This is a genomic window from Mycobacterium sp. TY814, assembly GCF_030755175.1.
Taxonomy (GTDB): Bacteria; Actinomycetota; Actinomycetes; order Mycobacteriales; family Mycobacteriaceae; genus Mycobacterium.
Genome location: NZ_JAUFRY010000004.1, coordinates 57,672 through 171,856, shown reverse-complemented (window position 1 = coordinate 171,856; position 114,185 = coordinate 57,672). Strand labels below are relative to the sequence as shown.

Genomic DNA, 114,185 nt, shown 5'->3' with positions numbered 1-114,185 from the left:
CGCGCCGCCCCGATCGGCCGGCCTGCTGCCAGAACGACGCGACCGTTCCGGGAAACCCGGCCAGCACCACCGCGTCCAGGCCCGCGATATCGACGCCGAGCTCGAGGGCGTTGGTGGTGGCCACACCCCGCAGCTGACCCTCGGCCAGCGCGTTCTCCAGTGCTTTGCGGTCCTCGGCAAGATATCCGGCGCGATAGGAGGCGACAGTCGGAACCAGTTGCGGCGCCAGCTCACCCAGTCGTGCCTGGGCACCCAGCGCCGTCAGCTCGGCGGCGCGGCGGGACCGCACGAAGGTCAAGGTCTGCGCGCCCTCGACAATCAGGTCGGCCATCACCCGGGATGCCTCGGCCCCCGCCGACCGTCGCACCGGGGCGCCGTTCTCGCCCACCAGGTCGGTCAACAGGGCCGGCTCCCACAAAGCGACGGTGCGCGCCCCTTGCGGCGAGCCGTCCTCGGTGACCTCCGTCACCGGCTGGCCGATCAGCTCGGTCGCCGTCAGTCCGGGGGAATCTGTCGTCGCGCTGGCGAATATCACGGTCGGGTACGACGAATAGCGCGCGCACAGCCGCAACAGGCGACGCAGCACCATCGCCACGTTGGAACCGAAAACCCCTCGGTAATAATGACATTCGTCGACAACCAGGAAGCGCAGTCCGCGCAGCAGCACGGCCCACCGGGCATGGTTGCGCAGGATCGACAGGTGGATCATGTCGGGATTGGAGAAGATCCACCGGGAGCGCTCACGGGCGAACCGCCGCACCTCGGTGGGGCTGTCTCCGTCGTAGGCCGTGGGCGCCACGTCGCCGAGCTCGGCGGCGGTGACCAGCGCCTGCGCCGCGCGCAGCTGGTCATGCCCCAGTGCCTTGGTGGGCGAGAGATAGAGCACCCGGGCCCGCGGATCGGCGGCCAGCGCGTTGAGCACCGGCAGCTGGTAGGCCAGCGACTTCCCCGAAGCGGTACCGGTGCTCACCACCACATGACGCCCGTCGTGCGCAAGGTCGGCGGCCTGCAACTGATGCGACCACGGCACCGTAATTCCCCGGCCGGTGAACGCCCGCACGACCTCGGGCCGGGCCCACGCCGGCCAACCCTGCGGCCGGCCGGGCCGGGGCGGCAGCTCGGCGGTGTGCCGCAGCGGATGCTCGTCGGGTGCGGTCCCGGCGAGCGCGGCGGCAAGCAGTTCACTGCCGAAACTCGCCATCAGATACCTTTCTCGGCCCCGTCGCGGCCGGGCGCGGCCCCCGGTGATGACGCTGACGTAAATTGACGCGCCATTCGGCGGTATGTCTGGGCCTAGAGACTGTCGCCGACGCGTTGAACATGGTTGACTGATTGCGGTCGCAGCTTCTGTGTTCGTGTAAAACTTTCGCAGGATCGACGTTGCGGTCGCGGTTCCTGCGAGGTTATCTGTCGGGTGAAGTTCCGGCGACTCTGCGAGGTATGGCGGTCGCGGCTGGCCCGGGGCATCGAAAGGCGGCGCCCCGCACCCAGAAAGAAAAGGAAAGATCGAGAGATGCCACAGGGAACTGTGAAGTGGTTCAACGCGGAGAAGGGCTTTGGTTTCATTGCCCCCGAAGATGGATCCGCGGATGTTTTTGTCCACTACACGGAGATCCAGGGGACGGGCTTCCGCACCCTCGAAGAAAACCAGAAGGTCGAGTTCGAGATCGGCCACAGCCCTAAGGGCCCCCAGGCCACCGGAGTCCGCTCGCTCTGATTCGAGCAGATTCCCAGACGGAACCCCCGGCGCAGTCCGGGGGTTTTCGTTTCTGGGACAGCGGAACCGGCCCGCCGCGCCGATACGGAGGAGCCGCGTGCCCACTCGCTCGCCTACTGTCTGTGGCGTGAGCCAGCTTTCCTTCTTCGCCGCGGAATCGGTCCCGCCCGCGGTCGAAGACTTGTGCGGGTTGCTGGCCGCACCCGGTCAGATAGTGACGGTAGGCGCCGGTGCCAGGCTGTCGGTGGTCGTCGACGAGCCCTGGCGTGCCGAGGCGCTGGCCGAGATGATCCGGGAGGCGGGTCTGGCCCCCGAGATCACCCGGACCGACGAGGACCACCCGTTGGTGCGGACGTCCGCGGACCCGTCGCTGCGCGGCATCGCGACCGAGTGGACCCGAGGGGCGGTGAAGACGGTTCCGCCGCGCTGGCTGCCCGGGCCGCGGGAGCTGCGGGCCTGGACGTTGGCGGCAGGCAGCCCAGAGGCTGACCGTTACCTGCTCGGGCTGGATCCGCACGCGCCGGACACCCATTCACCGCTGGCGTCGGCTCTGATGAGGGTCGGCATCGCACCCACTTTGATCGGTACCCGCGGTGCCCGCCCGGCACTGCGGATCAGCGGTCGCCGCAGACTATCGCGCCTGGTAGAGAACGTGGGAGAGGCCCCGCAGGGCCCGGATGCGGCAGCGCAGTGGCCACGCGTCTGACCGCTGTGTGCCACCCATGCCGGGGTGGGCCGGTTTGCGCGGGCCCGCCCAATGGTGCGAAATTGTCAGTTGCCCGCGGGGCAACGGCGTGGCGGCGTACCAAAGGTGGACCGGAAATCCGGAATATCGGGGAGCCGCCCTGTCATTGTTTCTGCGAGACGGTTCCGCCCAGGGACCGACACAGGAGATGGAGCGTAGGCGCAGTTGGTTGACCGGGCCCCCAAGAGGGCTAGCAGCAGCGGCCGAAACGGCAGCACCCGGCGACTCGTGATCGTGGAGTCGCCCACCAAGGCGCGCAAGCTGGCTGGATATCTGGGTTCCAATTACATCGTCGAGTCGTCCCGCGGTCACATCCGCGACCTGCCCCGGGCCGCCGCCGACGTGCCCGCGAAGTTCAAGTCCGAGCCGTGGGCGCGGCTGGGCGTGAACGTCGATGCCGACTTCGAGCCGCTCTACATCATCAGTCCGGAGAAGAAGAGCACCGTCACCGAGCTCAAAGGCCTGCTCAAGGACGTCGACGAGCTCTATCTGGCAACGGACGGTGACCGCGAAGGCGAGGCGATCGCCTGGCACCTGATGGAGACGCTCAAGCCGCGTGTCCCGGTCAAGCGGATGGTGTTCCACGAGATCACCGAACCGGCCATCCTGGAGGCGGCCGAAAACCCCCGCGACCTGGACATCGATCTGGTCGACGCGCAGGAAACCCGCCGCATCCTGGACCGGCTGTACGGGTACGAGGTCAGCCCCGTGCTGTGGAAGAAGGTCGCGCCCAAACTGTCGGCGGGCCGGGTCCAGTCGGTTGCCACCCGGATCATCGTGCAGCGCGAACGCGACCGGATGGCGTTCCGCAGCGCGTCCTACTGGGACATCCTGGCCAGGCTGGACGCGAGCGTGTCCGACCCGCAGGCCCAGCCGCCCACGTTCGCCGCACGTCTGACCAACGTCGACGGCCTGCGGGTCGCCACCGGCCGTGACTTCGACTCACTGGGCACCTTGCGCAAGGCCGACGAAGTGGTGGTGCTCGACGAGGCCGGTGCGACCGCGCTGGCCACCAGCCTGCAGGGCGCGCAGCTCAGCGTCGCTTCGGCCGACGAGAAGCCCTACACCCGTCGTCCGTACCCGCCTTTCATGACGTCGACGCTGCAGCAGGAGGCCGGCCGCAAGCTCCGGTTCTCCTCGGAGCGCACCATGAGCATCGCGCAGCGCCTGTACGAGAACGGCTACATCACCTATATGCGTACCGACTCGACGACCCTGTCGCAGTCGGCCATCACCGCCGCGCGCAACCAGGCGCGGCAGCTTTACGGCGAGGAGTACGTCTCGCCGTCGCCGCGGCAATACACCCGCAAGGTGAAGAACGCCCAGGAGGCGCACGAGGCCATCCGGCCCGCCGGAGAGACCTTCGCCACCCCGGACGCGGTGCGCCGCGAGCTCGACGGCGACGAATTCCGGCTCTACGAGCTGATCTGGCAACGCACGGTGGCGTCGCAGATGGCCGATGCGCGGGGCACCACGCTGAGCCTGCGCATCGAAGGCCGCGCCGGTGAGCAGCAGGTGGTGTTCTCGGCGTCCGGGCGCACGCTGACCTTCCCGGGCTTCCTCAAGGCCTACGTGGAAACCGTCGACGAACTGGCCGGCGGCGAGGCCGACGACGCCGAGCGCCGGCTGCCCAACCTGTCGCCGGGGCAGCGCCTGGCCGCCATCGAGCTGACGCCGGACGGCCACTCCACCAACCCGCCCGCGCGCTACACCGAGGCTTCGCTGGTCAAGGCGCTCGAGGAGCTGGGTATCGGCCGGCCGTCCACCTACTCGTCCATTATCAAGACCATCCAGGACCGCGGGTACGTGTACAAGAAGGGCAGCGCCCTGGTGCCGTCCTGGATCGCCTTCGCGGTGATCGGATTGCTGGAACAGCATTTCGGCCGCCTCGTCGACTACGACTTCACCGCGGCGATGGAGGACGAACTCGACGCGATCGCTTCCGGCAACGAGCGACGCACCAACTGGCTCAACAACTTCTACTTCGGCGGCGACCACGGGGTGCCCGACTCGGTGGCCCGCTCCGGTGGCCTGAAGAAGCTGGTGGGCGTCAATCTCGAAGGCATCGACGCGCGAGAAGTGAACTCCATCAAGGTGTTCGACGATGCCGAAGGCCGGCCTGTCTACGTCCGTGTCGGCAAGAACGGGCCGTATCTGGAGCGCACGGTGACCGGTGACGACGGTGAACCGACTCCGCAGCGGGCCAACCTGAACGACTCGCTGACCCCCGACGAGCTGACTCTCGAAGTGGCAGAAGAGCTTTTCGCCACTCCGCAGGAGGGACGCGTGCTCGGCGTCGACCCGCAGACGGGCCACGAGATCGTGGCCAAGGACGGCCGGTACGGGCCGTACGTGACCGAGGTCCTGCCGAAGCCCGAGGGTGACGACGGCGGCGCCGCCGCCGGCGCCAAGAAGGGCAAGAAGCCCACCGGACCGAAGCCGCGCACCGGTTCGCTGTTGCGCACCATGGACCTGCAGACGGTGACGCTCGAGGACGCGCTGAAGCTGCTGTCGCTGCCCCGGGTCGTCGGCGTGGACCCTGCCTCCGGTGAGGAGATCACCGCCCAGAACGGGCGTTATGGCCCATATCTCAAGCGCGGCACCGATTCTCGTTCGCTGGCGACCGAGGACCAGATGTTCACCATCACCCTCGACGAAGCGCTCAAGATCTACTCCGAGCCCAAACGTTCGGGGCGGCAAGCTGCTTCGGCGCCTCCGCTGCGTGAGCTGGGCAACGACCCTGCTTCGGGCAAGCCGATGGTGATCAAGGACGGCCGCTTCGGGCCGTACGTCACCGACGGAGAGACCAACGCGAGCCTGCGCAAGGGCGACGACGTCTTGTCGATCACCGATGAGCGCGCCGCCGAACTGCTGGCCGACCGCCGCGCCCGCGGGCCGGTCAAGCGGACCGCGAAGAAGACCGCCCGCAAAGCACCGGCCAAGAAGGCGCCGGCCAAGAAGGCCGTCAAGCGCAGCTAGCGGCCCGCGTCGCTGGAGACTTCCTCCGATTCACAGGCGCCCTCCGGCTCGGCCAGATTCAGCGGGCGTGCCAGCTGCGTGGGCGCGGCGCGGCCACGCAGAAAGACCACCTCACCCACGTCCCAGCACAGGGCCTCGGCGTCCAGGGCGCCGCTGACCGCGATCGCCGAGGCCAGCACATGCCCTTCCTCCAGCTTGGCCAGCTCGGTGAGCCGGGCGGCTTCGTTGACCGGGTCGCCGATGACGGTGTACTCGAAACGCGCCTGCGCCCCGATATGCCCCGCGATGGCGCGGCCCGCCGAGACGCCGATACCGAACTCGGCGGATCCCAGCACGGGAATGAGCTCGTCGTGCAGCTCGCGGGCGGCGGCCAGTGCGGCGCCGGCGCCGTCCGGATGCTCGATCGGCGCGCCGAAGATCGCCAGCGCAGCGTCGCCCTGGAACTTGTTGACGAACCCGCCGTGCCGGCCGACGGTGTCGACCACGACGCGGAAGAACTCGTTGAGCAGGTGGACCACCTCGACGGGCGGTCGCGACGCCGCCAGCTGAGTGGACCCCACCAGGTCCACGAACAACACCGCGACGTCGCGCTCCTGCCCGCCCAGCTCGGTGCCCCGCTCGAGGGCCCGCCGGGCCACGTCCTCGCCCACGTAACGGCCGAACAGGTCGCGCAGCCGCTGCCGTTCGGACAGGTCGCGCACCATGTCGTTGAAGCCGGACTGCAGCAGTCCCAGCTCGCTGGCGTCGTAGATCTGCATGTGCGCGTTGTAGTTGCCTCGCTGCACCTCCGACAGCGCCCAGCGGAGCTGACGCAGCGGGTCGGCGATCGACATCGACACCAGCAGTGTGCTGGCCGCTCCGATGCCCAGGGCCGCCAGCGCCAGCAGCAGGATGGGGTTGAACAGCTTCTCCGGCGAGGCGTGCAGCAGCGCGATCTTGTCCGAAACCACTGCCAGCACGATCGCCAGCAGTGGGACGGCCGTCGACAGCACCCAGGTCAGCATCAATCGCAGGATGACGCCGGGTGCCCGCACGCTCTCGGGTACGCCACTGCGCAGCGCGGCCACGGCGACGGGGCGCAGCACCCGTTCGGATTGCAGGTAGCCGATGATCGCGGTGGCGGTGGCGCCCAGCGCGGTGGCGACCACCACGACCGGCGCGGCCTGGCGTGCCACCGACCAGCTGGCCATGATGAACACCACGCTCCCGACCGCCCAGGACGCCGCGCTGGTCAACGTGCGGTAGAACGGCATCCGTAATGCCCGGGTGCGGGCCAGTTCGGTGGTCGACGGGTCGGCTTCGACCAGCAGGTTGTCGCGGCGTTGCCAGCGGAAAACCGGCACCAGCAATTTGAGGTTCCAGGCGAACCCCGCGAAGAACAGAAAAATCACCGAGCTGATGAAGATCGCGACGTTCAGCGTCGGCAGGTCGCCCAGCTCGATCCGGTCGTGCGGCGGCAGACCGTAACGCAGGAAGCCCAGAACGAACAAGCCCCCGATGATGTCGGCCTGCAACATGCTCAGCGAGAAAACCGGCCATGGAGTGCGCACCACCCACTTGGCGAATGCACTGATCCGCCGCGGGAGTGTTGTTGCCATGGTCACGCACCCACCGTATCGGTCAGCGGGGACTCGCCGGAAACTAAAAGTGTCCCCGGCAGGTCGTGCGACGTGGGCAAAAGTTGCCGAAAGATCACGGATTTATCGCAAAACGGATGCTGATCGGTCTCCGTCGGGGGTCCTCACTACTGTTGCCGATGATGACCGGGGTGTTTACACGGCTGGTAGGCCAGCAGGCGGTGGAAGCGGAACTGCTCGCCGCCGCCCGGTCCGCACGCGGTGCCGCCGAGGGTGATCAGAGTCACGCAGGCGCCGGCCTGGGAACTATGACACATGCATGGCTGATAACCGGTCCGCCGGGTTCCGGCCGTTCGGTGGCCGCTCTGTGCTTCGCGGCGGCGCTGCAATGCACGTCAGAAGGCGAGCCGGGGTGCGGGACGTGCCGCGCCTGTTCGACGACGATGGCGGGCACCCACGCCGACGTCAGGCGGGTCATCCCCGAAGGCCTGTCGATCGGTGTGGACGAGATGCGGGGCATCGTGCAGGTCGCGTCCCGGCGCCCCACCACCGGTCGCCACCAGATCGTGGTGATCGAGGACGCCGACCGGTTGACCGAAGGCGCCGCCAACGCCCTGCTGAAGGTCGTCGAGGAGCCGCCTCCGTCGACGGTTTTCCTGCTGTGCGCCCCGTCGGTGGATCCCGAGGACATCGCCGTCACCCTGCGCTCCCGGTGCCGGCACGTGGCGCTGGTGACACCGCCCACCGAGGCCATCGCGCAGGTGCTGATCGACGGCGACGGACTGGACGCCGGCACCGCCGGCTGGGCGGCGTCCGTCAGCGGCGGGCACGTCGGCCGGGCGCGCCGGCTGGCCACTGACCCGGAGGCCAGGCAGCGACGCGAGCAGGCACTGGAGCTGGTTCGTGACGCCGCGCGGCCGGCGCGCGCGTACACCGCGGCCGAGGAACTGGTCGCCGCGGCCGAAGCCGAGGCGGTGGCGCTCACTGCCGGGCGGGCCGAGGCCGAGACGGAAGAACTGCGCACCGCGCTGGGAGCGGGCGGCACCGGCAAAGGTGCGGCCGGGGCGATGCGCGGCGCCGCAGGAGCGATCAAGGATCTGGAGCGACGGCAGAAATCCCGGCAGACCAGGGCCTCGCGTGACGCACTGGACCGGGCGTTGATCGACCTGGCCACCTACTTCCGGGATGCGCTGGTGGTCTCCGCGAACGCCGGCCAGGTTCGGGCGAACCATCCTGACATGGCCGAGCGGGTGGCGTCGCTGGCCGGGCACGCCACCCCCGAGCGGCTGCTGCGCTGCATCGAAGCCGTGCTGGAATGCCGTGAAGCCTTGGCGATCAACGTCAAGCCCAAGTTCGCCGTCGACGCCATGGTCGCAACCATCGGCCAGCAACTGCGTTAGACTCGTGCCGCCCGCGAGGGTACGGCCGCCTTAGCTCAGTCGGTAGAGCGATTCACTCGTAATGAATAGGTCAGGAGTTCGATTCTCCTAGGCGGCTCCACTGCTCGACCTCCCACGCCGATCAAATGCCGGTGGCGCCGGCGACTCCCGTCCATAATCAGGAGTCGTTCCAGGTTGGGGGAGGAAACCGCATGTCGCAGCTGTTCGTGGCGCCAGACTTGCTGACGCTGGCGACCGCGGACGTCGCAGGCATCGGTTCCGGCCTCGAGGCGGCGCGGCTGGCCGCGGCTGCGCCGACTACAGCTCTCGCGTCGGCGGCCGCCGACGAGATATCGGTGGCGGTCGCCGCCCTCTTCTCCGGATTCGGCCAGCAGTACCAGGCACTGGGCGCGCAGACGGGGGCGCTGCTACAGCAGTTCGGGCAGTCGATCCAAGCGGCGGCCCAGACGTACGCGGCCGCCGAGGCGACGAACTCGTCACTGCTGGTCGGCTCCGCCATCGACCGCGTCACCGGGTTCATCGCTCGCCAATTCGCGATCTACGACTTCAGTGACCCGCGCGGCTGGGCCGCTTTCCTGCTGGACTACACGTGGGGGGCGCCGGGCACCGCACTGGGCTATGCCGTACAGATCGTCAACGATTCGACCCCGAATTCCAACTACGATGCAGCGCTGAGCGCGGTAGCGGGCTCGCACGTCTACCGGGGCGGCATCGGGCTCCCCGGCTATGCCACCACGTTCGGCAACGTCACTAGTCATCTCGGCTACAGCCCGAAGGCCGTGGATCTCATGCTCAACCATGAAGCACTGCACGTCTGGCAGAACCGGTTGTTCGGGCCGCTGTTCTCGGCCAGCTATTCCGCCTGGACTACGGGCGGAACGATCGCCGGTTACGGCTACTGGTTGTTGCACCCCGAGGAAGACTTGTCCCGCGTGATCACGACGCTGGCTTATTACGACAACCCCTGGGAGACATGGGCTTACCGCAACGACCATGCCTGGCCGCCGCCAGGGGCGATCCCCGCGCTGCTCTGGCCCTCCTAGGCGAATTCGGGTCGGCGCTTGTTCAGGAACGCGTCGATGCCCTCCCGGCCGTCGGGGCCACCGGCGCATGCCGCGATCATGCGGCCTTCGATCTCCATCTGTTCCTCCAAGCCGTTGCTGAAGCTCATGAGCAGCAGCTTCTTCACCGACGAACTGGAAAGTTTTGCCGCAGAGCTCATTTGGGTGACGAGAGCTTCGGCCCGGTCGGTCAGCGCGTCGTCGGGCACGGCCTCGGTGACCAGGTGCCACTGTGCCGCCTCCGTGGCCGACAGCCGTCGGTTGGTCAGCATCAGCTCCTGGGTGCGCCGCACTCCCACCAGCCGCGGCAGGTAGTACGACGAACTGCCGTCGGGGCTCAGTCCCGCCCTGGTGTAGGCCATCGTGAAGGACGCGGATTCGGCGGCCAGCACCAGATCTCCCATCAGGGCAAGGCTGAATCCGGCCCCGGCCGCGGCGCCGTTCACGGCGACGACCAGCACGGCGTCCATGCGGGCGAAGGTCGAGATCGCCCGGTGCAGGTCGTCGGCGATGCCCTTGACGAATCGGCCCGCACCCAGGGGCGAGCGCGCCATCGCCTGCAGGTCACCTCCGGCGCAGAAGAACCGGCCGTTGCCGGTGAGCAGGACGACCTTCGTCTCGGCGACATCGCAGCGGCTTGCCGCATCCATCAGCTCGCGGGCCATCACATCGTCGATGCTGTTCGCCGCGTCGGGCCGATTGAGCGCAATGCGTGTGACGGGCCCGTCCTGGGCGAAGTTGAGGGTCTCGTAGCTGGTCATCCTGGGATGCTAGCCAGGGCGGCTCAGCCGTCGGGCCCCGGTAAGCCGGCCGCGCCGAAGATCAGGCCCTTCGCGCCACCGGGCCCGCCGGTGCCGCCGACGGCGACGCCGAAGGGCGGACTGGGCACTCCGCCGGCCCCGCCGCTGCCGCCGGTGCCGAGATACTTCGCCGATCCGCCGGCCCCGCCGTCACCGCCGTCGCCCCCCGACCCGCCGACTCCGCCGACCCCGCCGGCTCCACCACCGCCGGCATTCCCGCCCGTGCCGATCCATCCGGCGTCACCACCCCGGCCGCCGGCGCCACCGTCGCCGCCGACGCCGGCCGCGACACCTGCGGCCTCACCGCCCTGGCCGCCGGACCCGCCCACGCCGCCGTTGCCGTACAGCAGGCCTGCGGCGCCCCCGGCTCCACCGGCGCCGCCATTGCCCCCTACGCCGCTGCCACCCGCCAATCCACCCAAGCCCCCGGCACCGCCGTTGCCGCCACCGCCGAACAGGAAACCACCTTGGCCGCCGGCGCCCCCGCCGCCGCCGGTGCCGCTGAGTGCGCCGACTCCGCCCGCACCACCGATGCCCCCGAAGCCGATCACCCGGGCGGCCCCGCCGGCGCCGCCGAAGCCGCCGCCCAGTCCGCCGGATCCGCCGCCACCGCCGTTGCCCAGCAGCCATCCGCCGGCGCCGCCGGCGCCGCCACCGGCTCCGCTGCCGCCGGTTCCGCCCCGACCGCCGTTGCCGATCAAACCCGCCTCGCCGCCGGCGCCGCCGGCCTGAGCGGCCCCGCCGGCCGCGCCGTTTCCGCCGTTGCCGAGCAGCAGGCCGCCGGCCCCGCCAGCGCCTCCCGGCGTCGTGGCATCGGCCCCGTTTCCGATCAACGGCCGGCCCAGCAGCGCCTGGGTGGGCGCATTGATGAGGTCCAGCACCGGCTGCAGCGGACCGGCGTTGGTGGCTTCCGCCGCGGCGTATACCCCGGCGCCCGAGGTCAGCAACTGCACGAAGCGGTCGTGAAAAGCCTCGGATTGGGCGCTCAGCGCCTGATACTGCCGCGCGTAGCCGGAGAACAGCGCCGCTACCGCCGCCGACACCTCGTCGGCTCCGGCGGCCAGCACGGCCGAGGTGGGCGGCGCCGCGCACGCGTTGGCGGCGCACAGCGCCGACCTGATACCCGCCAGATCCGTTGCCGCGGAGGTTATCAGCTCCGGAACCGCAACAAGGTTCGACAACGCTGCCCTCCCACTCGGACTGGTCGACAAGAAGGGTATCGGGATCGCCCGTCAGAACGTTTCATTTCGGCGGCTCAGAGCGGCGCCAGAAACCCCACCGGTCCCGAGGCCAGGCACAGCGACAGCGCGGCCGTCGTAGCCCGTACCGTGATCGCGCTCCCGGCGCCCGGCAACCGCGCGTACACACGATTGAGTCCCGGGTGCACCGGCACCTTGACCTCGGGCCCCTCCGACAGCGCCAGCATCATCGAGCCGTCGGTGTTGCCCAGATAGTTCAGCTCGACTGTCCAGTCGGCCGGCAACAACGGCCCGTCCAGAACCATGCGGGCCGGCTGATCGGGCTGGGCGAAGTAGCCGCAGTTTGCAACGGGACCGGGTGTGATGGTCCGCACCCAGGTCACCCGGGCGCCGGCCAGTTTGCCCTTGCTGTCCAGCATCCGCAATTGCGTTGTCGCCGAGGCAAATTCGGGTCGATCGCGGACCAGGGCGAACATGTGGCTGGCCAGATTCTCCGGCCACGCCACCCGTTGCAGCACCAACGGATCGACCTCCTGGTCCAGCAGTGGCACCGCGGAATCGGTGGCCGCCAGGCCGGCTTGAGCGTTCTTCAGGTACGGCTCGGCCGGATTGTCGCGCCAGGACGTGAGAAACGTCAGCGTCGAATGCAGGCTGCTGGCCAGAAACAACAGCGCCGCAACGCTTGTCAGTGCGGTACGCGTCCGCGAGGTGTCCAGCCACCTCGACGACTCCCGGTTCGGCGCAGTGAAGGCGACGGCGGCCAGCAGCGCGAGCACGACGACCAGATCGGGAAAATAGCGCAGCGTCTGCGCCAGTTCCAACGCGGTGAACCGCGACGACCGCATCAGATAAATCGGCACCTGGCAAGCGACCGCGTACCCGGCCGCGGTGAGCCAGACCAACCCGATGCGCCGTTTGCGGATCAGCGAAACAGCGAGCAGCCCAACCAGAATGAACCAACCCAGCAGCATCACCGACGTCGGTGGAGTGGCCCAGGGGGAGGCCGGGGCCCAGCGCGCCCAGTCCCACGGCCCGCCCGCCAGTCCCGGCACGATGCCGTGGGTGACCGACCGGCGTAACAGGGCCCCGGTCATCGCCAGATCCGAACTCCAGCGTCGCTGGTTCACCACCGCCAGGTACAGCGCCACCCAGCCCGCGGTCAGCGCCAGCGACGCCACCCACAACCGCAGACCGCCGCGCCACGTCGTTCGCAGGGCGGCCCGGTCCCCGGACACGTGGCACAGCAGCGCCACCACCGCGAACGCGACGAACGGGATCACCGCCGCCTTCTCGAAGAACAGCAGGCCGCCGAAGTAGACCAGCACACCCGTGACCGCGTAGCGCGCGTTGCCGGTACGGACCAGCAGCACGGCGTCGCCGCAGACCCAGGCCAGTGCCGTCAGCATGGGCAGCGAGTTGAGCGCCGCCGACCACCAGGCGAAGCCGGTGATCCCCAGTGGCGTGAACAGTGCGAACGTCAGCGGGATCAGCAGCACCGGACGCCAGCCCAGGACCACGTACAGGGCGCGTAGCAGCGACAGCGACGCGATTAACTGCAGCACCACCAGGCTGACCGCCGGCCACGTCCAGACCAGCGGGGCCAGCCGGGTGATCGCCCCGGCCACCAGGAACGCGCCCGGCATGACGTGTCCGTCGTGGTCGTCGAACAGGTACGACGGCGAGAGCAGGCCCTGGGTGCCGGCCCGGCCGATGAGAATCAGATCGTCCCAATAGAAGTAGCCACCGAACGCCAACACGGCACGAACGCCCAGCTGCGCGACGATCAGCGCGGCTGCCACCGCGGCGACTCTGTATGGTGGGCCGGTGCGAGCACTGGTCACCGGGGCAGCCGGTTTCATCGGGTCGACGCTAGTCGACCGTCTCCTGGCCGACGGGCACACGGTGGTCGGCCTGGACAACTTCGCCACCGGCCGGGCGACCAACCTGGAGCACCTCGCCGACAACCCGGAACACGTCTTCGTCGAGGCCGACATCGTCACGTCGGACCTGGACGCCATCCTCGGTGAGCACAAGCCGGAGGTGGTCTTTCACCTGGCCGCGCAGATCGACGTCCGGCACTCGGTGGCCAACCCGCAGTTCGACGCCTCGGTCAACGTGATCGGCACCATCCGGCTTGCCGAAGCGGCCCAGCGTGCCAGAGTGCGCAAGGTGGTGCACACCTCGTCGGGCGGGTCCATCTACGGCGTGCCGCCGCAGTACCCGACGCCCGAAACGGTGCCGACCGACCCGTTCTCGCCCTATGCCGCCGGGAAGGTGTCCGGGGAGATCTACCTGAACACCTTCCGGCATCTGTACGGCCTGGACTGCTCGCACATCGCGCCCGCCAACGTCTACGGGCCGCGCCAGGACCCGCACGGCGAGGCCGGCGTGGTGGCGATCTTCGCCCAGGCCCTGCTGGAAGGCAGGCCCACCAAAGTCTTCGGTGCCGGCTCCAACACCCGCGACTACGTGTTCGTCGACGACGTCGTCGACGCCTTCGTGAAGGCGGCCGGGGATGCCGGGGGCGGGCAGCGTTTCAACGTCGGAACCGGCATCGAGACCTCGGACCGTCAGCTGCATACCGCGGTCGCGGCTGCGGTCGGCGGCCCCGACGACCCGGAGTTCCATCCGCCGCGGCTGGGCGACCTGAAGCGGTCATGCCTCGACATTGCCAGGGCCGCAGAGGTTTTGGGCTGGCGGCCACAGGTGGGGTTGGACGAGGGTGTGCGGCGCACCGTGGAGTACTTCCGCCAGCACAAGCACGCCTAGACTTCGGGCGTCTGCGCTCCCTCGAGCGCGATCGCGCGAGCCAGCCGGGCGTAGCGCAACTCCAGGTCCTTGAAGCGCATGTAGGTGCTGAGCGTGGTGAAGCTGAACGCCATGATCAGCCCGTAGAGCATGAGGTCGGTGCCGCGCCGCACGCCGAACCAGTGCGCCACCAGCGTGGTGTCGTCCGGTCGCAGTACCGCATAGACCCCCAGCAGCACGAACAGGACGTAGCCCACTTTCACCCAGGCGCGGGCCCGCGCACTGCGCCGCGACCGCAGCAGGAACACCAGCAGCGCGATGATCGAGCCGATCAGCAGCACCTGGATCCAGTTCATTCTCCGGTCCTTTTCATCTCCGCATCCTCCCTCGCAGAAAACCGTCGAAGATGATGTTGACGCCGTTGAGCAACGGCTGCCCCTTGGACTTGGAGTACTCGGTGTAGAGCACCTCGACCGGCACTTCGGCCACCCGCCAATGGTTTTCGGCGATCATCATGACGATCTCGGTGGCGTGGCTCATGCCGCTCATGGTGATGTTCATGCCGTCGGCGACGGTCTTGTTGAACACCCGCAGGCCGTTGTTGGTGTCGGTCAGGCCGAGCCGGCGCCCGCGGCGGCTCAGCCGCGCGGCGGTCTGCAGCACCATGCGCTTGAGGAACGGGGGCCGGTTGGTGACCTGCTGGCCGAACCGGGTGCCGATCACAATGTCGACGTCGCCCTGCTTCAGCCGGTCGATCATCGTGGTCACGTCCTTGACGCGGTGCTGTCCGTCGGCGTCGAAGGTGGCGAAGACCTGGGCGCCGGGCTGGTTTCGGGCGTATTCCACGCCCGTCTGGATCGCCGCACCCTGGCCCAGGTTGATGGGATGACGCACCAGGAACGCGCCAGCCTGCCGGGCGATCTCGCCGGTGCCGTCCGCGCTGCCGTCGTCCACGCAGACGACGTGGTCGAAGACCGTTCGCAACTCGGCGACGACCTCGCCGATGACGGCGGCTTCGTTGAAGGCGGGGACGATGATCCAGGCGTCGGAGTAATCCATTTTCAGGGCCATTTCAAGGCCAAAATTACACGCGTCCGCCGCGTCCGAGCGCGACCAGATGGACGGCGATTCCCACCATGGGACCGCACAGCAGGCCGATGACGGTGCGGGTCTCCAGTGCCATTGGCAGCGCCAGCAGCAGCCCGGAGGCGACGGTGGCGCTGACCCAGCCCAGCGAGTACGCCCGGTGCAGCGCGGCCGCCACCGACGCGGCACCGGTCAGGGTCAGCAGGGCGATGGCGACGGCGGCGGCCGTCAGCCAGGCCAGCAGCGCGCTACTGGCCTGGTACTGGGAACCGAACGCGAACCGCAGCAACCACGGCCCCACCAGCCCGGCCAGCAGTACCCCGACCCCGCCGATCCCGGCGATGAGCAGGGCGGGCGAGATCAGGGCCCGCAACCGGTGGCTGCGCTCATCGACGAAATGCGCGATCAGGTTGCCCTGCATGGCGGTCAGCGGGACCAGCAGCGGCGCCCGGGTCAGCGTCACCGCCAGAATCACGACGCCGCCCTGGGCGCCCAGCTCGGTAGACGTCAGCTTCAGCAGGACCGGAAACCCCATCACCAGGATGGCGCTGGCGCCCGCCGCGGTGATCGAGTGGGCCGCGCCGCGCAGAAACGTCGCGGTGCTGCCGGGCGTCAGCACACGTGCCGCTGTACGGGCTGTCGGCGAGGTGGCCAGGATGATCAGCCAGGCCACCGCCCCCGCGACCGTCGCCCACAGAAACCCGACCAGCCCCCAGCTGAGCACAAAGGTCGCCGTCGCGACCGCCACCCGGATGACGGCGTCGGTCACCATCAGCGCGCCGTACTGGCCCCACCGGTTGACGCCGGCGAGCGTGCCCAGCAGCGTCGCGTGCAGGCAGAAACCCGCCAGTCCGACGCTGAGCAGGAGGACCGACAGCCAGCGGTCCTCGACGAAGACTCGTCCGCTCCACAGCACCGAGCTGCCCGCGATCAGGACGGCAGAGGCCAGTCCGACCATGCCGGCGACGCGCAGCGGATGCGTTCGTTCGCCGTCCGGGAGCACGTCCAGGTACTGCATCGCGCGGACCTCGCGGGTCGTTTCCTGAAGCAGGCCGTTGGCGGCGCCGGTGACCAGGCCGAACGCTCCCCAGAAGACGCCGAAGACAGAGAAGCCGCCGGGTGCCAGGTTGCGCGCCGCCAGATAGATCACCGCATAGCCGCACAGCGCGGTCACCGCCGTTGCGGTGCCGACCCGGGCGACGCTGCCGCGTGCGACCGGGCCCACCGACGCGCCGGTGGCTCCGGTGGTACCCGCGCCGTCCGTCACCGTCGCGACACTATCGGACGCGGACTTCAGTGCCCTTCGGCCTGGAACCGCTCCACCGACCGCTGCACCTCAGCCTCGGCCTCGTCCCGGCCCACCCAGTCGGCCGCCTTGACGAACTTGCCCGGCTCGTTGTCCTTGTAGTGCTCGAAGAAGTGCTTGATGTCGTCCAGCTCGTATTGGGGGACGTCGCCGATGTCCTGGACGTGATCCCACCGGTGGTCACCGGCCGGCACGCACAGCACCTTGTCGTCGCCGCCCTTCTCGTCGACCATCCGGAACATCGCCACCGGCCGCACCTCGATCAACACGCCGGGGAACACCGGCTGGGGCAGCAGCACCAACGCGTCCAGCGGGTCACCGTCCTCACCGAGGGTGTCCTCGATGAAGCCGTAATCGGCCGGGTAGGCCATCGGGGTGTGGAGGTAGCGGTCCAAGCGCACGCGGCCGGTCACGTGATCGATCTCGTACTTGTTGCGCTGGCCCTTTGGGATTTCGATGGTCACGTCGAATTGCACGGGTACACAGTAGTCGAGCAGGTGCCGCGGCAGTGCTCTACGGCCGATTCGGCAGAATGGGTCTCGAAAAGCAGAGCTACGACGCGATCGCTGAGGAATTGATGGGGCCCAAACGCTGGCGCAAGTCCACCCACGTGCTGGTCGGGCTCGTGGTGCTGGCGTTCGTCGCGGCCGTGGTGGCCGCCGCGGTGCTCTTCACCACCGGTGGTCACGGACCCAACGGAGCGCGCTCACCCGTGCCGCCGCCCCGGCCGCCGACGGTCAAGGCGGGGGTGAGCCCGGTGGCCGACAATGCCGCCGCACCGAGTTCGGAAGGCGTGACGGCGGCGCTGGCGCCCGCGGTGGCCGATCCGAATCTCGGCAAGCTGGGCGGGCGGATCACCGACGCCATGACCGGCAAGGAACTCTGGCGGCAGCTCGACGACCTGCCGATGGTGCCGGCCTCGACGAACAAGGTGCTGACCGCGGCAGCGGCCCTGCTCACCCTGGACCGGCAGGCCCGCATCAGCACCAGGGTGGTGGCGGCGGGTCAGGCCGCGCAGGGGCCCGTCGTGCTGGTGGGCGCCGGCGACCCGACGCTGTCGGCGGCACCGCCGGGTGTGGAGACCTGGTACCGGGGTGCCGCCCGGATCAGCGACCTGGTCGAACAGGTGCACCGCAGCGGCATGACTCCGACGGCCGTGCAGGTCGACACCTCGGCGTTCAGCGGTCCCGGGCTGGCACCCGGCTGGGACCCGGCCGACATCGACAACGGCGACGTGGCTCCGATCGAGTCCGCGATGATCGACGCCGGACGCATCCAGCCGACCACCGTCAACTCGAGACGGTCCAAGACCCCGGCACTGGATGCCGGACGCCAGCTGGCCATTGCCCTGGGCCTCGACCCTGCGCAGGTGACAATCGGGTCGGCGCCGGCCGGCGCGCGCCAGCTCGCGGTGGTGCAGTCGGCGCCGCTGATCCAGCGGCTGTCGCAGATGATGAACGCCTCGGACAACGTGATGGCCGAGTGCATCGGCCGTGAGGTGGCCGCGGCCATCAATCGGCCGCAGAGCTTCACCGGTGCGGTCGACGCCGTCACCAGCCGGCTCAACACGGCCCACGTCGACACCGGCGGCGCCGCACTGGTCGACTCCAGCGGGTTGTCGGTGAACGACCGTCTGACGGCCCGGACCCTGGACGGCGTGATGCAGGCCGCGGCCGGACCGGATCAGGCGTCGCTGCGGGCGCTGCTGGACCTGTTGCCGATCGCCGGCGGCAGCGGCACGCTGGGCGAACGTTTCCTGGACCGGTCCACCAACCAGGGCCCGGCCGGCTGGCTGCGCGCCAAGACCGGGTCGCTGACGGCGGTGAACTCGCTGGTCGGGGTGCTCACCGACGCCAGCGGACGGGTCCTCACCTTCGCCTTCATCTCCAACGACGCCGGCCCCAACGGCCGCAACGCGATGGACGCGCTGGCCACCAAGCTGTGGTTCTGCGGGTGCGCGACATGAGTCCGTCATCGTCCGGCCTGTCGATGGGCAATGCCGTCGACTGGCGGTTCGCCGCCACGGTGGGGGAGAAGCTGGCCCGCGGGGGGCCGGTCACCTCTGATTACACCCGCCGGCAGGTGATGGAGGAGCTGACCCGGGCGGCCGAGCAGGCCGAGCCGCCGGTCCGCGAAGTTACCGGTCTGATCACCGATGACACGGTGCCTCCGGCCCGCATCGTGGACCGGCCGGAATGGATCCGGGCGGCCGCCGAGTCGATGCGCGCCATGACCAACGGCGCCGAAAAGCCGCACAGCTTCCTCACCGGCCGGCTCACCGGAGCCCAGACGGGTGCCGTGCTGGCCTTCGTGTCCTCCGGCATCCTCGGCCAGTACGACCCGTTCACCAGCCCGGACGCCGGCACGCTGCTGCTGGTGTATCCCAATGTCATCGCCGTGGAGCGGCAGCTGAAGGTCGACCCGTCGGATTTCCGGTTGTGGGTGTGTCTGCACGAGGTGACCCACCGGGTGCAGTTCACGGCGAACCCCTGGATCGCCGGCCATATGTCGAGCTCGCTGGGCCTGCTGACCCAGGAGCCCGCCGAGGACATCCGCGAGGTGGCCGGCCGGCTCGCCGACTTCGTCCGCAACCGGGGACGCGACGAATCCCACCCCGAAGGAATCCTGGGACTGGTGCGCGCCGTGCAGTCCGAGCCGCAGCGTCAGGCCCTCGACCAACTGCTGGTGCTCGGGACGCTGCTGGAAGGCCACGCCGAGCACGTGATGGACGCCGTCGGGCCGGTGGTGGTGCCCTCGGTCGCCGCCATCCGCAGCAAGTTCGACGAACGTCGACAGCGCAAGCAGCCGCCGTTGCAGCGGTTGTTGCGTGCGCTGTTGGGCTTCGAGGCCAAACTCAGCCAGTACACCCGCGGCAAGGCGTTCGTGGACCACGTGGTGGACCGGGTCGGGATGCAGCGGTTCAACGCGGTCTGGACGGGCCCCGAGACGTTGCCCCTGCCCGCCGAGATCGATCACCCACAGCGATGGATCGACAGGGTGCTGTAGCCCAACTGCGCAGGGCAGTAAGCGAATTCGCGCAGACCCAGCTGGGTGGAACCGATCGTTGGAGCGTGGGGCTGTCCGGCGGGCCGGATTCGCTGGCGCTGACCGCGGTTGCGGCGGGCCTGCTGCCCACCACCGCCCTGATCGTCGACCACGGCCTGCAGCAAGATTCCGCATCCGTTGCCGAAACCGCACGGCAACAAGCTCTTTCGCTCGGCTGTGCCGCGGCGAAGGTGCTGCGTGTCGAGGTGACGTCGGATGGCGGCCCGGAGGCCGCCGCACGCACAGCCCGCTACGGCGCGCTGGAAGCCCAGCGGGACGGGCCGGTGCTGTTGGCGCACACGCTCGACGATCAGGCCGAGACGGTGTTATTGGGGCTGGGCCGCGGCTCCGGGGCCCGGTCCATCGCGGGCATGCGTCCGTACGATCCGCCCTGGTGCCGGCCGCTATTGCGGATACGGCGGGTGAGCACCCACGCCGCCTGCGCCGAACTGGGCCTGACACCCTGGCAGGACCCGCACAACGTGGACCGGCGGTTCACCCGTGCCCGGCTGCGGAGCGAGGTTCTGCCGCTGCTGGAGGACGTGCTGGGCGGCGGTGTCGCCGAGGCGCTGGCTCGCACCGCGACCGCCTTGCGTGAGGACACCGACCTGATCGACGCGCTCGCCGCCGAGGCGCTCACCGACGTCTCGACCGGAGCTGGGCTGGACGCGGCTGGCTTGGCCGCATTGCCTGCCCCCGTGCGCCGCCGCGTGATCCGCAGCTGGCTGCTGGCCGGCGGGGCGGTCGGACTGACCGACAAGCAGATCCGGGCAGTGGACGCGCTGATCACGGCGTGGCGGGGCCAGGGCGGGGTGGCGGTCGGGTCCAGGCTGCGGGGTCAGCGCCTCTTCGCGGGTCGCAGCGACGGCGTACTTATGTTGCGCCAGCAGGCAATTTGACGCCTGCGTTGGTTCTTCTCAGGTAGGCGTGGCACGCTGTGCTCGTGACGGCGGAGCTGTACCCGGGGGACATCAAGTCGGTACTGCTCACCCAGGAGCAGATCCAGGGCCGCATCGCTGAGCTCGGCCGACAGATCGGCGAGGACTACCAGGATCTGGCGGCCATCACCGGCCAGGACCTGTTGTTGATCACCGTGCTCAAGGGCGCTGTGCTTTTCGTGACGGATCTGGCGCGCGCCATTCCGCTGCCGACCCAGTTCGAGTTCATGGCGGTGAGCTCCTACGGGTCCTCGACGTCCTCGTCGGGAGTGGTGCGCATCCTCAAGGACCTCGACCGCGACATCCACGACCGCGACGTGCTGATCGTGGAAGACGTGGTGGACTCCGGCCTGACCCTGTCCTGGCTGTTGCGCAACCTGACCAGCCGCCACCCCCGCTCCTTGCGGGTGTGCACGCTGCTGCGCAAGCCGGAAGCCGTGGGTGCCAACGTCGACATCACGTACGTGGGTTTCGACATCCCCAACGACTTCGTGGTCGGTTACGGCCTGGACTACGACGAGCGCTACCGGGACCTGTCCTACATCGGCACCCTGGACCCTCGCGTCTACCAGTAACTAGTCCAGCTCCCACACCGCGGTCACCGAAAAACTTACTGTTTGCTGGCCGGGTTCCAGCGGCGCCATCGCGGCGCGCGGCGCGGGCTGCGGGCCGGGCGGGGGCGTCGCGCCGGAGGCTTCCGAAATGGACAGCACCTTGCCCAGGCTGAGGCCCGAGAGCTGGGCATACTGCCGGGCACGGTTCTTGGCGTCCTCGAAGGCGCGTGCCCGAGCGTCCTTGAGCAGCTGCGAATCGTCCGCGATCGAGTAACTCACCGAGCCGATCCGGGTGGCGTCGCCGCCCGTGCTGACGATCAGGGACAGCAGCTTGGACGCGGCATCTGTGGGATGAATCTTGATGTCGATCCCGTTGGTGGCCCGGTAGCCGGCGATCGTGGCGGATCCGGCGGATTCAGGCGTGGTGTATTGCGGTTGCAGGCTGACCTGCGTGGTGCGGATATCTTTGCGGTCCACGCCGGCCCCCTGCAGGGCATTGATCACCGCTTGCTGGCGGTCGTTGGTCTGATTCATGGCGGTGGTGACGTCGGGTGCGGTGAATTCGATGGCCACGGCGGCGGTAAGGGTGTCCGGGACGCCCTGCACCTGCCCGGATCCGACCACAGTCACCTGCCGCGGTGTGGTCGCTGGTGACGGCGCCGCAGTGTGCGAGTCGCAGGCCGACAACGTGACCAGGGCGAGGCCCGCGGCGGCAATCGACCTGCGGGCGCGGATTGCGATCGGCATGCCTGGCACCTTAGCCGCCCGGCGCCGACGGCAGGGCCAGCAAAGGACCTAACCGGCTCGCTGGCGCATGCCCATTTCAGGTTTCACCCAACGCGACTTCAACAATTCGGCAAAGCGGTAGGCCGGTCGCTCCGCATTTCCGCCGGGTACGGAGGAGTCGTCGTAGTCATTCGCCTATCGAGATCATTGCCCGACGCGCGCGCGGTCAGATTTACCTGGCGATTCTGTGACAGGGCGGCGTTGCGCAGGGGCAGGGTGCCGTATCTCTGCGGACCGTCATTGCGCATGCGGCCGTACGCGCTTAAGTGCTGGCGCACAGTGTTTTTGATCACAGTGGCAATGGGGGAGGTGTGCAGGCCCGGGGGCGCGACCGGCTGCGCCCATACCGCATTAAATAGATTATGGAGTCAGAATCCAATGGATTCATATGATTCTCAAATCATATTTGAAACAAATATGATTCATAACAATCTCGATTGTCTCCTGCGTTTATCGGGAGGCAAATGAATAATTGCTAACTCGGCAATGAACAGGCTGTAGGAAGCCTGTTGTTGTTTCCGCCCGCTTGCTTAACGTGAGTTCAGATCCGCTAACGCGTCCGATGACGACGAAGTCATTGGGCGCGCAACGCTGTGAGTGCACATTGCAATCAGGGAGGAACCTTCATGTCGCTCGTCTACGCAGAGCCCGACACATTGGCTGGTGCCGCGGGGGAGTTGCAGTCCATCAACGCGGCCATGCGCGCCGGCAATTCGGCTGCCGCCGGCCCGACCACGGTGATCGCTCCGGCCGCGTCCGACCTGGTGTCACTGCTGACCGCCACCCAGTTCGCCAATCACGCGAACCTCTATCAGGAGATCGGCGCGCACGCGGTGGCGGTGCAAGAGCAGCTCGCGGCCACCCTGGGGCTGTCTGCCGCCTCGTATGGGATTACCGAAGGCGCCAACGCCGCCACGATCGGTTAGGGCGACCTCATGATTGACTTCGCAGCTCTTCCGCCCGAGATCAACTCGGCGCTGATGTATGCCGGTGCGGGTTCGGGGCCGATGCTGTCCGCCGCCGCCGCGTGGGACGCGCTGGCCGGTGAATTGCAGTCCGTTGCGGCCTCATATGGAGCGGTAGTCGTCAGCCTCACCGACGGGCCCTGGCAGGGGCCGTCGGCGGCTGCCATGGCGGCCGCCGCAACGCCGCAGATCGCGTGGCTCAACAGCGCCGCCGAAAAGGCCGCGCTAAGCGGTTCGCAGGCTGCTGCCGCGGCGAGTGCCTACGAGGCCGCCTTCCTGGCCACAGTCCCGCCGCCGGTGGTCGAGGCCAACCGGACGCTGCTGGCGACGCTTCTGGCGACAAACTTCCTCGGCCAAAACACCGCTGCCATCGCGGCGACCGAGGCGCAATACCTGGAGATGTGGGCGCAGGATGCCGCTGCAATGTACGGCTACTCCGGCGCGTCGGCGGCGGCAACCGCCCTGCCGCCCCTGACTCCTCAGTACATAGCCACCAGCCTGGCCGGCCTGGGTGCCCAGGTCAACGCGCAGTTCAACGCCCTCAACTCGGCCGCCGCGGCAGCGGGATTGCACGAGATTCCCAAGGCCTTGAGCCAGATGGCCGGTCTGACCAACACCCCGCCCTGGCTCGCCAACCCGCAGGCGGCCCTGGGTCTGACCGGACATACCTGGAACGCCACCGGTGACGGGATTGTCATCAACGGGATGCTCGGTGACGTCGTTGAGGGTCTCACCGGATCGGCGACGGTCGACGCCAGCACCGCGTTCGACACCTACATCAGGATGGTTTCTCCCTTCCGTCTCAGCACGACCGCGATGAAGGACCTTGACGGTCTCTTCCACAGCGCGTTTCCCGCTGCTTCCAAAGCTGCCGAGGGTGCCGCGAAGGCGGCCGAGGGAGCGGCGGCGGCCGTTGCCCCCACCTTCGGCAGCGGTCTGGGCAATGCCTTGGGCGGAATCGCCGGCGCGGCCGGCAACGCGGCCAAGGTCGGCGCGATGTCGGTTCCCGCCAGCTGGATCAGCACGCCGGCTGCGAACCCGATCACGGTGGCACTGAACGGAATGAGTGGTGCGGCCGCAGCCGAACCCGCCACCGCTGCGTTCGGTGGGTTGCCGATGGTGCCGGGCGCCGGCACTGGCCGGAGCGTGGCGAACTTCGCAGCGCCGCGCTACGGCTTCAAGCCGACGGTGGTCGTACAGCCTCCGTCCGGGGGATGACGAAAAGACCGGCGCAGTAGCATCTTCGAACCGAACGGCGGCAGCACAAGCTGCCGCCGTTCGGCATTTGCAGCACCGCGGCCAAGGTGGTGAAGAACTCGCCTCATTGGCGGGCCCGACCTGACGCCGCTGGTGCAGCTCCGCCCCAGAAGGGGCGAAAAGGCCTGCGCCGTAACAGCTTCAACTGCAATGGCGTCGGCGTAGGCTACGTCCGTTCAGCATTCGTTGTGCCGCAGGCGAAGTCGTGAGATGTTCGCTCGCCGGGTGTTCACCTGCGCAATTCTCTTCGCGCACTGGACTATTTGGTTTCTTCTCTGTGCACCGCAGAATTCCTGGGATGCCAACCTGGTGCGTGCCAACAGCAAATCTATTGGCGGACAACAACTATGGCAAGAAGGGCAGTATAGTCCGCAACCGCGACCTTCTCAGATCCTCATGCATAGTCCATAGAATGCGGCATTTTAACACTGAGATGCGTTGCCGTGGATGAATAGTTGTCAACTCGACGATGAACAGGCCGCGAGAAGCCTTGTGTTGCCAGCGGGGGGCTCCCATAGCCTGGCCAGTGGCCGCTTCGCAGACGTTCGGGCGTAGGAGTGCGGCGTCGCCGTCAGTGAGCTGACAACGGGGGAAATTGCTTCCACAACATGCATTTACGGGAGGAAACATGTCACAAGTGATCGCACGGCCAGAGATCGTGGCCGGAGTCGCTGGTGAGTTGCAATCGATCAACGCCGTGGCGCGCAGTGGGGACGAGTTCGCGGCAGCACCGACCACCGGGGTAGTACCTGCTGCGGCGGACATGGTTTCGGTACTGACCGCTACCCAGTTCGCCGCGCACGCAAAGCTCTATCAGGTCATCAGCGCTCAGGCTGCCGCCGTTCAGGACGAGCTGGCCACCACCTTGGCCGTCTCCGCCGGCTCGTATGCCGATACCGAGGCCGCCAACGCGGCGACGATCGCCTAGCGGGGGATGGTTATGAGTTTCGCGCTGATGCCGCCGGAGGTCAACTCAACCTTGATGTACTCGGGTCCGGGTTCGGGACCGATGCTGACGGCGGCCGCTGCCTGGGAAAGCCTTGCCGCGCAGTTACACAGCACTGCGGCGTCGTATCGGTCGTTGGTGTCCGGCGTTACCGCAGGTCCCTGGTTGGGGCCCGCATCGGCGGCCATGGCCGCTGCGGTCTCGCCACACTTGACATGGTTGAGCACCACCGCCGCGCAGGTCGAGCAGGCCGGTGTCCAGGCGGCCGCGGCAGCCAGCGCCTACGAGGCCGCATTCGCCGGCACGGTGCCGCCAGTGGAGGTAGCGGCGAACCGCGCATTACTGGCAACTCTGGTGGCCACCAACATCTTCGGCCAGAACACTCCGGCGATCGCCGTGGTAGAGGCTGACTATGCCGAGATGTGGGCGCAGGACGCCAGCACCATGTACAGCTACGCCGGCGCGTCGGCTGCGGCGGCGGCGCTCCCCGAGTTGGTCCCACCGCAAACCGCCACCACACCGTCGGGCTTGGCGGCTCAGGCGGCGGCAGTGGGCCAAGCCGTTGGCGGCGCCGCGGCAGGCGACACCCTGGCGCTGCAGCAATTGATGAACACCCTGCCCAGCAGTCTGCTAACCATGGCCGGTTTCACCAATGCGCCGCCCTGGCTCAGCAATCCCGCTGCGGCACTGGGCCTGACGGGGCACACCTGGAACTCCAACGGTGACGGGATTGTGGTGGCCGGCCTCCTCGGCGACGTGGTGGAGGGTCTGACGGGGTCGGCGACCATCGACGGCAGCACGGGTGTCGACGCCTTCATCAGGCTGGTTTCTCCGGTCAGGCTCTTCGCAACCGTCTTCAGGGACATCCACGGACTCGGCACGTCCCTGCTGCCGCACGCCGCATCCGAGGGCGCCAAGGCATTGCAGGCGCTGCCTGCTGCCATCCCGGCGCCCTCGGTCCTCCCGGGACTGGGCGGGATCGGAACCGCCGCACAGATTGGAGGCCTATCGGTGCCCAATGCGTGGGCGGCCGGCACCCCCGGTCTCGGCCGGGTATCGGCATTGCCGTTCAGCGGCGCGGGCGCCAACGCGGCCGCGGCTCCATTGCCCAGCCAACACCTGCTCGGCGGCATGCCGCTAACCGGTGGTCTGGGCCGCGGCGCAGCTGCCGCGAACGCTCCGCGTTACGGGTTCCACCCGACGGTGATGACCCGGCCACCGTTTGCGGGATGAACTCTACGGCGTCACCAGGATCTTGCAGTGCCGCTCCGGATCTGCTAGATCGTCGAATGCCGTTCCGACGTCCTGTAATCCGACCTCGCCGGTGATCATGGGTGCGACGTCGATCAGGCCCTCGGCGATCGCACGCAACGAGTCGGCAAACTCCTCGGGTGTGTAGGCGTTGACGAACTGCAGGCTGATCTCCTTCGCGATGCCGAAGAACGGATGCACGGTGTCGGGCTGCATGCACACGCCGGCGATGACGAGCCGGGTGCCGTTGCGGGCGCGCCACATGATGTCGTCGATGATGCCGGGTACCCCGACGGCCTCGAAGACCACCCGTGCTTTGACGCTGTCGAACGGCGACCCCTGTGCCGGATCGACCGTCTGGTGGGCGCCCATGGTGGCCGCCAGCTCGCGCCGCTTGGGCGAGAAGTCCGATGCCGCAATATGTTCCACCCCGCGCACTCGCAGCGCCGCGATGATGGCGATGCCGATCGGTCCGCAGCCGATCACCAGTGCGGTTTCAGCCGCCTCGATCTTGGACCTGTTCACCGCGTGCAATCCCACCGCCATCGGTTCGGCCAGCGCGGCATGCCTGGCGTCCAAGCCGTTCGGGACGGGCAGCAGCAGCGGGGCCGAGAGCAACATCCGCTCGGCGTATCCGCCGAGCGTGGTGTTGCTGAAGACGATCGGTTCAACGCCTTTGTCGGACAGCACTACCGGCACTGACGTCACTAGGGTGCCGGGCGGATGGGTTTCGGTATCGGGTCCGGCCTCGAGGATTTCGGCGCTGAACTCATGCCCCATGAAGACGTCCCGGCCAAGGTCGAGGTCCATGCCGCCCCGGCCCCGGGCCAGCTGATTGCTCAGCGCCACCACGTCGGCACCGTGTGCCGCGAAATGCAGGTCCGAACCGCAGATTCCGCAACACCGGACCCCGACCAGCACCTGTCCCGGTCCCGGCACCGGGTCCGGGACGTCGTCCCGGTACACCATGCGCCCGTCGCGCAACACCGACGCGCGCATCAGTTGGCGGCGCCGTCGTGCTCGGCCACATGCTGGGTAATCGCCTGCAAGACAGCCTGACCGGCACGGCCGATGAGTTCCTCGCGTTTGTCCCTGGCCCATTCGTGGGAGGCCCGCGGCGCTTCGAGCTGGCCCTTGAAGTGAGGAATCACCTTGCGGGCGAACAGATCATAGGAGTGGTAGGTCGCCTGGGGCGACGCCCAGTCATGGCCTAGCAACAGCAGGGTGCCGAAACCGCCCGAGCGTTCCAGTAGATCCTCGATGTAAGCGATGGCATCCTCGGGCGTGCCGATACAGCAATTGCCCTTAGCCGCATAGTCTTCGACGAACTCGCGCGGTGATTGCGCCCCTTCGACCGTGTTGGACAGCGGGACGAAGCCGGCGGCACCGAAGTACTTGGCGAAATCCAACAGCCCGTACGTGCAATCCTCGATCGCCTGGTCACGGGTGTCGGCGATGTGCATGATGCTCAGCACCCGCCAATCGGTGCGGTCGGGCTCGGCGCGTCCTGCCTTCGCGGCCTGTTCGCACACGACGTCCCAGGTGTTCTCCAGCGCGGCGAATCCACCGGGCACCGACATCGACAGCGACAGCAGTGAGGTGCCCAGCGCGCCGGCCAGTCGCGGTCCGGACGGCGAGATCATTGCGGCCGTGGAGATCTCGGGATACGGCCAGGTGTAGGGACGAATGTGCAACTGCGCATCGCGAAGTGTGAACCAATCGGTATGGCGGTCGATCCGTTCGTCCGGCGCGGCGCGGAACAACGCCAGGATCGCCTCCAGCGATTCCTGCATCATCCGGCGCTGGTCGACCGGATCGATGCCCATCATGTAGGCGTCGGAAGGCAGCGCGCCCGGCCCGGTGCCGAACATGACGCGTCCCCGGGTCAGGTGATCCAGCAGTACCCAGCGGTCGGCCACCATGAGCGGATGGTGATACGGCAGCGAAACGACGCCGGTGCCCAGCCGGATGTGCTTGGTGCGTTCGGCGGCGGCCGCGATGAAGACCTCGGGGCACGCGATCAACTCGTAACCCCCCGAATGGTGTTCGCCGAACCAAGCCTCGTCGTAACCCAGGCGGTCCAGTGCGACCACCCGTTCCATGTCGTACTCCAGCGCCACCGTCGGCGATTGGCCGGTCGGGTGAAACGGGGTGATGAAGACTCCGAAACGCATTGGTGCACTCACCATTCCACTCCTTTGAGGAATTCCAGCAGGGCGGAATTGACTTCGGCGGGCCGCTCCTGCTGCAGCCAGTGCCCCGCCCCCTCGATCATCAGCTCGCGGTAGGGGCCACTCACCACTTCGGCGGCGCGGTCGCTGCGGGTGAACGCCAGCACCGGGTCGGCTGTGCCGCCGATGAAAAGGCAGGGCACCGTGATCTTCGCGCTGTCGAGTTGCGGCGTCGTCTCCCAGTTGCGGTCCATATTGCGGTACCAGTTCAGTCCGCCGGTGAAACCGGTGCGGGTGAATTCGCTTACATAGTGGTCGATTTCGTCCTGACTGATCCAGTCGGGCAACCCTTCGGGCTCCGGGAGCCGGTCGATGAAACCCTCAGGTCCCGGCGCCACCATCCGCAATGCCGCGCCCTGGTCGCCGGTGAGCTGCAGGCTTCCCATCATCCGGCGCATCACCCGCGCGGGGTCGCCGTTGAGTTCGGCGTCAGCCACACCGGGTTCCTGGAAATACAGGATGTAGAAGAAGTTTTCGCCGAACGTGCGCCGGAGCGCGACGGTGACCGGACGCTTTGCGCGCGGCACCGGCGGAACGCTCAGTGCGGCGACGGCGGCGACGCGGTCCGGGTGCAGCAGGCCCGCGTTCCACACCACCATGGCGCCCCAGTCGTGGCCGATCCAGGCGGCGCGCTGGGCGCCGACGTCGTCGAGCAAGCCGGCGATGTCGGCCGTCAGTTGGTGGATGTCGTAGGCCTCGATCGCGGCCGGACACGACGAGCCGCCATAGCCGCGCTGGTCGGGTGCGAGCACGTGGTAGCCGGCGTCGGCGAGCACCGGGATCTGATGTCGCCAGGAGTAAGCGAGTTCCGGGAAGCCGTGACACAGCACCACGACGGGCGCACCGCGCTCCCCGGCCTCGACCACGCGCAACCGCACACCGTTGGTGTCAACTAACCGTTCGGTTGATAGGGCCATCGTCTCACCAAATCACACCGCCACCGGCCTGAGAAGGGGCCGCCGGTGGTTATCGGCGGGACCCCCGCGCATCATGGCCTCATGCAGCTGGACCATGTGGTGCTCTGGACCAACAACCCCGCGGAGGCCATGGATTTCTACACCACGGTGGTAGGCCTGGCGCCCGTCCGGTTCGAGGAGTTTCGGTCCGGCGAGGCGCCGTTCCCGAGTGTGCGCGTCTGCGACGACTCGATCATCGACCTGCTGCCGGCCGGCGGCGCCGGCGACACCGAGGCGATGACGAAGGTTGCCGGCAGTGCGGGCCATCCGGTCAACCACGTCTGCCTGGCCATGACGAAGGACGAGTACGACGCGCTGGACCGCCGGCTGCAGACCCGGGGCGTGGACACCAGCGCGCGACTGAACAACAGCTTCGGTGCCCGGGGTTGGGCGCCGCAGGGTTGTTACTTCGCCGACCCCGACGGAAATGTGATCGAGGCCCGCTACTACGGGTAGCCCCTCCGCCGAGCGTGCAGCTGGCCGCACGCTCGGCGCCGAATGTGAAGCTGGCCGCACGCTCGGCGACGGGCCGGGAACTCCCGATCGTTGACCAAGAGACAAAGGCGATCCGCTCTGCCGGAGCTTGTGATCGCCGGGGAACAACCGTGGCGACCCGCTGCGCTCCGGCTCTGCCGGAGCTTGCGATCGCCGGGGAACAACCGTGGCGACCCGCTGCGCTCCGGCTCTGCCGGAGCTTGCGATCGCCATGGGCGGTAACCTGGACATTTCCAGCTGCGTTTATCGGAAGGACCTGGCCCCCACGGCCGATGATTGATGAACCGTAGAAACGTGATCCGCACCGTTACGGCAGTTGCTGTGCTGGTGCTGCTCGGCTGGTCGTTCTTTTACTTCAGCGATGACACCCGCGGTTACAAACCCGTCGATACCTCGGTGGCGATGACCCAGATCAACACCGACAACGTCAAGAGCGCACAGATCGACGACCGCGAACAACAGCTGCGGTTGACCCTGAAAAAGGGCAACAACGACACCGAGAACTCCGACAAGGTCATCACCAAGTACCCCACGGGCTACGGTGTCGACCTCTTCAACGCGCTGACCGCCAAGAACGCCAAGGTCAGCACCGTGGTCAACGAAGGCAGCCTGATCGGCGAGCTGCTGGTCTACGTGTTGCCGCTGCTGCTGCTGGTCGGGCTGTTCGTGATGTTCTCCCGCATGCAGGGCGGCGCCCGGATGGGCTTCGGCTTCGGCAAATCGCGAGCCAAACAGCTGTCAAAGGACATGCCCAAGACCACCTTCGCCGACGTCGCCGGCGTCGACGAGGCCGTCGAGGAACTTTACGAAATCAAGGACTTCCTGCAGAACCCCAGCAGGTACCAGGCCCTCGGCGCCAAGATCCCCAAGGGCGTGCTGCTCTACGGCCCGCCCGGCACCGGCAAGACGCTGCTGGCGCGCGCGGTGGCGGGGGAGGCGGGCGTTCCGTTCTTCACCATCTCCGGCTCCGACTTCGTCGAGATGTTCGTCGGCGTCGGCGCATCGCGCGTCCGGGACCTTTTCGAGCAGGCAAAACAAAACAGCCCGTGCATCATCTTCGTCGACGAGATCGACGCCGTCGGCCGCCAGCGCGGCGCCGGCCTAGGTGGCGGTCACGACGAGCGCGAGCAGACCCTGAACCAGCTGCTGGTCGAGATGGACGGGTTCGGCGACCGCGCCGGCGTCATCCTGATCGCGGCCACCAACCGGCCCGACATCCTGGACCCCGCCTTGTTGCGGCCGGGACGGTTCGACCGCCAGATCCCGGTGACCAACCCGGACCTGGCCGGCCGCCGCGCCGTCCTGCGGGTGCACTCCAAAGGCAAGCCGATCGGCCCGGACGCCGACCTGGACGGCCTGGCCAAGCGCACCGTCGGCATGACCGGCGCCGACCTGGCCAACGTCATCAACGAGGCAGCGCTGCTGACCGCCCGGGAAAACGGCACCGTCATCACCGGCCCGGCGCTGGAAGAGGCGGTCGACCGGGTCATCGGCGGCCCCCGCCGCAAGGGCCGCATCATCAGCGAGCAGGAGAAGAAGATCACCGCCTACCACGAGGGCGGGCACACGCTGGCGGCCTGGGCGATGCCGGACATCGACCCGGTTTACAAGGTGACGATCCTGGCCCGCGGCCGCACCGGCGGACATGCCGTCGCGGTGCCGGAAGAGGACAAGGGCCTGCGGACCCGCTCGGAGATGATCGCCCAACTCGTCTTCGCGATGGGCGGGCGCGCAGCCGAGGAACTGGTGTTCCGCGAGCCGACCACCGGCGCGGTATCCGACATCGAGCAGGCCACGAAGGTCGCCCGGGCGATGGTCACCGAATACGGGATGAGCGCGCGCCTGGGCGCGGTGAAGTACGGCACCGAACACGGCGATCCGTTCCTGGGGCGCACCATGGGGACCCAGCCGGACTATTCGCACGAGGTCGCCCGCGAAATCGACGAAGAGGTCCGCAAGCTCATCGAGGCCGCGCACACCGAAGCCTGGGAGATCCTCACCGAATACCGCGACGTGCTGGACACGCTGGCCGGCGAGTTGCTGGAAAAGGAGACGCTGCACCGGCCCGAGCTGGAAGCGATCTTCGGTGACGTCGAGAAGCGCCCGCGGCTGACCATGTTCGACGACTTCGGTGGCCGGATCCCCTCGGACAAGCCGCCGATCAAGACGCCCGGCGAACTGGCCATCGAGCGGGGCGAGCCGTGGCCGCAACCGGTGCCCGAGCCGGCTTTCAAATTGGCGATCGCGCGCGCCAATAAGGCAGCCGAAGAGGCGGAAAAGGGCAACGGGGACGGTGCGAATTCGCGCGGAGGCAACGGCTCGCACGCCACCACCCAGCCCGACTACGGGGCCCCGGCAGGGTGGCACGCGCCCGGCTGGCCGCCGCCGTCTTCCAGCCGGCCGCAACCGGCTCCCGGTTACCCCGGCCCGGATGAGTCCGACGCCGAGGACGATTCCGGTCAGCTGGACAAGGATGTGACTCGGTCCAACCCACCGGCCCACGGCTGAACGACGGAGCATTTGATGACGCAGCTGGAATCCACAGAGACCGGCACCAGGCCGTTCGACCAGGAGCGTGCCGAGGCGGCGGTTCGTGAGTTGCTGATCGCCGTCGGTGAGGATCCCGATCGGCACGGTCTGCGCGACACGCCGGCTCGGGTCGCGCGCGCCTACCGGGAGATCTTCGCCGGGCTCTATACGGAGCCAACCTCGGTGCTCAACGCCATGTTCGACGAGAACCACGATGAATTGGTGCTCGTCAAAGAGATACCGATGTACTCCACCTGTGAGCACCATCTGGTGGCCTTCCACGGGGTGGCTCACGTCGGATACATCCCGGGTGTGGACGGCAGGGTGACCGGCCTGTCGAAGATCGCGCGGCTGGTCGACCTCTACGCCAAACGTCCCCAGGTGCAGGAGCGGCTCACCAGCCAGATCGCGGACGCCCTGGTGCACAAGCTGGACCCGCGCGGCGTCATCGTGGTGGTCGAGGCCGAGCACCTGTGCATGGCGATGCGTGGTGTCCGCAAACCCGGTGCCACCACGACGACGTCTGCGGTGCGTGGTCAGTTCAAGTCCGACGCCGCCTCCCGGGCGGAAGCGCTCGATCTCATCCTGCGTAAGTGAGTTCGGCACCCATGCAGGTGATGGGGGTGCTCAACGTCACTGACGACTCGTTCTCCGACGGCGGGCGTTACCTGGATCCTGACGGTGCTGTCGAACACGGACTGGCGTTGGCCGCTGAAGGTGCGGACATCATCGACGTGGGCGGCGAGTCGACCCGGCCCGGCGCCACCCGGGTGGACCCCGCTGTGGAAGCCGCACGCGTCGTCACGGTCGTGAAAAATCTTGCGGCGCAGGGACTTACGGTCAGCATCGACACAATGCATGCACGGGTGGCGCGGGCGGCGCTGGAGAACGGCGCGCGGATCGTCAACGACGTGTCGGGCGGGCGGGCGGACCCGGGCATGGCGCCGCTGCTGGCCGAGGCCGGAGTGCCGTGGGTGCTGATGCACTGGCGGCCGGTATCGAGGGACCACCCGCACCGGGTACCGGACTACCTGGACGTGGTCGCCGACGTACGTGCCGACCTGCTGGCCAGCGTGGACGACGCGGTCGCGGCAGGCGTTGACCCCGCCAAGCTGCTGATCGACCCCGGGCTGGGTTTCGCCAAGACGGGCCAACACAATTGGGCTTTGCTGCACGGCCTGCCCAAGCTGGTGGACACCGGAATTCCGGTGCTCCTGGGGGCGTCGCGTAAACGCTTCCTCGGTAGCTTGCTGGCCGGCCCCGACGGCACGCCGCGACCGGCCGACGGCCGTGAGACCGCGACGGCGGTGATCTCCGGATTGGCGATGTGGCACGGCGTCTGGGGGGTGCGGGTGCATGACGTGCGGGCATCGGTCGACGCCCGCAAGGTCGTCCGGGCATGGCAGGGTGCGGAAGGGGCGGTGACCGGTGGCTGACCGAATCGAATTGCGGGGTCTCAAGGTTCGTGGCCGCCACGGCGTCTTCGACCACGAGCGGCGCGACGGCCAGGACTTCTTCATCGACATCACGGTCTGGATCGACCTGGCCCGCGCTGCGGCCAGCGATGAGCTGGCCGACACCTATGACTACGGTGCGCTGGCACAGTTGGCCGCCGACATCGTCGGCGGAACGCCACGGAATCTGATCGAAACCGTCGGCGCCGAGATCGCCGAACAGGTGATCGCCGACGAGCGCGTGCACGCCGTCGAGGTCACGGTGCACAAGCCACAAGCGCCCATCTCTCAGGCTCTCGACGACGTGGCCGTAGTGACCAGACGGTCGCGGCGCGGCGGCCGCGGATCGGTGATCCCGGCGGGCTCGGTCGTATGAGGCGCGTGTGCGGGGGAGAGCGGCGCCGGTGACGCAAGTGGTGCTGTCTATCGGCTCCAACATGGGTGATCGCCTGGCCCATCTGCAATCGGTTGTCGACGGACTCGGCGACGCGGTCCGCGCGGTCTCACCCGTGTACGAGACCGACCCCTGGGGCGGGGTGGACCAGGAACCGTTTCTCAACGCTGTGTTGATCGCCGAGGATCCGGCCCGCGACCCGCACGACTGGCTGCGCCGGGCTCACGAGATCGAACAGGCCGCCGGACGGGTGCGGGAAGTCCGCTGGGGGCCGCGCACCCTCGATGTCGACCTGATCGCCTGCTACGGAGCGCACGGTCAGCTCACCCTCGACGATCCCGAGCTGACGCTGCCGCACCCGCGGGCCCATCTGCGCGCGTTCGTGCTGGTGCCCTGGCTGGACGTGGATCCGGCCGCCGAACTCTCCCGGCCGGTGCGGGAGCTGCTCACCGAACTCGACGGCGACGCGGTGCGCCCGACCGCGCTGGCACTGGACACCTGATGGGCCCGACCCGCAAGCGCGATCTCACGGCCGTGGTGCTCGGCGCGGCGTTCGTCGGCTACCTGCTCATCACCCTGTCGTATCGGTACTTTCCGCCGATCACGGTGTGGAGCGGGGTTTCGCTGCTGGTGGTCGCCGTCGCAGAAGCACTGTGGGCGCGCACCGTGCGCGCCAGGATCAGCGACGGCGAGATCGGCGACGCACCCGGCCGGTTGCACCCGCTCGCGGTGGCGCGCAGCCTGATTGTCGCGAAGGCGTCGGCCTGGGTGGGCGCGGTGATGCTGGGTTGGTGGCTGGGGGTGCTGGTGTACTTCCTGCCGCGACGGTCGTGGATGCACGCCGCCGCCGAGGACACCGGCGGTGCGGTGGTGGCGGCGGTCAGCGCGCTGGCGCTGGTGATCGCGGCGATGTGGCTGCAGCATTGCTGCAAGTCGCCTCCGCAGGATTCCGGTGAACCCGGCGAAGGGGCCGAGACCTAGCCGGTCCGGCGGTGCGGCGACTCCTGCCGAGAATCGCCGGACTGGCGCGACACGCCAAGTGACCTCGCACGGGTACAGTCAGGGGCCATGACCGTTCTGTCCCGCGGCGCCCGGGTCCGGCGCGGCGGCCGCAGGCCGGGGTGGGTGCTCTTGACGACGTTGCTGGTCCTGGCAATCGGGGCCAGTTCCGCGCTGGTTTTCACCGATCGGGTGGAACTTCTCAAGCTCGCTGTGATCCTGGCGCTGTGGGCCGCCGTGGCCGGCGCCTTCGTGTCGGTGCTGTACCGACGTCAGGCCGAGGCGGACCAGGCCCGGGCCCGCGACATGAAGCTGGTGTACGACCTGCAGCTGGATCGCGAGATCTCGGCGCGCCGGGAGTACGAGTTGACGGTGGAATCGCAATTGCGCCGCGAACTGGCCGCCGAGATACGGGCTCAGGCCGCCGACGAGATCGCGGCTCTGCGGGCAGAACTGTCGGCGTTGCGGACCAACCTGGAGATCCTGTTCGACACCGACCTCGAACACCGTCCGGCCCTCGAGACGCTCAACCGGGAAGCGGCGCGGGCGCTGACCGATCGGTCGGCCAACGCCGCCAAGAACGGCGAGAGCCCGCCCGCCGATTGGGTGGCCAGCGACCGGGTGACCGCCGTGCGCCAGGACGAACCGGACGAGGAGCCGGCGCTTGAGGAGGACGTCGCGATCATCGATGTCCCCGAGGAACCGCTGCTGCCACCGCGGCAACCGGTGAACGCCCGGGAGTATGCGCCGCCGCCCCAGCAGCCGGCCGGGCCCTACCAGCCGCGACACCGGCCACCACCGCCGCCGCAGCAGCTGCACTTCCAGCCGCAGCCGCAGCCGCAGTTCCAGCCGCCACCGCCACCCCCTCCGCCGCCACCCCAACCGCCACCGCAACCGCAAACGCAACCCCAGCCCCAGCCGCAGCCGGCGGCCTGGCAACCGGTCTCGGCTGAGGGGCAGTGGTTGCCGCCAGGCACGCCCGGCAGCCACTGGGCGCCTGCGGAGGCCCCGCCCGCCCCGGCCCGCGCGGAGTCCGAGGGACGCAGAAGGCGCTACCGCGACGACGCCAACGAGGCGGACGTCAGCGCTGCCGGCGCACCCCAGGACGAGGCCCCGCCGCAGTACGGTGGCCGCCGCTCGCGGTCCCGCCATTCGGCGGAGTACCGCGACTTCGGTGTCGGCAACCTCGGACGGCCCCGGGACTCGCAACCCGAGCCGGCTCCGGAGCCGCCGCCGGCACCCCCGCCGCCCCGGCTCGCTCCGGCGCCGCCCGCGCCTCGGCATCGCAGCGCGGAGGAGCCGGTCGAGAGCGAAGCCGACCCGGACAGCGGTGGACACTCGGCTGCCGACCTCCTGGCGAGATTCCAGGTGCAGCCCAGCGGTGGAGGCCGGCGCCGCCGGCGTGACGCCTGACACGCTGTGCTCGGTCTGACGGATCGACTACAGTCGTAGTGACCGTCCGGTACCCCAGCAGCGGGACTGGAACGTACGAAAGAAATCTGTGAGGTCGTCTGCGATGGAGCAGTTCGACGGATTGCGCCCGGCCAGGCTGAAGGTGGGAATCATCTCTGCCGGTCGGGTCGGCTCCGCGTTGGGGGTCGCGCTGGAGCGCGTCGACCACGTGGTGGTGGCGTGCAGCGCCATATCCCACGCATCCCTGCAGCGGGCCCAGCGCCGGCTGCCCGATACCCCCGTGTTGTCGCCGCCGGAGGTCGCCGCCGGCGCGGAACTACTACTGCTGGCGGTCCCCGACAGTGAGCTGCCCGGCCTGGTGGCCGGGTTGGCGGCCACCTCGTCGGTGCGACCGGGCACCATCGTGGCCCACACCTCCGGAGCCAATGGAATCGCCATCCTGGACCCGCTCACCCGGCAGGGCTGCATTCCGGTAGCGATCCACCCGGCGATGACATTCACCGGTTCCGATGAAGACATCGCCCGGCTCGCCGGCACGTGCTTCGCCGTCACTGCCGCCGACGAAGTCGGATACGCCATCGGCCAGTCGCTGGTGCTGGAGATGGGCGGAGAGCCGTTCTCGGTCCGCGAGGACGCGCGCGTGCTGTACCACGCGGCGCTGGCGCACGCGTCCAACCACTTGGTGACGGTGCTGGCAGACGCACTCGAGGCGTTGCGTGCCGCGCTGAAAGGCGATGAACTGCTCGGGCTGGGGGAACCTCCCGCTTGCGGGGGACAGCGCGTCGACAACCAGCCGGGGGGAATCGCCGAACGCATCGTGGGCCCGCTGGCGCGCGCAGCGCTGGAGAACACGTTGCAGCGCGGTCAGGCCGCGCTCACCGGCCCGGTGGCCCGCGGCGACGCCGCCGCCGTTGCCGGACACCTGCACGCACTCGAAGCCACCGACCCTCAACTCGCGCAGACCTACCGGATGAATGCGCTGCGGACGGCTCAGCGTGCCCATGCTCCCGCCGACGTCGTCGAGGTGCTCGCACGATGAGGGCCGGGCAACCCCGCAAGTTCATGCCGGGCGAACTCAATGTGTATTCGGCGCCTTCCGACGTCACCGACGTCACCCGAGCATTGCGGCACACCGGCCGGCGAATCATGTTGGTGCCCACCATGGGAGCGCTGCACGAAGGTCACCTGACGCTGGTGCGCGCCGCCAAACGGGTGCCGGGCTCGGTGGTCGTGGTGTCGATCTTCGTCAACCCCCTGCAATTCGGCGCGGGTGAGGATCTCGACGCATACCCCCGCACCCTCGACCAGGACGTGGAACTACTGCGCGGCGAGGGTGTGGACATCGTTTTCGCCCCTTCGGCGTCGAGCATGTATCCCAACGGATTGCGCACCACGGTGCAGCCCGGGCCGCTGGCCGCCGAGCTCGAAGGTGGAGCTCGCCCAACGCATTTCGCCGGTGTGCTTACCGTGGTGCTCAAGCTGTTGCAGATCGTGCGGCCGGACCGGGCGTTCTTCGGCGAGAAGGACTACCAGCAGCTGGTGCTGATCCGGCAGATGGTGGCCGACCTGAACGTCGACGTGCAGGTGGTGGGCGTGCCGACGGTCCGGGAACGCGACGGGCTGGCGATGTCGTCGCGCAACCGCTACCTCGACCCGGCGCAGCGCGAAGCGGCCGTGGCGCTTTCGGCGGCGCTCAGCGCGGGCGCGCACGCCGCGACCTACGGCGTCCAGGCCGCACTGGACGCGGCGAATGCGGTGCTGCAGGCCACGCCCGAACTGGAGGTCGATTACCTGCAGCTGCGCGACACAGACCTGGGCCCGGTGCCCACCAACGGATCCGGCCGGCTGCTGATCGCGGCCCGGCTCGGCACCACCAGACTTCTGGACAATGTGGCAATCCAAATCGGCGATCTCGCCGGCACCACTACCGGGCCGGACGCCCAATCCCATTGGAGGAACTGATGTTACGGACGATGTTGAAGTCGAAGATTCACCGCGCCACCGTCACTCAGGCCGATCTGCACTACGTCGGATCGGTGACCATCGACGCCGACCTGATGGACGCCGCCGACCTGCTGGAGGGGGAACAGGTCACCATCGTCGACATCGACAACGGCGCCCGCCTGGTCACCTACGCGATCACCGGTGAACGCGGCACCGGCATCATCGGAATAAACGGCGCCGCAGCGCATCTCGTGCACCCGGGCGATCTGGTGATCCTGATCGCCTACGGCACCATGGAGGACGCCGAGGCCCGCGCCTACCAGCCGCGGATCGTGTTCGTCGACGCCGACAACAAGCAGATCGACCTGGGTAGCGACCCCGCCTACGTGCCCGACGGCGTTGACGAGCTGCTCGACCCGCGGATCGGCGCGCGGTAACCGTGCTGCTGACGATCGACGTCCGCAACACCCATACGGTCGTCGGCCTGATATCCGGAGCCAAGGAGAACGCCAAGGTCGTTCAGCAATGGCGGATCCGTACCGAGTCCGAGGTCACAGCGGACGAACTGGCACTGACCATCGACGGCCTCATCGGCGATGACGCCGAGCGACTCACCGGGGCCGCCGGGTTGTCCACCGTGCCGTCGGTGCTGCACGAGGTGCGGATCATGCTCGACCAGTACTGGCCGGCCGTCCCGCACGTATTGATCGAACCGGGGGTGCGCACCGGCATCCCGCTGCTAGTGGACAACCCGAAAGAGGTGGGCGCCGACCGGATCGTCAACTGTCTGGCGGCCTTCCACAAATTCGGCACCGCCGCCATCGTGGTCGACTTCGGATCGTCGATCTGTGTGGATGTGGTGTCGGCCAAGGGCGAGTTTCTCGGTGGTGCGATCGCGCCCGGCGTGCAGGTGTCCTCGGATGCCGCGGCGGCGCGCTCGGCGGCGTTGCGCCGTGTCGAACTGGCCCGCCCCAGATCCGTGGTGGGCAAGAACACCGTCGAGTGCATGCAGGCCGGTGCCGTGTTTGGATTCGCCGGACTGGTCGACGGCCTGGTGGGCCGGATCCGCGACGACGTGGCGGGGTTCTCCGCCGCGGACGACGTCGCCGTGGTAGCCACCGGGCACACGGCGCCGTTGCTGCTGCCCGAACTGCACACGGTGGAGCACTACGACCAGCATCTGACGTTGCACGGCCTGCGGCTGGTGTTCGAGCGCAACCGCGACGCCCAGCGGGGCCGGCTCAAGACCGCGCGCTGAGCGCTCCCGGCGCTGCGGTGCCGCGTACGAGGCTGATAGGTCACGGGTGGGGTGCGTCACATAGCCCAGCGCGGCCTGTACGCCAGCCGACGGGGCCGCCCCGATCTCATTTAAGCTGGCACGTCGTGAGCGCCGCCGATCGAGACGCCGACAGTAACCCAGTCGAGGACCTTCCCGAACAGTTCCGGATTCGTCGGGACAAGCGTGCCCGCCTGCTGGCCGACGGTCACGACCCCTACCCGGTGGCGCTCGAGCGAACCCACACGCTGGCCGAGGTCCGTGCCGCCCACCCGGACCTGCCGACCGACACCGCGACCGACGACGTGGTCGGTGTCGCGGGCCGGGTGGTGTTCGCCCGTAACACCGGGAAATTGTGCTTTGCGACACTGCAGGACGGTGACGGCACCCAGCTGCAGGCGATGATCAGCCTCGACAAGGTGGGCCAGGAATCGCTGGACGCGTGGAAGGCCGACGTCGATCTCGGCGACATCGTCTTCGTGCACGGGACGGTGATCAGCTCACGCCGAGGCGAACTGTCTGTTCTCGCCGATTCGTGGCAGATGGCCGCCAAGTCGCTGCGGCCGCTGCCCGTCGCCCATAAAGAGATGAGTGAAGAGGCGCGGGTGCGGCAGCGGTATGTCGACCTGATCGTCCGGCCGCAGGCGCGTTCGGTGGCCCGGCAACGGATTGCCGTTATCCGGGCAATCAGGAATGCCCTGGAGCGCCGGGGGTTCCTGGAGGTCGAAACTCCGATCCTGCAGACGCTGGCCGGCGGCGCCGCTGCGCGCCCGTTCATCACCCATTCCAATGCGCTGGACATCGACCTTTACCTGCGGATCGCGCCGGAACTGTTCCTCAAGCGATGCATCGTCGGTGGTTTCGACAAGGTCTTCGAACTAAATCGGGTCTTCCGAAACGAAGGAACCGATTCGACTCATTCGCCGGAATTCTCGATGTTGGAGACGTACCAGACGTACGGGACCTATGACGATTCGGCGGTCGTCACTCGGGAGCTTATTCAAGAGGTGGCCGACGAGGCGATCGGGACCAGACAACTCCCGATGCCCGACGGCAGTGTGTACAACATCGACGGAGAATGGGCAACTCTGCAGATGTATTCGTCACTGTCCAAAGCGCTGGGAGAAGAGATCACGCCGGACACGCCGGTCGAACGGTTACGTGAGATCGCGGCTCAACTGGACGTGGAGATTCCCGAGAACCGTGGTTTTGGTCACGGCAAACTCGTCGAGGAACTGTGGGAGCATACGGTGGGCAACACGCTGACCGCACCCACTTTTGTCAGGGATTTCCCGGTGGAGACGACGCCTTTGACCCGCCACCACCGCAGCATCCACGGTGTAACCGAGAAGTGGGACCTCTACGTGCGCGGAATGGAGCTGGCCACTGGGTACTCGGAATTAAACGATCCGGTAGTGCAACGGGAAAGATTTGCTGAACAGGCCCGTGCGGCGGCCGCCGGTGATGACGAGGCCATGCAACTTGACGAAGATTTTCTGGCCGCGCTGGAGTTCGGGATGCCGCCGTGTACCGGAACGGGAATGGGTATCGATCGGTTGTTGATGTGTTTGACCGGGTTGTCAATTAGGGAGACTGTTTTGTTCCCGATTGTTCGTCCACACTCCAACTGAACTGCTCAAGATGTGTCTGGATTGAGTATTATGCGTTCTTATGGCAGATTAGGACAGTGGGGAGTCTATCCAAACTGGATCTGTAACTGCACAGGAAGAAACGCGAGGGTAAGCCAATGGCGAAGAAAGTGACCGTCACCTTGGTCGATGATTTCGACGGTGCCGGCTCCGCCGACGAAACGGTCGAATTCGGGCTTGACGGGGTGACCTATGAGATCGACCTTTCTAGCAAGAATGCGACGAAGCTGCGCAATGACCTGAAGCAATGGGTCGCGGCGGGACGTCGCGTGGGCGGTCGGCGGCGCGGGCGTTCCGGTTCGGGTCGCGGCCGCGGGGCGATCGACCGCGAGCAGAGCGCCGCGATCCGCGAATGGGCGCGGCGCAACGGGCACAACGTGTCGACCCGCGGTCGTATCCCGGCCGACGTGATCGACGCGTTCCACGCCGCCACCTAGGCACCAACTTTCCGGCGCCCGGGCTCGAAGCCTGGGCGCCGGATTTTGTGTTTTCGCTTGTGGCGAACTGATCGACGCCCAACTCGGGAAACGCATTGGGGCTTTTCCTCGTTAAACCGGTTACGTGAAGGCACCGCTGGGCACTGCTAGGTATGAACCCCGGCAGGCCGACCATTAGAGTGGACGGCAGGTACGCGGAGTCGGTCCCTGAGTCGACAAAAGGTCGGCGACGGCCGGCAAACGCCTTTCCGAGACGGAGTACCTAATGGTGAGGGAGAGCAGGTAACCGACGATGTTCGAGAGATTTACCGACCGTGCCCGCAGGGTCGTCGTCCTGGCGCAAGAAGAGGCCCGGATGCTCAACCACAATTACATCGGCACCGAGCACATCCTCCTGGGTCTGATCCACGAGGGTGAGGGCGTCGCCGCCAAGTCACTGGAGTCGCTGGGAATCTCGCTGGAAGGCGTGCGCAGCCAGGTCGAGGAGATCATCGGCCAGGGCCAGCAGGCGCCCTCCGGGCACATCCCGTTCACTCCGCGGGCCAAGAAGGTTCTCGAGCTGAGCCTGCGTGAAGCGCTGCAGCTCGGCCACAACTACATCGGCACCGAGCACATCCTGCTGGGCCTGATCCGCGAGGGTGAAGGTGTGGCGGCTCAGGTGCTCGTGAAACTGGGCGCTGAGTTGACCCGGGTGCGCCAGCAGGTGATTCAGCTGCTGAGCGGCTACCAGGGCAAGGAAGCCGCCGAAGCCGGCACCGGTGGCCGGGGCGGCGAGTCCGGCAGCCCGTCCACCTCGCTGGTGCTCGACCAGTTCGGCCGCAATCTGACCGCTGCCGCCATGGAAGGCAAGCTCGACCCGGTCATCGGCCGCGAGAAGGAAATCGAGCGGGTCATGCAGGTGCTGTCCCGGCGCACCAAGAACAACCCGGTGCTGATCGGCGAGCCCGGCGTCGGCAAGACCGCCGTGGTCGAGGGTCTCGCCCAGGCGATCGTGCACGGCGAGGTGCCCGAGACGCTCAAGGACAAGCAGCTCTACACCCTGGACCTCGGCTCGCTGGTCGCCGGCTCGCGCTACCGCGGTGACTTCGAGGAGCGCCTGAAGAAGGTGCTCAAGGAGATCAACACCCGCGGCGACATCATCCTGTTCATCGACGAGCTGCACACGCTCGTCGGCGCGGGTGCCGCCGAGGGCGCCATCGACGCGGCCAGCATCCTCAAGCCGAAGCTGGCCCGCGGCGAGCTGCAGACCATCGGCGCCACCACGCTCGATGAGTACCGCAAGTACATCGAGAAGGACGCCGCGCTGGAGCGCCGCTTCCAGCCGGTGCAGGTGGGCGAGCCGACGGTGGAGCACACCATCGAGATCCTCAAGGGTCTGCGCGACCGCTACGAGGCGCACCACCGGGTGTCCATCACCGACGGCGCACTGGTGGCCGCCGCCACCCTGGCCGACCGGTACATCAACGACCGGTTCCTGCCGGACAAGGCGATCGACCTGATCGACGAGGCCGGCGCCCGGATGCGGATCCGCCGGATGACCGCGCCGCCAGACCTGCGTGAGTTCGACGAGAAGATCGCCGAGGCGCGCCGGGAGAAGGAATCGGCCATCGACGCCCAGGACTTCGAGAAGGCCGCCAGCCTGCGGGACCGGGAGAAGCAACTGGTCGCCCAGCGTGCCGAGCGTGAAAAGCAATGGCGCTCAGGTGATCTCGATGTCGTCGCGGAGGTCGACGACGAGCAGATCGCTGAGGTGCTGGGCAACTGGACCGGCATCCCGGTGTTCAAGCTCACCGAGGCCGAGACCACGCGTCTGCTGCGCATGGAGGATGAGCTGCACAAGCGGATCATCGGCCAGGTCGACGCCGTCAAGGCCGTCTCGAAGGCGATCCGCCGTACCCGCGCCGGGCTGAAAGACCCGAAGCGGCCGTCGGGCTCGTTCATCTTCGCCGGCCCGTCCGGTGTCGGTAAGACGGAGCTGTCCAAGGCGCTGGCCAACTTCCTGTTCGGCGACGACGACGCCCTCATCCAGATCGACATGGGCGAGTTCCACGACCGCTTCACCGCGTCGCGGCTGTTCGGTGCCCCCCCGGGCTACGTCGGCTACGAAGAGGGCGGCCAGCTCACCGAGAAGGTGCGGCGCAAGCCGTTCTCGGTGGTCCTGTTCGACGAGATCGAGAAGGCGCACCAGGAGATCTACAACAGCCTGTTGCAGGTGCTCGAGGACGGCCGGCTCACCGACGGTCAGGGCCGCACGGTCGACTTCAAGAACACCGTGCTGATCTTCACGTCGAACCTGGGCACATCCGACATCTCCAAGCCCGTCGGCCTCGGGTTCACCCAGGGTGGCGGCGCCAATGACTACGAGCGGATGAAGCAGAAGGTCAACGACGAGCTGAAGAAGCACTTCCGCCCGGAGTTCCTCAACCGCATCGACGACATCATCGTCTTCCACCAGTTGACGAAGGACGAGATCATCCAGATGGTGGATCTGATGATCGGCCGCGTCGCCAACCAGCTCAAGAGCAAGGACATGGCTCTCGAGCTGAGCGACAAGGCCAAGTCGCTGCTCGCCAAGCGCGGCTTCGACCCGGTGCTGGGTGCCCGTCCCCTGCGACGCACCATCCAGCGGGAGATCGAGGACCAGCTCTCGGAGAAGATTCTCTTCGAAGAGGTCGGTCCGGGTCAGATCGTCACCGTCGACGTCGACAACTGGGACGGCGAGGGCAGCGGCGAGGACGCGGTGTTCACGTTCACCGGAACGCGCAAGCCGCCGGCCGAGCCGGATCTGGCCAAGGCCGGCGCGGGCGGGCCTGGTACGTCGGGCTAATACGGGCATAGACTGCCCACGCTGACGGGCACCGGAATCTGGTGAAACTCCAGAACGGTCGCGCCACTGTCTACAGTCAGACCCGGCGCCCGCCAGCAGTGTCTTCCGTTGGGACGCGAGATCCCAGAAGGAGTTGATCGTGGCTAGTTCTCAGACTGCCCGGGCGCAAGCGGTGGACTTGTCGGGGGTCAATGCGGCGTTGTGGTTGGCGGCGACCGCCTTCCTGGCGCTGCTGGCGATCTATTTCGTCGGCATCGACCAGGGCGCCGTGTCGCTGTTCGGCAGCGACACCCACGTGCACGAGTTTTTCCACGACGCGCGGCATCTGCTTGGCTTTCCCTGCCACTGACCCGCAGCCGTGGAGAAGCGTCTGATTGCGCGCGGCCTGCTGGCGGGTGCGGTCGGTGCGGTGGTGGCGTTCGTTTTCGCCAGGCTGTTCGCCGAGCCCGTGATCGGCCGCGCCATCGCGTTCGAGGAAGACCGCGTCGAAGCCGCGCACGCCCAGGGTGTGCATGAGCACGGCGCGGAACTGTTCTCCCGCGGTGTCCAGGGCAATGCCGGACTCGGCTTCGGCGTGCTGGTCTTCGGCATCGCGCTGGGTGCCCTGTTCGCGGTAGTATTCTGCGTCCGCTATCCGCGATCAGAAGGCGTTGCGCCGCAATCACTTTCACTGCGATTGGCGGCCGGCGGGTTCGTCGCCGCGTATCTGGTGCCGTTTCTGAAATACCCACCCAATCCTCCTGCGGTCGGACAGGCGGACACGATCGGATCGCGCACCCTGTGGTACCTGGCGATGGTGCTGGCGTCGGTGGGGCTGGCGATCGGCGCGCTCTGGCTGGCCCGGCAGCTGCTGGCCCGATTCGATGCGCTCACTGCCAGGCTGCTGGCGGCCGGTGCCTATGTGATCGCGGCGGTGGCCGTCGCGCTGGCTCTGCCGAACGTCGCCGAAGTGCCGCCCGGCTTTCCCGCCGCCGATCTCTATGAATTCAGGCTGGTATCGCTGGCTACCCAGATGGTGTTATGGGCGGGCACCGGGCTGGTGTTCGCGGTGCTGGCCGGGCGCCTGTTGGCTGAGGGCACACCGGCGCAGAGCGTCCGAGCGTGACGGCGGCTGCGACCCGGCTGACGCTGGTCTCGCACGCGATGACGGATGCGATGTCGGCCGGGTGTTTTCCCGTCGATGAACCGCTGAGTGCCCTCGGCCGCCGTCAGGTCGGGCGTCTTGACAGCGCGGCGGCCCGGGCGTTCACCGGCCCGGAACAACGCACCCGTCAGACCGCGGAACTGCTGGGGCTGCAGGCCGCCGCCGACCCACGCTTGATGGACCTGGATTGTGGGAGTTGGCGTGGGCGAGCGCTGGAGAGCATCCCGACCGCCGAGCTCGAGCTGTGGCTGACCGATCCAGGGCAGTCGCCGCACGGCGGCGAGTCGATCGTCGGGCTGGTGGAACGAGTCGCCGGATGGCTGAGGCAGATCAACGACAGCGTGCGAACGGTTGCCGTCACTCACCCGGCGGTCATCAGGGCGGCGATTCTGGTTGCCCTCGACGCGCCACCGAAGTCGTTCTGGCGCATGGATGTTGCTCCGTCAAGCCATACCGTCCTGCACCGTCGGGGCGGGGCCTGGACGCTGCGGGTCTAGCGGGGCGCGATCAGCGCGAAGACCTGCTGAGCGACCTTCAGCATCCAACTGGTCACGGTCGGCCCGTGGTCGTGCGGCCAGTTCAGCTGAAAACTGACCACCCACGGTTGCCCGGTCTTGTCGACGGCATACCAGCTGAACGTCAGATCTCCGGGCAGCCCACCGGCTTTCGCGCCGATGTAGGGCCACACATTGGGATCCAATCGGATACCGGCGACCGCGGACAGGATCTGCCGCACCGGTGCGGCCGCGCCCACGGCATCGGACTGCAACGTCACATGAACGCGGCAGATGTCCTCGGCGTTGCCGTACCACTCGGCGCCGTACGCCGAGGCTGGGGTGTGCGCGCGGAATGGATCAGGTTCGTAGTCAGTGGAATTCGCCTGCTGCAGCAGCTCGGCCCGCTGCTGCTGGGACGCATTCTTCCACTGCTCGCGCACATCGGGCTTACCCCAGCCGATGGAGAACAACTCGTACATCGTGGGAAACGGCGTCATGCTGGCCGGATCGTGGTGCCCGGCGGTGGCCAGGGCCTGCTCGATAGCGCGCGTCCCCACCCGCTCGATCAGCATGTCAGTGGCCATGTTGTCACTGGTGGCGATCATCTTCTCGGCCGCCTTGCGCACCGAAACGTGATCGCCGACAGCCAGTTCCAGACCCGACGATCCGACCGCCTTGCCCTTGGCGGTCACGGTCAACTGGTCGTCCCACGAGACGGTGCCGTTCTTGACCGCCGTCGCGACCGCGTGCAGCACGTACAGCTTGAAAATCGAAGCCAGCGGCAAGGGTTGGGTGGTGTTGGAGCCGGCCACCCGGTCGCATTTACCGTCGTCGACCTTGGCCACCTGATAGGAGTAGCGGGCGCCGGTCTTGCTCAGCACCGCATCCACATCCGACCAGGTGTTGATCGGCGGGGGCGGTTGGGTGTCGACTTCGAACCGGTCGACCTCGCCGGTATCGCCGGTATGGATCCGGACGTCCTGGCGCGCCCCGTAGGACGAGATCAACTGCAACGTCGCCACGTTCGCGCCGATGAAAACGGAGTCCAGGGTGAACGGCCGATCCCACCACAGACTCTCCATGGTGGCTTCCACCGATTCGACCTTGTCGGCGACGGCCAGGGTGCGTACTCCGTCCGGGCCGATCGGCCACTCGGAGTTCAGCATGTCCATGGTCTGCTGGGCGCGCAGACCAGGGGGAGTGCTGGTGTCGATCCGGCGCCCCACATTCGCCGCGTTCGCCGACGGCGTCGGTGATGAAGAGCAGCCCGGAGTCAGCGTCACCACGAGCGCGGCGGCGGCGCTCAGCGCCAGTGCCCGGCGCGCCGCGGCGCGCCGCCTACCCGGCCTGTTTGGTCCCGGCAACGTCGAGCACAACCTCGAATTCCAGTAGCGACGCACCGCTGGCGACGGGATTGGCGCGCTCACCTGCGTGGGCTTCTTTCGCGGGCCCGTTCGCCCAGGCCTGGAACGCTTCATCAGACTCCCAATGTGTCACCACAAAGTAGCGGTCTTCACCTTTGACCGGACGCAGCAGCTGAAAGCCGAGAAAGCCGGGCTGGTTGTCCACCGCGTGCGCGCGATGAGCGAAGCGTTTTTCCAGCTCGGGGCCAGCGCCGGCGGGCACCGAGATTGCATTGATCTTCACCACTGGCATGTGGCTAGGCTACCGTGCCGAACATGGCCGCCGATCTGCTGACCCATCGCGGCGGAGCGGGCAGGCCGCTGATTCTGGTGCATGGACTGATGGGACGCGGCACCACCTGGCCGCGACAGCTGCCCTGGCTTACGCGGCTGGGTGCGGTCTACACCTACGACGCTCCCTGGCACCGCGGCCGCGACGTCGAGGACCCCTTCCCGATCAGCACCGAACGCTTCGTCGCCGATCTGGGCGATGCGGTCAGCTCGCTGGGCGCTCCGGTGACGCTGATCGGGCATTCGATGGGCGGCCTGCACTCCTGGTGCCTGGCAGGTGAGCGGCCGGAGCTGGTGAGTGCGCTGGTAGTCGAGGACATGGCCCCCGATTTCGTCGGCCGGACCACCGGACCGTGGGAGCCGTGGGTGTACGCACTGCCGGTTGAATTCGATTCCGCCGAGCAGGTGGTGGCCGCGTTCGGCCCGGTCGCCGGCCAGTATTTCCTGGAGGCGTTCGACCGCACCGGCAAGGGCTGGCGATTACACGGGCATCCCGCGCGGTGGATCGAGATCGCTGCCGAGTGGGGTACCCGCGACTACTGGAACCAGTGGAATGCGGTGCGTTCGCCCGCGTTGCTGATCGAGGCGGGAAACACTGTGACGCCGCCCGGCCAGATGCGTCAAATGGCCCAAAGGGATTATCCGACTAAATATTTGCCGGTCCCGGAAGCGGGTCACCTGGTGCACGACGAGGCGCCGCAGGTGTACCGGCGGGCCGTCGAATCCTTCCTGATCGCACACCCGGGTGAGTGAAAGCGGCGCGCGGGTGGATTGGCGAATCGGTTTACGCGAATCAGGCATGGGTATCATCGAGCAGTGGCTGTAGCCGGCAAGCGCAGGAGAGTAGCCCCGCTCCCGCTAGAAACGCAGGATCGGAGCTGGACGTTCCTCACCAACCACGCCCATGTCTTGTTGTGCATCTCGACGGGCGAGGAGTTGACGGCGCGCGAGCTGGCGCTGCGGGTCGGCATCACCGAGCGCTCAGTGCAGGCCATTCTGACCGACCTGACCGCCGAGGGCTACCTGATCAAGTCGAAGGTGGGCCGCCGCAACGTCTACGAGGTCAACCCTGAGGGCAGGTTGCGCCACCCCCTTGAAGCCAGCCACACCGTCGGCGAGCTGGTTGCCGCGCTGTCCTGACCGGGGCCGGCCCGAATGCGGCGACCCGCTAGGGATTGCACTGCGGGCAGTAGCGCGGTTCCGCCGTCCCGGAGCGGACGTCCTCGCTGCGGTGCTCGCAAGCCGGGCACCCCAGGATGTCGGCCGCGACGAGTGTGGTCGGCGAGCCACACATCCGGCACGGTAATCCTTCGCGCACCGCGACCCTCCCGAATCCGGGCGACAGACACGCCGGACATCGGGTGGCCAGTCGGCCGGCGAGTCGATTCGCCAGGGCGGTCAGGACTTCCCGGCGACCTGGGTTGTGGTGTGCCCGCAGGTCGGGTTCGAGCAGGGCGCGCCGGTCGTCGGCGGCGGCAACCGCGGTGTCGACGATCTCGACGAGGGCGAACGCATCGGTCAGCCCTTTGCCGAACACCCGCGTTTCTCCGTCGACGGTGGCTTTGACGACCGCTCCCTGCTCGGGGAATCCGAAGCGGCGCGCGGCGTCGGCCGCTTCGTGGCCGCTTTCGACCAGTTTCGGCGGGCCCGGAGCCCGTTGGATGTTGACACCCTCCACGACTCGGATGCCTCGGGTGTCGTCGAGGAACACCAGGATTTCCTGGTGTACGGCCAGCATTCCGTACCACGTGTCGTAGCTGGCCTCGCTGGCCACGCCGTACGGCACCTTAGCCGCGCTCATGGCCAACCGGGCCTTCGCCGAGGCCGCCGCCACCGGTGCGAGCGTCCGGGTGACCTCCCCGGCGAAGGTGCCGAACTGGTCGGTGTCGATGCCCGGCGGGGCGATCACCCGGGCACCGATCTCTGCGGCGAAAGCCGGCGCCACCTGGCGCTCCTTGCCGTGCATGGTGCCCATGGCGATCACCGTCCCGGCGTAAGAGTCAACGGGTGCGTTCATGAGATGTCCCGGCGGGCAGCCAGGCCCGGCGGAATCCGCCGGGCCCGACTGCCCGCATTTCTTATACGACCCGCAGCAACGGTGTCTCGTTGTCGGAAACCTGTCCGATGGTCCCGCAGACCTGGACCCGGCCGTCCGCACGGTCGAGCAGGGCGGCGACGATTGCGCACCGTCCGCTGTCGACGGCCTTGGCAACCAGCGGCGACTTGTGCAGCAGCGACACCCCGACGTGCGCCACGTGAGCGGCCGTCAGATCGTCGGCGGTATTGATGCCGGCGTCTTTGCGGGCCAGCGAGGAAACCGCCTGTTCGACCACGGCACGGGTGGCGCCGTCGGGGAAGTTGGCATTGTTCCAAGCATCGAGGGCCGTCTGCATCGCGCTCGAGTCCGTGTGGCCGAGGATGACGATCAACGGTGTCTTGAGGGTGCCCACGGCGTACTCAAGGGTGGCCAGCACGCCGGTGTCGATGACGTGTCCCCAGTTGCTGATGTCGATGATCGAGCCCCAGCTCTGGCCGAACACCACCTGGCTGGGCACGTCGGAATCCGCGGAGCGGAACACGACGGCGGCGGGCGGCTGTCCGTTGGCGACGCTGTGCTGCTTCCGTAAGGTGTTGTGGAAGTGCTGATTTCCGGCTTGCAGGCTCTGCCAGGCGGAAGTGGGGTTGGACATTATCGTTACCTTTCTGTGGTTGGTTTCAGCTGAAGTACTCGGGCCGGCTGACGTAGGTGTCGGTCACGAACATGACCCCCGGCGAACCCTCGAGAAGCCGTCGTAATCCGGCGACCAGCGCCTCTGACTTGGTGTCCGGCACGACGGTGATGAGCATTTCGAGTGCTGCTTGCTGGTTGAAGAGCAGCCGGCCCTGGTGATAGCCGTGATGCCCGAGCCCCGAGACGCCCGAGACACTGGTGAACCCGGTGGCGCCTGCGCTGTGGAACTGGTCGCGGACCGCGGACGCGTGATCGCCGCCCACCACCACTTCGATTTTCGTCATTTTTGTCAGGCCATTCAGTGGCATGGCAATACCTCCTCAGTTGCGTTGTGCTTTTCGACTCCCGATTCCCAGCTCCGCCAGCCGTTGCGAGTCCAGCGCTGCCAGTCGTCTCCGGGCTTTTCTCGGGCCGCGAGGGCTACCCAGTCGTTTCCGAACAGATGCTGCAGGACTGGGTTGCGGTCGATGATCATGTCGATTCGCTCGAGCGGGGCCTGGACGACGGTCAGTAGGCGCATCGGCTCGTGCCCGAACGTCTGACCGTCGGTCACCGATTGGCGAGGCAGCCCCAGCTGCAGGTCACCGCCGTGGCCGGCGAGTACGCCCACTCCGGCCACCACGTTGTGGACCGTCTTGGTTCCCGCTCCGAACAGCTCCGGCGCAACCGTCGAGAAGTAGTACTGGCAACTGATCCACTGGGCCACGACCATCGGGGCGGTCAGGATGGTCTCCAACGCGCTGCCGTCTGGGTCGACGTCAGCTTCGTAGGAGTGCAGGAAGGTCCGTCGCCGCAGGTCGAGGCCGCTGCTCAGGTCGCGGGGCCCGACGATGAAGGCAGCGTTGCCGGCCAGCCCCCACTCGGGAAAGACCTGGGCCCAGTCGGCGGAGCGGTTGGCGACGTGCCGCGCTGCCCGCGCCGGGTCCGGACGGACCGGGCCTCCGGGTAGCACGAGGCAGCGTTCGGCGGCCAACTCGGCACCGGCCACCTCGAGATCGGCGATCAGCCGGCGCATGTCCGCTACATGGCTTGCCGGGACCAGATGCTCGTCCAGGACGGAGACCCGGTCCGTGGCCGTGTCGTGCAGAGCGGCGACGAACCAGGTGTCGTCTGGAATCGAGATCCCCATGTCGCGCAACTCCGCACGGACGTCGGCGTTGTTGAGGATGGCGACCGCGGTTCGCGCGTTGGGCCCGCCGGGTTGCCCGCCGCACGCCCCGCAGTCCAGCGCCGCCTGGTAGGGGTTGTTCTCGGTGGTGCTGCCGTGTCCGCACATCACCACCAGCCGGGCGAACCCGCTGGTGAGGCCCATGGTGGTGAGAGCCACCTGGGCGTAGAGAGCCCGTTGTCCCAGGTCGACGCTCTCGTTGACGGACAGGACGGTGGGCGCCGGCGGGGCCAGCCGGTCGCGCAGGCGCCGGCGCAGCGTGCCGCTGGCTTTCGGGCTCAGCGTCTTTGCGGCGGCCCATGGACCGGCGGCCCAGCCAGAGGCTTCGGCGAGCGTGAACGGGGCCAGCAGTGCCTGCTTCGCGGTGTTGAAAGCGGCTTCGGCGCCGGCCATGACGGCGCTGCCGTCCCGTCGCCGCTTGGCCGCACGCACACCTTCAGGTGCCGGGCTTTCGCGGACTTCATGCTGGGGACGAATCAGAACCGGGCACAGCTCGTTGGGCGCCCCGCCTACCAGGTCGGTGAAGCGGATGGCGACCGCGAAAAACCCGGCAAAGCCCAGGGTTTCGTATCCGCCCTTGGATTCGATGTGCCGGCGCAGCCCTTCCGACCGGGCGTCGATGCAGCACACCAGCTGGGTGTGCGGCCGCCCGTGGGAACCCTGAACAGTGCTGCCGGTCAAGGACTTCAGCAGTGCGTCCCGGTAGTGCGCCTCGTAGGCCTGTTGCCAAACCACCGGCCGGGCCGTGACCGGAAGCGCCGCCAGGATCCTTGCGGCCGGGGCGAGATCATCATCGCTCAGCCCGTTCAGGCCCCGCAGTCGCGCGAGATCCGCAGCCCGCTCCTCCGCGGAGGGGATCGCCGGCCGGTTGATGGCATCGATATCGGCCGGCGGCTCAGCAGCGTTGTCAGGCAGCAGCAATGCCTCGTAGGTCAGACGCAGGGCCAGGTAGTCAAGGAGGTCCGCGCCGACCATCCGCTCGGCATACCACCGGACATACGCCGCCCAGCCGGGAAGCCGGGTCAAGTGAGCCTGCAGGTAGGTGATGCGTTCGTCGTCGGTGACGCCCAACTGCCGCAGCGCTTGCAGCGCAGCGTCGTCGGCTCGTTCGGGCACCTCGCGCAGGGCGGCGCGGACTTTCCGGCTCAACTTGTGGTCGCCGGCGGCCAGAGTCCGCCAGGCGTGGAAGAAGCCCCGTTCGCGCGCGGGCATCGGCCAACCCGCCGCGGGTGATCCGAAGAAAGCCGTACTCCATTTGGCGGCTTGTGCGTCTACCTCTTGGGCGACCTGCGGTGCGAGTTGCTCGCTGCGCATCTTGTTGCGGCGCACCGGCTTGGCCGCGACGCGGCCGTTGAGCAGGTCGTCGCGCAACAGCTCGGCAGGTGTCACCGTCCGGGCGCCCAGCTGGATGGGTTCTCCGTCCAGCAGGGTGGGGTAACGCAGCCGCAGTGTCGATTCGAGGTCGGCGTCGGTGATCCGCCCCCGGTGGTAGAGGTCGCGGTAGGCGGTCTCATCCAGCAGTCCTGCGACGCCGTAGAGGTCACCGGCACGCAGCACCGCCTGCTCGAAGGGCATGCCTTCCAGTCCGGCCAGCGGGTTGACGGCGATGAAGGTCTCCAGCGGGTAGTGGGTGGGAACCACCCGCGCGGCCAGATTCACCTCGCTGCGTAGCTGGGCACGCTGCGCGTCGATCGAGAGGTGTTCAGCGACGATGGTCATCGGTGCGCTCCTGTCAGTTCTGCAGTCAAGTGGGTCGGGGTGGGGATCTGCTGCGGGCGTATCGCCGAGACATGTCCTGCTACAAGCGCTTTGGTGTAGAGGGCACGCTGCAGGCGGCCGGCCCAGCCATCCGGGGGAGCCTGGCGCAGCAGGGCCAGTGCGCCGAGCACGACCGCCGCTGCGGCGATGCCCAACGAGGAGGCCGATGGCACGGCGACCGGCGGCAGATCGGGAGACAGGAAACCGGTCACCAGGTTGACGAGCGCCAGGTAGCCGACGCCCGCGCCGAGCAGCGCCACGCCCGCGGCGACGACCGCCGGCCAGTGGGGCGATCGCGCCAGCCAGCCCATCAGTGCCGCCGCGGCGGTGGCCCAGGTGAAGATCACCAGCGCTTCCGCCGAGCCGTGCTCCGCTGTGTGCAACGGCATCACGGCACCGGCTGCGTACAGTGCGGCCGCGGGCAGCAGCATCGCAGAGACGAGCACCGCTGCACGTCGGGTGCGGCTCAGCGGCGGCGCGGGCGGGCGAGCGGCCTTCTGGCGCCGCTTGGCGATCGCCGAGCCCGAGGACAAGAAGAGCGTGGCCTTGTAGAAGCCGTGCCCGACCAAGTGGAAGACCGCCGCGGCGGACAGGCCCAATCCGCAGGTCAAGATCATGAAGCCCATCTGGGCCATGGTCGAATATGCCAGCGAGCCCTTGATGTCGGACTTGGTGAGCATCACCAGGGCTCCGTAGACCATGCTCAACATGCCGGCGGCGAACGCTATACCCATGGCCAGGGCTGATCCGCTGACGATCGGGCTCAACCGGACCAGCAGCACACCCCCGGCGTTGACCACACCGGCGTGCAGCAGGGCCGACACCGGGGTGGGTGCCGCGAGAGTAGCCGGCAACCAGCGGTGGAACGGGATCTGCGCGGACCGCGACAGCGCAGCCACCACGATCAGTACCGCGGCGACCAGCATCGTCGGTGAGGCGTCTTTGCTGACGGTCAACTCGGACAGGCTTCGATTGCCCCAATGCATCGTCACCAACCCGACCGCTGACCACAGCGCGAGATCGCCCAGCGCGAATGCGGTCGCGGTACGTCGCACACCGTCGCGGGCGGCCGGCAATTCCCAGTAAGTCGCCAGGAGCAGGCACAACGCTGTCCCGGCCAGGGTCCAGCAGAGGGCTAAGGCGATCAGCGTGCCCGAAATCATCAGGCCCGCGGACGCGGTGGTGAGCAGTCCGGTCCCAGCGGTGAACCAGCCCGACCGGCGGTCACAGGCGAGGTAGCGCAGTGCGAACAGTTGAACGACCGTGCTCACTCCGTACACCAGCACCAATAGCAGGGCGCTGAGCCGGCCGGCGGTCACCTCGCCGATGAGGGTGCCTTGGTCGGTACGCAGCGAGGCGTGTATCGGCCCGTGCAGCACTACCTGAACGCTCAACACAGCGGCCGCGATCAGTCCCGACGCCGCGGTCGCGGCGCCGAATCGGCCGACCAGCCGGGGATGCCGGTCACCGGCCAGCAGGGCAGTGACGGATGCGAGCAGGGGCGCAATCAAAACGGCAAGGAGGACGGCGGTCATTGGTCACCACCGCCCGTCGTGGCTTTCAGATGTCCGATGTACATGCGAGGCACATTACGTGAGAAAAAATACGTCTGTCAAACATCACGAAATAAATTTCGTATAACGAGCTACGCAAGTGTAGGGATCCGTCTCAAAGTGCTCGACGACCGGATGTCGCGGGTCTGACCCGCTGGGGTGCCTGCCGGGTTACTGTCCCTCGCCCGCCAGTGCAAACCGCCCATCCGCCGTCTGGGTGACCAGGCCGTCGACAAGCAGTGAATACAGAGCGCGATCGCGCTGTGCGGCATCGGTCAGCCACGCCACGTCCAACTGCGCTCGAGTGACCGGAGAACTGTTGTTGCGCAAGACATCCAGCAACCGCCCGCGAACCTGCCGGTCGGTGCCGGCGTAGGCCTGGACGCGGCGCGCGGGGGTGTCGCCGGCGGGGAAACCGGCGTCGCGCCATGCGCACTGCTGCAGTGGGCACACGCCGCACCTGGGTGCCCGCGCCGTGCAGACTGTCGCGCCGAGTTCCATCAGGGCCACCGAAAATATCGGCGCCACAGCGTCATTCGGAAGAAGCGCGGCGACGTCGGCGAGATCGCGGGTCGCCGAGGGGTTGCCCGCGTCGGCCCGCCCGTGGATGGCGCGGGCCACTACACGCCGAACATTGGTGTCCACCACGGGAACTCGCTGCCGATAGGCGAAACAGGCCACTGCCCGCGCGGTATAGCTACCGACACCCGGCAGCGTCAGCAACGTCTCCACGTCGTCGGGGACTACGTCACCGTGCTCGCTGGCGATGACAACGGCGCACTCGTGCAGGCGTTTGGCCCGCCGTGGATAACCCAGCTTGCCCCAGGCCCGCAGCACGTCTGCGGCACTGGCCGCCGCCGTCGCCGAGGGTGTCGGCCAGCGACGCACCCAGTCCGTCCAGATCGGCAGTACCCGGGACACGGGCGTCTGCTGCAGCATGAATTCGCTGACCAGGATCTGCCATGCGCTGACCCCTGGCTCGCGCCATGGCAGGTCCCGGCTGCACCGCTCATACCAGGCGACAAGATTGGTGGCCGGTATGTGTACTGGGCCGATCACCGGGTGTTCCGGCAGAATGTCTGGCATGCCCAACAGCAACCCGATAAGCGCCTGGAAAGCACTCAAAGAGGGTAACGAGCGATTCGTCGCCGGCAAGCCCGCCCACCCCAGTCAGAGCATCGACCACCGAGCCAAGCTGGCCGGCGGCCAGACGCCGACCGCAGTGATCTTCGGTTGCGCGGACAGCCGGGTGGCTGCCGAGCTGATCTTCGATCAGGGCCTCGGTGACGTGTTTGTGGTACGTACCGCCGGGCAGGCCATCGATAGCGCGGTGCTGGGATCCATCGAGTACGCGGTCATGGTGCTCAACGTCCCGCTGATCGTGGTGCTCGGCCATAACAGCTGCGGCGCGGTAAAGGCGACCATCGACGCCTTGGACGACGGCGCGATACCCGGCGGATTCGTGCGCGACGTCGTGGAACGGGTGGTCCCGTCGGTGTTGGCCGGCCGGCGTGACGGCCTGACCCGCATCGACGAGTTCGAGGAGCGGCATGTCAGCGAGACGCTGAAGCAGCTTGTGGCGCGTTCCTCCGCGATCGCGGATCGGGTGGCCGACAGCACCTTGGCGCTTGCCGGAGTGACCTATCAGCTCGCCGAAGGCAAGGCGGAGCTGGTGGACCACATCGGTGACATCGGCGAACAGGCGCCGCAGGAGCAGGCGGTTTAGCGGCTCCTAACACGCGGCCTGTCCGGCTAACCCTGCGACACGCCGAGGCGGGTCAGTCAAAGATGCGTGACCTGCCCCTACCGTGGAAATGTGCTGGATCTGGAACCGCGTGGCCCGCTACCGACCGAGATCTACTGGCGGCGCAGGGGACTAGCCCTGGGCATCGCGGTTGTCGTGGTCGGGATCGCTGTCGCCATCGTCATCGCCCTCGTCAGTAGCAATGCCGGGGCCAAACCCGCCGACAAGCCCGCGTCCGCGCAGAGCCATTCTGGCTCCAATGCGCCGCAGGCCCCGGCGACGCAGCAGCCCGCCGGGCAGACCGAGGCTCCCGCCCCGGGGGCGCCGCCCGGAGCATTGAACCCGGAGTCGCCGACACCGACCGCCGCGGTCCAGCCGCCGCCGGTGCTCAAGGACGGAGACGACTGCCCCGACGCGACGCTGGCCGTCAAGGGTCTGACTAACTCGCCCCAGTACTACATCGGCGACCAGCCGAAATTCACCATGGTGGTGACCAACATCGGCCTGGTTTCCTGCAAGCGCGACGTGGGTGCCGCGGTGCTGGCGGCGTACGTGTACTCGCTGGACAACAAGCGGTTGTGGTCCAACCTGGACTGCGCGCCGTCCAACGAGACGCTGGTCAAGACCTTCACCCCCGGCGAGCAGGTCACCACCGCGGTGACCTGGACGGGCATGGGGTCGGCGCCGAAGTGCCCGCTGCCGCGCCCGGCGATCGGACCGGGCACCTACAACCTGGTGGTCCAGCTCGGCAACCTGCGCTCGCAGCCGCTTCCATTCGTGATGAACCAGCCGCCGCAGCCGCCGGGTCCGGCACCTGCCCCGGGTCCGGCGCTCGCGCCGCCGCCGGAGGCGCCGCCGGCGCAGGGCGGCTGATCAGTGCTCGGTGAGCGTGGATTCGGCCAGCTGCGATAGCCCCTCGCGGACGTGGCGGGCCCACATCGCGCCGATGCCGTCCAGGGACTGAAGGTCGTTCGCGCTGGCCGCAAGTAGCCCCTGCAGCGTTCCGAACGAGCGGACCAGCAGGTCCACATGGGCGAATTGCAGGCGGGGGATCCCGGCCATGGCGCGGTACCCGCGCGGGCTCAACGCCGAATCCTGCGCCTCGGCGCTCGTCGGGTAACCGAAAACCTTTGCCAGCGCGGTGAAGTCGAGGAGTTCAGTGTCCGACAGCGAGTCCAGCTCCTCCAGCGTCGCGGCGATCTGCAACCTCGACGGCGGCTCGGGATTGGCGTGATAGTCGCGCACGATCAGCTCGCGCGCGGCGTCGTTGCCGCCCAGCAGTTCCTCCTGCTGTAGCCGCAGCTGGCGCCCGTCGGTGCCCAGTTCGACCACGTCGTAGTCGATCGCCAGACCGATCCGGCGTACCAACTCGAGCCGCTGCACCACGGTCATCACGTCGCGCAGCGTCACGAAGTCTTCGATCTCGGCCCGCGACAGCTGCCGGGAAACCTCGTCGAGCCGGGTCTTGTAGCGCTCGAGGGTCGCGATGGCCTGATTGGCGCGCGACAGGATGGTCGCCGAGTCGGTCAGCACATGGCGTTCGCCGCCGACGTAGACGGTCACGATGTTCATCGAGTGGCTCACCGAGATGACCGGGTAGCCGGTCTGGATCGCCGCGCGCTCGGCCGAGCGGTGCCGCGTGCCGGACTCATCGGTGGGTATCGACGGGTCCGGTACCAACTGCACGTTCGCCCGGACGATGCGGCTGCCGTCCGTCGACAGCACCACCGCGCCGTCCATCTTCGACAACTCCCGCAGCCGGGTGGGGGCGTAGCGGACATCGAGCGGGAATCCGCCGTCGCAGATGGCCTCCACGTTCTCGTCGTAGCCGAGCACGATCAGGGCGCCGGTGCGGCCACGCAGGATGCGTTCGAGGCCGTCGCGCAACCCGGTGCCCGGAGCCAATCGGGCGACGGCCTCACGCAGGGTCGGACGAGTCACAGCGAGCATTCTGCTATGGCGGGCCGCGGAACGGGACCCCTACCGGCGGCTGCCGAGCGGCTGCAGCTCCACCTCGGCGGCCGCGCGGTGCTCGGCGATGCCGATCAGGTGCTGCAGCGCCTCGACGATGGTGGACGCGCTCAGAGCCCGCAGACCGGCCGGGATCGTCGTGCAGCCCGGCGGGACCAGCGCGATCGTGAAGCCCTGACGGGCGGCTTCGGCCAGCCGGCGGTCCATGCCGTGCACCCGCCGCAGATCGCCGGCCAGGCCGACCTCGCCGATCATCACCGCAGTGGTGGGCAGCGCCAGGTTGACGTATGCCGAGGCCAGTGCGGTCGCCACGGCCAGGTCTGACGAGGGGTCGGTCAACCGCATGCCGCCCACGGTGGACAGATAGATGTCGTTGACGGAAAGGCGCAGCTTGGCGTGCTTTTCGAGCACCGCGGTGATCATCGCGGCCCGGGAGTGGTCGATGCCGCTCACCGCCCGCCGCGGCGAGCCGCCGTTCGGGGTGGCCAGTAGCGCCTGCACTTCGCCGATGAGCGGCCGCTTGCCGTCCAGGGTCACCGTGATCGCGGTGCCGGGGACCGGATTCGGCCGCTGGTCCAGGAACAGGTTCGACGGGTCCGCGACTCCTTCGATGCCGCTGTCGTGCAAGAGGAAGCATCCCACCTCGTCGGCGGCGCCGAACCGGTTCTTGATGCCCCGAACCATCCGCAACGCGCCGTTGCGGTCGCCCTCGAAGTGCAGCACCACGTCGACGAGGTGTTCCAGGGAGCGCGGTCCGGCGATGGCTCCGTCCTTGGTGACGTGCCCGACGAGGATCATCGCGACGCCGTTGGCCTTGGCGGCCGCCGTCAGCGCGGCCGTCACGGCGCGCACCTGGGTCACGCCGCCGGCGACACCGTCGGCCTCGGTGGTGGACATCGTCTGCACCGAGTCGATGATCACCAGTGCCGGGCGCACCGTATCGATGTGCTCCAGGACGGTGTGCACGTCCGATTCGGCGGCCAGGTAGACCTCGTCGAACGCGGCGCCGGCGCAGCCGATCCGGTCGGCCCGCAGCCGCACCTGGCCGGCCGATTCCTCTCCCGAGATGTACAGCGCGCGCTGCCCGCGTTGCGCCCAGCAGTGGGCGACCTCCAGCAGCAGGGTCGACTTGCCCACGCCGGGATCGCCCGCCAGTAACGTCACCGAGCCGGGAACGACGCCGCCGCCCAGGACACGGTCGAGTTCGTCCACACCGGTGGACCGGTGCCGGCTCTTATTCGGCTCCACCGCGCTGATCGGCACCGCCCGCGACCCCGACGACACCGAGCGTTTCCCGTTGCCGACAGCGGCCAGTACGGCCACTTCTTCGACGGTTCCCCAGCTGCCGCAGTCCAGGCAGCGCCCGACCCACTTGGCGCTGACGTGGCGGCATTCCGAGCAGCGGTATTGCGATCGCGCGTTGGCCACCCCGTGACCGTATCGGGAGGCGGTGACAGTTCCCGGGAAGGAACGCCGACGGGCCGGTCAGGGGTGGGTCGAGCCCTCGTGCATCTGCGGCATGCCGGCTGAAATGGGTACCTGGACGCTGGCTTCGCCGGCCTTCTCGAACTTGAAGGTGAACTTGTACGTCAGGCCGTTGGTGATCGGCTTGGAGAGGTTGACGGTCGCCTTGGCGGCCCCGTTGCCCTCCGCGGGTCCCGGCGCCACGACCTGGCCCTCGGGTGTGCCGACGATCAGCAATTTGCCGGCCGGCAGCTTCGCGTCACCGGAGATCGTCACGTTGCCGATCTCGCTGGTGATGCCGGTCAGCCGGTCGTTGACGTCCGGTGAGTTGTTGACCGCCACCAGCACCAGGTCGACGGTCTTGCCGGGCTGCAGGAAGTCGCCGGTCGTCTGTGTCGCCTGAATGCGGATGTCGCGCAGCGCTACGTTGTTGATGGTGACCTTGTTGCCGTTGACAGCGGGCTCCTGGGCGGCTGTCTGGGAAATCTGGCCGGTTCCACAACCGCTGAGCGCGACCACGGCCAGCGCGACAGCGGCCAGCCATGCGGTCAGCTTCGCCGGGCGGAATGGCAGGCGGATGTTCGGGTGGTTCACGCAATGCCTCCTGGTCGGCCCCGTCGCAATTCAGGCGCAATTCAACTATGCAGAGTAGTAGCACGCTACCGCTGACGGTAGCGGCGGGATGCCCGGTGTGGACCTGCCGCCGGTCCCGGCCGTGTCCCGTTGGGCCGAGCGCCTGGTCCGCGCCTGGTCCGAAGGTGCTCCCAGCGCCGCGTGACTCTCGGTCCCGGCACCACCCCACTGCACGTCTAAGCCCGCCTGTCAACCCCTAAATTGCGCGTCGCGTGCCCCTGACCTGCACCGTTGATCTACACGCAGAAACCCGGCGTGTTAGAATGAACTAACGAAAGGGGCTCGAATCATATGATCTTCAAGGTCGGTGACACCGTCGTCTACCCACACCACGGTGCTGCGTTAGTCGAGGCGATCGAAACTCGGACCATTAAAGGGGAACAAAAAGAGTATCTCGTCTTGAAAGTTGCGCAGGGTGACCTGACTGTTCGAGTGCCCGCCGATAACGCCGAATACGTCGGCGTCCGCGACGTCGTCGGCCAGGAAGGCCTCGACAAGGTTTTCCAGGTACTGCGCGCGCCGCACACCGAAGAACCCACCAACTGGTCGCGTCGTTACAAGGCCAATCTGGAGAAGCTCGCCTCGGGCGATGTGAACAAGGTGGCCGAGGTTGTCCGTGACCTGTGGCGTCGTGACCAGGAGCGCGGTCTGTCGGCGGGCGAGAAGCGAATGCTGGCCAAGGCCCGCCAGATTCTGGTAGGCGAGTTGGCGCTGGCTGAAAGCACCGACGAGGCCAAGGCTGACACCATTCTGGACGAGGTCCTGGCTGCCGCCTCCTGAACGGAAACGTAATCGCGGTCGTACCGGCCGCAGGTTCTGGACGTCGGCTCGGTGCCGGCGTACCCAAGGCGTTTTACCAGTTGGAGGGACAGTCGCTGGTTGAGCGGGCCGTCGAAGGTCTGCGGGCGTCTGGCGTTGTCGACACCGTTGTTGTCGCGGTCCCTCCGGACCGCACCGACGAGGCAAAACTGATACTGGGGCACCTCGCCACGATCGTGGCCGGCGGGGCCAGTCGTACCGAATCGGTGCGGCTGGCCCTTTCGGCGCTGGCCGAACCGGGACCTGAGTTCGTCCTGGTGCACGACGCGGCACGGGCGCTGACACCCCCATCGCTGATCGTGCGCGTGGTGGAAGCGCTGCGAAGCGGCCACGGCGCCGTGGTGCCCGGGCTGCAGCTCGCCGACACCGTCAAGGCCGTCGACGCCAACGGCGTGGTTCTGGGAACGCCGGAACGAGCGGGCCTGCGTGCGGTGCAGACTCCGCAGGGCTTCGCCACCGAAGTGCTGCTGCGTGCCTTCGAACGGGCCGCTGCGGGCGCTGGCGATTTCACCGACGACGCATCGCTCGTCGAGCACACCGGCGGCCAGGTACAGGTGGTCGACGGCGACCCGCTCGCTTTCAAGATCACCACGCAACTCGATTTGTTGCTGGCCAGGGCTATAGTGCGCCAGTGATGCAGATGCCGCGCGTCGGCCTGGGCGTAGACGTGCATCCGATCGAACCCGGACGGCCATGTTGGCTGGTGGGTCTGCTGTTCCCCAGTGCGGACGGATGCGCGGGCCATTCCGACGGTGACGTCGCCGTCCACGCCTTGTGCGATGCCGTGCTGTCCGCCGCGGGCCTCGGCGACATCGGCGGCGTATTCGGTGTCGATGACCCGCGCTGGAAAGGCGTCACCGGGGCTGACATGCTGCGCCACGCCGTCGAGCTGCTCACCGAACACGGTTTCATGGTCGGTAACGCCTCCGTGCAGGTGATCGGTAACCGGCCCAAGATCAGCTGGCGCCGCTACGAGGCCCAGGCGGTGCTCTCCCGCCTGCTCAACGCGCCGGTCTCGGTGGCGGCCACCACCACCGACGGACTGGGGTTGACCGGACGGGGAGAGGGCCTCGCCGCCATCGCGACGGCGCTGGTCATTCCGCTCCGATGAACACCGGCCGACGGGGTGCCCGGGGCGCAGGCAGTAAGCTGGCACGTCGTGACTGATCGTGCCCAATTGCGGCTTCATGACACGGCGACGGGGGCCGTGCGTGATTTCGTGCCGTTGCGGGCCGGGCACGTCTCCATCTACCAGTGCGGCGCAACCCCGCAGGGGCTTCCGCACATCGGACATGTCCGAAGCGGCGTGGCCTTCGATATCCTGCGCCGCTGGCTGACAGCCCGCGGCTATGACGTGGCATTCATCCGCAACGTCACCGATATCGACGACAAGATCCTGAACAAGGCCGCGGCCGCCGGGCGGCCCTGGTGGGAATGGGCCGCCACCCACGAGCGGGCGTTCACCGCCGCCTACGACGCGCTCGACGTGCTGCCGCCGTCAGCAGAGCCGAGGGCCACCGGGCACATCACTCAGATGGTCGAATTAATGGAGCGGCTGATCGAAACTGGTCACGCATACCCCGCGGCCGGTGACGTCTATTTCGATGTGCTGAGCTACCCGGATTACGGCCAGCTCTCCGGTCACCGCATCGACGACGTCCATCAGGGCGAGGGCGTGGCCACCGGCAAGCGCGACCAACGCGACTTCACCCTCTGGAAGGGCGAAAAGCCCGGCGAGCCGTCATGGCCGTCGCCGTGGGGTCGCGGCCGCCCCGGCTGGCACATCGAATGTTCGGCAATGGCCCGCACTTACCTGGGGCCCGAGTTCGACATCCACTGCGGCGGAATGGACCTGATCTTCCCGCACCACGAGAACGAGATCGCCCAGAGCCGCGCGGCCGGTGACGGGTTCGCCCGCTTCTGGCTGCACAACGGCTGGGTGACCATGGGCGGCGAGAAGATGAGCAAGTCGCTGGGCAATGTGGTTGCCATCCCGGCGATGCTGCAGCGGGTGCGCCCGGCCGAGTTGCGTTACTACCTCGGCAGCGCGCACTACCGGTCGATGCTCGAATTCACCGAAACGGCGCTGCAGGACGCTGTCAAAGCCTATGTGGGCGTGGAGGACTTTCTGCACCGCGTGCGCAGCCGGGTGGGCGCCGTCTGTCCCGGGGAATGGACGCCGCGATTCGCCGCGGCCCTCGACGACGACCTGGCGGTACCCACGGCGCTGGCGGAGATCCACCACACGCGCGCCGACGGCAACCGCGCGCTGGATGCCGGTGATCACGAAGGTGCCCTCAGGAGCGCGTCCGCCATCCGCGCCATGATGGGGATCCTGGGCTGCGACCCGCTGGATGAGCGCTGGGAGACCCGCGACGAGACGTCGGCGGCGCTGGCCGCGGTCGACGTGCTGGTGCAGGCCGAACTCGAGAATCGCAAGAAGGCGCGCGACCAGCGCAATTGGGCGCTGGCCGATGAGATTCGCGACCGGCTCAAGCAGGCCGGCATCGAGGTCACCGACACCGCGGACGGCCCGCAGTGGACGCTGGGCGGTGACGGTAAGTAGATGGCCGGTAACTCACAGCGACGGGGGGCGATCCGCAAAGCCGGCTCCAAGAAGGGGCCCACCGTCGGCTCGGGTGGGCAGCGCCGCCGCGCGCTGGAAGGTCGTGGTCCGACACCGCCGGCGCACCTGCGTCCCAACCATCCGGCCGCAAAACGGGCCAAGCCCCAGCAGCAGCGCCCGTCGAAGCCGGTGGACGAGGCCGAAACCGTACTGGGCCGCAATCCGGTGGTGGAATGCCTGCGTGCGGGAGTCCCGGCGACGGCGCTCTACGTCGCGCTCGGTGTCGACGCCGACGAGCGGGTGACCGAATCGGTCGCCCGCGCCGCCGACAAGGGGATCGCCATCCTCGAGGTGCCCCGCAGCGATCTCGACCGGATGACGGCCAACCATATGCATCAGGGCATCGCGCTACAGGTTCCGCCCTACGAGTACGCCCATCCCGACGATCTGGTGGCCAGCGCGCTGGAAACACCGCCGGCGTTGCTGGTCGCTCTGGACAACATCACGGACCCGCGCAACCTCGGCGCGATCGTGCGGTCGGTGGCGGCGTTGGGTGGGCACGGTGTGGTGATACCGCAACGCAGGTCTGCCTCGGTGACCGCGGTCGCGTGGCGGACCAGCGCCGGGGCGGCGGCACGCATTCCGGTGGCCCGGGCCACCAATCTCACTCGGACGCTGAAGGATTGGGCCGATCGCGGATTACGGGTGGTCGGCCTGGACGCCGGTGGCGACACTGTGCTGGACGACTTGGACGGCACTGACCCGATGGTGGTAGTCGTGGGTTCGGAAGGCAAAGGGCTGTCCCGCCTGGTGCGTCAGAACTGTGACGAGGTGGTGTCCATCCCGATGGCCGGACAGGCCGAATCGCTGAACGCCGCCGTTGCCGCCGGAGTGGTGCTGGCCGAAATCGCGCGGCAACGCAGAAGCTGAGCGGCGGCGCGGTCGTCGGGACGCGTTACCGGACTGTTCGGCGATTCGTAGCGCATCGTCGATACCAAGCACGATCGTTGGCAGCCGGGACGCCGTTCGAGATTGCTGGACGGCGGCGTGGGTCTGCGGATCGGCGCTAGGAGGCCATGTCCAGACGCGGCGCCGGTCCAAGAATCCCAGTCAGCGTTATGTCATGTAATTCTGTGAGAGTTCACAGGAACTGGTGTCGTCATAGTGAACTCAAAGACTTCGGCCAGGGGATCGGAGGTTCGGCCGGCGTACGCCGCGAGGCCTATTTCCGCAGGTCATGATTTAAATTCTGCCCGGTTGTTTAACGCATGCTGAACAAAAGTTTGCAAGCGGTGAATTGTTGGGGTTATCGGTTTCTGTGTCTTCGCTTTGGATCTACTGTCTTTCGCATGGGGTGGCCCGAAAACGATGGACCAAACACAGCTAGCGGTGTATCATCGCGCGCTTTTTGGTGTCACGTTGAGCGATAGCGGTTAGGCGCCGTCTCACGGCGATTCACGAACAACTGACCGGGTCTTGAACCCCAATCCCACTCAACCGCCGGAGGAATTCTCATGTCGTTTGTACGCACACTGCCCGAGCACTTGACGGCCGCCGCCAGCACGCTGCAGTCCCTGGGCGCGGCGTTGAACGTGGGCAGCGCGGCTGCTGCGGCGCCGATCACGGGCGTAGTTCCCGCCGCCATCGACGAGGTATCGATCCTGACCGCGGCACAGTTCGCCACCCACGGCCAGCGGTTCCAGGAGCTGAGCGCTCAGGCGGCCCGGATCCAGTCGATGATTGCGGCCAATCTGGCGACCAACGGCGCGAGCTACGCCGCGACCGAGGCGGCCAACGCCGTGTTGGCTCACTGAACGACCTGAGGCGATAGGGGAGTCATAGCAATGGTCGACTATGGAATGTTGCCGCCCGAGATCAACTCTGCGCGGATCTACGCCGGGCCTGGTGCGGCGTCACTCGTGAGCGCGGCGGTGGCATGGGAGAACCTGGCCGCCGACTTCGCGGCCGCGGCCTCGGGGCACCGCTCGGTGATCGAGACTCTGACCAGCGGCCCGTGGCTGGGTCCGGCGTCAACAAAGCTGGTTTCGGCTGTCTCACCCTTCATCACCTGGTTGAGCAACAGCGCAGAACAGGCCGCGGAGACTGCGAGCCAGGCGGGCGTCGCCGCGGCCGCCTACGAGCGGGCCTACGCGGCTAGTGTTCCGCCACCCATCATTGCGGCAAACCGTGCATTGCTGCAGGAGTTGATCGCGACCAACATACTGGGCCAGAACAGTTCGGCGATCTCGACGCTCGAGGCTCAGTACGCAGAGTTCTGGGCGCAAGATTCCGGCGCGATGTACACCTATGCCGGTAGTGCGGCGGCCGCAACGAATCTCACACCGCTCGCGGCGCCGGCGGACGCGGTAGACCCGATGGGGGTGGTCGACCAGGGCATCGCGGCGTTCAAGGCCGCCGGTACCGGCGTTCAGACTCAGCTGAACAACATCGGCTCGACGGTGGGCCCGAGGATTAGCGACGTGATGAAGACCTTGTCGTCGCCGCTGAATGGCCAAGGCGCTGCCATCGACGCGTGGATCATCGCCAACACCCCGTTGGACGACATCGTTCCGCTGTACAGCAAGTACATGTCGCCCTACATCAACTCCGTCGCTGCCATGATTCAGTCGACGCAGACTATCGGCCAGAACACCAGTGGTTTCTCCGGGCTAGGCGGTCTTGCGAACACTCTTCTCAAGCCGGCCGCACCAGCGGCAGCGAAGGCAGCCGAAGGTGCGGCGGCAGCGGCGAGCGGCGCTGGCCAGGCCGCGGCAGGCGCAGCCGGCAACTTGGGTGCCGGTCTTGGCGGTGTTGCCGGCAGCCTGGGTAAGGCGGTGCCGATCGGCGGCTTGTCGGCGCCGGCGAGCTGGGTCCCCTGGCACGCCACCACCAATCCTGGTATCGCGTCTGCGATTCCGGCCGCCGCCGAAGGCGGCAACAGCTTCCCGATGGCCCCGCCGATCGGACAGTTTGTCAACGGTGGTTACGGGCGCAATGTCCCGCAGTACGGCTTCAAGCCGTCGGTCATGGCCAAGCCGCCGGCCGCCGGCTGACCGGCCCGATCACCGCATACGGGGATTAATCGCGATGGTCGATTATGGACTTCTGCCGCCCGAGATCAACTCCGGGCGCATATATGCGGGACCGGGGGCCGGGCCGATGTTGGCTGCCGCAGCGGCATGGAGTGGCCTCGCCGGCGACTTCGAGGTCGCCGCGGCGGGCCATCGGTCGGTGGTCGCCGAGCTCACCAACGGGCCGTGGCTGGGGCCTGCGTCTGAGTCGCTGCTGTCGGCAGTGACGCCGTTCATCGCCTGGCTGGATAGCAGCGCGGCTGAGGCCGGTCAGGCCGCGGGTCAGGCGTTCGCGGCTGCGGCCGCCTTCGACACGGCATTCGCGGCGTCGATTCCGCCTCCGGTGATCGCGGCCAACCGTGCGCTGCTGGCGGCATTGGTTGCGACCAACATTCTGGGCCAGAACACGCCGGCGATCGCGGCAACCGAGGCTCTCTACCTCGAGTTCTGGGCTCAGGACGCGGCGGCGATGTACAACTACGCGGGCAGCTCGGCGGCGGCGACGCAGCTGACCGAGTTGCCCCAGCCCGCCGAGGCGACGGACCCCGGCGCTCTGGTTGACCAAGCCATTGCCGGCTTCAAGGGTGCAGGCCAGGCGGTTCAGGCCCAACTGAACAGCGTGGGAGCGCAGCTGATGCCCCGGGTGGGCGACCTGCTGCAAACACTCTCGTCGCCGCTGAATGGCCAATTCACGGCGATCGACCAGTGGCTCGTGGCCAACACGCCGCTTGACGACCTCGTGCCGCTCTACAGCAAATACATCTCGCCGTACATGAGTGCCTTCGCGCAGGGTCTGCAAGACACTCTCTTCGTCGGCGATGAAGTAGCGGGCTTCTCCAAGCTCGGCAGCGTCGCCAATGACCTGTTCACGACCGCGCAGGCTGCGGAAAAGGCGGCGCAGGCCGCGGCTGCGGCCGCGCCCAAACTGTCGAGCAGCGTGGGTGGCGTGGCCGCGGGGCTGGGCAGGGCTGTCCCGCTCAGCAGCGGACTGTCGGTACCGGTGAGTTGGACGTCGGCGACCGCCCAGGCCGGATCCGGAGTGACAGCGATCGGCAATGCCACCTCGATCTCGGCAGCGGCGGAAGGGGCGGTCGGCAGCAGCATGCCGGTGGCGCCGCCATTCGGGCAGTTCGTCAATGCCGGCAACGGCCGCCGTACCCCCGCGTACGGGCACCGCCTGACGTTCATGACGAGGCCGCCGGCGGCCGGCTAGCCCGCCCGGAAGGCTAGATCCCGAAGACCTGCACGCTCGCCCAGAGGGCGAGCACCGCCACCATGAGGCGGCGGCTACAAGCCGAGCCGGGAGTACTCGCGCGCGCCATCGCCGCACCGGCCGCCTCGAACAGGCCCTCGTCGTTGCACAGCCTGGCAAGCACCAGAACCGCACCCGGGAAAGCGAGGATCAGCAGCAGCGTCTATGCCCAGGGGTCTTCGCGGCGAAAGACCGTGGGTAGCTGCAGTTCAACTCCATCCCGCGCAGCCAGCTCGTCCAGCATTCGCATCGAGACGTTCAAATCGTCGCCCGCAAAAGGCAAGGCCCGCAACGGCTCTGTCAGCGGGCGGAAGAAGTCGTCCCAATGGATACCGACGACACGGCGCGCGCCGACGGCCCGCACCGTCTGATCCCAGTATTCGGTGATGTAGGACCGCGGCTGCAATCCGAGCTGCCCAACGCTGAGATAAGCGACATCGGCACTCGTGCCGTCGAGGGCACCCGGGACATAGCCGGCGCTGCCCTGAATAAGCACCCGCCGGCCCGACGGCCGGTGGTGGATGAGTGTCGACCATGACTCCCCGCAGCGGTATGCGGACGCTTTCACCGGCGGCTTGACCGGCGCGCTGATCGCGCCGGGGAACCGGTCGGGCGGGCAGTGGTGTGACTCGATCAGCGTTACGTCGAAGGCGCCCAAACTCATTGGCGCACCGGACACCGCGACGACGATCTGCTCGGCCGGGAGTCCGTATCCACGGCCCAGGTTGGCTGCCGACTCGCCGCCGATCAGCTTGGCCCTGGTGCGGTCGGCCACCAGGGCGGAGTCCAGCGCGTGGTCGATGTGGGTGTGCACGGGAATGACCGCGTCGAGCCGGGATACCTTGGCCCTCGCCAGACATCCGTCGACGCGGGCCGGTGACGGCGCCACCTTCCCGGCTGCTACCGCCGCCAGGCCGGGGCGGGAGAAATAGCCGTCGGTCATCAACGCCGAGTTGCCGTCGTCGACGATTATCGTGGCAACCCCCATCCAGGTCACCCAGAGCGGTGAATGATCTTCTGCCGGAGGAACATTGAAGCGTTCAGCATGCTGCGAGAGGTCGGGACGCCCGAGTTTCAGTCGCATCAGCAGAAGGCTCCGATCTCGACCCCTGCGGTGCGGAGCTGCTCGTGCACGGCCGTCGCAATCTGCACGGCTCCGGGCGAATCACCATGCACGCAAACCGATTCCGCGGTGACCCGCAGCACCGTTCCGTCGGTCGCGGTCACCTCGCCGGCATTGACCATGTTCACCACCCGGCGTGCGATGACCGCCGGATCACCCAGCACCGCACCGGGTTCCCGGCGGGGAACCAGAGTGCCGTCGGGTTGGTAGGCGCGGTCGGCGAACACCTCGGCGACCGTGCGCAGGCCCCGGCGTCCGGCTTCCTCGAAGAACGCCGAACCCGCCATGCCCAGCACCGGCAACGAGGCATCCACCGTCGCTACCGCTTCGGCGACCGCGGCCGCTTGATCGCGATGCGAGACGATCGAGTTGTACAGCGCCCCATGGGGCTTGACGTAGGCCACCGTCGAGCCGGCGGCCTGCGCGATGGCCTGCAGGGCACCGATCTGGAAGACGACGTCGGCCAGCAGGTCCTCGGCAGAGACGTCGATGAACCGTCGGCCGAACCCGGCCAGGTCGTGGTAGCTCACCTGTGCGCCGATTCGCACGCCGCGCTCGGCGGCCGACCGGCATACCCGCAGCAGGCCGGCCGGGTCGCCGGCGTGAAAGCCGCACGCCACGTTGGCGCTGCTGACGATGCCGAGCATGGCGTCGTCGTCGCCGAGTTGCCAGACCCCGAATCCTTCGCCGAGGTCGGCGTTGAGGTCGATGCGGGCCACCTGGCCAGCTTAGAAGGCCGGGCCGGCTACAGCTTGGCGACCTTGGTGGCAATCTGGCCGGCGATCTGGGTCGCCGACGGACCGCTGATGTCATAAGCGCAGGTGACGACGTCGATGGCAAGGTTGTTGCGCACGGTCAGGGCACGCTGACAGGTCCAGCCGTCCCCGCCCTCCTGGACCTGCGAGCTGGTCAGCATGCCGTTGTCGTTGGTCACGTCGCCCACCGACCAGACGGTGGCGGGCTGGTTGGGGCTGACGTCGTTGAACCGGCGGTTGGAACACGACTTCCAGCTCTGCACCGAGGACTTGAAGAAGTTGCCGGCCTCCTGGGCGTCGGGAAAAGCGACCACCGCCTGAATCGCGTAGTGCTTGCGCTTCTTGGAGTCGTCGATGCTGTCGTCGAGACGCTGGCCGCGCATCGACGTCCACCCGGTGCCCTCGTAGACCCTGCCCTGCGCGGCGCCGTCGACGGCCAGGCAGTTCTTGTCGTTCACGTTCTTGCTCCAGTCCCACATCACCTTGGCGTTGAACCAGACCTTCATCGACGTGGCGCCGAGCGCGCTGTTGATCTGGCTGGCGTCCAGCATCAGGTCGTCGAGCGCACTCACCGGTATCGGTGTCTGGTTGGCCAGGCCGGCCTTCTCCCCGGCGACAGCGTTGCCGTCGACGACGTCGGTGCAACCGGCCAGGAGCATGCATGCACCGGCCAGCACCGCGATCTGTAAGCGCACTGGATCCCCCATCCCGCGCCCCCGTTGGCGAGCGTTCTACCAGCTTAAATGCTGCTCAGCGGCGTCGCCCGAGTAACCAGCAAAACACGTAGATGACGAAGGAGATGGTGGCCACGAACACCGACACCGGAACACCCGGCGCCAGCGACAACACGATTCCGCCGACCGCTGCGAGCTCGGCGAACACCACCGACGTGGCGATCGCGGCAGCGGGCGCGCTCACCACGCGGGCGGCCGCCGCGGCCGGAGTGATCAGCAACGACATCACCAGCAGCGCCCCCACGATCTGGACGGCCTGCGCAGCCACCACCCCCACCAGTGCGGCGAACACGACGCCCAGCATGCGCACCGGCACGCCTCGGGCGGCCGCCACGTCCGGGTCGACCGTGGCGAACAACAGGGGGCGGTAGCAGAGGCCCAGTGCCACCATCACCAGAGCGCACACCACCGCCAGCATCAACAGGCCGGAGTAGCCGACCCCGACTATCTGACCGGTGAGCAATGCGAAGCTGGTCCCGGTGCGGCCCGGGTAGAGGTGGATGAACAGCACAGCCAGGCCCAGACCGAAGGCCAGCACCACTCCGATCACCGAGTCGCGCTCCCGCGCACGCTGACCCAGAATGCCGAACAGCGCTGCCGCCAGCGCACTGCCGACCAGGGCCCCGATCCCCACCTCGAAGCCGGCCAGCAACGCGAATGCCGCTCCGGTCAGCGACAATTCGGCCGAGCCGTGCACCGCGAACGACATCTGCCGCATTACGATGAACGGCCCGATCAGCCCGGCGACCAAACCCAGCAGGACCCCCGCGAGCAGGGCCTGCTGCACGAAGTCATGCCGGAGCAGATGGGCGGTCAGGTCGAAGGCGAACAGGTGGTCGAGCATTTCGGTCAGGCGCTCGTTCATCAGGCCTCGCCGTCCGGGGCGCCGACGACGAAGTAGCGGTCCTTCACTTTGACCACGTCGATGTCAGCCCGGTAGAGCTCGGACAGCGTCTGCGCCGTCATCACCTGGTCGACGCTGCCGATCCGAAAACGGCCGTCGACCAGGTACAGCACCCGAGCCACGTACGGCAGTATCGGATTCAGTTCGTGGGTGACGACGATGACAGCGGTCCCGACGTCACGCCGGCGCCGATTGATCAGCTCCGCGACCAGTTTGGCGTTGGCCGGGTCCAGGGTCAGCAGCGGTTCGTCGCACAGCAGCAGCGCCGGGTCGCTGACCAGCGCCTGCGCGATACGCAGCCGCTGCAGTTCGCCACCGGACATCAGACCCACCCGCCTGTCGGCCAGTCCTTCACCGTTGACCTGGCGCAGGGCCAGTCGGACGGCGTCGCGACGGCGGGCCCGGTGTGCGGCGCGCACCGGCAACGTGCCCCACCGATGCCCGTCCACGCCGAGACCGACCAGGTCGCGTCCGCGCAGCATCACCTCCCGATCGATCGGATGGTGTTGCGGCACATACCCGACCGGGCCGTGGACTTTCGCCACCCCGGCACTCAGCGGCTGCTGTCCGAGCAACACCTTGAGCAGTGAGGTCTTGCCGGTTCCGTTGGGTCCGAGCACCGCTACGAATTCACCGGCCGCCACCGACAGGTCGAGGTGGTCCCAGAGCACCCGGTCGCCGAAGGCCAGCCGGGCACCAGACAGCGCGACTACTTCACGGCTCGCGGATGCCAGCTGCCCGACTGCGGCGGGACGGCTCACGGATGTCACGTGTCAGCTGCCGGTCTGCAGCGCCGTCGTCAACTGGGTGACGGTATTGCGCTGCCAGGTCAGGTAATCGGATCCGGTGGGCAGGGTCTCGGACACCTCGGTCACCGGCACACCGGCGTGCCGGGCGGCGGCCTGCAGGTCGGCCGTTGCTGCGGTCGCGGTCTGCGGATTGATCAATAGCGCCACCACCTCCCGGCGGTTGATCAGGTCCAGGGCGGAGGCCATGTCGGCAGGGGCGGGATCGGCGTCGTTCTCGTTGGCCGCCGCGAAACCGACGGGGGTGCGATTGATCAGTCCCGCGGCGGCGAGTAGGTAATGCACGACGGGCTCGGTGGCGATGACGCCGGCGGACGGATGCGCGGTGGCGATCGCGCGCTCTGAGGTGGCGATCGCGTCGGCGCCGCGCCCGAATTGGGCGGCGTTGGCGCGGTATTGCGCAGAGTCGGGCGGGTCGATCATCGCCAGCCGCTCCGCGATGGCGATGGCCACCGCTTTGGCGACGGCGAGGTTGTAGAACACGTGCTCGTCGGGTGCCTCGCTCACCGGACCCAGAAAGGAGTAGGCGTCGATGGCATGGATCCCGGGATGTCCGGCCAGCACCCGGTCGACCCACGGGTCGTACCCACCGCCGTTGTAGACCACGAGATCGGCGTCGGCGAGCGTCGCCGCGTCGGCGGGGGTCGCCTGGTAGGAGTGAGGATCGGCGTCGGGTCCGGTCAGGATGGATTTGACGGCGATGTGCCCGCCGGCAACTGCGCGTGCCACGCTGCCCCAGACTTCCGTGGAGGCCACCACCGCGACCGCCCCCGGGTGCTCCGGACCACTGCCGGCGGCGCAGGCTGTCAGGGCGGTGCAGCCCGTCAGTGCGGCGCAGCAGAGCAGGCTGAGCGCAAGCCACTTCCGCACGTCGCATCCTCTCGCCAGGCCGGTTGGCCGACCCATAATACTAATGAAAATCGTTTCCATTAGAAAGTCGGTCGATGCGACCGGCGGTATGCGTTGTAGCGTCACCGAACGTGAGTCCCACACCGCGCAGGCGGGCGACTCTGGCGTCGTTGGCAGCCGAGCTCAAAGTGTCGCGCACCACGATCTCGAACGCCTTCAACCGGCCAGATCAGCTCTCGCCAGAACTCCGTGACCGGGTGTTCGCCACGGCCAAGCGGCTGGGCTATGCGGGACCCGACCCGGTGGCGCGCTCGCTGCGCACCCGCAAGGCCGGCGCGGTGGGTCTGGTGATGACCGAGCCGCTGACCTATTCCTTCAGTGACCCGGCGGCGCGCGACTTCGTGGCAGGCGTGGCGCAATCGTGCGAAGAGCTGGGCCAGGGCCTGCTCTTGGTGGCGGTGGGTCCCAATCGCAGCATCGAGGACGGGACGTCGGCGGTGCTGGGGGCCGGGGTGGACGGGTTCGTGGTGTATTCGGTGCGCGATGACGATCCCTATCTGCAGGTGGTCCTGCAGCGGCGGCTGCCGGTGGTGGTGGTCGATCAGCCCGTGGACCTGCCGGGGGTGTCCCGGGTCGGCATCGACGACCGGGCGGCCATGCGCGAGATGGCCGAGTACGTGCTGAGTCTGGGGCACCGGGAGATCGGGCTGCTGACCATGCGGCTGGGCCGGGACCGGCGTCAGGGCCTGGTGGACGCCGAGCGGCTGAAGTCGCCGACCTTCGACGTGCAGCGGGAACGGATCATCGGTGTCTGGGAGGCGATGACGGCCGCCGGAGTGGATCCCGACTCGCTCACCGTGGTGGAGAGCTACGAGCACCTGCCGACCTCCGGCGGCGACGCCGCCAAGGTGGCATTGGAGGCCAATCCGCGCATCACCGCGCTGATGTGCACCGCCGACATCCTCGCCTTATCGGCGATGGATTACCTTCGCGCACATGGCATTTACGTTCCGGGGCAGCTGACGGTCACCGGATTCGACGGTGTCGATGACGCGCTGAGCCGCGGCCTGACCACGGTCGCGCAGCCCAGCCTGCAGAAGGGCCGCCGGGCCGGCGAACTAGTGCTCAAGCCGCCGCGGTCCGGGTTGCCTGCGGTCGAACTGCTCCCCACCGAACTGATCCGGGGACGCACCTCGGGACCGCCCGCCTAGCCGAACTGTCGCGACCCGCTAGCCAGATGGTCGCGACCCGCAGCGACCGGCCTACGGCCGCTCTTGCGATCGCGACTAGCCAGATGGTCGCGACCCGCAGCGACCGGCCTACGGCCGCTCTTGCGATCGCGACTAGCCAGATGGTCGCGACCCGCAGCGACCGGCCTACGGCCGCTCTTGCGATCGCGACTAGCCAGATGGTCGCGACCCGCAGCGACCGGCCTACGGCCGCTCTTGCGATCGCGACTAGCAGTTCTCGTGATCGCCGATCAGCAGGCGCACGGCAAGATCGAGTCGCTTGCTCACGTCGGTGGCCGAGGCGCGCCGGGTGAGCCAGGCCAGCAGGTTGGACAGCCACACGTCCGAGATCACCCGGGCGATGTGGTACTGGTCCTCGGTCGGTTCGCCGTCGCTCATGGCCCGGGCGAACATGCTGTCGATCAGCTTCTCCACCTGGTCCACTTCGCTGGCCGCCGACGCGTCGGCGAACACGTACGCGCGCGTCATCGCCTCGGTCAGCAGCGGATTGCGCTGCATGGCGCGATTGAGCTTGCCCACCATGAAGCTCAGTCGCTCGAACGGCGTGCCGCCCGCCATTGCCGAACGGTCGGTCTTGGCGTCGATGCGGCTGAACTCGCGGCCCAGGGCCGACACCAGCAGGTGCACCTTCGACGGGAAGTACCGGTAGAGCGTCCCCACCGCCACGTCGGCGCGGTCGGCCACGGCACGCATCTGCACCGCCTCGTAGCCGCCCTTGGACGCAATGGCCATGGTGGCGTCCAGGATCCGCTTGCGGCGCTCGCGTTGTGCTTCCGAGCCCAGCTCGGATTCAGCCAGTACGGCCATGTTCACAACCTCGCGCGGTTGGCCGTCGGGCGACATGTGGAAGGCAGCTCCTCGTGCGGGCGATTCGATCGCAAACGATACGCATTCTTCGCGTAAATCTCCCACCTCCCCATCGCCGGGCCAACGTCGTGTACTGGCCTGATGGCCACCGACTTGACGGTTGATTGTTTCCACTATTAGAACACGTTCTAGTGTGGAGGAAAGATATCTTGGTATGTGAATTTGATGACGCGGAGGACTGCTGGTGGTAGCGACCGTCACCGATGAACAGTTCGCGGCTCGCGAGCTGGTGCGCGACTGGGCCCGCAGCGCGGCGTCGGGGGAGACCGCGAGCGCGGCCGTACGCGCCGTGGAGCAGGGCGACCCGCAAGCGTGGCGCCCGTTGTTCGCCGCGCTTGCCGACCTCGGGCTTTTCGGTGTCGCGGTCGCCGAGGACGACGGCGGCGCCGGTGGCAGCATCGCGGACCTCTGCGCGATGGTCGAGGAAGCCGCCAAGGCGCTGGTGCCGGGACCGGTCGCCACGACCGCGCTGGCAACCCTGGTCGTCACCGATACCGAGCTGCTGGGCGCGCTGATGGCCGGTGAACGCTTCGCCGGACTGGCGCTCGAGGGCGACGTGTCGGTGGACGGGCAGGCGGCGTCCGGTTCGGTTCCCTGGGCGCTGGGCGCCGCGACGGGTGGAGTGCTGTTGTTGCCCGCCGGCGATACCTGGGTGCTCGTCGACCTGGACGCCGACGGCGTGGCGCTGGAACCGTTGGCGGCCGCCGACTTCTCCCGGCCGCTGGCCCGGGTGGAGCTGACGTCGGTGCCTGCCACGGTGATCGAGGCTCCCGGCCTGCGTGACCTGGCCGCGACTCTGTTGGCGGCCGAAGCCGCCGGGGTGACCCGGTACGCGCTGGAAACCGCGGTCGCTTACGCGAAGGTTCGTGAGCAGTTCGGCAAGCCCATCGGCAGCTTCCAGGCCATCAAGCACATCTGCGCGGAGATGCTGTGCCGCGCGGAGCAGGCCGAGGTGGCCGCCAGTGATGCAGCCAGGGCGGCGTCCGATCCGGATTCCTCGCAGTTCGCGATCGCGGCCGCCGCGGCCGCGAGCATCGGGATCGCCGCGGCCAAGGCCAACGTCAAAGACTGCATCCAGGTGCTCGGCGGAATCGGCTGCACCTGGGAACACGACGCGCATCTCTATCTGCGTCGCGCGCACAGCATCAGCCGGTTCTTGGGTGGTCTGGAGCACTGGCAGCGCAGAGTCGCCGCGCTGACCCAGGACGGTGTGCGGCGCAAACTGTCCGTCGACCTGACCGAGGTCGAGGGGCAACGCGCGGAGATCGCGGCTGCGGTCGCCGACGTGGCTGCGTTGCCCGTCGAGAAACGACAGGTCGCGCTGGCCGAAGCTGGGCTGCAGGCGCCGCACTGGCCGGCGCCCTACGGGCGGGGAGCGGGGCCGGCCGAGCAGTTGTTGATCGACGAGGAGATGGCCTCGGCGGGCGTCGAGCGGCCGGATCTGGTGATCGGGTGGTGGGCGGCGCCGACCATCCTCGAGCACGGCACGCCTGAGCAGATCGAGCGCTTCGTCCCCGCCACCCTGCGTGGTGACTTCCTGTGGTGCCAGCTGTTCTCCGAGCCGGGCGCCGGTTCGGACCTGGCGTCGCTGCGCACCAAGGCCGTGCGTGGGGACGGTGGGTGGCTGCTCACCGGGCAGAAGGTCTGGACGTCGGCCGCACAGAAGGCTGCCTGGGGGGTCTGCCTCGCCCGGACCGACCCCGAGGTGCCGAAACATAAAGGCATCACCTATTTTTTGGTCGATATGAAGTCGCCGGGCATCGAGATCCGGCCACTGCGCGAGATCACCGGCGACTCGTTGTTCAACGAGGTCTTCCTGGACAACGTGTTCGTCCCCGACGAGATGGTGGTCGGCTCGGTCAACGACGGCTGGCGGCTGGCCCGCACCACGCTGGCGAACGAGCGAATCGCCATGGCGACCGGAACCGCGCTGGGCAATCCGATGGAAGAGCTGCTCCGGGTGTTGTCTGAGATGGATCTCGATGCGGCGCAACAGGATCGGCTGGCCCGGTTGATCCTGCTGGCGCAGGCCGGGGCGCTGCTCGATCAGCGCATTGCGATGTTGGCCGTCGGTGGGAAGGATCCCGGGGCGCAGTCCAGCGTGCGGAAGCTGATCGGGGTGCGCTACCGGCAGGAGCTCGCCGAATTCACCATGGACGTGTCCGAGGGCGGCGGGTTGGTGCACAACCGTGCGGTGTTCGACTTCCTCAACACGAGGTGTCTGACGATCGCCGGAGGTACCGAGCAGATCTTGTTGACGGTGGCTGCCGAACGGTTGCTGGGGTTGCCGCGGTAGGTCTCTAGGCGGTTGCTGTTCGCCGAGCCTGTAGATGTGGTGGGCTTTACACGCACTTTCGCTGCGGATTTACAGGGTCGGTGGGGCTGTCGTACCCCGAAGCCACTATCAAGGCCATGTCGGCAAACGTGTTCAGAGGCAGTGAGGCGATCGCACGGGGAGATTTGACCCGACACGAGTTGCGACGGTGGTATCGCCGGATCTTCCCCGGAATTTATAGCCCGGCGGGACAACAGCTTTCGCTGCGAGAACGGACCTTTGCGGCATGGTTGTGGTCGCAGCAGCGTGGGGTCGTCGCCGGGGTGGCGGCGTCGGCATTGCATGGCGCGCAGTGGGTCGACGCCGATGTGCCCATCGAGTTGGTCTGCCCCAGCACCAGGCCACCAGCTGGCATCGCTGCTCGTGAGCAGACCTTGGCGGATGACGAAGTCACTCGGATAGCCGGCCTGCCGGTCACAACGTTGATCCGAACGGCGTACGACCTGGGGCGCCTTTTGCCGCGGGATCAGTCGATAACACGGCTGGATGCTTTGATTCGCGCGACGCGGTTCTCCCCTGACGCTGTGCTCAGGTTGTCGGAGCGGTACCCGGCAGCACGCGGCATCCGAAGGTTGAGGGCCGCCATGGATCTTCTCGACGGCGGCGCCGCGTCGCCGAAGGAAACCGAACTTCGCCTGTTACTGATCGATGCGGGCTTTCCGAGGCCGGTCACCCAGATCCCGATCGTCGTCAACTTTCACACTCTAGCCCTGCTCGACATGGGGTGGCCGGAGTTCGGCGTGGCGGCCGAGTATGACGGCGACGAACACCGGAGCTCACGCCCGCGCTACGTCTGGGACCAGAAACGGCTGCGCAAGCTGCAGGACTTGGGCTGGATCGTGGTGCGCGTCATCGGCGAGGACACACGCGAAGAAGTCATCGAACGCGTCCGGCGGGCACTGGTTGGGCGGGGATGGCGACCGCAGAGGGCGAAGGCGCTGGCGGGGTAGCCCGCGCACTGTGCCCTGTCGCGGAGTCGGTTTCGCCGAGGCTGTAATTCTGCAGCTGTTTACTCGTACTTTCGCTGCCTTTTTACAGGCTGGAGGAGCGGATTGCCTTGTCACGGGCCGCACGACAGCAAGGCGACCTAGGAGAAATTCGTCTGCGCGCAGGTGCTCGGCGAAGTCAGGTTGACGCCCGAGTACACCACCTGCATATGGGTGCACACGAAGACCATCACGTTGGTCATCGGCTGGCCGGTCGCCCAGCTCGTCGAGTCGATGACGCCAGTGGTCTGGTACTTGTCCGGCGGTCCCTCGCCGAAGTAGACGGTGGTGATCACGTCGCCCCCGCCGGTCTTCATCACCCGCTCGAACTGGCTGGTGGCATGGGCATCCAGATAGGCCACCCGGCTGTTGGAGCGGATCTCGGTGGTTTGGCGCGCCCAAAGCCCGGGCGGGAAGCCGGCCGGGCCGTCGGGTGTCATCAGGTTTGCTCCCGCGACGAAGTCGCAGCTGCCATTGCCATGGCAGTCGACGAAGCTGTGCGTCTGAATCTGGGTGGCGTCATCCACCGGGAAGAGCGTGGTCGCGGTATTGCTGGCGGCCAAAGCCATTGGAGCGGGCGCCAACGCGATCAGCAGCCCGCCCAGCGCCAGACCCGGTAACAGCCGCTTCATCCTGCTCCCCTTCCCGCCGATTCCCACGCAGAACTTATCCCCGCGACTACTCGTCGTAGGTCACTTCTACCGAATCAGATTCCGGGTGAGATTGACAGGCCAGAATTAGCCCGTCGTCGATGTCCTGCTGTTCGAGCACGTCGTTGACCTCCATGCTCACTTTGCCGCTGCGCAAAGTGACGGCGCAGGCGCCGCAGTGGCCCTCCCGGCAGGAGAACGGAGCGTCCAGGCCCTGGGCGAGCAGTACGTCGAGCAGTTTGGCGCTGCGCGGCCAGGGCACGGTGTGGGTCTCGCCGTCGAGTTCCACCACGGCGGTGGCCGGCGCCTCGTCACCGTCGTCCTCGATTTTCACGGCCGCGAACGGATCGGACTCCAGCGACTTGAACACCTCGATGTGCACCTGCTGCGCAGGCACTTTCAGCGTCTCCAGCGCCACGCGCGCCGCCTCCATGAACGGCCCCGGCCCGCAGATGAAGGCAGGGCGGCCGGTGAACGGCGCCGCCAGCGCCGCCAGCGCGGCCGCGCTCGGCAGGCCCTGCAGCGATTCCAGCCAGTGCACGACGGTCAGCCGGTCCGGGTACATGGCAGCCAGCTCGCGCAGCGCCTCCCCGAAGATGACCGAGCGGTCGTCCCGGTTGGCGTAGACCAGCGTCACCCGCCCGCTGCCTTCGGACAACGCCGACTTGCAGATGGACATGATCGGGGTGATCCCGCTGCCCGCGGCGAGTAGCAGGAAATCGTCGTCCAGCGTCTTGGGCACAAAGGTGCCCGAAGGGGCGAGCACGTGGATGCGCATGCCCTTGTGCGCGTGGTCGCACAGCCAGTTGGACGCGTAGCCGTCCGCCGTCCGCTTGACCGTCACGGTCAGCGAGTCGTCGGTGAACGGCGAGCTGCACAGTGAGTAGCAGCGCGCCACCGAGCCGGTGCGGTCGCTGGGCACCCGCAGCGTCAGAAACTGGCCGGGGGCATAACGCAGCCGTTCGGCCGGGACGGGTGCATCGCCGGGTGCCTCGAACACCAGCGACCGTGCGTCGTCGGTTTCGGCGACAACCTCGGCGATCTGCAGCTCCAGGACATGGTCGCCCAGCGGCTCGTCGGGTGCTTGGTCCAGATCCGCCTCGGTCAAGGCGCTTCCTCTCTTCGGTCTCAACTAGAACATGTTATAGAAAACCCGATTCGCATCTCTACCAGCCGCAGGAATACCCTGCTCGACACAAATCGGAACGTGTTCTAGTCTTTGTGTAAGTCGGCACTCCCAGGAGGCATACGTCAGTGACCACTATTCAACAGCGTGATGCGCAGACGGTCCTAGCTGCCATCGATGATCTGCTGCCGCGGATCCGGGAGCGCGCTCAGGCCACCGAAGATCGGCGCCGCCTGCTGGACGAGACGGTGCAGGAACTGGACGAGGTCGGTTTCTTCACCCTGCTGCAGCCCGAGCAGTGGGGCGGCCTGCAGTGCGAACCCGCACTGTTCTTCGAGGCCGTGCGCCGGCTGGCCAGCGCCTGCGGGTCCACCGGCTGGGTCAGCTCGATCCTCGGGGTGCACAACTGGCACATGGCGCTGTTCGACCAGCAGGCCCAGGAAGAGGTCTGGGGCGACGACTCCCGGACGCGCATCTCGTCGTCTTATGCGCCGATGGGCGCCGGAGTGGTCGTCGACGGCGGCTACCTGGTCAACGGGGCGTGGAACTGGTCCTCCGGCTGTGACCACGCCACCTGGGCCTTCCTCGGCGGACCGGTGATCAAGGACGGACGCCCTGTCGACTTCGGCAGCTTCCTGATCCCCCGCTCCGAGTACCGCATCGACGACGTGTGGCACGTCGTCGGTCTGAAGGGCACCGGCAGCAACACCGTGGTCGTCAAGGATGTCTTCGTGCCCCGGCACCGCTTCCTGTCGTACAAGGCGATGAACGACGGCACCGCCGGTGGTTACCAGACCAATACCGCGCCGGTCTACAGAATGCCTTGGGGCACAATGCACCCCACCACCATTTCGGCACCGATCGTGGGCATGGCCTACGGGGCCTACGAGGCGCACGTCGAGCACCAGGGCAAGCGGGTGCGTGCGGCGTTCGCCGGCGAGAAGGCCAAGGACGACCCGTTCGCCAAGGTGCGCATCGCCGAGGCGGCCAGTGACATCGACGCCGCATGGCGTCAGTTGCGCGGCAACGTCGCCGAAGAGTTCGAGCTCTTGCAGGCCGGCAGGGAGATCCCGTTCGAACTGCGTGCCCGCGCCCGGCGCGACCAGGTGCGCGCCACCGGGCGCGCGATCGCCTCGATCGATCGGCTGTTCGAGGCCTCCGGTGCCACCGCCCTTGCCAGTGACGCACCGGTGCAACGCTTCTGGCGTGACGCGCACGCCGGCCGGGTGCACGCCGCCAACGACCCCGAGCGGGCCTACGTAATCTTCGGGAACAACGAGTTCGGGCTGCCGCCCGGCGACACGATGGTATGACCGCCACCGCAGAAGTCACGTTCGAATCCACTTCGCGCACTGCGGAAGTCGACGTCGACGGGCCGCTGAAGCTGCACTATCACGAAGCCGGCGTCGGTAACGACCAGGCGGTGGTGCTGCTGCACGGCGGCGGTCCGGGCGCGTCGAGCTGGTCGAACTTCTCCCGCAACATCGCGGTGCTCGCCGAGCGGTTCCACGTGCTGGCGGTCGACCAGCCGGGCTACGGGCACTCCGACAAGCGGGCTGAGCACGGGCAGTTCAATCGCTACGCGGCCCGCGCCCTCAAGGGCCTCTTCGACCAGCTGGAGCTGGGACGCGTTCCGCTGGTGGGTAATTCACTCGGCGGCGGCACCGCGGTGCGGTTCGCGCTGGACTACCCGGACCGGGCCGGCAAGCTGGTCCTGATGGGCCCCGGTGGTCTGAGTGTCAACCTGTTCGCACCCGACCCCACCGAGGGGGTCAAGCGGCTGGGCAAGTTCTCCATGGAGCCCACCCGGGACAACCTCGAGGCGTTCCTGCGGGTCATGGTGTACGACCAGAAGCTGATCACCCCCGAGCTGATTGACCAGCGCTTCGAGCTGGCCAGCACGCCGGAGTCGCTGCAGGCGACCCGGGCGATGGGAATGTCGTTCTCCGGCGCGGACTTCGAGCTCGGCATGATGTGGCGCGAGGTGTACAAGCTGCGCCAGCCGGTGCTGCTGATCTGGGGTCGCGAAGACCGGGTCAACCCGCTGGACGGGGCCCTGGTCGCGCTGAAAACGATTCCGCGGGCGCAGTTGCACGTGTTCGGGCAGTGCGGGCACTGGGCTCAGGTGGAGAAGTTCGACGAGTTCAACAAGCTGACCATCGATTTCTTAGGAGGTGCGAGATGAGCATCCGGTCACTGGGCTATCTGCGCATCGAGGCCACCGACATGGCCGCCTGGCGCGACTACGGCCTGAAGGTGCTCGGCATGGTCGAAGGCAAGGGGACGGTCGAGGGGGCGCTCTACCTTCGCATGGACGACTTTCCGGCCCGGCTGGTGATCGTCCCGGGCGAGCAGGACCGACTGGCCGAAGCCGGCTGGGAATGCGCCAATGCCGAAGGCCTGCAAGAGATCCGGAAGCGGCTGGAGGTGGAGGGCACCCCTTACAAGGAAGCCACCGCCGCCGAACTCGCCGAACGGCGGGTGGACGAATTGATTCTGTTCAACGACCCGTCCGGCAACCCACTGGCCGTCTTCCACGGCGCCGCCCTGGAACACCGTCGCGTGGTCAGCCCCTACGGGCATAAGTTCGTCACCGAGGAGCAGGGCCTGGGTCACGTCGTGCTGACCACCCGCGACGACGCCGAGGCGCTGCACTTCTACCGGGACGTGCTGGGCTTCAGGCTGCGCGACTCGATGCGGATGCCACCGCAGGTGGTCGGCCGGCCCGCCGACGGAGCGCCGGCCTGGCTGCGCTTCTTCGGCTGCAACCCCCGGCACCACTCGCTGGCCTTCCTGCCGATGCCGACGCCGTCGGGCATCGTGCACCTGATGGTCGAAGTGGAGAACTCCGACGACGTGGGGCTGTGCCTGGACCGCGCGCTGCGCCGCAAGGTGCCGATGTCGGCCACTCTGGGCCGGCACGTCAACGACCTGATGCTGTCCTTCTACATGAAGACACCGGGCGGCTTCGACGTCGAATTCGGTTGCGAAGGAAGGAAAGTCCAGGACGACGACTGGATTGCGCGGGAGAGCACCGCGGTGAGCCTGTGGGGTCACGACTTCACCGTCGGCATGCGTGGCTAGCCTCGAGGAATGACTGCTGCGCCGATTGACCCGCGCGCATTCCGCACCGTGCTGGGTCAGTTCTGCACCGGGATCACCATCATCACGACGGTGCACGACGACGTGCCGATCGGCTTCGCATGCCAGTCGTTCGCCGCGCTGTCGCTGGACCCACCCCTGGTGTTGTTCTGCCCCACCAAGGTGTCGCGGTCCTGGCAGGCCATCGAGGCCAGCGGACGGTTCTGCGTCAACGTGCTCACCGAGGCGCAAAAGCATGTCTCGGCCCGCTTCGGATCCAGAGAGCCCGACAAGTTCGCCGGAATCGATTGGCACACTTCGGAACTCGGATCGCCGATCATCGACGGGTCGCTGGCCTACATCGACTGCACGGTGGCGTCGGTGCACGACGGCGGTGACCACTTCGTGGTTTTCGGCGCGGTGAATTCGCTGTCCGAGGCGCCCCAGATCAAGCCGCGCCCGCTGCTGTTCTACCGCGGTTCCTATACCGGAATCGAGCCGGACAAGACGACGCCGGCGCAATGGCGAGACGACCTGGAAGCGTTTCTGACCACGACCACGGACGACACCTGGCTTTAGCCGGCGCCTGTCAATCGGCTTTACACGAGCGCCGAATTTTCATTCGACGGTTGAATTTGTCGACTACAAAACGCTGCGATTTAGTTTGCTGAAGCTGTTCCAATTCCGCTGTGACGGGGTTAACATCTGGGCCATCGCGCTCCGCTTACAGATAAGGGTATGAAATGTCGATTGAAGCAACCGAATCCCGGGTCTCCGACCTCCGAAAGCGGGAGGCGGCGCAGGAGGCCTGGCAATGGATCGTCGACCTCAAAGAACGAGCGAAGTCCGATAGCGCGGGAGCCGAGGCGGAACTCGACGCAATCTTCCGCAAGGGCACCCCGCCGGGAGATCTGGACGGACCGACCGACGGCATCCTGGTGATGACCACCACCAATCAGGTCGTCGACGCCGCGGCCCGCTTCGTCACCAGCCTCTGGATGCCGTGGCAGGGCAAGCGTTTCGATCTGGCCGCCGGCACCGGCGACAACCGGATGACCTCCAACGCCAAGCTGCCGTCGAAGCTGCTGTGGCCGCTATACAAGATGAAGGACGCCGCCGACGGCAAGCTCGCCTTCGACTTCAAGACCTACCAGGACGCCGGCAAACTTGATCCGGACGTCCAGGTCATGGTCATCGACTACTCCGACGTGAAGGAAAACCCTTACGTCATCATCCGCAGCATCCGCGACGAACTGGTCGAGGTGGTGCCCGGCACGTATCTGGGCAAGATCCTGTTCCGCCTGCCGCGGGACCACTACGAGATGATCGGTTTCTTCGCGCTGCGCACCTGAGTGGCAACGACAAAAGCCGGCCGCGGTGGTCACGATCTCCCCGGCCGGCTTTTTGGTGCCCGGGTTACTCAGGCGTGGTCGTCGCCTTCCAGGGACGGGTCATAACCGGGCAGCCCGAGCTCTTCGCGCATCAACTCGGCCGTCCGCTCGGCGAACATCGAGATGGTCAGGAACGGGTTGACGCCGATGGCGCGCGGGATCACCGACGCGTCGCACACGTAGAGCCCGTCGTAGGTGCCGCCGTCCGGCCGGAACACCCGACCGGCATGGTCGACCACGCCCGCGTCGACGTTGTCGGCAGTGGTGCACCCGCCCATCGGGTGCGCGGTGATCAGATGCTTGCCCAGGAACCGCTTGTCCCAGCGTGGGTTCTTGATGTACGTGCCGCCGATGGCCTCGACGGCCGGCCGCATAACCGCGTCCACGTCCTTGTAGACGAGCTCGGTCGGTGCACCGGGCCAGTCGATCCGCACGGTGCCGTTCTTGCGCAGCACCAGCTCGCCGTCGGAGTTGTCATGCACCATGATCAGGAAGCCGAGCGAGTGGTTCATTGCGCCGTCGGTGTTGAACGTGATGTCGCGGCGCCACCGGTCGAGCTTGGCCTTGCGATAGTCGCGGTAGCTGGTCGCGGCCAGGCCCATCAGCCCGAAGCGGAAGCTGTCGATCAGCGCGCGGGGCAACGACAGATCCTGGACCGTGAACCTTTTGCGCAGGTCGGACTGGTCGGCGCCGAAGCGCATCGCGGCGGTGATGCTGGGCCCGCAGGCCAGCAGCGAGCGTGGTGGGCCGTCGGTGGTGGCCCAGGTCTGGGTGTCGGTCTGCATGTCGGTGTTGTAGGCGATGCCGAAGTTGTCGCCGTTGCCGCTGAAGTTCTTGCCAAGCCGGGTGGACAGCTGCAGCCCGGCCTTGCCGGAGCGCAGCATGATCCCGTTGGAGCCGATGGTTCCCGCGGACACCACCACCTGCCGGGCGATGACGGCGGTGTCCTTGCTGTTCTTGCCGTCGGTGCGACGGGTGACGACGCGCCACCGGCCGTCGTCGGTCGGTTCGACGTGCTGTGCCTCGATGCCGGCGAACAGCTCGACACCGAAGTGCGCCGCCATCGGCAGGTAGTTGGTCATCAGGGTGTTCTTCGAGCCGGTGTTGTCGCCGGTTCCGTCACCGCCGTGGTTGGGGCAGCGCCTGCGTTGCACCCCGTATCTGGTGACCCGGTCTTCGGTGCTGACGGTGAGGTTGAGCAGCTGTAGCTGGGCTCCGGCGTTCTTGGCGATCTGGGTGAAGGCGTCGACGCGACGCAGCGGCACGTTCTCCGCGTAGGGCACCGCGCCAAGCATGCGCCGCGCCCGTCCGTAGTACTCCTCGAGCCCGCCGACCCCCTCGCGCTCCTGCTCCACCAGCCGTTGAAACTCTTTGGGCCACGACGCGAGGAACACCTCGCGGTCCGGCACGATCGCCACGTTGAAGTTGATGAGCGAGGTGCCGCCCAGTCCGTTCGCGTGAATGACGTCGATGGTCTTGAAGCGTTCGAGTTCGATCAGTCCCAGCGGGTTGAGCGGTGAACGCAGTTCGGCTGCCGCAGCTTTCTCGGTCTCCGGGAAGGTGCCGGTCGGATGCTCGGAGCCGCGCTCGAAGACGGCGATGCGCAGTTTCCCCCCGGCCCGTGCATTAGCCACACCGAGGCGCGCGGCGGTGATGGCGCCGCCGTAGCCGGAGCCGAGAATCACCACGTCATACTCGGCGCGGAGTGCATCGGCGGGTGAGGCGAGAGATGCGGCGGGTTGTGCGGCCGTTCGGGAGGGCGATGCCACCATTACGGCAACCTCCAATGTCTTGGGTCGGTAAATGTAGCGCAGCCTAAACCCGCGGCGGCCGGTATACCACGGTTCCCCGGAAATTGGTCGGAAATCTTTTCAGGCTTGACGCGCCGCCGTTTATGAGCGACGGATCGTCCGCGCGTAAATGAACTTTACATCTGAATTCAGCGCCCCTTGTCAAACGCGTAGACACCCCATTTGCAGGGTCTGAAGAAAATAACGTTCAGGCCTCGCTTTCATAACGGTCGCTGTGTAGTGTGCGAAACCACCAACAACGTCAGTTGGCTGTCAACCCTTCATCTGCTCCCGGGGAACCGTCATGTCTTTTTCGTCTGTCTACGCGGCTGCGCTCGGCGCGCGGGAGGGCACGGCACGGTGAATCCGGTCATCGAGGCACCAGCTCCGTCCGTCGCGTCCGCCCCGCCCGCCCTGCCTCGACGCAGCACTTCGCGGGTCGTCCGCAGTGGGCGCCGAATTGCGCGCAAGGCCGACGGATCGCTGCAGACGCTGGGACGCTTCTTCGAATTGTCGGTGCAGTCCGCGGTCTATCTCATCGCGGATCTGTTCCGGCTACGCCACCCGTGGCGGGACACGCTGCACCAGGCCGCCTTCATCGTCAGCGTCACCGCGATCCCCGCGCTGCTGATCTCCATCCCGTTCGGAGTCATCGTCGCGGTCCAGGTGGGCAGCGTCATCCAGCAGGTCGGTGCGACGTCGATCTCCGGAGCGGCCGGCGGCCTCGGCGTCATCCGGCAGGCCGCGCCGATCGTCGCCGCTCTCCTGCTGGGGGGTGCGGCCGGCGCCGCCGTCACCACCGATTTGGGCGCGCGCAGCATCCGGGACGAGGTCGACGCGCTGCGCGTGATGGGCATCGACCCGGTGCAGCGCCTGGTCACCCCGCGGCTGGCGGCGATGATCCTGGTCGCGCCGTTCCTGTGCGTCTTCATCATCTTCATGGGGCTGTCGGCCGGCTACGTGATCAATGTGGCCTTCCAGTCCGGCACCCCCGGCAGCTACATCGCGTCGTTCGGATCATTCGCCACCACAGGCGATCTGGTGGTGGCGCTGCTGAAAACCTGGCTCTTCGGTGTGATCGTCACGCTCATCTCCTGCCAGCGCGGGCTGGAGGCCAGGGGTGGCCCGCGCGGGGTGGCTGACGCGGTGAACGCCTCCGTCGTGCTGGGTGTGGTCTCGGTCTTCCTGCTCAACCTGGTGATCACCGAGCTGGTCACCACGCTGATGCCGACGAAGGTGGGCTGATGGCAGGGTATGTGGCAAAGCCGTCCAGTTACCGCCCGGGCGGGATTGGCCTGGCGCTGCGCGTGCCATTGAGCGTGGCCTATCGGGGCCTGTCGCTTTTCGAGCGGTTGGGGCATCAGGCCAGCTTCCTGATCCTGGCGCTTGGCGCGATACCGCGGACCGTGACCCGGTACCGGCGTCACACCGGTGCCATCCTCGTCGACATGATCTGGGGCAACGGATCTTTGATCGTCGGCGGCGGGACGGTTGGCGTGCTGGTGTTCATGGGCGCCGCGATCGGTGCTTCGGTCGGCATCGAGGGCTATGCCGCGCTGGACATGGTCGGCATGGGCCCGCTGACCGGCTTCATCTCCGCTTACGCCAACACCCGCGAGATGGCTCCGATGATCGCGGCGATCGGATTCGGTGCCCAGGCGGGCACCCGGATGACCGCCGAGATCGGCTCCATGCGGATCTCCGAGGAAATCGATGCCCTTGAGGTGCAGGGTATTTCGTCGATCCCCTACGTGGTGACTCCCCGCGTGATCGCGGGCATCATCACCATCGTCCCGCTCTACCTGATGTCGCTGGTGCTGAGTTACGTGTTCTGCTCACTGGTGGTGAATGTGGTGCACCACCAGTCGTCAGGCACCTACTATCACTACTTCGACGCCTTCATCCAACCGTCCGATGTGCTGCTCTCGGTGGTCAAGGCCGCCATCTTCGTGCTGTTGATCGTGGCAATCCATTGCTACGAGGGCTATTACGCGGCCGGGGGGCCGGAGGGAGTCGGCCAGGCCTCGGGCCGCGCGATCCGGGCCAGCCTGATCTCGGTGGTCGTCGCCGACATGGTGCTGACGTTGGTGTTCTGGGGCAACAATCCGGGCCTGCGGTTGTCGGGGTAGCACATGATGATTCGAGATCTGGTCGCGCGACGCGCGACCGTAGCCACCCTGAGAATCCGGGGCCTGGTGGTCGCCGGGGTGTTGACCCTGGTGGGCACGGTGCTCTACCAGACCGCCCAGGGCACCTACGACGACACCTTCAAGCTCACGGTGATCGCCAACACGATCGGCGAGGGCCTGGCGCCCGGCGCCGAGGTCAAGTTCCACGGCCTGGCCATCGGCTCGGTGAAGGAGCTGGAGTCGGTCGGCTACAACCGGCAGCGGATGACGGTGGTACTCGACCCGCACCAGGCCGCGGCGCTGACCACCGATACCAAAGCCAGATTCACCTCGTCGAACGTGTTCGGCACGGCTGCGGTCGAACTCGTCAGCGACGGCAACGGTCCTGCGCTGCGGTCGAACCAGACCCTGGTGATGAGTGCCGACGTGCAGGCAGCATCGATCACCGGGCTGTTGCGTCAGGGCCTGAAGCTGAGCCGCAGTTTCGATAACCCCGAATTCGACCATGTCATCGAGGTGCTGCGCCGGCACGCCGACGTCGTCGAGCCGCTGGCCAGGGCCGGATCGGATCTGGCGAAGATCATCGCCGACACCGACACCATGCCTGTCGCCCAGTCGCTTTCGGTGCTGGCATCGTTCGTGACCGGCTTGGGTGACGCGATTCCGCTGGTCGGGCTGAGCACCAATCTGGTGGACGGGCTGACTCCGCTGGTGGGTCCCGGTGGTGTCGAGCGCACCAACCTGGTCTTCGGGCAGACCGGGCAACTCCTGGTCGATGTCGGCCGGCTGGCCGGGGAGAACAACACCTGGATCATCCAGTTGGTCAACGCGATCATGAATGTCGGCATACCGGCGTCGTTCGCCGCCGGAAGCCTGGCACCCGCCTATGACCGGCTCTCCAGCCTGGTCGATCGCGCGGACGGTGCGCTGACAGTGGTCGACGGCCAGGTCCGGCTGCGTACTGAAGTCTCCCTGGACGGGGGGCCGCACCGATGAGGAAGCTGGCCAGGCCGGTGTTCTGGCTGACGGTGTTCACCGCGGTCGCCACCGTGTGCGCGGTGCTGCTGCTCACCGCGCTGCGCAGTCCGGTCAACGGTGCGGTCTCGCACTATTCGGCGACGTTCACCGACGTCTCCGGCCTGGACGTCGGCAACGACGTCCGCATCTCCGGAGTGCAGGTCGGCAAGGTGGAGCAGATCACGCTCGAAGGGCGCACTGCCCGAGTGCAATTCAGTGCGCTCAACGAACACCCGTTGTACCGCAACACCATTGCGGCCGTGCGTTATCAGAACCTGCTGGGTCAACGCTACGTGGAGTTGGTGCAGACGTCCTCCTCAGCTGAACGGGCCGGGCAGCGACTGCCCAACGGCGCAGCCATCCCGGTGGGGCAGACGGTACCTTCGTTCGACATCACCAAACTTTTCAACGGTTTCCGTCCGGTGTTCCAGACGCTGGATGCGGCGCAGCTCAATCAGTTCGGTGAGAATCTGCTACGGCTCATCCAGGGCGACGACACCGGAATCGGGCCGGTGCTCCGTGATCTCGACGCCATCTCCAAGTACGCCGTCAATCGGCAGGCCGTCATCACCCTGCTACTGCACAACCTCAGCGACCTGTCGCACGACCTCGGCGGCAAGTCGCAGCAGCTGTTCGAACTCATCAACGCGCTCAACGGCGCGCTGGCCACTTTCACATCCAAGGCTGAGCAGTTCCGCACCTCGATCGACATCGAGTTGCCGATGCTGCGCAGCCTGGTCCGGGTCTTGCAGACCGCTGAACGCGGTTTCGACGGGTCGACGTCGCCGCTGTACGGATTGGCTACCCGACTATTCCCGCAGACACCCACCGTGATCGCCGGGCTGTCCCTGACCCCCACGCTCATTCAGGGGCTGCGCGACTCCCTGGTCGACGACGAGCGCCCAGCGTTCGCCTGTTCCAACGGCGAGGTGCGGCTGCCGGGCATCGGCGAAGTGTCCTTCGCGCAACAGGATCTGGTGGTGTGCCGATGATAGGCATCCGTAGACGCCGGGTTCTCGACGATCGCGGTGAAGCTGTGCGCAACCGCCGGCTGGGCATCGTGGGTGTGTTCGCGATCGTGGTTGCCCTGGTCACCACCGGGCTGGCGTACGTCAATCCGGCAGGGCAGGCCGGCTACACGGCGCACGCGGGGACGTCGGGCGGGGTGCGCGTCGGTGATGAGGTCCGTATCGCCGGTGTCCCGGTGGGTAAGGTGACCGCGGTCCGGTTGAACCGGACGCTGGTGGAGATGACATTCGACGTCGATCGCTCGGTGGCGGTCGGACGCGATTCGACACTGGACATCCGGTTGTTGACGCCACTGGGCGGTCATTACCTGGCCCTCGATCCCCAGGGCAGTACGCCATTGGGCCACAACGTCATTCCGCCGCAGCGGGTCAAGACGCCGTTCGAGGGCAACGACATCATCCAGGCCGTGACCCCGTTTCTGCGGGATGTCAACGGACAGGTCATCCATGACACGTTCACCGAACTCGCCAACGCGACCAACAAGTACCCCGATGCGCTGCGCGAGATCCTGCAGTCTGCCAATGAGTTGACCGGATCCTTGAGCAAAATGAGTGGTGATTTCCACCGTGGACTGGATTTCGTCAACGATGCGGCGAGCGCCTTCGCTTCGGGACGTGAGCAACTCACCGCCCTGATCGAGCAGTTCGCATTGGTCGGGCAGCGCTACACCACCAAGTCGGTCGACATCGTCGAATTCTTCACGCTCCTCGGCGAGTTGACCCGCATCATCGACCGGGTCATGGTGTTCTACAACCGCGAGCTGGCGCCGTCGATCAACGGCATCGACGACATCATCACCGCACTGGTGGCGCACCCGGAGCGGGTCGGCAAGGCCAGCGAGGGCCTTTCCCAGATCGTCAATGTGATGCTGCCGATGCTGCAGGGACACGGCGTCGTCGTAGACCAGAGCAACCGGGTGGTGCAGGCCCCGGTCTGTCTGCCCAACATGGTGAAGCAGTGCTGACATGAACAAGAAATCCACCTGGATCGGTGCCGCCTTGTTCGCCGTGGTCGTCGGGATCGTGGCCGCCGCGGTCACCGGTGCCAAAGCGATGGCGCCGGAAACGAGGGCGCTGTGCGCCGAATTCAGCGATGCGGTAGGGCTTTACCCCGGTAACAAGGTGCAGTTGCTGGGCATCGACGTGGGTTCGGTGACAGCGATCGCCAACAAGCCCGACTACGTCCAGGTGGACTTCACCGTGCCGGGTGATCTCGAATTGCCGGCCGATGTGGGGGCGCTCACCTACTCGCAGTCGATTGTCGCCGACCGGCACGTCGAGCTCACCAAGCCCTACGCCGGTGGCCCGAAGTTTTCTGGTGCCCAGTGCATCAGGCTGGAATCCACCAAGACGCCGATCAGCGTCAGTCAAACCTTCTCCGCCGTCGACAAACTCGCGGGCACCATCCTGGGAGATGGGCCGGATCCGGCGAAAGCGCCTGGTGCCCAAGCGATCAATCAGAGCCTGGCGGCATTGAGCCGTTCGCTGGAGGGCACCGGCCCACAGACCAACCAGACGTTGCGCAATCTCGTCGCCCTGGTGGGGGACCCCGACCATGCCGATGCCGAGTACCGGCAACTGCTGTCCAACAGCGAGGTTTTGACCTCCGACCTGCTCGCGCACTGGGATACCTTCACCACCGTGTTGCAGACCCTGCCGGAGAGCCTGCGCATGATCGAGGGCCTGTCCAACGGGTTCGGTTCGGCGCTCGCGCATCTCGCGCACTCCTTACCCTTGCTGGTCGACGCGCTGAACCGGTTCGGGCCCAGGGCGTACAACAACATCGGCGACAAGCTGATCCCGTGGCTCAGGGATGTCCTGACCGCATACACCCCCCAGATCGTGGGTTTCATCAACGCGTTGCCGCCGGTCACCAATTGGGTTGCGTCGCAGTATCAGCCGGCCTGGGGATCGCACCGTGTCACCTACCTACCACCGCAGGTGGCGATGTCGCCGTCGCAGGCCAGCACGATCTGCAGCGTGCTGCGGCAGCGCAATGTGCCGGGCGCCGAGGACGCGTGCGCACCCGGTGCGAACTCTGATTCGGTCACCCTGGGGATGACCGACCTCCTGCTCGGGGCGGCGTCATGACCAGGCGTTGGCTTGCCGCGTTGTCGCTGGCGCTGGCGTGCCTGCTCTCGGGTTGTTCGCTCGATCCGGCCCGGCTACCGGTGCCCGGAGCGTACGTGCCGGCCGGTAAGTACACCGTCAAGATCGAATTCTCGAGTGTGCTGAATCTTCCGGCGCGCGCCAAAGTGGACCTCGGTGGTGTCCAGGTGGGTGTGCTGGACCGCGTCCAATTGGTAGGCAGCACGGCGGTCGCCTACGTCGACGTCGACAACAGCGTCAAACTGCCCCAGAACACGCGGGCGGAGTTGCGGCAGGCGACAGTGTTGGGGGACATCTACATCGCGTTGTTGCCGGCTGAGACCCCGGCGCCAGGTCACCTGCATAACGGCGACACCATACCGCTGCGCAACACCGTGCCGTCCGACAACGTCGAGGACATCCTGCGCTCGGTGTCGACTCTGGTGTCGGGCGGGTCGCTGAACACGTTGGAAGAATCAGTCGTCAACTTCAACAAAGCATTTTCCAAGGATCCGGCCGAGCTGGACCGGATGCGTCAGAAGCTGTCCGGAATGCTGCGCGACCTGGCCGCCAACGAGGACAAGATCGACGAAATCCTGGGCAGCACAGAGCGTGTCAGCAATGACCTGCTGGCCGAAACCGGTGCTTTCGACCGCTTGATCAACGAGGGGCCGGTGCGTCTGCGGGCGATGTCGGCGGTGCTGCCGAGCATCGTCCAACTGCTGGTGTGCGCGCAGGATCTGGGCCGCTACGGCGGCGAGTTGCTGGTACCGAACACACCCGACTTCCTGCAGATGCTGTCCTACATCACGCCGACGGTACGGACGATCGCGTCGGCCGACACGTCGCTGCCGGCGATGGCCGACAAGATGGTCGCGCTGATCCGCGACAAGCTGATCCCGTTCTACAGCAACGGTGGTCCGCGACTGAGCGTGTCGGTCAGCCCCGGTGCGAGGGCGGACGAGGCGATAGCCGCAATGCGGACGATGGGGATGCTGCCATGAAATTCAATGCCGCCGTCACCGTGGTGATTCTCGCGGTCGCGACGCTGCTGGGCGCGGGATATCTGACATTCGGAGTGCTCAAGGCGGAGCCGACCGCCCAGCGCACCCGGCTGACGCTGCTGCTCGACAATTCCGGTGGGTTGATGCCGACCTCGCAGGTGACGATGCGCGGCATCCGGGTTGGCAAAGTGACCGGGATCCGCACCACCGCAAGTGGATTGAAGGTGTCGATCGACCTCGACCAGGGGCATCCGATTCCCGCCGACAGCGCGATCAGCATCCAGAACCTGTCGCTGGTCGGCGAGCAGTACATCGACTTCACCCCGAAACACCTTGCCCCGCCCTATTTCAGCGACGGCACCGTGATCCCCGCCGAACGGGTGGCTTCCGCGGTCACGGTGAGCGACCTGCTCAACAAGGCCAATGCGCTGCTCTCGGTGCTCAACCCGACGCACGTCAACAATATCGTCGGCACGGTTTCGCAGGTGTTCGCCGGCAACGACGCCGCCATCGACTCACTGGCCACCACCGCGGCCGGGGCAGCCAAGATCGAACGCGACAACAAGCAGATACTCGCCACGCTCTTCGGCAACCTGGCCACACTGACCACCGACATCAGCGACCAGGACGTCGGTGGCGTGCTCAGTCGCAGCGGCAGACTGCTGCCGAGCTCAATCTTGGCGCTGGCCAAGCTGACTCGCGAGGTCGACACGTATGCCCACAGCGCCGACGGCGTGTTCGCCCCCGGCGCCCCCGTTCCCACCCTGGTCGCCAACCTCAAGCAATATCTCGACATGTTGTCGGGGCCGCTGAGTACCTTTGCGGCGGCTTTGGAACCGGCGACCGCACCGTTACGGGGCTTCAAGGTCGATGCGGGGCACTTCGTCGACGTGTGGGAGTCGACTTTTAGCGATGCAGGCGGAGTCCGCGTGCAGGTGAGCGTCCCGGAAGGAAACCGATGAGCAACACGTTGATCGACGAAGACGAGACCACGGAGACCACGGAGGCCACGAAGGCCACCGAGGCCAGCCAGGACACCGAGGCCACCGAGGACACCGGGGCCAGCCAGGACACCGGGGCCGCTGAGTCTGATCCACCGAACCGGTTGCGCACCAGGCGGTTCTGGGTGCTCGCGCTGGCTGTGATCGCGGCTCTCGCGGGTGGCTGGTTCGGATTCGACAAGTACCGGACCGTGGCCGGTGAACTGGCCGCCGTGCGTCAGGCCGACTCCGACCGCGACGCCGCGGCCAAGCTTGCCAAGGATTACGCGCTGAAGTCGCTGACCTACACCTTCGAGGACCCCGACGCCTTCTTCCGTTCGGTGGAAGACGGTGTGTCACAGACGCTGAAGGACAAGTACGTCAACGCCACCGATCTGCTCAAGGGCATCATGACGCAGGCGCAGGTCACCTCGACGGGTGAAGTGCTCGCCACCGACGCGGTAGCCCAGCCCGGGCAGGTGTATCAGGTGGTGGTGTCGGCCGCACAGACGACCCGCAACCTGCAGAACCCGAAGTCGCGGGTATCGGTGATCTTGTTGCAGGTCACCGTCAACAAAGTGGGCGACCATTGGCAGGTCTCCGACATCGGGCCGAAGACGGGCAGTCACGCCGGCGCTGACCCGATCGGCCCCCTGAACCCCGGGCCGCCGCCGGGGCGCTAAGGGGGCGGATCCACCAGGGCGCACCCGGTACAACAACTTTCGGGCCGCCAGCCGGAACGGGAGCTGCGGAGAACTCCCGTTCCGGCTGACGGCCCGGTGCCGGAGAGGCTAGGTGCGCGCCCCGCGGTAATGGTCGGTGTCGTCGTAGGAACCTTCGCGGGTGACGACCGCGTCCTGGGCCTGGGACTGTTCGGCGCGCTCGAGCCGGGTGTTCGGGTCGATGGTGTCGGCGCGCTTCCACTGCTCATCGAGCTGCTCGCGCGACGTCGCGGCCTCACTCTGATGGGCGGCCGCGCGGTCCTGCAGACGTTTTGCTTCGGCGGCCTTCGCCTCCGCCTCGGCCTGCGCGGCGCGGGCCCGCGCCGCCGTTTCCTCGGCCAGCGCTTCCCTACGCTCGACGCGGGCAGACTCCACTCTGGCCTGTTCGCGGATCTCCTCGGCCTGCTGGATCTGGCGACGCCGTTTTGCCTTGGTGGACACGACGATCAGTGCGACGATCACCGCGATGATCACCAGTGCGGCAACCACGATCAGGACGATATTGCTGGTACTCATGGTGAGCTCCATTGCTAGGGCGGTTTGCTGTTGTGCCGTGGCCGTCCGGAGGGCCGTCTGGAGCGGATCCCCATATTCCACAGAAATAAAACAAGCCCTGAGCAGTGCTACATGAAGTCCAGGGCCTCCACCGTCGCCGTGCCGCCCTCATGTGACGGCCGGTTGGCCCCGCCGATCACGTAGATCGTGTGGCCGACGGTCGCCACCGCCTCGCCGTGGCGCGCCGTCGGCATCGGCGGCAACGTCGACCATTTGCCGTCGGCGATGTCGTACGCCTCCACCACGGCCAGCACCTGTGTCGGCTCCTCACCGCCGACCGCGACCACGCGGCCGTCGATGAACGTGGCGCCGTAACTTCCGCGCGGAGTCGGCATGTCGACCAATTTCGTCCAGGCGTCCGCTTGCGGGTCGTACCGCTCGAACGCGGCCGAGTTCTTGTCGGCCGACAGGAACCGGCCGCCCACGGTGTAGACGTAGGTGCCGTCGGATACCGCCGCGAGGTGCTCGCGCGGGGTCGGCATCTTGGCCGCGTCCTTCCACGACGTGCCGTCGAACACCTCGGTCTGCTGCACCAGTTGCTTGGCGTTCTGTCCGCCCACGACCACGAGCTTGTCGCCGACCACCGCGGCCGCCGGTGCGGCCCGGGCGTGGGTCAGGCTCGGCAACTCGACCCAGCTACCGCCCCGCAACGCGAAGACCCTGTTGGAGGCATCGGCGATATTGTCGCTCGCACCGCCGAGCACCACGACCTCGTTGCGGTACGTGGCCGCCGCCGCGTGGTGCAGCGGGATGGGCAGGGGTGGGCCGGTCTCCCAGACCCCGCTGCGCGGGTCATAACTTTCGACCGTGGTCAGAACCGATCCGTTGTACAAGCCGCTGATCAGCCAGATCTTGTCGCCCTGCACCGTCCACGCCATCATCAGCCGCGGACTCTTCGCGTCCGGCAGCGTGCGCCATTGCGCGGCGGGCTGTGTCTTGCGTGCCGGCAGGGTGAGCGCCTCGGCCGCGGACACCACCTGCTGATCGCCCGGCCCGGTGGCGCCGCCGATCGCATACACCGTCTTCTCCACGGCGGCGACCGCCATTCCGTGCCGCGCGGTCGCCATGTCCGGCAACCCGTCCCAGGTCTTGGCCATCAAGTCGAACACCGACACACTTTTGAGGACCTCGCCCCCGGACAGACCACCGACCGCCACCAATCGTCCGTCGGCGATCGCGACACCGAGATCGCTGCGCGGCCGCGGCAGCGGCGGCAACGTCGACCATGTCTTCGCGTCCGGGTCGTAGGCCTCGACGGCGGCCGAGTCGGTGCTCCCGCTGGAGCCGCCGACCACGTACATCAGCTTGCCGTTGGTGGCGGCGGCAAGCATCTGGCGCGGCGTAGGCAGCGGAGCGCCCAGCGTCCAGGAATTGCCGTCGAAGACCTCGGTCGTGTTCAGCAGCGCGCCACTGGCGTCCACTCCGCCGGTGACGACGATCCGGTCGCCGATTACCGCCGCGGCCGCGGCTGCGCGGGGTTGTAGCAGGTGCGGCAGCTCGACCCAATGGCTGTTCACCACTCGCCAAACCTGGTCAGTGACAACGGGTTTGGCGCCGGTCGTCTTCCAGCCGCCGAGCACGACCGGGTTGCCCTGCCAGGTCACCGCCATGGCGCGCTGAACGGGAGCGGGCAGGTCGTCGCCGCCCTTCCATTCGTCGATGGCCGGGTCGTACCCTTCGTGACGTCCGGTGACGTTGCCGTCGCTGCCGACGCCGCCGAAAATCCATATGGTGCCGTCCGATTGCGTGGTCGCCGCTGCGTCGCGCGCGATGCGCGCATTGGTGATCGCCTTCCACTGGACCGGTGCCTGGGTCCGCGACTGGCTCGAGGCGCTGGTCTTCTTGTCGTCGCCCGACACCGCGAGGAAGACGCCGCCGGCGACCAACAGCAGCACCACCAGCACCGCCGCGCCGATCAGCAGCAGATTCTTGCGGTTGGCGGGCTTGGTGGGGGGTGTGGTCGGGGTCGGCGTCACCATCGCCTGAGTGTGGGTGCCGTGCGCGTCGCGCAGGATCCGCGCGGCCTCGGCCGGGTTGCTCGTGATGGCGGGATCCGAAGCCGGCGGGGGGATCGACCGGCTGATCGCGGACGTGGGGCCTTCGTCCCGTCCCGGGGGCGGGATCTCCCGCGTCATTCCCGTGGCCGCCGGGGGAGTGACCGAGACACCCGGCGCCGCGACTGACGTGCGCCCGGTGTTGTCCCCCACGCTGGTGATCGCCATCGAGTCGGGCTTCAACCCGCTGGCGCGCTGGGCGGCCTGCAGTTCCCGTCCGAAGGCTTCCGCCGATGCCGGCCGCTGCTCCGGGTCCACCGACATCGCGTGCTCGATCGCTGAGCACACCGCATCGGGGATACCGTCGGGCCGCATGTCCGGGATGCCGGTGGAGCTGATCCGCAGGTACTGCGCAATCAGGTCCTCGCCTTTGCGGCGTTCGTGCGCGGCGTTGCCGGCGATCAGCGCATAGATGGTGGCGCCCAGCGAGTAGATGTCCGCGGCCACCGTGGCCGGATTGCCGGTCATGACTTCCGGGGCGGTGTAGTCGATGGTGCCGGAGAAGAACCCGGTCGCCGTCTCGTATCCGCCTTCGATGTGGGCGATGCCGAAGTCGCTGAGCTGGGGCTCGCCGTAATCGTTGATCAGTACGTTCGCGGGCTTGATGTCGCGGTGCAGGGTGCCGTTGCGGTGTGCGGTTTCCAGTGCCCCGCAGAGCTTCACCCCGATGCGCAGCGCCTCCGGCCAGGGCACCGGCCCCTCCTGACGCAGCCGGACCGCGAGGGAATCAGCGGCGTGATAGGGCATCACGATGTATGGCCGATTGCTCACTGTCATCCCGACCCGCAGGATGTGCACGATGTTCGGATGTCCGGAGAGCCCGCCCATCGCGTAACCCTCGCGCAGAAACCGCTCCCTGCTCTCCTGGTCGAAGTGCGACGGCAGGACCTTGACCGCGACGTGTCGCCCGAGGGCCGTCTCGTAGCAGCGGTAGATCACGCCTGCGCCGCCGCGGCCCACCTGCCGTGCGTCCTCGAAGCCAGCGGCGGTCAGCTCGTCGGCGAGGCCGCCTGAAACTGGCGCGCCGTCGGTTTCTTCAGGCATGTATTCGACGCTTCCCCTCCGCGCGATGGTTGTTTCGCGAGGTCAACAGTAGCGAACCTGAACCTGCGTGGTCGCGGTTCAGGCCAGAATGGCTTCATGGCAGTGGATGTGAGCGCATACTTCGACCGGGTCGGCTACGAGGGTGCGGCCGAGCCGACTTTCGACGTGCTGCAGGCGCTGGTCACCGCCCACACCCGCACCATCCCGTTCGAGAACCTCGACCCCTTCATGGGCGTGCCGGTCGACGATCTGAGCGCAGATGCGTTGACCGACAAGCTCGTTCACCGGCGCCGCGGCGGTTACTGCTACGAGCAGAACGGCCTGATGGGCTACGTGCTGGCCGAACTCGGCTTTCAGGTGCGCCGGCTCGGCGGACGCGTGGTGTGGATGAGTCCGCCGGACGCGCCGGTGCCGGCCCAGACACACACCCTGCTCGCGGTGAGCTTTCCCGGCTGCGCGGGACCGTATCTGGTCGATGTCGGTTTCGGCGGCCAGACGCCAACGTCGCCGCTGCGCCTGGCAACCGGCGGCGTGCAGCAGACGGCACATGAACGGTTCCGGCTCGAAGACCGCGGCGACGGGATGGTCCTGCAGGCCGAAGTCCGCGGCCAGTGGCAGGCGTTGTACGAGTTCACCACCCAGACCCGCCCGCCGATCGATCTGACGGTGGGAAGCTGGTACGTCTCCACGCACCCGTCGTCGCACTTCGTGACCGGTCTGATGGTGGCCGCAGTCACCGATGATGCCCGCGTGAACCTGGCGGGGCGCACCCTGACGATCCACCGGACTGACGGCAGCGAAAAAATCCTGCTGGAGGAAGGGGCCGCGGTGGTGGACACCGTGCGCACGCGGTTCGGGATCGAGGTACCCGATCCCGGCGGCCTTCAGGCGCGGGTGGACGCGCTACTGGCCCGGCAGCCAGGAACCGATCCGGCTTAGCGCCGCCTCGATATCGCTCGTCGGACCGGCGAAGGACAGCCGGACGAAGGAACTCCCGCGTGCCGGGTCGAAATCGATGCCCGGTGCGATCGCAACCCCGGTTTCCTTCAGCAGCTTCGAGCAGAACGTCAACGAGTCGGTGGTGAAGTCGGAGACGTCGGCGTAGACGTAGAACGCTCCGTCGGTGGGCGCCAGCCGGTCGACACCGATCCGGCGCAGACCGTCCAGCAGCATCGAGCGGTTGACGGAGTAGTGCTGCAGGTTGGCCTCGGCCTCCGCGATCGACTCGGGGCTGAACGCCGATACCGCGGCGATCTGCGACAGCACCGGCGGACAGATCGTGAAATTCCCGGTGAGACAGTCCACCGCGCGGCGCAGCTCCGTCGGTACCATCAGCCACCCGAGCCGCCACCCGGTCATCGCGAAGTATTTGGAAAAGCTGTTGACGATCACCGCGTTTCGCGATGTCTGCCACGCGCAACTGGTCGGCGGCGCACCGTCGTAGACCAGGCCGTGGTACACCTCGTCACTGATCAGCCGCACCCCCGAGTCGTCGCACCACGAGGCGATCGCGGCCAGTTCTTCAGGGGGGATCACCGTGCCGGTCGGATTGGCCGGACTGGCGACGATGACACCCTTGACGGGGGGATCGAGTTCCGCCAGCAGCTGCACGGTGGGCTGAAACCGCGATTCCGGCCCACACGGTATCTCCACCACCTCACATCCCAACGCCGACAGGATGTTTCGGTAACAGGGATACCCGGGGCTGGCCATCGCGACGCGATCGCCGACGTCGAAGCACGCCAGAAACGCGAGCAGAAAACCGCCTGAGGAACCGGTGGTGATCACAACCGCATCGGGTTCCACGGAGATGCCGTGCAGGCGCTGGTAATCCGCGGCGATCGCCGCCCGCAGCTCCGGTATGCCCAGCGCCACCGTGTAGCCCAACTGGTTGAGATGCAATGCGGCCGCGGCTGCGGCCCGCACCGGTTCCGGGGCGCCCACGCTGGGTTGGCCGGCCGACAGGTTCACCAGGTCACCGTGGGTGCGCTGACGCTCGGCGGCCGCCAGCCACACGTCCATCACATAGAACGGTGGGATGCCGGCCCGTTGGGCGACATGATCGTTCACGGTGTCGAGAGTACTTCGGATTCTAGTCGGTCCAGCAGCTCTCGCGGCGACTCGAGCAATTGGGTACTGCCATGCGCCCGTTTGAAATACAGATGCATGTCGTGCTCCCAGGTGATCGCGATGCCGCCGTGCAGCTGGATGGCTTCGGCTGCAACGGTGTTGAGCGCTTCGGTGGCCGCCAGTCGTGCGGTGGCGGCGTTGGTGGGGCCGGGCGCGGTGCAGGCTTCGTCGACGATGGCGCGGGCGGCGGAGACCACGACGTAGAGGTCGGCCATCCGGTGCTTGAGCGCCTGGAAGCTGCCGATGGGCCGGCCGAACTGCACCCGGCTCTTGGCGTACTCGACGGTGAGGTCGAGGCAACGCTCCGCAGCGCCGATCTGCTCGGCGGCCAACAGGATTGCCGCGAAGTCGGCCAGGCCCGGGTCGTCGCCCAGCGGCTCGGTTTCCTCGGGCTCGAGCCTGGCGAGCCGCCGGGTGAGGTCCATACTCGCCAGCGGTTGCGCGCTGAACCGGGTCCACCGGGTGAGCCGTCCCTCGTCGGCGGCGACCACGACGTCGGCGATGTCACCGTTGACCACGTAATCGGGGTCGAGCACCAGCGCCCCGATGGAGCTGCCCTCGGCGAGCGCTGCCAACGTCTCGGCGTCGGGTTCGGTTCCGGCCAGCAACGCGAGTTCGGCCAACGTGGTGCCCAGCAGGGGAGAGGGCACCAGAGCGCGCCCGAGCTCCTGCAAAACGGTTGCCGCATCGGCGAGTTCGCCGCCCGCCCCGCCCAGGTCCTCGGGGACCACCAGGGCCGCCGCGCCGACCTGCTCGCACAGCAGCCGCCACAGCGACTCGTCATAGCCGCGATCCGACTCGATCGCCGCGCGCACCGCAGCCGGGCTTGCGTGCTTGGCCACCAGGGCCGCCACGGTTTCCCGCAGCATCTCCCGTTCTTCAGAGGAAGTCATGACAGCGCCTCCAGTACTCGGCGTCGATGTGATTCCGGTGTACCCCAGGCGGATCGCAGTGCCTGCACCCGCAACAGCAGCAGCGACAGGTCGTGCTCCTGGGTGAAGCCGATGGCGCCGTGGGTCTGCAATGCCGAGCGTGCCGCCAGCAGTCCCGCCTCACCCGCGGCGACCTTGGCCGCACTGACGTCGCGCGGTTCCAGCGACAGCGCCGCGCCATACACCAGCGGCCGGGCCAGTTCGACCGCGATATGTACGTCCGCGAGCTTGTGCTTGATCGCCTGATACGAGCCGATCACCCGGCCGAACTGGGAGCGCTGTTTGGCGTAGTCGACGCTACCGGCCAGCAGCGCTCCGGCCGCGCCGATCAACTGGGCCGCGGTGGCCAGCGCGCCCAATTCGTAGGCCTTTTCGGTATCCGCTGACCACGCATCGCCCGAGGCGGCGACGTCGTAGATCCGGCGGCTGGGATCCACCGAGTCGTGTCGCTGGTTCGCTGTGCACTCGCTGACGCTGCCCTGATCCGCCAGCAGCACCAGTCCGGCGCCGTCGGCGTCGACGGCACGCGGCACGTGCGGCCGAAGCGCGACAGTCGCGATCAGGTCGCCGGAGGCCAGCTCCGCGCTGCGTTGATCGTCCGCCAGCAGAATCGGGGCCACGGCGATGGATTCGGTCACCGGGCCCGGCACGCACCAGTGTCCGAGCCGCTCCATCGCGACCATCAGATCGACCGGCGAGGCATCGATACCGTCGTAGCGCTCCGGCACGATCAACGCGGTGACGCCCAGGTTGGCCAGTTGTTCCCACACCTTGCGGCCGGGTGCGGTGTCACCGGCAGCCCAGGCGCGCACGGCCGCCGGGAGATCCGCGGCACCCAGCGCGGCGTCGATGCTGGCAGCGAAGTCTCGCTGTTGTTCGTCTATCGCGAAATCCATCAGCGCTTCTCCCTGGGTAGGCCCAGCAGTCGTTCCGAGATGATGTTGCGCTGAATCTCGTTGGTGCCGGCGTAGATCGGGCCACCGAGCGCAAACAGGAGTCCTTCGGTCCACGGCCCGGCGAGTTCGCCGTCGGCGCCGCGAATGTCCAGTGCAGTCTGGTGCAACTCCACGTCGAGGTCTGACCAGAACACCTTCGTCACCGACGATTCGGCCCCCAGCTCGCCGCCGCCGGCCAGACGGGTGACGGTCTCGAAGGTCTGCAGGCGGTAGGCCTGCGCCTTGATCCAGCCGTCGGCCACGCGTTCGGCGAACTCCGGCGGTGAGCCGCTGTCTTTCCACAGCCGCACCAGTCGCTCGGCCGCGGCCAGGAATCGGGCCGGGCTGCGCAGCGACATGCCGCGTTCGTTGCTCGACGTGCTCATGGCCGCGCGCCAGCCGTCGTTGGGAGCGCCGATGACGTCGTGGTCGGGCACGAACACGTCGTCGAGGAAGATCTCGCCGAAGCCCGTATCGCCGCCGAGCTGGACGATGGGGCGCACCGTGACGCCCTCGGCCTTCAGGTCGAACATGAAGTAGGTCAACCCGTTGTGCCGCTGCGCGGACGGATCCGAGCGGAACAGCCCGAAGCCCATGTCGGCGAACGGCGCCCGCGAACTCCAGATCTTCTGCCCGTTGAGCAGCCAGCCGCCGTCGGTCCTGGTGGCGGTGGACCGCAGCGATGCCAGATCGCTGCCGGATTCCGGCTCTGACCAGGCCTGCGCCCAGATCTGTTCGCCGCTGGCCATTTTCAGCAGAATCCGGTCCAGCTGTTCTTCGGTGCCGTGCGCGAACAGCGTGGGCCCCAACATGGAAGTACCGTTGGCGCTTGCCCGCCCGGGTGCTCCGGCGCGAAAGTACTCCTCCTCGAGGACCACCCAGTGCAACAGCGGCGCGTCGCGACCGCCGTACTTTTCCGGCCAGTTGATCACCGACAGGCCGGCGTCGAACAGCACCTTGTCCCAAACCCGATGCTGGGCAAAGCCTTCGGCGTTGTCGTAGGACTTCGTCGGAATGTGCTCGCGGTTGGCCGCGAGAAACTCGCGGACCTCGGCCTGAAAGGCCAGCGTTTCTTCGTCCAGTGTGAGATCCAATTCAGGCCAACTCTCGCAGTTGTGGTTTGACCACCTTGCCGCCGGCATTTCGCGGCAACGCGTCGACGAACCGCACCGAACGCGGTGCTTTGAAGTTCGCCAGATGTTCACGGGTGTAGGCAATTACCGCCGCTTCGTCCAGGGTGGCACCGGGCCGGACGACCACGAACGCTCGTCCGACCTCACCGAGTCGCGGGTCGGGCACGCCGATCACCGCCGCGTCGGCGATGCCGTCCATCCGGGCCAGTACCTGTTCGATCTCGGCGGGGTAGACATTGAAGCCGCCGCAGATGTACATGTCCTTGAGCCGGTCGGTGATGCGCAGGTTACCGGCCTCGTCGACCACACCGATGTCGCCGGTGTGCAGCCAGCCGTCGGGATCTATTGCCGCAGCTGTGGCCTCGGGATCATCGAGGTAGCCCAACATGACGTTGGGCCCGCGCAGCAGCACTTCGCCCGCTTCGCCCTCTTCGGCGTCTTTGATGCGAAGTTCGAATCCGGCGAACGGGCGTCCGCAGGTGGTGGCGACGGTCACCGCGTCGTCCTCGGCGCGGCACATCGTGCCCATGCCGTTGGCCTCGGTCAGCCCGTAGGCGGTCAGCACGATGTCGATGTCGAGTTCGGACTGCATGCGTTCCACCAGCACCACCGGCACGGTGGCCGCCCCGGTGACCGCGAACCGCAGTGAGCTCAGGTCGTAGTCACCGCGGGCCGGGTGATCGAGCAGGGTCTGGTAGATGGTGGGCGGTCCGGGCAGGACGGTGATGCGGTGCTGCTCAATGGCTTGCAGGGCGCGCACCGGGTCGAAGGTCAGCTGCGGGATCAGCGTCGCACCGGTCTGCAGGCAGGCCAGGATGCCGGCCTTGTAGCCGAAGTTGTGGAAGAACGGGTTGATGCAGAGGTAGCGGTCGGCGCTGGTGATCTTGCCGTTGGCGGCCCAGGCGGCCGAAGCCGCGAGCGACTGCCGGTGCGCGCACAGCACCCCTTTGCTGCGGCCGGTGGTACCGGAAGTGAACAGGATGTCGCTGACGTCGTCGGGCTCGACCGCCGCCGCGCGTGCCTGGACCGCGGCGACGTCGCCACCACGGGCCATGAACTCGTCCCAGGTGCCGTCGTTTTCGTCGATCGGGATCCGCACGATGTGGCGCAACGCGGGGAGCGCTTGGCGGTCCAGGTCCGCGGCCCGGTCGGCACCCAGGAACCTCCCCGCCGCGAACAGCACCGGTGCCTCGGTCCGCGCGATGATGTCGGATGCCTCGGCGGCGGTGTAGCGCGTGTTCAGAGGCACCATGGCAGCACCGGCGTGATGGATGGCCAGGCATGCCACCACCCAGTGCCACGTGTTCGGCGACCAGATGGCCACCCGGTCCTTCGGCTGCACGCCGAACGCGATGAGCGCGGCCGCCGCCCGGCGTACCTCGTCGCGCAGCGCGGCGGCGGTGAAGGTGCGGTCATCGGTAATCAGCGCGTCGTGGTCGGGAAGTTCGCTCGCGAAACGATCCAGCGCCGCGGGAATGGTGCGGGGATCGTCTCCGGCAAGCGGGTCGGGTCCCCGCCCTGCAGGGGACTGCCCCCAGGACATGGCCGCTCCTTCCTGCCGGGCTAACAAAGCAAGTGCTTGGTAGGTTAGCCTACAGGTTATGCAGGACGTCGAAGAGTTCCGGGCGGAGGTCCGCCAATGGCTGGCCGACAATCTGGTCGGCGAATTCGCGGCATTGAAGGGCCTGGGTGGCCCGGGGCGCGAGCACGAAGCGTTCGAAGAACGCCGGGCGTGGAATCAGCACCTGGCCAAGGCGGGACTGACCTGCCTGGGCTGGCCGGTGGAGCATGGCGGCCGCGGGCTTTCGACCGCACACCGGGTCGCGTTCTACGAGGAATACGCACTCGCGAATGCCCCCGACAAGGTGAACCACTTCGGTGAAGAGTTGCTCGGGCCGACGCTGATCGCGTACGGGACCCCGGAGCAGCAGCAACGCTTCCTGCCCAAAATCCTCGATGTGACCGAGTTGTGGTGCCAGGGTTACTCAGAGCCCGGCGCCGGCAGCGACCTGGCCAACGTCGCGACCACCGCTGAACTGGACGGCGACCAGTGGGTGATCAACGGCCAGAAGGTGTGGACTTCGCTTGCCCACCTGTCCCAGTGGTGCTTCGTGGTCGCACGCACCGAGAAGGGCTCCAAGCGTCACGCCGGCCTGTCGTATCTGCTTGTGCCACTGGATCAACCGGGTGTTCAGGTGCGGCCGATCATCCAGATCACCGGTACCGCCGAGTTCAACGAGGTGTTCTTCGACGACGCCCGGACCGAGGCCTCGCTGGTGGTTGGTCAGCCGGGTGACGGATGGCGGGTCGCGATGGGGACGCTGACCTTCGAGCGCGGCGTCTCGACGCTGGGCCAGCAGATCGTCTATGCCCGCGAACTTTCCAACCTGGCCAAGCTGGCCGAGCGCACCGGCGCAACCGCTGACCCCTTCATCCGGGAACGACTGACGCGGGCCTGGACGGGGTTGCGCGCCATGCGGTCCTATGCGCTGGCCACCATGGACGTTGAGCAACCCGGTCAGGACAACGTGTCGAAGTTGTTGTGGGCCAACTGGCATCGTTCGCTCGGCGAGCTGGCCATGGACGTGATCGGCAAGCCGGGGCTGATTTTGGACGACGGCGAATTCGACGAATGGCAGCGGTTGTACCTCTTCACCCGCGCGGACACCATCTATGGCGGGTCCAACGAGATTCAGCGCAACATCATCGCCGAGCGGGTGCTCGGTCTGCCGAGGGAGGTCAAGGGGTGAGCTTGTCCGAAGTGCCGGAAGAGATTGCGGGACACGGGCTTCTGCAGGGCAAGGTAGTGGTCGTGACCGCTGCTGCGGGCACCGGCATCGGCTCGGCCACCGCGCGCCGTGCGCTGGCCGAAGGCGCCGATGTGCTGATCTCCGATCACCACGAGCGCAGGCTGGGCGAGACCGCCGCGGAGTTGTCGGCTCTGGGACTGGGCCGGGTGGAGCATGTGGTGTGCGACGTGACGTCCACCGCTCAGGTTGACGCGCTGATCTCGTCGTGCACCGCGCGCCTCGGCCGGTTGGACGTGTTGGTCAACAATGCTGGACTGGGCGGGCAGACACCGGTGGCCGACATGACCGACGAGGAGTGGGACCGGGTGCTGGACGTGTCGCTGACGTCCGTTTTCCGGGCCACCCGGGCGGCATTGCGGTACTTCCGGGACGCGCCGCACGGCGGTGTGATCGTCAACAACGCCAGCGTGCTCGGGTGGCGCGCCCAGCACTCGCAGTCGCACTATGCCGCGGCCAAAGCGGGCGTGATGGCCCTGACCCGTTGCAGCGCAATCGAAGCCGCTGAGTACGGGGTACGGATCAATGCCGTGTCGCCCAGCTTGGCGCGGCACAAGTTCCTGGACAAAACGACCTCGGCCGAGCTGCTGGACCGGCTGGAGGCGCAGGAGGCGTTCGGACGTGCGGCCGAACCGTGGGAAGTGGCGGCCACGATTGCATTCCTGGCCAGCGACTACTCGAGTTATCTGACCGGAGAAGTGATCTCGGTATCCAACCAGCACGCGTGAGCTTCGGCTCAATTTTCGCGCGTTTTTTACCCGCAGGTGCGCCTTAGGCTAAGAGGCAGTTCACACGACGGCCGCTCGGCGCCGTCCACACCCGGGGGAAATGATGCGCAGTACGTTACTGCTGGTAGGAGTCGTTCGGTGACCTACAGGCCGGACCCGTACCCGTGGGAAAACCCGCCCAATCCCGCAGACGGCTCGACTCAGGCCGCCTGGCTTCCTGCCAAGCCTGCGCCGAGCCCGCCGGCGTGGCCTGGGCAGCCGAATCCAGCGGTGCCGCCCGGTCTCCCTCCGCAGGGACCGCCTGCCTGGCCGGCAGGGCCGCCGATACCTGGTCAGTTCGGCCCGCCGCCCATGCCCGGGCGGCGAAGTCGCAAGCCGCTCATCATCGCGCTAAGTGTCATTGCGAGTGTGATTCTCGCGGTGGTGACACTCGTCGTGGTGCTGGCGTCAACCGGTGACAGTGGCTCGGGCAAGGCCGGTGACGCCGTCAAGGGTTACCTGGATGCGCTGGCGCGGGGAGACGCCGCCGCGGCATTGAGTTACAGCAGCGATCAACCGGGTTCTGACGAATTCCTGTCGGACGACATCCTCAGGAAGCAGATCGCGCGCTGGCCGATCAGCGGGGTCAAGATTCTCAGCGACGACTCCGAGCACAGTCTGGGATTTGCCCGGGTCCATGTGGTCGCGAAGTTCGGTGAAAACACCTCAGACGTCACGATGTCGGTGAAGAAATCCGGGAAGACGTGGAAGCTCGAGCATGCCGCGACCAAGATCGAACCGCTCGGCAGCTTGGAAAACGATGCGCTCAAGACGTTGCTCTTCTTCGGCCGTCCCGTCGGCACCGCCCCGGTGTACGTGTTCCCGGGCTACATCGACGCGTCGAGCAACAACTCGAACCTCGCGGTGCAGCAGAAGAAGCTGTATCTGCTCGACGGACTTTCGGTGTCGGGCGGCTATTTCAACGACTTCGATTTCACGCTCAGCGACGCGGGGCAGTCGGCAACGATGTCGGCCATCACGGCGGCCCTGTCCGGCTGCACGAAGTCAACGCAGTTGGCACCGCCCAACTGCCCCCAGCGAGCGCGCGATTCAGACATCGTCGACGGCACCGTCACCTGGGGTTCACCGGATACCAGCGGGCTCAAGCTCAGCATCTTCGATCCCTACCACCTCGATGCGCGCTATAGCGGTGATGTGCTGTTCCCGCTTACGGCCAAGACCAAATCGGGCGGGGACAAGTCCGGCGTGGTGCGGAGCTTCATGAGCGTCAAGGCCGACGTCTCGCAGGATCCGCCCCAAGTGTCCGTGCGCTGAGCCCGGGTACTACAGCAGCTGCTTGAGCAGTTGCTCGATATTGAATACCCCGGACAGGAAGCTGCCGGTGTTCAGCACGCCCGACACGAATTGGCTGACGTTGGGATTGGGAAGCGACCCCGGTACCGCGGTGTTCCCGAAGCCCGAGACCAGGCCGTTTGTCGTTCCGCCGCTTGCCTTGTTGAAGAAGCCGGAGATGTTGCCGGCGCCCGGGCCCGTGGCACTGTTGAAGAATCCCGACACTCCGGGCCCGGTGTTGTTGAAGCCCGACTGGATGGCGCCGACGTCGGTGGCGAGCCCGCTGCCCGTGTTCACGTTGCCCGAATTCCAGAAACCGGTATTCAGGCCGCCCGAATTCCCCCACCCCGTGTTCAGGACGCCGGAATTCCAGAAACCGGTGTTGACGGTTCCGCCGTTCCCAAAGCCCGTGGTCTCCGCGCCGGAATTGCCGAAGCCGGTGCTGAAATTGGCGGCGTTCCCTAAGCCGAAGTTTCCGGCGCCCGAATTGCCGATGCCCACGTTCCCCTGACCGGCGTTACCGATGCCGAGATTGGGAGCGAGGGTGGTCGAGATGGTGCTGGAGTTGAAGATGCCGATGTTGCCGTGGCCTGAATTGAAGAAGCCGATGTTGTCGGTGCCTGAGTTGCCGAATCCGATGTTGCCGCTGCCCGAATTGAACAGGCCGGCCAGGTTGATGCCCATCTGGTTGTTGCCCGTCAGGCCGATGCCGACGTTGTTGTTGCCGGTGTTGCCGAAGCCGATGTTTCCGTTGCCGTTGTTTCCGCCGCCGATGTTGTTGCTGCCGATGTTCCCACCGCCCCGGTTGTCGTTGCCGCGGTTGCCCAGGCCCCAGTTATTGTTGCCCGCGTTACCCAGGCCGAAGTTGTTGCCGGGGTTAGGACTTGACGCATCTCCGGTATTTCCGAACCCGACGTTGCCGTTCGACACGTTGCCGGAGCCGACGTTGTTGTTTCCGTTGTTGCCGCTCCCGAAGTTCCCGACGGCGGGAAAGCCGGTTCTGCCGTTGCCCCCGCCGATGTTTCCGCTACCGGTGTTGCCGCTGCCGATATTGGCGGTGCCGTTGTTGCCGTTGCCGATGTTGCCGGTACCGCCCTTGTTGCCGAGGCCTAGATTCGGCAGCGCCGCGAGCAATTGGGCGAAGGGGTTCAACTGTGCGGCTGCCGCCGCTGCACTGGCTTGATAGCCCGTCATCGCCGCGACGTCAGCCGCCCACATCTGCTCGTACTGCGCCTCCGCGGTGGCGATCGCGGGACCCAACAGCCCGAGAATGTTCGACCTGACCAACTGGACGAAGGCACTGCGATTGGCCGCGACGGCCAACGGGTGGATCGTTATCGCGCGCGCTGTCTCAAAGGCGCTGGCCACCGCCTGGGCTTGCCCGGCAGCCGCTGACGCGCGGGCCGATGCCACGCTGAGGCAGGCCGCGTACGACTCAGCCGTCGCGGTCATTGCCAGGGAGGCCGGTCCCTGCCAGCCCTGCCCGGCAAGTCCGGATGTCACTGACGTGAATGTGTTTGCCGCAGTGGCCAATTCGTCGGCCAATGCGTCCCAGCCGGCGGCCGCCTGCAGCATCGGTGCGGGCCCCGCACCGCTGAACATCAGCAGTGAATTGAGTTCCGGCGGCAACATCGGATAGCTGACCATGACCGACCTCCAGCCCTTTCCGCCGGCCGCCGAGCGAGGCGACCGTGCCCGAATGGAAATGGGAGTGCAGCAAAAATGCTACGACGGTCCCGAAGGATATTTGTCAGTATCGCCTGGGCATTAGCTGGCGCGCCGACGTGAACTGTCCGACGCTAAATCGGCCTGCCGCGTGGGGCTTTTCCCACGCGGCCGAGACCAGCTAGCCGAGCAGGCGGCCCAGGCTGAAGATGCCGGACAACGACGACCCGAAGTTGAGCAGGCCGGAGTTGAAGCCGCTGATGACACCGTCCAGGGGATCGGTGCTCGCCGGGGTCGGTAGGCCGAAGTTGAAGAAGCCCGAGCCTCGGCCGTTCACCTCCGGTGACCCGTTGGCGCTGTTCCCGATGCCGGAGAGGAAACCGCTGCCGGGGCCGCTGGCGGAGTTGAAGAACCCCGACGTGCCCGCGCCGCTGTTGAAGAAGCCGGAGCCGGCGGCGCCGCTGTCGGTGACCGCGCCGAAACCGGTGTTCTGGCCGCCGGAGTTCCACAGCCCGGTATTCGAGTCGCCCGTATTTCCGATCCCCGTGTTGGCGAGACCCGCGTTGTCAAAACCGGTGTTCCAGCTTCCCGCGTTCGCGAAGCCGGTATTGACGCTGCCTCCGTTGGCGAAGCCGGTGTTGACGCTGCCCCCGTTGCCTACGCCGGTGTTGCCGAAGGCCGCGTTGAACAGCCCGAGATTACCGGTGCCGGAGTTACCCAAGCCCAGGTTGTTGAGGCTGCCGGGCGCGAAAGGATTTGAGCCGGAGCTGAAGAGACCGACATTGCCGTCGCCGGAGTTGAAGAATCCGATGTTGTTGTTGCCGGAGTTGAACAGACCGAAGTTGCCGTTGCCGGAATTCAGTCCGGTGAAGACGAATTGACCGGTCGACCGGTCGAGGTAGGCGTTGCCGAACCCGAGCAGATTGTCGCCGGTGAGACCGAATCCGATGTTGTTGTTGCCACTGTTGCCGCCACCGAGGTTTCGGTCGCCGCTGTTGCCCAGGCCGACGTTGTTGTTTCCGCTGTTGCCGAAACCGATGTTGTTGTCGCCATCACCGGCGAACCGAAAGCCGTTGCCGAGGCCGCTGTTCCCGAAACCGATGTTGTTCTGGCCGAAGTTTCCGCCGCCGATGTTTCCGCTGCCGACGTTACCGCTGCCGATGTTCTTACTGCCGTTGTTTCCGCCGCCCAGATTGGAGCTGCCCGAGTTCCCGTTACCTACGTTGCCGCCGCCGACATTGCCGCCGCCCAGGTTGGCGTTGCCGATGTTGCCGAGGCCCAGGTTGGGCAGCGTGTTGATAATCTGTTGCAGCCCAGCCGGAATCGGAATCAGGTCGGTAACCGCGGCCGACGCGCCGGTGTAGTAGCCGGTCATCGCCGAGACGTCGGCGGCCCACATCTCTTCGTAGATGCTCTCGGCCGCCGCGATCGCAGGTGCATTGAGCCCGAGGAAGTTTGAGCGCACGAGTTGAACAAAGGCGTTGCGATTGGCCTCTACCGCGAGCGGATGGACCGTCGCGGCACGGGCGGCCTCGAAAGTGCTTGCCACTGCATTTGCCTGGCTGGAGGCGAGTAGCGCCTTGGCCGATGCGGCGCTGAGAAATCCGGCGTACGGCGCCGCAGCCGCAGCCATTGCTGCCGCAGCCGGGCCCTGCCAGGACTGGCCGGCCAGTCCCGAGGTCACCGTCGAAAAAGACTCGGCGGCCGTTGCCAACTCATCGGCGAGACCCGCCCAGGCGGTGGCTGCATCGAGCATCGGCGCCGACCCTGCACCGATGAACATCCGCAACGAATTGACCTCAGGCGGCAACACCGCAAAGTTCGACACGCTTTCCCCCCGGTTGATTCGCGGCGGCCCCCCATGACCGCTGTCGCGCAAACTTTGACCGACACTACGGTGAGCGTGGCTACGCCACATGGCATTTCGGGAAAATTTACGCTGGCTAATTAATTTGCGCAGGTGGCGGGGGGTGTGCGCGGGCGCTCCAGGCCGGCTGAGGTGGACGATCCCGGAGATCGAAGGGCCCCGATCAAACGGACGTCCGCGTCTGGGCCGACCAACGCTGGCCGGCCGATCTCACCTGAGCGCTGCAGCAGCTGTCGCTAACGTGCCGCGCAGCGAACTGACCTCGACACTAGGGCCGATCCGCCGCGAAATGAACGCGACCTGCTACTTGCTGTGTGAAAGGCTCTCGGCCACTTGGACTTCAGCGCCCGTTGGGGCTC

The 114,185-nt window shown here is 67.3% G+C and carries 108 protein-coding genes, 1 tRNA gene and 2 pseudogenes (2 of these 111 cut by a window edge); 66 read left to right on the top strand and 45 right to left on the bottom strand.

Annotated elements, in window-relative coordinates; genetic code table 11:
• Positions 1–1,201: the 5' portion of a DEAD/DEAH box helicase gene (locus QXH22_RS25985; RefSeq protein ID WP_306277435.1), read on the bottom strand. The gene continues 1,109 nt to the left of window position 1, outside the view; the window shows 1,201 of its 2,310 coding nt (coding positions 1–1,201); it begins with the start codon at positions 1,199–1,201; its stop codon lies beyond the left edge, outside the window.
• 312 nt (positions 1,202–1,513) lie between these two features.
• Between QXH22_RS25985 and cspA the strand changes: the two genes are divergently transcribed.
• The 3 genes from cspA (at position 1,514) to topA (ending at position 5,441) form a co-directional block, all read left to right on the top strand.
• The gene (gene cspA, locus QXH22_RS25980; RefSeq protein WP_003419650.1) at positions 1,514–1,717 is read left to right on the top strand and encodes a cold shock protein CspA; all 204 of its coding nucleotides are present in this window, start codon (positions 1,514–1,516) and stop codon (positions 1,715–1,717) included.
• 127 nt (positions 1,718–1,844) lie between these two features.
• Positions 1,845–2,423: a hypothetical protein gene (locus QXH22_RS25975; RefSeq protein WP_306247176.1), complete on the top strand. Its 579-nt coding sequence runs from the start codon at positions 1,845–1,847 to the stop codon at positions 2,421–2,423.
• Between the two features lie 204 nt (positions 2,424–2,627).
• Positions 2,628–5,441: a type I DNA topoisomerase gene (gene topA / locus QXH22_RS25970; protein WP_306277434.1), complete on the top strand. Its 2,814-nt coding sequence runs from the start codon at positions 2,628–2,630 to the stop codon at positions 5,439–5,441.
• Here the strand turns inward: topA and QXH22_RS25965 are convergent.
• Complete coding sequence (locus QXH22_RS25965; RefSeq protein ID WP_306247180.1) at positions 5,438–7,039, bottom strand: adenylate/guanylate cyclase domain-containing protein; 1,602 nt, start codon at positions 7,037–7,039, stop codon at positions 5,438–5,440. The two genes, topA and QXH22_RS25965, sit on opposite strands and share 4 nt — an antisense overlap.
• A 161-nt stretch (positions 7,040–7,200) precedes the next feature.
• Between QXH22_RS25965 and QXH22_RS25960 the strand changes: the two genes are divergently transcribed.
• The 3 genes from QXH22_RS25960 (at position 7,201) to QXH22_RS25950 (ending at position 9,461) form a co-directional block, all read left to right on the top strand.
• On the top strand, positions 7,201–8,418 hold the full coding sequence (locus tag QXH22_RS25960) for a DNA polymerase III subunit delta' (protein WP_306277433.1): 1,218 nt from the start codon (positions 7,201–7,203) through the stop codon (positions 8,416–8,418).
• Between the two features lie 24 nt (positions 8,419–8,442).
• Positions 8,443–8,518 (top strand) — tRNA-Thr (locus tag QXH22_RS25955).
• 91 nt (positions 8,519–8,609) lie between these two features.
• On the top strand, positions 8,610–9,461 hold the full coding sequence (locus QXH22_RS25950) for a PE family protein (protein ID WP_306247184.1): 852 nt from the start codon (positions 8,610–8,612) through the stop codon (positions 9,459–9,461).
• Here the strand turns inward: QXH22_RS25950 and QXH22_RS25945 are convergent.
• The 3 genes and pseudogenes from QXH22_RS25945 to QXH22_RS25935 all read right to left on the bottom strand — a co-directional run bounded on the left by QXH22_RS25945 (position 9,458) and on the right by QXH22_RS25935 (position 13,337).
• Positions 9,458–10,240, bottom strand: coding sequence for an enoyl-CoA hydratase/isomerase family protein (locus QXH22_RS25945; RefSeq protein ID WP_306247186.1), 783 nt, complete (start codon positions 10,238–10,240; stop codon positions 9,458–9,460). The two genes, QXH22_RS25950 and QXH22_RS25945, sit on opposite strands and share 4 nt — an antisense overlap.
• Before the next feature lie 26 nt (positions 10,241–10,266).
• A pseudogene (locus QXH22_RS25940) lies at positions 10,267–11,460 on the bottom strand (PE family protein); the annotation flags it as partial.
• A 74-nt stretch (positions 11,461–11,534) separates the two neighbouring features.
• Positions 11,535–13,337 (bottom strand): hypothetical protein, encoded by a 1,803-nt coding sequence (locus tag QXH22_RS25935; protein WP_306277432.1) that lies wholly within the window; start codon positions 13,335–13,337, stop codon positions 11,535–11,537.
• Here QXH22_RS25935 and QXH22_RS25930 point away from each other — a divergent pair.
• Positions 13,303–14,247, top strand: a complete 945-nt coding sequence (locus tag QXH22_RS25930) for an NAD-dependent epimerase/dehydratase family protein (RefSeq protein WP_306277431.1) — start codon at positions 13,303–13,305, stop codon at positions 14,245–14,247. The two genes, QXH22_RS25935 and QXH22_RS25930, sit on opposite strands and share 35 nt — an antisense overlap.
• On the opposite strand, the gene QXH22_RS25925 is transcribed toward QXH22_RS25930, so the two are convergent.
• The 4 genes from QXH22_RS25925 to QXH22_RS25910 are packed head-to-tail and all read right to left on the bottom strand — an operon-like array spanning position 14,244 to position 17,094.
• Positions 14,244–14,582: a DUF2304 domain-containing protein gene (locus QXH22_RS25925; RefSeq protein WP_306247192.1), complete on the bottom strand. Its 339-nt coding sequence runs from the start codon at positions 14,580–14,582 to the stop codon at positions 14,244–14,246. The genes QXH22_RS25930 and QXH22_RS25925 overlap by 4 nt on opposite strands.
• A gap of 13 nt (positions 14,583–14,595) precedes the next feature.
• On the bottom strand, positions 14,596–15,297 hold the full coding sequence (locus tag QXH22_RS25920; RefSeq protein ID WP_306247195.1) for a glycosyltransferase family 2 protein: 702 nt from the start codon (positions 15,295–15,297) through the stop codon (positions 14,596–14,598).
• A 13-nt stretch (positions 15,298–15,310) separates the two neighbouring features.
• A complete protein-coding gene (locus QXH22_RS25915) occupies positions 15,311–16,609 on the bottom strand; it encodes a hypothetical protein (RefSeq protein ID WP_371934333.1) in 1,299 nt (432 codons plus the stop codon).
• Positions 16,606–17,094 (bottom strand): inorganic diphosphatase, encoded by a 489-nt coding sequence (locus tag QXH22_RS25910; RefSeq protein ID WP_306247199.1) that lies wholly within the window; start codon positions 17,092–17,094, stop codon positions 16,606–16,608. Before QXH22_RS25910 ends, QXH22_RS25915 begins: the two co-directional genes overlap by 4 nt.
• Before the next feature lie 101 nt (positions 17,095–17,195).
• Between QXH22_RS25910 and dacB the strand changes: the two genes are divergently transcribed.
• Genes dacB through hpt form a run of 4 tightly spaced genes read left to right on the top strand, consistent with a single transcriptional unit; the run spans position 17,196 to position 21,176 of the window.
• The gene (dacB, locus tag QXH22_RS25905; protein ID WP_306247986.1) at positions 17,196–18,584 is read left to right on the top strand and encodes a D-alanyl-D-alanine carboxypeptidase/D-alanyl-D-alanine-endopeptidase; all 1,389 of its coding nucleotides are present in this window, start codon (positions 17,196–17,198) and stop codon (positions 18,582–18,584) included.
• Positions 18,581–19,624 (top strand): zinc-dependent metalloprotease, encoded by a 1,044-nt coding sequence (locus QXH22_RS25900; protein WP_306247201.1) that lies wholly within the window; start codon positions 18,581–18,583, stop codon positions 19,622–19,624. The genes dacB and QXH22_RS25900 overlap by 4 nt, the downstream gene beginning before the upstream one ends.
• Positions 19,603–20,562: a tRNA lysidine(34) synthetase TilS gene (tilS, locus tag QXH22_RS25895; RefSeq protein WP_306247203.1), complete on the top strand. Its 960-nt coding sequence runs from the start codon at positions 19,603–19,605 to the stop codon at positions 20,560–20,562. The genes QXH22_RS25900 and tilS overlap by 22 nt, the downstream gene beginning before the upstream one ends.
• A gap of 38 nt (positions 20,563–20,600) precedes the next feature.
• A complete protein-coding gene (gene hpt / locus QXH22_RS25890; protein ID WP_306277429.1) occupies positions 20,601–21,176 on the top strand; it encodes a hypoxanthine phosphoribosyltransferase in 576 nt (191 codons plus the stop codon).
• On the opposite strand, the gene QXH22_RS25885 is transcribed toward hpt, so the two are convergent.
• Complete coding sequence (locus QXH22_RS25885; protein WP_306277428.1) at positions 21,177–21,902, bottom strand: SIMPL domain-containing protein; 726 nt, start codon at positions 21,900–21,902, stop codon at positions 21,177–21,179.
• 665 nt (positions 21,903–22,567) lie between these two features.
• On the opposite strand from QXH22_RS25885, the gene QXH22_RS25880 reads away from it, so the two are divergent.
• From QXH22_RS25880 to QXH22_RS25865, 4 genes are all read left to right on the top strand, one after another.
• Positions 22,568–22,867: a PE family protein gene (locus QXH22_RS25880; RefSeq protein ID WP_306247209.1), complete on the top strand. Its 300-nt coding sequence runs from the start codon at positions 22,568–22,570 to the stop codon at positions 22,865–22,867.
• A gap of 9 nt (positions 22,868–22,876) precedes the next feature.
• A complete protein-coding gene (locus tag QXH22_RS25875; RefSeq protein ID WP_306247211.1) occupies positions 22,877–24,124 on the top strand; it encodes a PPE family protein in 1,248 nt (415 codons plus the stop codon).
• A gap of 667 nt (positions 24,125–24,791) precedes the next feature.
• Positions 24,792–25,091 carry a PE family protein gene (locus QXH22_RS25870; RefSeq protein WP_306247213.1) on the top strand — a complete coding sequence of 100 codons (300 nt, stop codon included), beginning with the start codon at positions 24,792–24,794 and terminating at the stop codon, positions 25,089–25,091.
• A gap of 6 nt (positions 25,092–25,097) precedes the next feature.
• Positions 25,098–26,342, top strand: a complete 1,245-nt coding sequence (locus QXH22_RS25865; RefSeq protein ID WP_306247214.1) for a PPE family protein — start codon at positions 25,098–25,100, stop codon at positions 26,340–26,342.
• A gap of 3 nt (positions 26,343–26,345) precedes the next feature.
• Here the strand turns inward: QXH22_RS25865 and QXH22_RS25860 are convergent, their stop codons facing one another.
• Genes QXH22_RS25860 through QXH22_RS25850 form a run of 3 tightly spaced genes read right to left on the bottom strand, consistent with a single transcriptional unit; the run spans position 26,346 to position 29,508 of the window.
• Positions 26,346–27,359, bottom strand: a complete 1,014-nt coding sequence (locus tag QXH22_RS25860; RefSeq protein WP_306247216.1) for a zinc-binding dehydrogenase — start codon at positions 27,357–27,359, stop codon at positions 26,346–26,348.
• Positions 27,359–28,546 carry an LLM class flavin-dependent oxidoreductase gene (locus QXH22_RS25855; protein ID WP_306277427.1) on the bottom strand — a complete coding sequence of 396 codons (1,188 nt, stop codon included), beginning with the start codon at positions 28,544–28,546 and terminating at the stop codon, positions 27,359–27,361. The genes QXH22_RS25860 and QXH22_RS25855 overlap by 1 nt, the downstream gene beginning before the upstream one ends.
• Positions 28,543–29,508, bottom strand: a complete 966-nt coding sequence (locus tag QXH22_RS25850; RefSeq protein WP_306247220.1) for an alpha/beta fold hydrolase — start codon at positions 29,506–29,508, stop codon at positions 28,543–28,545. The genes QXH22_RS25855 and QXH22_RS25850 overlap by 4 nt, the downstream gene beginning before the upstream one ends.
• Before the next feature lie 81 nt (positions 29,509–29,589).
• On the opposite strand from QXH22_RS25850, the gene QXH22_RS25845 reads away from it, so the two are divergent.
• The 18 genes from QXH22_RS25845 (at position 29,590) to QXH22_RS25760 (ending at position 46,605) form a co-directional block, all read left to right on the top strand.
• Positions 29,590–30,003 (top strand): VOC family protein, encoded by a 414-nt coding sequence (locus tag QXH22_RS25845; RefSeq protein WP_306277426.1) that lies wholly within the window; start codon positions 29,590–29,592, stop codon positions 30,001–30,003.
• 318 nt (positions 30,004–30,321) lie between these two features.
• Positions 30,322–32,550: an ATP-dependent zinc metalloprotease FtsH gene (gene ftsH, locus QXH22_RS25840; RefSeq protein WP_306247224.1), complete on the top strand. Its 2,229-nt coding sequence runs from the start codon at positions 30,322–30,324 to the stop codon at positions 32,548–32,550.
• 15 nt (positions 32,551–32,565) lie between these two features.
• Complete coding sequence (gene folE / locus QXH22_RS25835; protein ID WP_306247226.1) at positions 32,566–33,168, top strand: GTP cyclohydrolase I FolE; 603 nt, start codon at positions 32,566–32,568, stop codon at positions 33,166–33,168.
• Entirely contained in the window at positions 33,165–34,007 is an 843-nt protein-coding gene (folP, locus tag QXH22_RS25830; RefSeq protein WP_306247227.1) for a dihydropteroate synthase, read from the top strand. The genes folE and folP overlap by 4 nt, the downstream gene beginning before the upstream one ends.
• Complete coding sequence (gene folB, locus QXH22_RS25825; protein WP_306247229.1) at positions 34,000–34,401, top strand: dihydroneopterin aldolase; 402 nt, start codon at positions 34,000–34,002, stop codon at positions 34,399–34,401. Before folP ends, folB begins: the two co-directional genes overlap by 8 nt.
• 28 nt (positions 34,402–34,429) lie before the next feature.
• Positions 34,430–34,921, top strand: coding sequence for a 2-amino-4-hydroxy-6-hydroxymethyldihydropteridine diphosphokinase (folK, locus tag QXH22_RS25820; protein WP_306247231.1), 492 nt, complete (start codon positions 34,430–34,432; stop codon positions 34,919–34,921).
• On the top strand, positions 34,921–35,400 hold the full coding sequence (locus tag QXH22_RS25815) for a DUF3180 domain-containing protein (protein WP_306247233.1): 480 nt from the start codon (positions 34,921–34,923) through the stop codon (positions 35,398–35,400). The genes folK and QXH22_RS25815 overlap by 1 nt, the downstream gene beginning before the upstream one ends.
• 87 nt (positions 35,401–35,487) lie before the next feature.
• Positions 35,488–36,831 (top strand): DUF6779 domain-containing protein, encoded by a 1,344-nt coding sequence (locus QXH22_RS25810; RefSeq protein WP_306247235.1) that lies wholly within the window; start codon positions 35,488–35,490, stop codon positions 36,829–36,831.
• A gap of 103 nt (positions 36,832–36,934) precedes the next feature.
• Complete coding sequence (locus QXH22_RS25805) at positions 36,935–37,870, top strand: Rossmann-like and DUF2520 domain-containing protein (RefSeq protein WP_306247237.1); 936 nt, start codon at positions 36,935–36,937, stop codon at positions 37,868–37,870.
• Positions 37,867–38,793, top strand: a complete 927-nt coding sequence (panC, locus tag QXH22_RS25800) for a pantoate--beta-alanine ligase (RefSeq protein ID WP_306247239.1) — start codon at positions 37,867–37,869, stop codon at positions 38,791–38,793. The genes QXH22_RS25805 and panC overlap by 4 nt, the downstream gene beginning before the upstream one ends.
• Complete coding sequence (panD, locus tag QXH22_RS25795; protein ID WP_306247241.1) at positions 38,793–39,212, top strand: aspartate 1-decarboxylase; 420 nt, start codon at positions 38,793–38,795, stop codon at positions 39,210–39,212. The genes panC and panD overlap by 1 nt, the downstream gene beginning before the upstream one ends.
• A gap of 2 nt (positions 39,213–39,214) precedes the next feature.
• Complete coding sequence (locus QXH22_RS25790) at positions 39,215–40,033, top strand: type III pantothenate kinase (RefSeq protein ID WP_306247243.1); 819 nt, start codon at positions 39,215–39,217, stop codon at positions 40,031–40,033.
• 125 nt (positions 40,034–40,158) lie between these two features.
• Positions 40,159–41,682, top strand: coding sequence for a lysine--tRNA ligase (gene lysS, locus QXH22_RS25785; protein WP_306247245.1), 1,524 nt, complete (start codon positions 40,159–40,161; stop codon positions 41,680–41,682).
• Between the two features lie 116 nt (positions 41,683–41,798).
• Positions 41,799–42,137, top strand: a complete 339-nt coding sequence (lsr2, locus tag QXH22_RS25780) for a histone-like nucleoid-structuring protein Lsr2 (RefSeq protein ID WP_055577626.1) — start codon at positions 41,799–41,801, stop codon at positions 42,135–42,137.
• A gap of 292 nt (positions 42,138–42,429) precedes the next feature.
• Positions 42,430–44,964 carry an ATP-dependent protease ATP-binding subunit ClpC gene (clpC1, locus tag QXH22_RS25775; protein WP_306247247.1) on the top strand — a complete coding sequence of 845 codons (2,535 nt, stop codon included), beginning with the start codon at positions 42,430–42,432 and terminating at the stop codon, positions 44,962–44,964.
• A 139-nt stretch (positions 44,965–45,103) separates the two neighbouring features.
• Positions 45,104–45,313, top strand: coding sequence for a CbtB-domain containing protein (locus QXH22_RS25770; protein WP_306247249.1), 210 nt, complete (start codon positions 45,104–45,106; stop codon positions 45,311–45,313).
• 9 nt (positions 45,314–45,322) lie between these two features.
• Positions 45,323–46,069, top strand: a complete 747-nt coding sequence (locus tag QXH22_RS25765) for a CbtA family protein (protein WP_306277425.1) — start codon at positions 45,323–45,325, stop codon at positions 46,067–46,069.
• Positions 46,066–46,605 (top strand): histidine phosphatase family protein, encoded by a 540-nt coding sequence (locus QXH22_RS25760; RefSeq protein ID WP_306247253.1) that lies wholly within the window; start codon positions 46,066–46,068, stop codon positions 46,603–46,605. Before QXH22_RS25765 ends, QXH22_RS25760 begins: the two co-directional genes overlap by 4 nt.
• On the opposite strand, the gene QXH22_RS25755 is transcribed toward QXH22_RS25760, so the two are convergent.
• Together QXH22_RS25755 and mhuD are read right to left on the bottom strand one after the other, a co-directional pair.
• Positions 46,602–47,969: a serine hydrolase gene (locus QXH22_RS25755; protein WP_306277424.1), complete on the bottom strand. Its 1,368-nt coding sequence runs from the start codon at positions 47,967–47,969 to the stop codon at positions 46,602–46,604. The genes QXH22_RS25760 and QXH22_RS25755 overlap by 4 nt on opposite strands.
• Positions 47,944–48,261 (bottom strand): mycobilin-forming heme oxygenase MhuD, encoded by a 318-nt coding sequence (gene mhuD, locus QXH22_RS25750; protein WP_306247256.1) that lies wholly within the window; start codon positions 48,259–48,261, stop codon positions 47,944–47,946. Before mhuD ends, QXH22_RS25755 begins: the two co-directional genes overlap by 26 nt.
• Positions 48,262–48,275: 14 nt before the next feature.
• Here mhuD and QXH22_RS25745 point away from each other — a divergent pair, with 14 nt between their 5' ends.
• Together QXH22_RS25745 and QXH22_RS25740 are read left to right on the top strand one after the other, a co-directional pair.
• On the top strand, positions 48,276–49,052 hold the full coding sequence (locus QXH22_RS25745; protein WP_306277423.1) for an alpha/beta fold hydrolase: 777 nt from the start codon (positions 48,276–48,278) through the stop codon (positions 49,050–49,052).
• 63 nt (positions 49,053–49,115) lie between these two features.
• A complete protein-coding gene (locus tag QXH22_RS25740) occupies positions 49,116–49,439 on the top strand; it encodes a MarR family transcriptional regulator (protein WP_306247260.1) in 324 nt (107 codons plus the stop codon).
• Positions 49,440–49,467: 28 nt separating this feature from the next.
• On the opposite strand, the gene QXH22_RS25735 is transcribed toward QXH22_RS25740, so the two are convergent.
• From QXH22_RS25735 to QXH22_RS25710, 6 genes are all read right to left on the bottom strand, one after another.
• Complete coding sequence (locus tag QXH22_RS25735) at positions 49,468–50,316, bottom strand: DUF6671 family protein (RefSeq protein WP_306247262.1); 849 nt, start codon at positions 50,314–50,316, stop codon at positions 49,468–49,470.
• 61 nt (positions 50,317–50,377) lie between these two features.
• Complete coding sequence (locus QXH22_RS25730) at positions 50,378–50,989, bottom strand: carbonic anhydrase (RefSeq protein ID WP_306277422.1); 612 nt, start codon at positions 50,987–50,989, stop codon at positions 50,378–50,380.
• A gap of 25 nt (positions 50,990–51,014) precedes the next feature.
• Positions 51,015–51,314, bottom strand: coding sequence for a P-II family nitrogen regulator (locus QXH22_RS25725; protein ID WP_231513242.1), 300 nt, complete (start codon positions 51,312–51,314; stop codon positions 51,015–51,017).
• Between the two features lie 14 nt (positions 51,315–51,328).
• Positions 51,329–53,917, bottom strand: a complete 2,589-nt coding sequence (locus QXH22_RS25720; RefSeq protein WP_306277421.1) for a DUF2309 domain-containing protein — start codon at positions 53,915–53,917, stop codon at positions 51,329–51,331.
• Positions 53,914–55,491, bottom strand: coding sequence for a proton-conducting transporter membrane subunit (locus QXH22_RS25715; protein ID WP_306277420.1), 1,578 nt, complete (start codon positions 55,489–55,491; stop codon positions 53,914–53,916). The genes QXH22_RS25720 and QXH22_RS25715 overlap by 4 nt, the downstream gene beginning before the upstream one ends.
• A gap of 189 nt (positions 55,492–55,680) precedes the next feature.
• Complete coding sequence (locus QXH22_RS25710) at positions 55,681–56,595, bottom strand: A/G-specific adenine glycosylase (RefSeq protein ID WP_306277419.1); 915 nt, start codon at positions 56,593–56,595, stop codon at positions 55,681–55,683.
• Here QXH22_RS25710 and QXH22_RS25705 point away from each other — a divergent pair.
• The gene (locus tag QXH22_RS25705) at positions 56,594–57,235 is read left to right on the top strand and encodes a carbonic anhydrase (protein WP_306277418.1); all 642 of its coding nucleotides are present in this window, start codon (positions 56,594–56,596) and stop codon (positions 57,233–57,235) included. The genes QXH22_RS25710 and QXH22_RS25705 overlap by 2 nt on opposite strands.
• A 90-nt stretch (positions 57,236–57,325) precedes the next feature.
• Positions 57,326–58,126: a hypothetical protein gene (locus QXH22_RS25700; protein ID WP_306277417.1), complete on the top strand. Its 801-nt coding sequence runs from the start codon at positions 57,326–57,328 to the stop codon at positions 58,124–58,126.
• Here the strand turns inward: QXH22_RS25700 and disA are convergent, their stop codons facing one another.
• The 3 genes from disA to QXH22_RS25685 are packed head-to-tail and all read right to left on the bottom strand — an operon-like array spanning position 58,127 to position 61,282.
• Positions 58,127–59,203: a DNA integrity scanning diadenylate cyclase DisA gene (disA, locus tag QXH22_RS25695; protein WP_306247274.1), complete on the bottom strand. Its 1,077-nt coding sequence runs from the start codon at positions 59,201–59,203 to the stop codon at positions 58,127–58,129. It abuts the gene before it with no gap.
• A gap of 30 nt (positions 59,204–59,233) precedes the next feature.
• The gene (gene radA, locus QXH22_RS25690; protein WP_306247276.1) at positions 59,234–60,652 is read right to left on the bottom strand and encodes a DNA repair protein RadA; all 1,419 of its coding nucleotides are present in this window, start codon (positions 60,650–60,652) and stop codon (positions 59,234–59,236) included.
• A gap of 57 nt (positions 60,653–60,709) precedes the next feature.
• On the bottom strand, positions 60,710–61,282 hold the full coding sequence (locus QXH22_RS25685; protein ID WP_371934318.1) for a hypothetical protein: 573 nt from the start codon (positions 61,280–61,282) through the stop codon (positions 60,710–60,712).
• 330 nt (positions 61,283–61,612) lie between these two features.
• Between QXH22_RS25685 and carD the strand changes: the two genes are divergently transcribed.
• The 8 genes from carD to QXH22_RS25645 all read left to right on the top strand — a co-directional run bounded on the left by carD (position 61,613) and on the right by QXH22_RS25645 (position 68,990).
• A complete protein-coding gene (gene carD, locus QXH22_RS25680; protein WP_065132069.1) occupies positions 61,613–62,101 on the top strand; it encodes an RNA polymerase-binding transcription factor CarD in 489 nt (162 codons plus the stop codon).
• Entirely contained in the window at positions 62,098–62,775 is a 678-nt protein-coding gene (gene ispD / locus QXH22_RS25675; RefSeq protein WP_306247989.1) for a 2-C-methyl-D-erythritol 4-phosphate cytidylyltransferase, read from the top strand. Before carD ends, ispD begins: the two co-directional genes overlap by 4 nt.
• Positions 62,772–63,251, top strand: a complete 480-nt coding sequence (gene ispF / locus QXH22_RS25670; protein WP_306247279.1) for a 2-C-methyl-D-erythritol 2,4-cyclodiphosphate synthase — start codon at positions 62,772–62,774, stop codon at positions 63,249–63,251. The genes ispD and ispF overlap by 4 nt, the downstream gene beginning before the upstream one ends.
• A gap of 48 nt (positions 63,252–63,299) precedes the next feature.
• Positions 63,300–64,706 carry a cysteine--tRNA ligase gene (cysS, locus tag QXH22_RS25665; protein ID WP_306247281.1) on the top strand — a complete coding sequence of 469 codons (1,407 nt, stop codon included), beginning with the start codon at positions 63,300–63,302 and terminating at the stop codon, positions 64,704–64,706.
• Entirely contained in the window at positions 64,707–65,636 is a 930-nt protein-coding gene (gene rlmB, locus QXH22_RS25660; protein WP_306277416.1) for a 23S rRNA (guanosine(2251)-2'-O)-methyltransferase RlmB, read from the top strand. It abuts the gene before it with no gap.
• Positions 65,637–66,220: 584 nt separating this feature from the next.
• Positions 66,221–66,520 carry a PE family protein gene (locus tag QXH22_RS25655; protein WP_306247285.1) on the top strand — a complete coding sequence of 100 codons (300 nt, stop codon included), beginning with the start codon at positions 66,221–66,223 and terminating at the stop codon, positions 66,518–66,520.
• Between the two features lie 30 nt (positions 66,521–66,550).
• Positions 66,551–67,759: a PPE family protein gene (locus QXH22_RS25650; protein WP_306247287.1), complete on the top strand. Its 1,209-nt coding sequence runs from the start codon at positions 66,551–66,553 to the stop codon at positions 67,757–67,759.
• A 34-nt stretch (positions 67,760–67,793) separates the two neighbouring features.
• A complete protein-coding gene (locus QXH22_RS25645) occupies positions 67,794–68,990 on the top strand; it encodes a PPE family protein (RefSeq protein WP_306247289.1) in 1,197 nt (398 codons plus the stop codon).
• 31 nt (positions 68,991–69,021) lie between these two features.
• Here QXH22_RS25645 and QXH22_RS25640 read toward each other — a convergent pair.
• The 7 genes and pseudogenes from QXH22_RS25640 to QXH22_RS25610 all read right to left on the bottom strand — a co-directional run.
• A pseudogene (locus QXH22_RS25640) lies at positions 69,022–69,180 on the bottom strand (arsenic transporter); the annotation flags it as partial.
• A 12-nt stretch (positions 69,181–69,192) separates the two neighbouring features.
• Entirely contained in the window at positions 69,193–70,113 is a 921-nt protein-coding gene (locus tag QXH22_RS25635; RefSeq protein WP_306277415.1) for an MBL fold metallo-hydrolase, read from the bottom strand.
• Positions 70,113–70,871 carry a LamB/YcsF family protein gene (locus tag QXH22_RS25630; RefSeq protein ID WP_306247293.1) on the bottom strand — a complete coding sequence of 253 codons (759 nt, stop codon included), beginning with the start codon at positions 70,869–70,871 and terminating at the stop codon, positions 70,113–70,115. The genes QXH22_RS25635 and QXH22_RS25630 overlap by 1 nt, the downstream gene beginning before the upstream one ends.
• 26 nt (positions 70,872–70,897) lie before the next feature.
• Entirely contained in the window at positions 70,898–71,614 is a 717-nt protein-coding gene (locus tag QXH22_RS25625) for a sensor domain-containing protein (protein WP_306247295.1), read from the bottom strand.
• Between the two features lie 43 nt (positions 71,615–71,657).
• Positions 71,658–72,506 (bottom strand): metal ABC transporter permease, encoded by an 849-nt coding sequence (locus QXH22_RS25620; protein WP_306247297.1) that lies wholly within the window; start codon positions 72,504–72,506, stop codon positions 71,658–71,660.
• Entirely contained in the window at positions 72,506–73,306 is an 801-nt protein-coding gene (locus tag QXH22_RS25615; RefSeq protein WP_306247299.1) for a metal ABC transporter ATP-binding protein, read from the bottom strand. The genes QXH22_RS25620 and QXH22_RS25615 overlap by 1 nt, the downstream gene beginning before the upstream one ends.
• 12 nt (positions 73,307–73,318) lie before the next feature.
• On the bottom strand, positions 73,319–74,257 hold the full coding sequence (locus QXH22_RS25610) for a metal ABC transporter solute-binding protein, Zn/Mn family (protein WP_371934317.1): 939 nt from the start codon (positions 74,255–74,257) through the stop codon (positions 73,319–73,321).
• A 74-nt stretch (positions 74,258–74,331) separates the two neighbouring features.
• On the opposite strand from QXH22_RS25610, the gene QXH22_RS25605 reads away from it, so the two are divergent.
• On the top strand, positions 74,332–75,411 hold the full coding sequence (locus QXH22_RS25605; RefSeq protein ID WP_306247301.1) for a substrate-binding domain-containing protein: 1,080 nt from the start codon (positions 74,332–74,334) through the stop codon (positions 75,409–75,411).
• A 246-nt stretch (positions 75,412–75,657) separates the two neighbouring features.
• Here the strand turns inward: QXH22_RS25605 and kstR are convergent, their stop codons facing one another.
• Positions 75,658–76,257, bottom strand: a complete 600-nt coding sequence (kstR, locus tag QXH22_RS25600) for a cholesterol catabolism transcriptional regulator KstR (protein WP_055577694.1) — start codon at positions 76,255–76,257, stop codon at positions 75,658–75,660.
• A gap of 244 nt (positions 76,258–76,501) precedes the next feature.
• On the opposite strand from kstR, the gene QXH22_RS25595 reads away from it, so the two are divergent.
• On the top strand, positions 76,502–78,613 hold the full coding sequence (locus QXH22_RS25595; protein WP_306247303.1) for an acyl-CoA dehydrogenase: 2,112 nt from the start codon (positions 76,502–76,504) through the stop codon (positions 78,611–78,613).
• A 116-nt stretch (positions 78,614–78,729) separates the two neighbouring features.
• Positions 78,730–79,602 (top strand): hypothetical protein, encoded by an 873-nt coding sequence (locus QXH22_RS25590; protein WP_306277605.1) that lies wholly within the window; start codon positions 78,730–78,732, stop codon positions 79,600–79,602.
• Positions 79,603–79,739: 137 nt separating this feature from the next.
• Here the strand turns inward: QXH22_RS25590 and QXH22_RS25585 are convergent, their stop codons facing one another.
• On the bottom strand, positions 79,740–80,270 hold the full coding sequence (locus QXH22_RS25585; RefSeq protein WP_306247307.1) for a hypothetical protein: 531 nt from the start codon (positions 80,268–80,270) through the stop codon (positions 79,740–79,742).
• Positions 80,271–80,316: 46 nt separating this feature from the next.
• Positions 80,317–81,396, bottom strand: coding sequence for a ferredoxin--NADP reductase (locus QXH22_RS25580; protein WP_306277414.1), 1,080 nt, complete (start codon positions 81,394–81,396; stop codon positions 80,317–80,319).
• 146 nt (positions 81,397–81,542) lie between these two features.
• On the opposite strand from QXH22_RS25580, the gene hsaA reads away from it, so the two are divergent.
• The 5 genes from hsaA to QXH22_RS25555 all read left to right on the top strand — a co-directional run bounded on the left by hsaA (position 81,543) and on the right by QXH22_RS25555 (position 85,847).
• Entirely contained in the window at positions 81,543–82,727 is a 1,185-nt protein-coding gene (hsaA, locus tag QXH22_RS25575; RefSeq protein WP_306247311.1) for a 3-hydroxy-9,10-secoandrosta-1,3,5(10)-triene-9,17-dione monooxygenase oxygenase subunit, read from the top strand.
• Positions 82,724–83,599, top strand: coding sequence for a 4,5:9,10-diseco-3-hydroxy-5,9,17-trioxoandrosta-1(10),2-diene-4-oate hydrolase (hsaD, locus tag QXH22_RS25570; RefSeq protein ID WP_306247313.1), 876 nt, complete (start codon positions 82,724–82,726; stop codon positions 83,597–83,599). The genes hsaA and hsaD overlap by 4 nt, the downstream gene beginning before the upstream one ends.
• The gene (gene hsaC / locus QXH22_RS25565; protein ID WP_306247315.1) at positions 83,596–84,498 is read left to right on the top strand and encodes an iron-dependent extradiol dioxygenase HsaC; all 903 of its coding nucleotides are present in this window, start codon (positions 83,596–83,598) and stop codon (positions 84,496–84,498) included. The genes hsaD and hsaC overlap by 4 nt, the downstream gene beginning before the upstream one ends.
• Before the next feature lie 9 nt (positions 84,499–84,507).
• A complete protein-coding gene (gene hsaB / locus QXH22_RS25560) occupies positions 84,508–85,074 on the top strand; it encodes a 3-hydroxy-9,10-secoandrosta-1,3,5(10)-triene-9,17-dione monooxygenase reductase subunit (RefSeq protein WP_306277413.1) in 567 nt (188 codons plus the stop codon).
• 164 nt (positions 85,075–85,238) lie between these two features.
• The gene (locus QXH22_RS25555; RefSeq protein ID WP_065163920.1) at positions 85,239–85,847 is read left to right on the top strand and encodes a hypothetical protein; all 609 of its coding nucleotides are present in this window, start codon (positions 85,239–85,241) and stop codon (positions 85,845–85,847) included.
• A gap of 68 nt (positions 85,848–85,915) precedes the next feature.
• Here QXH22_RS25555 and QXH22_RS25550 read toward each other — a convergent pair whose 3' ends face one another.
• Positions 85,916–87,658: a GMC oxidoreductase gene (locus QXH22_RS25550; protein ID WP_306277412.1), complete on the bottom strand. Its 1,743-nt coding sequence runs from the start codon at positions 87,656–87,658 to the stop codon at positions 85,916–85,918.
• Between the two features lie 378 nt (positions 87,659–88,036).
• On the opposite strand from QXH22_RS25550, the gene QXH22_RS25545 reads away from it, so the two are divergent.
• The 9 genes from QXH22_RS25545 to QXH22_RS25505 are packed head-to-tail and all read left to right on the top strand — an operon-like array spanning position 88,037 to position 96,605.
• Complete coding sequence (locus QXH22_RS25545) at positions 88,037–88,921, top strand: MlaE family ABC transporter permease (RefSeq protein WP_371934316.1); 885 nt, start codon at positions 88,037–88,039, stop codon at positions 88,919–88,921.
• An 11-nt stretch (positions 88,922–88,932) separates the two neighbouring features.
• Positions 88,933–89,805 carry an MlaE family ABC transporter permease gene (locus QXH22_RS25540; RefSeq protein WP_371934332.1) on the top strand — a complete coding sequence of 291 codons (873 nt, stop codon included), beginning with the start codon at positions 88,933–88,935 and terminating at the stop codon, positions 89,803–89,805.
• A gap of 3 nt (positions 89,806–89,808) precedes the next feature.
• The gene (locus QXH22_RS25535; protein WP_306277411.1) at positions 89,809–90,801 is read left to right on the top strand and encodes an MlaD family protein; all 993 of its coding nucleotides are present in this window, start codon (positions 89,809–89,811) and stop codon (positions 90,799–90,801) included.
• Positions 90,798–91,814: an MlaD family protein gene (locus QXH22_RS25530; RefSeq protein WP_306247324.1), complete on the top strand. Its 1,017-nt coding sequence runs from the start codon at positions 90,798–90,800 to the stop codon at positions 91,812–91,814. Before QXH22_RS25535 ends, QXH22_RS25530 begins: the two co-directional genes overlap by 4 nt.
• A gap of 44 nt (positions 91,815–91,858) precedes the next feature.
• Complete coding sequence (locus QXH22_RS25525; RefSeq protein WP_306277410.1) at positions 91,859–92,815, top strand: MlaD family protein; 957 nt, start codon at positions 91,859–91,861, stop codon at positions 92,813–92,815.
• A 1-nt stretch (position 92,816) separates the two neighbouring features.
• A complete protein-coding gene (locus QXH22_RS25520; RefSeq protein WP_306247327.1) occupies positions 92,817–93,941 on the top strand; it encodes an MlaD family protein in 1,125 nt (374 codons plus the stop codon).
• Positions 93,938–94,942 (top strand): MlaD family protein, encoded by a 1,005-nt coding sequence (locus QXH22_RS25515; RefSeq protein WP_306247329.1) that lies wholly within the window; start codon positions 93,938–93,940, stop codon positions 94,940–94,942. The genes QXH22_RS25520 and QXH22_RS25515 overlap by 4 nt, the downstream gene beginning before the upstream one ends.
• A complete protein-coding gene (locus QXH22_RS25510; protein WP_306247331.1) occupies positions 94,939–95,904 on the top strand; it encodes an MlaD family protein in 966 nt (321 codons plus the stop codon). Before QXH22_RS25515 ends, QXH22_RS25510 begins: the two co-directional genes overlap by 4 nt.
• A complete protein-coding gene (locus QXH22_RS25505; RefSeq protein ID WP_306277409.1) occupies positions 95,901–96,605 on the top strand; it encodes a hypothetical protein in 705 nt (234 codons plus the stop codon). Before QXH22_RS25510 ends, QXH22_RS25505 begins: the two co-directional genes overlap by 4 nt.
• A 108-nt stretch (positions 96,606–96,713) precedes the next feature.
• Here the strand turns inward: QXH22_RS25505 and QXH22_RS25500 are convergent, their stop codons facing one another.
• Positions 96,714–97,160, bottom strand: a complete 447-nt coding sequence (locus tag QXH22_RS25500) for a hypothetical protein (protein ID WP_306247335.1) — start codon at positions 97,158–97,160, stop codon at positions 96,714–96,716.
• Between the two features lie 107 nt (positions 97,161–97,267).
• A complete protein-coding gene (locus tag QXH22_RS25495) occupies positions 97,268–100,297 on the bottom strand; it encodes a serine/threonine-protein kinase (RefSeq protein WP_306277408.1) in 3,030 nt (1,009 codons plus the stop codon).
• A 96-nt stretch (positions 100,298–100,393) separates the two neighbouring features.
• On the opposite strand from QXH22_RS25495, the gene QXH22_RS25490 reads away from it, so the two are divergent.
• Positions 100,394–101,236 carry an arylamine N-acetyltransferase gene (locus QXH22_RS25490; RefSeq protein WP_306277406.1) on the top strand — a complete coding sequence of 281 codons (843 nt, stop codon included), beginning with the start codon at positions 100,394–100,396 and terminating at the stop codon, positions 101,234–101,236.
• Here QXH22_RS25490 and QXH22_RS25485 read toward each other — a convergent pair.
• The 5 genes from QXH22_RS25485 to fadD3 are packed head-to-tail and all read right to left on the bottom strand — an operon-like array spanning position 101,201 to position 106,970.
• Positions 101,201–102,367, bottom strand: a complete 1,167-nt coding sequence (locus tag QXH22_RS25485) for a pyridoxal phosphate-dependent aminotransferase (RefSeq protein ID WP_306277405.1) — start codon at positions 102,365–102,367, stop codon at positions 101,201–101,203. The genes QXH22_RS25490 and QXH22_RS25485 overlap by 36 nt on opposite strands.
• A complete protein-coding gene (locus QXH22_RS25480) occupies positions 102,364–103,320 on the bottom strand; it encodes an acyl-CoA dehydrogenase family protein (protein WP_306277404.1) in 957 nt (318 codons plus the stop codon). The genes QXH22_RS25485 and QXH22_RS25480 overlap by 4 nt, the downstream gene beginning before the upstream one ends.
• Positions 103,317–104,255 (bottom strand): acyl-CoA dehydrogenase family protein, encoded by a 939-nt coding sequence (locus QXH22_RS25475; RefSeq protein ID WP_306277403.1) that lies wholly within the window; start codon positions 104,253–104,255, stop codon positions 103,317–103,319. The genes QXH22_RS25480 and QXH22_RS25475 overlap by 4 nt, the downstream gene beginning before the upstream one ends.
• Positions 104,255–105,388, bottom strand: a complete 1,134-nt coding sequence (locus tag QXH22_RS25470; RefSeq protein WP_306277401.1) for an acyl-CoA dehydrogenase family protein — start codon at positions 105,386–105,388, stop codon at positions 104,255–104,257. The genes QXH22_RS25475 and QXH22_RS25470 overlap by 1 nt, the downstream gene beginning before the upstream one ends.
• A 1-nt stretch (position 105,389) precedes the next feature.
• On the bottom strand, positions 105,390–106,970 hold the full coding sequence (gene fadD3, locus QXH22_RS25465; RefSeq protein WP_306247349.1) for a 3-((3aS,4S,7aS)-7a-methyl-1,5-dioxo-octahydro-1H-inden-4-yl)propanoate--CoA ligase FadD3: 1,581 nt from the start codon (positions 106,968–106,970) through the stop codon (positions 105,390–105,392).
• 58 nt (positions 106,971–107,028) lie between these two features.
• Between fadD3 and ipdE1 the strand changes: the two genes are divergently transcribed.
• From ipdE1 to QXH22_RS25450, 3 genes are all read left to right on the top strand, one after another.
• On the top strand, positions 107,029–108,177 hold the full coding sequence (gene ipdE1 / locus QXH22_RS25460) for an acyl-CoA dehydrogenase IpdE1 (RefSeq protein WP_306277400.1): 1,149 nt from the start codon (positions 107,029–107,031) through the stop codon (positions 108,175–108,177).
• The gene (gene ipdF / locus QXH22_RS25455; RefSeq protein WP_306247353.1) at positions 108,174–108,962 is read left to right on the top strand and encodes a (5R,7aS)-5-hydroxy-7a-methyl-1-oxo-2,3,5,6,7,7a-hexahydro-1H-indene-carboxyl-CoA reductase; all 789 of its coding nucleotides are present in this window, start codon (positions 108,174–108,176) and stop codon (positions 108,960–108,962) included. Before ipdE1 ends, ipdF begins: the two co-directional genes overlap by 4 nt.
• 420 nt (positions 108,963–109,382) lie before the next feature.
• On the top strand, positions 109,383–110,276 hold the full coding sequence (locus QXH22_RS25450; RefSeq protein WP_306277399.1) for a hypothetical protein: 894 nt from the start codon (positions 109,383–109,385) through the stop codon (positions 110,274–110,276).
• 9 nt (positions 110,277–110,285) lie between these two features.
• Here QXH22_RS25450 and QXH22_RS25445 read toward each other — a convergent pair whose 3' ends face one another.
• The 3 genes from QXH22_RS25445 to QXH22_RS25435 all read right to left on the bottom strand — a co-directional run.
• Entirely contained in the window at positions 110,286–111,941 is a 1,656-nt protein-coding gene (locus QXH22_RS25445; protein ID WP_306277398.1) for a PPE family protein, read from the bottom strand.
• 199 nt (positions 111,942–112,140) lie between these two features.
• A complete protein-coding gene (locus QXH22_RS25440) occupies positions 112,141–113,787 on the bottom strand; it encodes a PPE family protein (protein WP_306277397.1) in 1,647 nt (548 codons plus the stop codon).
• A gap of 396 nt (positions 113,788–114,183) precedes the next feature.
• On the bottom strand, positions 114,184–114,185 hold a 2-nt sliver of the coding sequence (locus QXH22_RS25435; RefSeq protein ID WP_306247995.1) for a PPE family protein. It continues 1,702 nt past the right edge of the window; a 2-nt sliver of its 1,704-nt coding sequence is all that appears in the window; its start codon lies off the right edge, out of view; only part of the stop codon is in view: it crosses the right edge, with 2 bases visible at positions 114,184–114,185.

Bases quoted from the DNA above. Each gene is read 5' to 3' on its own strand.
- QXH22_RS25735 (WP_306247262.1), bottom strand. From the start codon at position 50,316: ATGAACGCACCCGTTGACTCTTACGCCGGGACGGTGATCGCCATGGGC.
- QXH22_RS25870 (WP_306247213.1), top strand. From the start codon at position 24,792: ATGTCACAAGTGATCGCACGGCCAGAGATCGTGGCCGGAGTCGCTGGT.
- QXH22_RS25445 (WP_306277398.1), bottom strand. From the start codon at position 111,941: ATGGTCAGCTATCCGATGTTGCCGCCGGAACTCAATTCACTGCTGATG.
- QXH22_RS25860 (WP_306247216.1), bottom strand. From the start codon at position 27,359: ATGCGCGCGTCGGTGTTGCGCGACGGGCGCATGGTGTACCGGGACGAC.
- QXH22_RS25865 (WP_306247214.1), top strand. From the start codon at position 25,098: ATGGTTATGAGTTTCGCGCTGATGCCGCCGGAGGTCAACTCAACCTTG.
- lsr2 (WP_055577626.1), top strand. From the start codon at position 41,799: ATGGCGAAGAAAGTGACCGTCACCTTGGTCGATGATTTCGACGGTGCC.
- QXH22_RS25730 (WP_306277422.1), bottom strand. From the start codon at position 50,989: ATGTCCAACCCCACTTCCGCCTGGCAGAGCCTGCAAGCCGGAAATCAG.
- disA (WP_306247274.1), bottom strand. From the start codon at position 59,203: ATGCTCGCTGTGACTCGTCCGACCCTGCGTGAGGCCGTCGCCCGATTG.
- fadD3 (WP_306247349.1), bottom strand. From the start codon at position 106,970: ATGTCCTGGGGGCAGTCCCCTGCAGGGCGGGGACCCGACCCGCTTGCC.
- QXH22_RS25555 (WP_065163920.1), top strand. From the start codon at position 85,239: ATGTCGATTGAAGCAACCGAATCCCGGGTCTCCGACCTCCGAAAGCGG.
- panD (WP_306247241.1), top strand. From the start codon at position 38,793: ATGTTACGGACGATGTTGAAGTCGAAGATTCACCGCGCCACCGTCACT.
- QXH22_RS25535 (WP_306277411.1), top strand. From the start codon at position 89,809: ATGATGATTCGAGATCTGGTCGCGCGACGCGCGACCGTAGCCACCCTG.
- QXH22_RS25960 (WP_306277433.1), top strand. From the start codon at position 7,201: ATGACCGGGGTGTTTACACGGCTGGTAGGCCAGCAGGCGGTGGAAGCG.
- QXH22_RS25880 (WP_306247209.1), top strand. From the start codon at position 22,568: ATGTCGCTCGTCTACGCAGAGCCCGACACATTGGCTGGTGCCGCGGGG.
- rlmB (WP_306277416.1), top strand. From the start codon at position 64,707: ATGGCCGGTAACTCACAGCGACGGGGGGCGATCCGCAAAGCCGGCTCC.
- QXH22_RS25920 (WP_306247195.1), bottom strand. From the start codon at position 15,297: ATGGCCCTGAAAATGGATTACTCCGACGCCTGGATCATCGTCCCCGCC.
- QXH22_RS25475 (WP_306277403.1), bottom strand. From the start codon at position 104,255: ATGGATTTCGCGATAGACGAACAACAGCGAGACTTCGCTGCCAGCATC.
- QXH22_RS25810 (WP_306247235.1), top strand. From the start codon at position 35,488: ATGACCGTTCTGTCCCGCGGCGCCCGGGTCCGGCGCGGCGGCCGCAGG.
- QXH22_RS25655 (WP_306247285.1), top strand. From the start codon at position 66,221: ATGTCGTTTGTACGCACACTGCCCGAGCACTTGACGGCCGCCGCCAGC.
- kstR (WP_055577694.1), bottom strand. From the start codon at position 76,257: ATGGCCGTACTGGCTGAATCCGAGCTGGGCTCGGAAGCACAACGCGAG.
- QXH22_RS25500 (WP_306247335.1), bottom strand. From the start codon at position 97,160: ATGAGTACCAGCAATATCGTCCTGATCGTGGTTGCCGCACTGGTGATC.
- QXH22_RS25850 (WP_306247220.1), bottom strand. From the start codon at position 29,508: ATGGCCCTATCAACCGAACGGTTAGTTGACACCAACGGTGTGCGGTTG.
- QXH22_RS25495 (WP_306277408.1), bottom strand. From the start codon at position 100,297: ATGCCTGAAGAAACCGACGGCGCGCCAGTTTCAGGCGGCCTCGCCGAC.
- QXH22_RS25885 (WP_306277428.1), bottom strand. From the start codon at position 21,902: ATGCCGATCGCAATCCGCGCCCGCAGGTCGATTGCCGCCGCGGGCCTC.
- QXH22_RS25585 (WP_306247307.1), bottom strand. From the start codon at position 80,270: ATGAAGCGGCTGTTACCGGGTCTGGCGCTGGGCGGGCTGCTGATCGCG.
- ipdE1 (WP_306277400.1), top strand. From the start codon at position 107,029: ATGCAGGACGTCGAAGAGTTCCGGGCGGAGGTCCGCCAATGGCTGGCC.
- QXH22_RS25590 (WP_306277605.1), top strand. From the start codon at position 78,730: ATGTCGGCAAACGTGTTCAGAGGCAGTGAGGCGATCGCACGGGGAGAT.
- folE (WP_306247226.1), top strand. From the start codon at position 32,566: ATGACGCAGCTGGAATCCACAGAGACCGGCACCAGGCCGTTCGACCAG.
- hsaC (WP_306247315.1), top strand. From the start codon at position 83,596: ATGAGCATCCGGTCACTGGGCTATCTGCGCATCGAGGCCACCGACATG.
- QXH22_RS25520 (WP_306247327.1), top strand. From the start codon at position 92,817: ATGAACAAGAAATCCACCTGGATCGGTGCCGCCTTGTTCGCCGTGGTC.
- carD (WP_065132069.1), top strand. From the start codon at position 61,613: ATGATCTTCAAGGTCGGTGACACCGTCGTCTACCCACACCACGGTGCT.
- QXH22_RS25705 (WP_306277418.1), top strand. From the start codon at position 56,594: ATGCCCAACAGCAACCCGATAAGCGCCTGGAAAGCACTCAAAGAGGGT.
- hsaB (WP_306277413.1), top strand. From the start codon at position 84,508: ATGACTGCTGCGCCGATTGACCCGCGCGCATTCCGCACCGTGCTGGGT.
- QXH22_RS25645 (WP_306247289.1), top strand. From the start codon at position 67,794: ATGGTCGATTATGGACTTCTGCCGCCCGAGATCAACTCCGGGCGCATA.
- QXH22_RS25965 (WP_306247180.1), bottom strand. From the start codon at position 7,039: ATGGCAACAACACTCCCGCGGCGGATCAGTGCATTCGCCAAGTGGGTG.
- QXH22_RS25815 (WP_306247233.1), top strand. From the start codon at position 34,921: ATGGGCCCGACCCGCAAGCGCGATCTCACGGCCGTGGTGCTCGGCGCG.
- QXH22_RS25635 (WP_306277415.1), bottom strand. From the start codon at position 70,113: ATGCGACTGAAACTCGGGCGTCCCGACCTCTCGCAGCATGCTGAACGC.
- ftsH (WP_306247224.1), top strand. From the start codon at position 30,322: ATGAACCGTAGAAACGTGATCCGCACCGTTACGGCAGTTGCTGTGCTG.
- QXH22_RS25875 (WP_306247211.1), top strand. From the start codon at position 22,877: ATGATTGACTTCGCAGCTCTTCCGCCCGAGATCAACTCGGCGCTGATG.
- QXH22_RS25720 (WP_306277421.1), bottom strand. From the start codon at position 53,917: ATGACCATCGTCGCTGAACACCTCTCGATCGACGCGCAGCGTGCCCAG.
- hsaD (WP_306247313.1), top strand. From the start codon at position 82,724: ATGACCGCCACCGCAGAAGTCACGTTCGAATCCACTTCGCGCACTGCG.
- QXH22_RS25625 (WP_306247295.1), bottom strand. From the start codon at position 71,614: ATGGGGGATCCAGTGCGCTTACAGATCGCGGTGCTGGCCGGTGCATGC.
- QXH22_RS25935 (WP_306277432.1), bottom strand. From the start codon at position 13,337: ATGAAACCGGCTGCCCCGGTGACCAGTGCTCGCACCGGCCCACCATAC.
- cspA (WP_003419650.1), top strand. From the start codon at position 1,514: ATGCCACAGGGAACTGTGAAGTGGTTCAACGCGGAGAAGGGCTTTGGT.
- QXH22_RS25550 (WP_306277412.1), bottom strand. From the start codon at position 87,658: ATGGTGGCATCGCCCTCCCGAACGGCCGCACAACCCGCCGCATCTCTC.
- QXH22_RS25715 (WP_306277420.1), bottom strand. From the start codon at position 55,491: ATGACCGCCGTCCTCCTTGCCGTTTTGATTGCGCCCCTGCTCGCATCC.
- clpC1 (WP_306247247.1), top strand. From the start codon at position 42,430: ATGTTCGAGAGATTTACCGACCGTGCCCGCAGGGTCGTCGTCCTGGCG.
- tilS (WP_306247203.1), top strand. From the start codon at position 19,603: ATGGATCGACAGGGTGCTGTAGCCCAACTGCGCAGGGCAGTAAGCGAA.
- QXH22_RS25490 (WP_306277406.1), top strand. From the start codon at position 100,394: ATGGCAGTGGATGTGAGCGCATACTTCGACCGGGTCGGCTACGAGGGT.
- QXH22_RS25650 (WP_306247287.1), top strand. From the start codon at position 66,551: ATGGTCGACTATGGAATGTTGCCGCCCGAGATCAACTCTGCGCGGATC.
- mhuD (WP_306247256.1), bottom strand. From the start codon at position 48,261: ATGCCAGTGGTGAAGATCAATGCAATCTCGGTGCCCGCCGGCGCTGGC.
- QXH22_RS25620 (WP_306247297.1), bottom strand. From the start codon at position 72,506: ATGAACGAGCGCCTGACCGAAATGCTCGACCACCTGTTCGCCTTCGAC.
- QXH22_RS25515 (WP_306247329.1), top strand. From the start codon at position 93,938: ATGACCAGGCGTTGGCTTGCCGCGTTGTCGCTGGCGCTGGCGTGCCTG.
- QXH22_RS25805 (WP_306247237.1), top strand. From the start codon at position 36,935: ATGGAGCAGTTCGACGGATTGCGCCCGGCCAGGCTGAAGGTGGGAATC.
- QXH22_RS25845 (WP_306277426.1), top strand. From the start codon at position 29,590: ATGCAGCTGGACCATGTGGTGCTCTGGACCAACAACCCCGCGGAGGCC.
- QXH22_RS25610 (WP_371934317.1), bottom strand. From the start codon at position 74,257: ATGGGTCGGCCAACCGGCCTGGCGAGAGGATGCGACGTGCGGAAGTGG.
- QXH22_RS25950 (WP_306247184.1), top strand. From the start codon at position 8,610: ATGTCGCAGCTGTTCGTGGCGCCAGACTTGCTGACGCTGGCGACCGCG.
- QXH22_RS25925 (WP_306247192.1), bottom strand. From the start codon at position 14,582: ATGAACTGGATCCAGGTGCTGCTGATCGGCTCGATCATCGCGCTGCTG.
- QXH22_RS25710 (WP_306277419.1), bottom strand. From the start codon at position 56,595: ATGCCAGACATTCTGCCGGAACACCCGGTGATCGGCCCAGTACACATA.
- dacB (WP_306247986.1), top strand. From the start codon at position 17,196: ATGGGGCCCAAACGCTGGCGCAAGTCCACCCACGTGCTGGTCGGGCTC.
- QXH22_RS25725 (WP_231513242.1), bottom strand. From the start codon at position 51,314: ATGACGAAAATCGAAGTGGTGGTGGGCGGCGATCACGCGTCCGCGGTC.
- QXH22_RS25510 (WP_306247331.1), top strand. From the start codon at position 94,939: ATGAAATTCAATGCCGCCGTCACCGTGGTGATTCTCGCGGTCGCGACG.
- QXH22_RS25900 (WP_306247201.1), top strand. From the start codon at position 18,581: ATGAGTCCGTCATCGTCCGGCCTGTCGATGGGCAATGCCGTCGACTGG.
- panC (WP_306247239.1), top strand. From the start codon at position 37,867: ATGAGGGCCGGGCAACCCCGCAAGTTCATGCCGGGCGAACTCAATGTG.
- QXH22_RS25480 (WP_306277404.1), bottom strand. From the start codon at position 103,320: ATGACTTCCTCTGAAGAACGGGAGATGCTGCGGGAAACCGTGGCGGCC.
- QXH22_RS25505 (WP_306277409.1), top strand. From the start codon at position 95,901: ATGAGCAACACGTTGATCGACGAAGACGAGACCACGGAGACCACGGAG.
- QXH22_RS25530 (WP_306247324.1), top strand. From the start codon at position 90,798: ATGAGGAAGCTGGCCAGGCCGGTGTTCTGGCTGACGGTGTTCACCGCG.
- QXH22_RS25945 (WP_306247186.1), bottom strand. From the start codon at position 10,240: ATGACCAGCTACGAGACCCTCAACTTCGCCCAGGACGGGCCCGTCACA.